Below are 89,755 nucleotides of genomic sequence, written 5' to 3'. Positions count from 1 at the left end.
CGAGCCGCTGGAACGGCTCGAACAGCCGGTCCACCTCCGCGGCCGGGACGACGTCGCCGCCGTTGCGGACCGTCACGACCACCACGCCGTCGCGTTGCGCGGTGACCACGTCGACCCAGCCGCCGCGGTGGTTGTGCCGGACCGCGTTGCTGACCAGGTTGCCCAGGAGCCGGTCGAGCAGCGCCGGGTCGCCGGTGACGGGGGCCGGGCGCAGGTCGTTGGTGAGGTGCAGCCGCGCATCCTCGGCCTCGGCGTCGACCTCGGTCAGGGCGGTGGCGGCGGCGACCGCGAGGTCGTAGGGCTCGCCGGCGATGACGCCGCTGTCGCTGCGGGCCAGGGCGAGCAGCCCGTCGAGCATGCGTTCGGCGCGGCCGGTCGCGGTCAGGACCCGCCGGGCCGCGGCCTCCCACTGCTCGGGTCCGCTGTGCCGCTTCGCCAGCTGCACCTCGGTGCCGGTCCGCACGATCGTCAGGGGCGTGCGCAGCTCGTGGGCGGCGTCGGCGACGAACCTGCGCTGGCTGCGAAACGACGCTTCGAGGCGCTCCACCATGGCGTCGAACGTGTCGGCGAGCTCCTTGAGCTCGTCGCTCGGGCCGGTGAGCGCGATCCGCTCGTGCAGCCGGTCCTGCGAGATCCGGCGGGTGGCGGCGGTCAGGGTCCGCAGCGGCCGGAGCATGCGGCCGGCGACGAGCCACGAGATGCCCAGCGCGGCCAGCGCCGCGACCAGCAGCGCGACCGCGGACGTGCCGAGGCTGTCGCGCAGCGCCTCGGCCCGCAGCTCGGCCCGCACCTGCTGGTCGAACCGGAACTTCGGCTCCTTGTTCATGTCGCCCGTCGGCCCTTCCGGGTTGATCGTCGGCGGCGGCACGCCGGACCGTTCGATCAGCGCGTCGTCGACCTGCGCGTAGAGGCTCTGGTAGAGCAGCACGTCGTTGACGGCCAGCAGCACGCCACTGGTCGCGACCAGGACGACGGTGTACACCACGGCCAGCCGCAGCCGGATCGTCGCGCGGATCCTCACAGCCGGTACCCCGCGCCGACGACCGTCTCGATCAGCTGCGGCTCACCGAGTTTGCGGCGCAGGCGGGCCATCGTCACCCGGACCGTCGCGGTGAACGGGTCGGCGTGCTCGTCCCAGGCCCGCTCCAGGAGGTCCTCGGCGCTGACGACGGCACCGTCGGCGCCCATCATGATCTCCAATACGGCCAGCTCCTTCGTGGTCAGCGGGATGACGCGGCCGTCGCGGGTGACGATCCGCCGTGCGGTGTCGAACTGCAGCCCGGCGCGGCGCAGGACCCGCGGGGCGTTGTTGGCCCGCCGCGCCAGGGCCCGGATCCGCAGGACCAGCTCGTCGAACACGAACGGCTTGGGCAGGTAGTCGTCGGCGCCGAGGGTCAGCCCGGCGACCCGGTCGGCGGCCTCACCGGCGGCGGTGAGCATCAGGATCCGCGCGTCGCTGCCACCCGCGGCGAGGACCGTGCACACCTGGTCGCCGTGCACGCGGGGCAGGTCACGGTCGAGCACGACCACGTCGTAGCGGTTGGCGCCGGCCTTGTGCAGCCCGTCCAGCCCGTCGGCGGCGACGTCGACGGCGATGCCGCGGTCCCGCAGCCCGTCGGCGACCTGCTCGGCCAGCACGGGCTCGTCCTCGATCAGCAGTATCCGCACGTCACCAGTCTCCGCGAGCAGGGATTACACCGACGTTACAGCCGCTGTGACGGTGCTGTTGCACCCCGGTTGGTGGACTCGGGTCATGCGGATTCGACTCCTGACCGCCGGCCTGCTGCCGGTGCTGCTGCTGCCCGTGCTGCTGGCCGGCTGCACGAAGACCGGTGACGACGGTGGTGTCGCGACGGTGGACGGCACCGCGGCGCCCCGCGTCACGACGACCCTGACCTTCGAGCAGCAGGGTCTGCTGCACGCCCGGTGCATGCGCGAGCACGGCGTGCCCGAGGCGGACCCGCAGGTCAACGGCGACCAGGTCCGGGTCGGCGGCGGCTACGACAAGGCGTCCATCGACGCGGAGGTGCTGGCCAAGGCGATGGCGGCCTGCAAGCAGTACGAACCCGTGCTGTCGCCCGACGAGATGGACAAGAAGCTCGGCACCGCCCGGGACGAGTCGCGGTGCATGCGCGCGCAGGGCGTGGAGGACTTCCCCGACCCGGCGACGAACGGCGCCGTCGACGTGCCGGAGGCCGTCCGCATGGACCCGCAGTACGAGGCGGCCGAGTCGGTCTGCATCCGCCACGGCGGCCGGGTGGCGTCCCCGACCCCGTCGGGGCAGCGGTGAGGGCGGGGAAGGCGGTCTGGGCGGTCGCCGCGGTGGCCGTGGCCGGCGCCGCGGGCGCCGCCGCCGTCGGGTTCGGCGGCGACCGCCCCGGCCCGCGCACCGCGACCGGGCTGCCGCCGGCGACCGCCCAGGTGACCCGGCAGACGATGCACGACGTGGACGAGGAGCCCGGCGACCTCGGCTACGGCCGCACCACCACCCTGTCCGGCCGGGTCCCGGGCGTCATCACCGGCACGCCGCTGCCCGGCGACGTGATCGAGCGGGGACGGGCGGTCTACCGCGTCGACGACCGGCCGGTCGTGCTGCTGTACGGCGCCGTCGCCGCGTACCGGCCGCTCACCCCCGGCACCACCGGCGCCGACGTGCGGCAGCTCGAGGAGAACCTGCGTGTCCTCGGCTACGGCGGGTTCCCCGTCGACACGTCGTACACCGCCGCGACCGCGACCGCGGTCCGGCGCTGGCAGAAGGATCTGGGCCTGCCGCAGACCGGCGAGGTCGACCTGGGCCGGGTGCTGTTCAGCGTCGGCGCGATCCGGGTGGACACCGTCACGGCGGGCGTCAACGAATCCACCGGCGGGGGAGACGAGGTGCTCCGGTTCACCGGCACCGACCGGACCGTGACGGTGCACCTCGCGGTGTCCAAGCAGCGCCTGGCCCGTAACGGCGTCCAGGTGCAGGTCCGGCTGCCCGACGGCCGCACCGTGCCCGGCCGGGTCGACCGGGTGTACACCGTGATCGAGCAGGCGCAGGACACCCCGCCGCAGACCCGGGTCGAGGCGCTCGTCTCCCTCGCCGACCCGGCCGCCGCGGCCGGGATCGAGGCGGCCGTCGTCGAGGTGACCTTCACCGCCGCCGAACGTGCCGACGTCCTCACCGTGCCGGTGGCGGCGCTGGTCGCCCTCGCCGAGGGCGGCTACGGGCTCGAGGTCGTCGACGGCACGGCCACCCGGTACATCAAGGTGGAGCCGGGCCTGTTCGCCGGCGGCCGGGTCGAGGTCACCGGGGACGGCCTCACCGAAGGCATGACGGTGGGGATGCCGCGATGATCGAACTGACCGACGTGACGAAGGTGTACCGCGGCGGCGTCCGCGCGCTCGACGGGGTCACGCTGCGCGTCGAGCGCGGTGAACTGGTCGCCGTCGTGGGCCCGTCCGGCTCCGGCAAGTCCACCATGCTGCACGTGCTCGGCACCCTCGACCTGCCGACGTCCGGCCGGGTCACCGTCGACGGGCACGACGTGTCCCGGCTGAGCGACCGGCAGCTGTCGGCGCTGCGGGCGCGCCGGATCGGGTTCGTGTTCCAGCAGTTCCACCTCGCCGCCGGCACCCCAGCCCTCGACAACGTCGCCGACGGCCTGCTCTACGCGGGGGTGCCGGCCCGGCAGCGCCGCGACCGGGCGGCGGAGGCCCTCGAACGCGTCGGCCTCGGTCACCGGCTCGGCCACCGGCCGACCGAACTGTCCGGCGGCGAGCAGCAGCGGGTCGCGATCGCCCGGGCCGTCGCGGGCGGGCCGGCGCTGCTCCTCGCCGACGAGCCGACCGGCAACCTCGACTCCGTCGCCGGCGCCGGCGTCATGGACGTGCTCCGCGAGCTGCACACCGCCGGCACCACCGTCGTGGTCATCACCCACGACCGGGACCTGGCCGCGAGCCTGGACCGGCAGATTTTCATGCGCGACGGCCGGGTCGCCGGCGACACCCGCACTGCGGTGACGGCGTGACGGCGCAGCGGCTCCGGCCGGCGCGGCTGTCGGCGGGTGATGTCCTGCGGACCGGCGCGGCGGGACTGCGGACCCGGCCCACCAGGGCGCTGCTGTCCGCGCTCGGCATCGCGCTCGGCATCGCCGCCATGGTCGCGGTGGTCGGCATCTCCGCCTCCTCCCAGGAGCAGCTGAACCGGCAGCTCGCGGCGCTCGGCACGAACCTGCTCACCGTCGCGCCCGGGCAGGGCATCGCCGGTGACCGCGCGGCGCTGCCCGCCGAGGCGGAGGCGATGATCGGCCGCATCGGCCCGGTCACCGCCGTCTCGGCGACCGCCGCCGTCGCGGGCGTCAAGGTGTACCGCTCCGACCAGATCCCGAGAGCGGAGAGCAACGGCCTGTCCGTCCTCGCGGCCCGCCTCACCCTGCCGGCCACCGTCGGCGCCACCGTCCGCAGCGGGACGTGGCTCAACGGTGCGACCGCCCGCTACCCGGCCGCCGTCCTCGGCGCGGACACCGCCGACCGGCTCGGCATCGGCCGGCCCGGCCCGCAGGCCCAGATCCAGGTCGGCGGGCGGCCGTTCACCGTCGTCGGCGTCCTCGACCCGGTGCCGCTCGCCCACGAACTGGACACGGCCGTGCTGCTCGGCTGGGACGCCGCCGCCACGATCTTCGGCTTCGACGGGCGACCCACGACCGTGTACACCCGCTCCAGCGACAGCCAGGTCGAGGCGGTCCGGGCCGTCCTCGCCGCCACCGCCAACCCGGCGGCGCCCGGCGCCGTCACCGTGTCGAAGCCGTCGGAACTGCTCGCCGTGCGCCGCGCCACCGACGCCACCCTCAACGGGCTGCTGCTCGGCCTGGGCGCGGTCGCGCTCCTCGTCGGCGGTGTCGGCGTCGCCAACACGATGGTGATCTCGGTGCTGGAACGCCGCGCCGAGATCGGCCTGCGCCGCTCGCTCGGCGCGACCCGCGGCCAGGTCCGGACGCAGTTCCTCACCGAGTCGCTGCTGCTGTCGGCGCTGGGCGGGGCCGGCGGTGTGCTGCTGGGCATCGCCGTCACGGCCGCGTACGCGACGTATCAGTCCTGGCCGTCGATGGTTCCGGCCTGGGCGACGGCGGGTGCCCTGGCCGCGACCATGCTCATCGGCGGTGTCGCGGGCCTGTACCCGGCGATGAAGGCGGCCCGGATGTCCCCGGTGGAGGCCCTCACCTGAGGCCTCCGGAACGTGAGTGTTCATCACGTATGTCGTGACAATTGCAACTGTGAGGCCCTCGGACCGGCTGACACGCTGGTGCCGGAATCGAGAGACGCACCCGCGTCTCCGCTTTCCTGTCACGTACTTCACGCGACCGACGGTCGCGGGTCGTCGCCCGAGGAGAGTGCCGTGCCACGCGTTGTCGCAGCTGTGCTGGAACAGGGAAGCCCCGGTGTCCGGGTGCCGGCGCCGGTCGCCACGACGGCGCGCCGGCGCCGGGTCCCCGCACCCGAGCCGATCCGCCGCCCGCGGGGCACCGGCGCCGGTGAGCCGTGGCGGCAGGCCGGCGCGGACCTCGCCGTGTTCGTCGCGCTCTGGCTGGCCGCCGGCGCCGCGTGGCATGACGCGCTGACCGGTGCCGGACTCACCGCCGTCGCCCTGGCCGCCGTCGGGCTGTACCGCCCGCGCCTGCACCTGAGCGTGCTCGACGACATCCCCCGGATGCTGCTCGGCGTCGGCGCGGTGACCCCGCTGACCGTCTGGTGCACGCTGCCGCCGGCGACGTTCGAGGCGGCCATCGTGCTGTGGCCGCTGGTGGTGCTCGCCGCGACCGTGCCGGTCCGTGCGTTCGTCTACGTCACGCTGTACCAGCGCCGCCGGCTGCTGCCCGGCGACCGCACCCTCATCGTCGGCTCCGGCGACGTCGCCCTGCGCCTCGCCGAGGTGCTGCGGGCCGACCGGGCCTACGGCATCAGGCCGATCGGGCTCGTCGGCCCGCCCGCCCTCACCGCCGAAACGCTGCCCGCGCCGCTGCTCGGCCACGTCGACGCCCTCACCGAGATCGTCGCCCTGCACCGGCCGGACCGCGTCATCGTGGCCTTCCCGGGCGCTCCCGACACGGACCTGATCGGCGTCATCCGGCAGTGGCGCCGGTCCGGCATCACGGTGTACGTGGTGCCGCGGCTGTTCGAGCTGGCGGTGCCGGCCGCCGGCGCGGAACTGGTGCAGGGCATCGCCCTGGAGCGCATGCGCCCCGACCGGATGCGCGGGCTGTACGCGGCGGCGAAACGGACCATCGACGTGACCGGCGCCGCGATCGGCCTGGCGCTGGCCGGGCCCATCCTGCTCGCCTGCGCCGTCGCGGTGCGGCTGGAGTCCGGGCGGGCCGGCGTGCTCTTCCGGCAGCAGCGCATCGGCCGCGACGGCAGGCCGTTCACGATCCTCAAGTTCCGCTCGCTGACCCCGGCGACGGACCGCGAGTCGCAGGTCCGCTGGAACATCAGCACCGACGACCGGGTCGGCCCGGTGGGGCGCCTGCTGCGCAACACGTCGCTGGACGAGCTGCCCCAGCTCATCAACGTCCTGCGCGGCGACATGTCGCTCGTCGGGCCGCGGCCCGAGCGCCCGTACTTCGTCGAGCAGTTCGCCCACATGTACGGCGGATACGCCGACCGCCACCGCGCCGCCGCCGGCATCACCGGCTGGGCGCAGATCCACGGCCTGCGCGGCGACACCTCGATCGCCGACCGCGTCCGCTACGACAACTACTACATCGAGAACTGGTCGGTCGCCCTCGACATCAAGATCATGATCCGGACCGTCGGCGCGATGCTCGGCCTGGCCCGGCGATGGCGATGAGCGCGCTGACTCAGGGTGCCACGCTGCCGTTGCGCATCGCGCTGGCCCCGCTGGCGTGGGCCCTGGCCGCCGGCGGCTGGGCGGCCCGACGGCCCAGCTGCCTCGTCGCCGCCGCGCTGCTGCTGGTCTGCCTGCCCAGCGACCTCCAGGCGGCGGGCGGGGGCGGGCGGATCACCGTCGCCGACGTCGCCGCCGGCGTCGCGGTCGCCGCGGCGCTGTGGCGCTGCCTGCGCGACGGCGCCGTGCCGGCCCCGCTCGGGCTGCTGCCCTTCGGCGCGGTGGTGCTGTCGGTGGCCGCCGCCACCGTGATCGCCGCCGACCCGGCCGAGAGCCTGGTCGGTTTCGTGCGATACACCGAGCTCTTCGTCCTCGTCCCGGTCGCCGTGGCCATGGCGCTGCGGGACCGGTTCGACGTGCTGCTGGTCGCCGGTGCGTTCGTCGCCGCCACGGTCGCCGAGGGCATCGTCGGGGTCCGGCAGTCGGCGACGAACACCGGCGCCTCCTATGCGGGGCAGTACGTCCGCGCGATCGGCACGTTCGGCGCCGAACAGGTCATGGCGCTCGGCGCGCTCGTCGGCTACGGCATCGTCGTCACCCTCGCCCTCGGGCTGGCCGCCCGCGGCCGCGTCCGGGCCGCCCTCGTCTGCACCGCCGCGCTGCTGGTGCTGCCGCTGGGCTTCTCGCTCAGCCGGGGTGCCTGGATCGCCACCGCCTGCGCGGTCGTGGTGCAGCTCTTCGTCTTCAGCCGACGGCTCGGCGTGGCCACCGTCGCCACCGCCGCGTTCGCGGTCGGGCTGCTGGCCAGCGGCGTCGGTCCGGCCTCGGGCACGCTCGACGAGCGGGTCACCAGCATCGCGTCGTCCGGCTCGGCGCCCGACCGTTCGGTGCGGGACCGGTACGCGCTGTGGGGCACCGCGATCGGCATCTGGGCCGACCATCCCGTCCTCGGCGTCGGCCTCAAGGACTTCGCCGCGGCCCGCGACACGTACGCGCCGATGTCACTGTCCGCCGGCAGCGACGTCGACGACCCGCAGGCCGGCTTCCGCCGCCAGCCGCTGCTGTCCGCGCACAACCAGTACCTGATGGTCCTGGCGGAGCAGGGCACCGTCGGCGTCCTCGCGTTCGGCTCGCTGCTCGGCACGCTCACCGCCGGCGCGTTCCGGCGCCGGGTGGCCTTTGCCTCGGGGCCGCCGGGCACCGACACGCGCTTCCTGGACCTGGTGGCGCCCGGCGTCATGGTCTGGACGCTCATCGACTTCAGCTACGGCGACATCGGCGCCGGCCCGACCGGCGTCCTGCTCGCCGTCCTGCTCGGCCTGGTCGCCCGCCGCATGGTCATCGTGCCGCGGACACCGTCGCCGGAGGCGCCCCGATGACCGCGGCCACGGCCCGGGGCACCCTCATGGCCGCCGCGCTGGTCACCGTCGTCATCACCGTCTCCGGCTCCGGGCTCGGCCTGATCCGGGACGTGCTGCTGGCCCGGTTCTTCGGCGCGGACGGCGCCACCGACGCGTTCCTGGTCGCCTGGACGGTGCCGGAGACGGCGTTCTGCCTGGTTGTCGAGGGCGCCATGTCGCTGGTCATGGTGCCGCTGTTCAGCCGGACCCTCGCCCGGCAGGGCTCGGTGCGGGACCTGGTCGCGGCGACGCTGCCCCGCGTCACGGTGGCGCTGCTCATCGGCTCGGCGGCGGTGCTGCTCGGCGCGCCGCTGCTGGTCCACGCCGTCGCGCCGGGCCTCGCCGACCCGGCACTTGCCGTCACCTGCACCCGGCTGACCGCCACCACGGTGCTCGGGTTCGGCCTCGCCGGCTACCTGAGCGCGGCGCTGCGCGCCCACCACGTCTTCGCCGCACCCGCCGCGATCCACCTCGCCTCCAACGCCGGAATCATCGGTCTCATGTGGACACTGCACGGCCGGCTCGGGGTCGTCAGTGCCGCCGCCGGGGTCGCGCTGGGCGGCGCCCTGATGGTCGCGGTGCAGCTGCCGAGCTACCTGCGCCACGTCGGGCTGCCGCACCCGCTCCACGTCGGGCTGCCGCACCCGGGCCGCTGGCTGCGCGGGGCGACCCGACCGGTCGGTGCGCTCGCGCTCGGCGCCGTGGCCCCCGTCGTCGTCTACACCCTCGGCCGGCAGTCGCAGGTGTACGTGGAGCGGTTCCTCGGCTCCGGGCTGCCCGCCGGCGCCATCACCCACCTGAACTACGCGCAGAAGCTCACCCAGCTGCCGATGCTGGTCGCGCTGCTGATCTGCACGGTGACGTTCCCGACGCTGGCCCGCTGCGTCGCGGCCGGTGACCTCGCCGGCGCGCGCCGGCGGTTCGCCGCCGACCTGCGGCTGGTGACGGTGCTGATCCTGCTCGGCTCGGCGTACCTGGTCGTCTTCGCCCCGGAGGTCGTGCAGTGCCTGCTGGAGCGGGGTGCGTTCGGCGTCGCCGACACCACGTCGGTCGCCGCGCTCGTGCGGGTCTGCGCGGTCGGGCTGCTGGGCCACGCGATGGTCGGGGTCGCCGTCCGCCCGTACTTCGCCGACGGCGGCCGGGCGTGGCTCCCGGCCGTGGCGGTGGGCGTCGGGGTGGCCGTCAACGCCGCCGTCGCCGCGCTGAGCGTCGCGCATCTCGGGGCGGTCGGGATCGCCGCCGGCAACGGCGCCGGCATCGCCACCGCCGCGGTGCTGCTGCTGGTCGGGCTGCGCCGCCGCGACCTGGCCGTCCCGCTGCGGGAGACCGCCTGGACGACGGCCCGGGCGGTCCTCGCCGCCGCCGCGGCAGCCGGGGCCGGCTGGCTGGCCGGGCGGCTGCTGGAAGACCTCGGGTCCACTGTGGTCAGTGTCGCCGGCGGCGTCGTTGTGCTCGGCGCGTTCGCGGTGGCGGCCCGGCTGGTGGGGTTCGACGAGGTCGGCGCGCTGGTCTCGGAGCTGGGACGGAGGGCCCGCCGTGGACGGTGACCTGGTGCTGATGTACCACTCGGTGGAGCACTGCGACCACGACCCGTTCCGGGTGACCGTGTCGCCGGACCGGTTCGCCGGGCAGCTGCGCTGGCTGCGCCGGGCCGGGTGGCGGGGCGTCGCGATGCGGGACCTGCTGCGGGCGCGCGCGGCCGGCACCGCGCACCGGCTCGTCGGGCTCACGTTCGACGACGGCTACGCCGACTTCGTCACCGAGGTGATGCCGGCACTGGCCCGGCACGGCTTCACCGCGACCGTGTTCGTCCTGGCCGGCCGCCTCGGCGGCGCCAACGCCTGGGACCGGCCCGGTCCGCGCAAGGCGCTGATGACCGCCGGCGACGTGCGCCGGGCCGCCGACGCCGGCATGGAGATCGGCTCGCACGGCCTGCTGCACCGGCCGCTACCGGCCGCCGACCGGACCACGCTGGCCGCCGAGGTCGGCACAAGCCGGGCGACGCTGCGCGCGCTGTGCGGCCAGGACGTCCGCGGGTTCTGCTACCCGTACGGCGCGGTCGGCGCCCGCGAGGTGGCGGCGGTCCGGATGGCCGGGTACGAGTACGCCTGCGCGGTCGGACGCTCCACATTGGACGTCCGGTACGCGGTGCCTAGGGTCTTCGTCGGCGACCGGGACGGCGCCGCCCGGCTGGCCGCCAAGTGGCTGCGGCACCGCATCGCCGCCGGGGGTGCGTGATGAGAGTCCTGCACGTCATCACCGGCCTCGGCGTCGGCGGCGCCGAACACCAGCTGCGCCTGGTGCTGCCCCGGCTGGCCGCCGAGCCCGCGGTCGTCACGCTGACCAACCCGGGGCCGGTCGCGACGGCGATCCGCACGACCGGGATCCCGGTGCACGACCTCGGCATGCGCGGCAACCGGGACCTGACCGCGGTCCCGCGGCTCGCCGCGTTCATCCGTGCCGGCCGCTTCGACGTGGTCCACACCCACCTGTACCGGGCTTGCGTGTACGGGCGGATCGCAGCCCGGATGGCCGGGGTCCGGGCCGTCGTGGCGACCGAGCACTCCCTCAACGACGGGATCATCGAGGCCCGCCCGACCACCGCCGGCGTCCGGGCGCTGTACCTGGCCGCCGAACGCCTCGGGCGGGTCACCGTCGCGGTGTCCGAGGCCGTCCGGCAGCGCCTCGTCGCGTGGGCCGTGCCGGACCGCCGGATCACCGTGATCCCCAACGGCATCGACCCGGCCGAACTGCGGCCCGACCCGGTGCTGCGCCTGCAGACCCGGGCCCGGCTCGGCATCCCTGCCCGGGCCCGGGTCGTCGGCGGACTCGGGCGGCTGGAGCCCACCAAGCGGTTCGACCTCCTCGTCCGCGCGGTCGCGGCGCTGCCGGACACCACGCTGCTGCTGGCCGGTGAAGGACCGGCCCGCGCCGGACTCGCCGCCCTGGCCGGCGAACTGGGCATCGCCGACCGGGTCGCCTTCGCCGGCGGCCTGCCGCACGCCCGCGCCGCGCTCTGCGCGATGGACGTGTTCGCCTCGCCATCACCGCAGGAGACGTTCGGGATGGCGGTCGTCGAGGCCCTCGCCGCCGGACTGCCGGTGGTGTACGTGAGCTGCCCACCCCTCGAAGCCCGCCCCGATCCGGCGGCGCGGCGCGTCCCGGCGACGCCGGAGGCGCTGCGCGACGCCGTGCGGGCCGCCCTGTCCCGGCCCGGCACCGCGGCACCGGAGACGGTCGCCCAGCACGACATCGGCCGCGTCGCCGGTGCCCTGGACCAGTTGTACGGACGGCTCACCCGGCCGGACCGAGTTTGGAGCCGAACGACATGAGCAGCACGCCATCGACGGTCCTGGCCCGCCTGGTGCGCAGGTGCGGCCTGCTCGCCGTCGTCACCGCCCTCGGTGCCGGCGCCGGCGGGATCTACGGCGAGGTCAAGACCCCGACGTTCCGGGCGCAGGCCTACGTCGTGCTCACCGCGGAGCCCGGCGAGTCGTTCGCGGCGGTCAACTTCGCCCAGGCGTACGGCCGGATCGTCACCAACGGACCGGTCACCGACGCGGCGGCCACCGCACTCGGCTCCCGCGACGGGCTGTCGAGCGTGACCGCGACGACGTCACCGGACGCGCCGGTCATCGAGATCACCGCCACCGGCGCCGACGCCGGACGCACCGCCGACGTCGCGAACGCCGTGGCGAAGGCGCTCGCCGAATACGCCACCGCGCGCAAGGCCGAGACCCGGGTCACGGCGTCGGTGCTGGCCCCGGCGAGCACCCCGACCACACCGTCGTCGCCGAAACCGCCGCTGGAACTGGTCGTCGGTGCGGCCGCCGGCCTCCTGGTGGGCGGGTTGGCGGCGCTCGCCGGCGTGGGCCGGGCCCGGCGCGGGACCGCCACTGCCGCGACCGGGCAGGATGTCGTCGCCAGGACGCCGGTTTGGGCGGATACGTCCGTCGCCACCGCCCTCGTGTCATCACCCCAGCCGGCCGCCGCCGACCCGCCGCCACTGCCGCCGCCCGGCATGAGCTGGCCGCCGATGGCCATCGCCTGGAACGCGGCGCCGCCTTCGACCACCGCGGCACCGGACGCATCGGACGTCGCGGTGCCACAGCAGCCGGCCGAACCGCCGAAGGTCATCGGCCGGGCCGTTGTCATCCGTCGGGAGTCGCTATGAACCCGTTGAGCACAGTGGACTCCGCACCGTCCGGGGTCAGCGCCTGGTCGGTCGAGGTCCGCCGGGACGACGCCGCCCTGGCCGAGATCCGGGCCGAGTGGACCGACCTCTTCGGCCGGTGCGCCACGGCCACGCCCTTCCAGGCGCACGCCTGGATCGCGTCGTGGTGGCGCACGTACGGGCGACCCGGCCGGCTCCGGCTGATCCTGGTGCGCCTCGACGGCCGGCTGGTGGCCGCCGCCGCGCTGCTGCGGCAGCGGCGGTGGCTCTGCTCGGTGCTGACCCCGGTCGGCGGAGACCTGTCGGACTTCGCCGACGTCCTCGTCGACGAGACGCTCGCCGAACCGGCGGCCCGGGCGCTCGCCGACGCCCTCGCCCAGGTCCCCGGCTGGCAGGTCGTCGACCTGCCCGAGACGCGACCCGGGTCCGTCGCGGGCGTGCTGCTGGCCGAGGCGTGGCGCGGCCGGCACCACCTGGTCCCCGCCTCGCTGTGCCTGGAACTGCCCGCCCGCGACCTCGACGATCTGGTCGCGGAACTGCCGGGCCACACCCGCAAGACGGTGCGCCGCCGGGTCAACCAGCTGCGCCGGCTCGGCCTCGACGTGCGGGCCGTGACCGCGGACGAGGCCGGCCGCGCCGTCGGTGACCTGCTCGCCCTGCACGCCCGGCAGTGGCAGGGCCGCCAGGTCAACCCCGAGCACATCCGGGCCGAGTTCGCCCGGCACCTCGGCGCGGCCACCGGCGACATGATCGCGGACGGGCAGGCCGAGCTGTTCGAGTACCGCCTCGACGGGCAGCTCGTCGCCTCCTCGCTCGCCGTCGTCGGGCGGGACCTCGTCGGCGGGTACCTGTACGGCGCCGACCCGGACCTGCGGGACCGCGCCGACATCACCACGCTGCTGCTGAGCGACACGCTGCCCCTCGCGGTCCGGCGCGGCTGCGCCACGATGAGCATGCTGCGCGGCGCCGAGCCGTACAAGCTGCGGTGGCGGCCGGTGGAGTCGGTGAACCAGCGGGTCCTGCTGGTCCGCGGCGGCAGCCCCCAAGCCCGGCTCTACGCCGCCGGGGTGCGCGCCCGCCGCGCGGCGGTGCTGCTCGCCAAGCGCCACCTGCCCGGCCTGCGCGCGCTGCGGGACCGGCTGCGGCGGCATCCGGGCGGTGGCTGACATGCGCGTCCTGCACGTCGCCCAGCCGCGCGACGGCGGGGTGGCCGCCTACGTCACCGCCGCCGTCGCCGACCAGCTCGCCCGCGGCTGGGACGTCGCCGTCGCCTGCCCGCCGGACGGCCGGCTCGCCGCCGACCTGGCCCGCACCGGCGTGCCGCACCGGTCCTGGCCGGCGACCCGCGGCCCGGGCCGGGCCACCCCGGGCGAGCTGCGCGCCCTGGGCCGGCTGCTGCGGTCGTCGCGGCCCGACGTCGTGCACCTGCACGCCGCCAAGGCCGGGCTGGCCGGCCGGCTGCACCTGCGGGGGAGGATCCCGACGCTGTTCCAGCCGCACGGCTGGTCCTGGCTCGCCGCCGACGGGGTGCTGCGGGCCGGCAGCGTCGGGTGGGAACGCGCCGCCGCCAGGTGGGCCGACCGGCTGGTCTGCGTCGGCGACGAGGAAGCGGCCCTCGGCCGGGCGGCACGGGTCCGCGGGCGGTACGCGGTCATCCGCAGCGGCGTGGACCTCCAGCACTTCCGGCCGGCTGGCGACGCCGCCCGCCGGGCCGCCCGCGCGCGGCTCGGCGTGCCGGCGCGGACCCCGCTCGCCGTCTGCGTCGGGCGGCTCACCCGGCAGAAGGGCCAGGACGTGCTGCTGGCGGCGTGGGAGCGGGTCGCCGCGCGCTGCCCCGACGCGCGGCTCGCGCTGGTCGGCGACGGCGACCTGCTGCCCGCGCTGCTGGGCCGGGCCGGCACCGGCGTCACCTTCGCCGGGGACGTCACCGACGTGCGGGACTGGCTCGCCGCCGCCGACGTCGTCACCCTGCCGTCCCGCTGGGAAGGGCTGCCGCTGACCGCCCTGGAGGCCATGGCGACCGGCCGGTCCGTCGTCGCCAGCGACATCCCCGGCATCGCCGGGATCGTCACCGCGCGGACCGGGGCGCTCGTCCCGCCGGAGCGCCCGACCCCGCTGGCCGACGCGCTGCTGTGCCGCCTGCTGGACCTCGGGCCGGCCCGGGCGGAGGGCGCCGCCGCCGCCCTGCACGCCTCGGGTTTCGACGCGCGGCGCACCTACGCCGAGCTCGCCGACCTCACCCGCTCGGTCGCCGCACCCGTCCGGTCCACCGCCACCGTCGCCGCACCTGGCCCGTCCACCGTCGCCGCACCTGGACTGTCGACCGTCGTCGCACCTGGACCGTCGACCATTGCCGCACCTGGACTGTCGACCGTCGTCGCACGTGGACCGTCCACCGTCGTCGCACGTGGACCGTCCACCGTCGTCGCGCCAGGACTGTCCACGAAGGAGGCACGATGACCATGGTGTCCACATCGGACAGACGGGTCGGCGGCATCGACCTCGCCGACCCGGCGTTCTGGCGGCAGCCCGAGCCGGTCCGGCACGCGGCCTTCGCCCGGCTGCGGCGGCTCGACGCGCCGGTGTTCTTCCCCGAGCCCGGCGGCGGCTTCTTCGCCCTCGTGGGGCACGCCGACGTGGTGACCGCCAGCCGCACCCCCGACGTGTTCGTCAGCCGGCACGGCGTCACCACGCCACGGCCCGCACGGTGGGTCCGGACGGTCTTCGGCGACTCGATGGTCAACCTCGACGACCCGCGGCACCAGCAGCTGCGGTCGGTCGTCGCGCGGGCGTTCACACCCCGCGTCGTGGCCCGGATCGCCGCCGACACCGAGCGCGTCGCCGCCCGCATCGTCGACGACCTGGTCGTGGCGGGCAGCGGGCCGGGTGGTGGGCCGGGCGACTTCGTGACGGCCGTCGCGGGGCGGCTGCCGTTCGAGGTGATCTGCACGATGATGGGCATCCCCGACGGCTACCGCGGCACGCTGCTGCGGCGGATCGACTCCACCACCGAACGGGCCGGCGTCCAACGGGCCGGCCGCCGGCTGCGGATCCCGGGCCGGGGCATCGCCGCCCTCGCCCAGCTGCACCGCGTCGTGGCGCGGGTCGGCGCCGACCGGCGGCGGCACCCGACCGACGACCTGATCTCGGCGCTCGTCACCGCGGACGTCGCCGGCCGCCCGCTGAGCGGCCGCGAGCTCGGCTCGTTCTTCTCGCTGCTGCTGGTGGCCGGCGTGGAGACCACCCGCAACACGATCGCCCACGCGCTGCGCCTGCTGACCGCGCACCCGGACCAGCGCGAGCTGCTCCTGGCCGACTTCGACGCCCGGGCCGCCGGATTCGTCGACGAGGTGGTCCGGCACAGCTCACCGATCCTGCAGTTCCGGCGCACCGTCGCCCGCGACCACACCCTCAACGGCTTCCCGCTGCGCGCCGGCGACGAGGTCGTCATGTACTACGTGTCGGCCAACCGGGACGAGACGGTCTTCGCCGCGCCGGACCGGTTCGACATCGCCCGGACACCCAACCCGCACGTCGGGTTCGGCGGCGGAGGACCGCACTTCTGCCTCGGCGCGTCCCTCGCGCGACAGGAGCTGACCGTGCTCTTCCGCGAGCTGTTCACCCGGCTGCCGGACCTCCGCTCGGTCGGCGCCCCGGAGCTTGTCCCGTCCAACTTCGACCACCGCGTCGCCCGGCTCGGCTTCACGTACACCTGAAGGGGCGTATCCATGTTCCGCAGAACGTTGCTGGCCGCCGTGACCGTGCTCGCCGCCGCGGCGACCGTCACGTCGTTCGTCGCCGGCGCGTCAGAGGACAACGACGCGCCGGCGGTCTGGCCGAGCACCCCGGTCGTCCCGGAGGACGGCGACGGCCCACCGGATCCGCTGGGGCAGCCGCCGGGCACCTGGGAGATCGTGTTCGGCGACGAGTTCGACGGTGCGGTCCTCGACCGCGACCGCTGGGACGACCGCTCCGGTGCCGAGCCCGACGAGGGCCGCGGCAACAAGGGCAACCAGCAGCTCGAGTGGAACCAGGCGGCGAACTGCCACGTCGGCGACGGCGAACTGGTGATGACGGCCAGGCGCGAGCCGCACACGTCCGCCGCGGGGGAGCGCTACGACTGGACGTCCTGCCTGATCTCCAGCCGCTTCGAGTTCCAGCACGGGTACATCGAGGAGCGCTCGATCCTGCCGGCGGCGAACGGGTTCTGGCCCGCGTTCTGGACCTGGCAGGCGCCGCAGGTCGACAGGCAGGTCGAGACCGACGTGTACGAGCAGTACTCGGCCGGCAGCCGCGAGCTGCAGATGACGCAGCACTCGGGCGGGCAGGACGGCTGCCGGTGGAAGGTCCCGTTCGACCCGTCGGCGGACTGGCACACCTACGGCGTCGCGATCGAGCCGTCCGGCACCGTCTGGTACGTCGACGGGATCCAGGTCTGCCACACCGGGGCGACCGCGGACGCGCCGACGAACATCATCTCGAACCTCGCCGTGTACGCGCAGCGCCCACCCGGCGGCGGCACGCAGCAGGCCGGGAAGCGGGTCGACCACATCCGCGCCTGGGCCCGCCGGTGACCCGGAGTTGTCAGCGCAGCCAGCCGTCGCGGCGCACGATGCGGATCGCGTCGAGCCGGTTGCGGGCGCCGGTCTTGAGGATCGCGGCGGAGATGTAGTTGCGCACGGTGCCGAGCGACAGGCTCAGCCGCTGGGCGATGTCGGCGACCGAGTCGCCCTGCATGGCGAGGCCGAGGATCTCCAGCTCCCGGGTGTTGACCGTCTTGTCCATCCCGAGCTGGGCCACCTCGAGCTGCGGGTCGACGACCCGCTCCCCGCAGGCGATCCGGCGGATCCAACCGGCCAGGACCGGGATCTGGACACCCTTGACCAGGAAGCTCAGCTGCGGGGCGTGCCGCCGGGGCGGCAGCGTGCCGCGCATCCCCGGGTCGGAGAGCACGACCACCCCGCAGCCGGGCGCGGCCCGGCGCAGCTCGTCGACGATCGGCAGGATCTGGCCGACCATGTATGTGGTGTTGAACAGCACGACCTGGGCCCGGACCCGCACGCAGCACTCCGCGACCGGTCCGTCGACGTCGACCGTGCCGGCCACGACGATCCCGGGCTGATGATTGAGGAGCCGGACGAGGACACCAGGCGCCGTCGCATTGTCGAAGATGAGGAGCACGCGAATCACCGCAGTCACCCCCTACCGGCACCGGTGGGTTCGGGAGGCTTCTCTTTGGCCGAACGGTATGCGACCGCCGTCACAGTCGAATCCCAGGTTCGTGCCAACGCCGCCAACTCCCGGAGCGTGGGTTCGATAGCATCGAGGTCCGGTACCGGCGGAGAAGAGGCGGCCCGTGGATTCCGGTCAGCGCGGCGCGACGACCGAGTCGCTGGCGCCGCTGCGGCGCCGGCGGATCCGGCTGGCCCTGGCCGGGGTCGCGGTGGCGGCGATCGTGACCGCGGGTCTCGTTGCCGCCAGGATGGCTGCGGCGGGAGGCGACCAGCGGAAGCTGTCGGACACGGGCATCGCTTCGTGCGCGCGTCACATCGTCGAGGGAGTGGTGACAGGTGTCTCGCCGTCCCGTGCCGGCGGGTGGCGGGTCACCATCCAGGTGGAGGCGTCGCTGAAGGGCGCGGGCGTGGGACAGCCGCTCACCTACCACGACGACGGCCCGTCGGGCTCGCGGCTCGACCTCGGCACGCGGGTCTTCGTGATCATCTCCCGCTTTCCCGGCGAACCCGTCCTGGGGTATGTCGGTGAGGACATCGCCTGGGCCCGGGACTGGATGGCCCACGCCGTGCCGCTGTCGCACGACGTGCCGTGCGAGACGCCCGGCTGAGGCCGTTCCCTCGTAGGCTTTCGCGCATGACGGTGATCGCCAAGGTGGCCGTGATCCTCGACGCGTTCACCGCCGAGGATCGGGGGGTCGGCTTCGCTGAGCTGCAGCGGCGCACCGGGCTGGCCAAGGCGACCCTGCACCGGCTGACCGGTGAGCTGGTCGCGGCCCGGCTCCTGGAGCGGGTCGACGGCAGGTTCCATCTCAGTGGGCACCTGTTCGCGCTCGGCATGCGCGCCTCGGTGGAGCGCGGGCTGATCGAGGTGGCCACGCCGTTCCTGGAGGACCTGTACGAGCGCACCCACGAGACCGTGCACCTCGGGCTGCGGGAAGGGGCCGAGGTGGTGTACGTGGCGAAGATCGGCGGCCACCGTCAGGCGCGGGCGCCGTCCCGGCTGGGTGGGCGGATGCCGCTGCACGCGACCGCGATCGGCAAGGCGCTGCTGGCCTTCGCCCCGGCGGCGCTGCGGGCGGAGGTGCTCGACGCGCCGCTCGCTCGGCTGGCGCCGCGGACCGTGACGTCCGCGGCGATCCTGCGCCGGCAGCTCGACGAGGCGGTGCGGACGGGGGTGGCGTTCGAGGCGGAGGAGTCGGCGGTCGGGATCGTCTGCGTGGGCGCGCCGGTGCTGGACGGGCACGACGTCGCGGTGGCGGCGGTGAGCGTGGCCGGGCCGGCCACCCGCTTCGACCCCCGCCGGCATGCCGCCGCGGTCAAGGCCGCCGCCGCCGGTGTCACCGCGACCCTGGCCCGCCGCGAGGCACTGCTCGACCAGAGTTCCGTCTAGCGGAACACTTCGGTGGCGGGCGGACAGGCCGGGCGAGCATCGTGGCCCGCATGACATCGCCTGCGGCGCAACGGCTGCTCGACGCGACGCGCACCGCGACACCCTGCGCACCGGTCCGTGACCTCATCGGCGCGCAGGACATCGCGGCCGCGTACGCCGTGCAGCGGGAACTCACCCTCGACCGGCGGCGGCGCGGGGCCCGGGTCGTCGGCCGCAAGATCGGTCTGACGTCCGCGGCCGTGCAGCGGCAGCTCGGGGTGGACCAGCCGGACTTCGGTGTGCTCTTCGACGACATGGACGTCAGCGCGCTCGACCCCGTCCCGGTCGGCGGGCTCCTGCAGCCGCGGATCGAGGCCGAGGTCGCGTTCGTGCTCCGCGCGGACCTGACCGGGGATCTCTCCGCGGCGGTGGTACGTGCGGCCGTGGACGTGATGGTGCCCGCGCTGGAGATCGTCGACAGCCGGGTCGCCGGGTGGGACATCAGCATCGCCGACACGATCGCCGACAACGCGTCCAGCGCCCTGTTCGTCCTGGGCGACGACCGGGTCGGCCTCGACGCGCTGGAGCCGGTGGACATCCAGATGGAGCTCAGCGTCGACGGCGCCGTCGTGTCCAAGGGCACGGGCAGTGCCTGCCTGGGCGACCCGCTCGCCGCGCTGGCCTGGCTGGCCGGCGCCGCCCGCGACCTCGGTGACCCGCTGCTCGCCGGGCAGGTGGTGCTGTCCGGCGCGCTGGGCCCGATGGTGCCGGTGCTGCCCGGGATGCGGGTCGCCGCCACGTTCACCGGCCTGGGCACGGTCGCGACCCGGTTCGGGACCGAGTGATGCGGACGAAGGTGGCGATCATCGGCTCGGGCAACATCGGCACCGACCTGATGATCAAGATTCTGCGGCTGTCGGAGACCCTCGAGCTCGTCGCGATGGCCGGCGTCGACCCGGCGTCCGACGGGCTGGCGCGCGCCGCCCGGTTGGGCGTCGCCACCACGGCGGAGGGTGTGGACGGCCTGATCGAGCTGCCCGGCTTCGCCGGCGTCGACATCGTCTTCGACGCCACGTCGGCGCGGGCGCACATCGTCAACGACGCCAGGCTCGCCGGGTCCGGCCGGACGATGGTCGACCTGACCCCGGCGGCGATCGGGCCCTACGTGGTGCCCGCGGTCAACCTCGACCAGCACCTGCACGAACGCAACGTCAACATGGTCACCTGCGGTGGGCAGGCGACCATCCCGATCGTCGCCGCCGTGTCCCGCGTGGCCGCGGTGCCCTACGCCGAGATCGTCGCGTCGATCGCCTCGAAGTCCGCCGGCCCGGGCACCAGGGCCAACATCGACGAGTTCACCGAGACCACCGCGCGGGCCATCGTCGGGGTCGGCCAGGCGGCGCGGGGCAAGGCGCTGATCGTGCTCAACCCGGCCACCCCGCCCGTGATCATGCGGGACACCGTGCTGTGCCTGGTCGACGCCCCGGCCGAGCGGACGCGGGACGCGATCCGCGCGTCGGTGGAGGAGATGGTCGGCGTGGTCGCCGGATACGTGCCCGGCTACCGGCTGAAGCAGCGGGTGCAGGTCGAACCGGTGCCGGCGGACCTGCCGGTGCACACGCTCACCGGCGCGGGCGCGCCGGTCACCCATCAGGTGTCGGTGTTCCTCGAGGTCGAGGGCGCCGCGCACTACCTGCCCGCGTACGCCGGCAACCTCGACATCATGACGTCCGCCGCGATCGCCACGGCCGAGCGCATCGCCGCCGTGCGTGGCGGCCGCATCCGGCAGGTGACCGTATGACGCGGGTCTTCATCCAGGACGTGACGCTGCGGGACGGCATGCACGCCGTCCGGCACCGCATGGGCCTCGACTCGGTCGCCCGGATCGTGGCGGCGCTGGATGCGGCCGGCGTGGACGGCATCGAGGTGGCCCACGGCGACGGGCTGGCCGGCGGCAGCCTGAACTACGGCCCCGGCTCGCACACCGACTGGGAGTGGATCGAGGTGGCCGCCGCGCACATCAGCCGGGCCCGGCTGACCACCCTGCTGCTGCCCGGCATCGGCACCATCGCCGAGCTGCGGCAGGCGGCCGCGCTCGGTGTCCGCTCGGTCCGCATCGCCACGCACTGCACCGAGGCGGACGTCGCGGCGCAGCACATCGCGACCGCCCGCGAGCTGGGCATGGACGTGTCCGGCTTCCTGATGATGAGCCACCTCGCCGAGCCGGCCGAGCTGGCCGGGCAGGCGAAGCTCATGGAGTCCTACGGCGCGCACTGCGTCTACGTCACCGACTCCGGCGGCCGGCTGATGATGGACGGCGTGCGGGACCGGATCCGGGCGTACCGGGACGTCCTGGAGCCGGACACCGAGCTGGGCATCCACGCGCACGAGAACCTGTCGCTGTCGGTCGCCAACTCGATGGTCGCCGTCGAGGAGGGCGTCACCAGGGTGGACGCGTCCCTGGCCGGTCAGGGCGCCGGGGCCGGCAACTGCCCGATCGAGCCGTTCGTCGCGGTCGCGAACCTGCGCGGCTGGGAGCACGGCTGCGACCTGTTCGCCCTGCAGGACGCGGCGGAGGACATCGTCCGGCCGCTGCAGGACCGCCCGGTCCGGGTCGACCGCGAGACCCTCACCCTCGGCTACGCGGGGGTCTACAGCTCGTTCCTGCGGCACGCCGAGACGGCGGCGCGGCGGCACGGCCTGGACGTGCGCGACATCCTGGTGGAGGCCGGCCGGCGCCGCCTGGTCGGCGGCCAGGAGGACCTGCTCGTCGACATCGCCCTGGACCTGGTCCGCTAGAAAGCACGGGAAAGGTCGTGCCGATCGCCATGCCGGTGATCCATTCGGGCACCGGTTCGTAGCTGTCCCAGACGAGGGGGAGCCCGACCGCGGCGTGGCCGACCAGCCACGAGCGGATCTCGTGCCCGCCGCTGCCGGCCTCGTGCTCCAGCTTTTCGTGGCCCAACGCGACGACGGGGTCGAGGTCCGTCGTGTGCAGCTGGCGCAGGAACCAGCGGTCCCAGCCGGCGTTCACCGGCGCGTCCGGGTTGCCGGCCATCGCCCGGACCCGCGGCTCGCGGACCGCGGCGAACGCCCGGGTGTCCTTGCGGCCGTGGATCAGCGCGTCGCGGCGCTCGCCGACCACCGACGGGTCGCGCGGGTCGTTGGAGGGCAGCCAGTGCGACAACCCGCCGCTGGCGACCACCAGGACCCGGACCGGGTCGGGGCAGCGGCGGATCGCGTCGCCCAGCGCCCGGCCCAGGGCCACGCACCTGGCCAGCCCGGGCAGCGGCGGCGCGGCGGTGTTCAGCACCAGCGGCACCAACGGGACCTCGATCCCGCCGGTGGTCATCTCGTAGCTCTGCACCACGCCGTGATCGACGGTCAGTGCGTAGGACAGCAGCGACACGTCGAACCCCGCGTCGGCCAGCCCGTCCCGCACCGCCCACGCCAGCCCGGCCGCGACCGGCAGGCGGCCCTCGGTGCTGCCGAAGTCGCCGAACCCGGTGGCCGCCTCGACGCCGAGGACGAACGGCGGCATCTGGTCGTAGAAGTTCGCGTGGAAGTGGTCCGGGCCGATCACCACGACCGCGTCCGGGTCCAGCTCCGCCACCGCGGCGGCCACCCGGCGCGCGTCGGCGAGGAACCGGCCGCCGGGTTCGCCGTCGCCGGCGGGCGGCAGCAGCGTCGCGAACGGCGAGTGCGACATCCCGACGAAGCCGATGATCTCGCTCACGCCGCCGCCTCCGCTACGCTCCGGCGTCCGCCCGAGCCGCTTCGCTGGCCGCTCACGCGGGGTCCTTTCCGAGCAGCAGGAAGTCCCGGTGGGCGTGCAGGTACTCGCCGACCTTCTCCCACTGCGGCCAGTGCCCGGCGTCGGCGATGACGTGCAGCCGCGCGTCCGGCAGCCAGCCGAGCAGCAGGTCCGCCTCGTCCAGCCCGCCGGTCGGGTCGTGCTCGGTCCACAGCAGCAGGGTCGGGGCGCTCACCCTGCCGACCCAGTCCGGCCCCCAGGCGAAGTCCTTGCGTACCAGAGGATCCTGCAGCACCAGCGTGTTCGTGATCGCCTGGACGAACCCCGGCCGGCGGTAGACGGCCGCGGATCACCGCCAGGAGCGGCGGGGTCATGACCAGCGAAACCCGAGCTCACAACCCGTGCGACGAGTTATGGCACGGCACAGGGTCACGATCGGTTCGGCGTGGTGTGTAGACGTTCAGCTGATATATCCGCAATGACGTGATGGTCCGCTTGCGCGGCTGACGAATCTCTAGTTACTGTCAGAGTGACAGTACGCTACGGTGCATGCATGGAAGTCGATGAATGGCATGCGCCGCGAGTGCTTCTGACCGTCGATCTGGTGATCCTGACCCTTCGCGGGTCCCGCCTCCACGTACTGCTGGTGCGACGCGGGATCGAGCCGTACCAGGGCGAAATGGCGCTTCCTGGAGGATTCCTCCGGGACGCGGAGGAGGGCATCGCGGAGGCGGCGCACCGTGAGCTGGCGGAGGAGGCCGGCCTCGACGCCGCGTCGCTGCACCTGGAGCGGTCCGGCGTCTATGACGACCCGGGCCGGGATCCCCGTGACCGGGTGATCTCCGTGGCGTACCTCGCCATCGCGCCGCGGCTGCCGGAGCCGGTGGCCGGCACCGACGCGGCCGGCGCGTGCTGGACGCCGGTGGACGACGTCCTCACCGGCCACGTGAAGCTCGCCTTCGACCACCGGCAGATCGTCGAGGACGGCGTCGAACGGGCTCGGGCCAAGCTGGAGTGCTCGTCGCTGGCGACCGCGTTCTGCGGCGAGACGTTCACGATCTCCGATCTACAGCAGGTGTACGAGGCCGTATGGGGGATCCGCCTCGACCCCCGCAACTTCTACCGGAAGGTGCAGCAGGTGCAGGACTTCATCATCGCGGCCGGACCGCTGCGGAAGACGGAGCACGGACGGCCGGCCCGGCTCTTCCGGGCCGGGCCGGGCCGGGCGTTGCATCCGTCGATGCTCCGCCCGGCCGCCCCGGTGACCGAGGAGGGAGACGACGATGAACGGTAGCCCGGTGGTGGTGCTCACGGCGCTGAATCTCGAGTACCAGGCGGTCCGGGGGCAGCTCGTCCGCACGCACGTGCACCGGCACAGGGCCGGCACGCGGTTCGAGGTCGGCACGCTGGCGGGTGGCCGGTGCACGATTGCGCTCGCGCTGGTGGGCAAGGGCAACAACCCCGCGGCGGTGCTGGCGGAGCGGGCGATGGCGGAGTTCGATCCGCAGGCGGTGCTCTTCGTCGGCGTCGCCGGATCGCTGTGGCCGAGCATCGCCCTGGGCGACGTCGTAGTAGCGACACACGTCTACGCGTACCACGGGGGCACGAGCGAGGACGACGGGCTCAAGGCACGTCCGAGGGTCTGGGAGGTGCCGCACGAGCCCGACCAGATCGCCCGGCACCTTGCCAGGGACGGCGGCTGGGCGCGCCGTCTGCCGCCGGCCGTCCCTGTGCCACCCGTCCACTTCGGGCCGATCGCCGCGGGTGAGGTCGTCCAGGACTCGGCGGTCGCCGCACACGCCGCCTGGGTCCGGCAGCACTACAACGACGCCCTGGCCATCGAGATGGAGGCGGCGGGCGTCGCCCAGGCCGGCCATCTCAACAGGTCGCTGCCGGTGGTCGTGGTGCGAGGCATCAGCGATATGGCTGACGGCACGAAGACGGCGACCGACGGGGTGAACTGGCAGCCCCGCGCGGTCGCGAACGCCGCCGCGTTCGCCGTGGCGCTCGCCGAGCAACTGTCCGCGGAACGTCGTGCCGATCAGCGGGTCAGCGTCGTAGCGAACCGGAGGAGTGCAGGAATGGGTCCGACGTTCAACAACACCGCCAAGGACAACGCGCGGGTCGGCATGCAGGTCGGCGTGGTCAAGGGCGACGTGCACGCGTCGCCGGTGGCCGCCGGTGCGATCGAGCTGTCCGTCAAGCTCGCGGATCTCCGCGCCGCCGTCGAGCGGGCGCGGGAGCGCGGGCGGCTGGACGAGGACACGTACGTCGCCGCTCGGGCAGAACTCGACGTCGCCACGGAGGCGGTCGACGCGCCGGCGCCCCAGCGCAAGGCGCCGCTGCTGATGGCGCTCAGACGACTCGGCGGTCTGGTCGGTGACGTCGCCGACCTTGCGGCGAAGGTGGCCGCCGTCGTCGCCGTGGTGAAGGGCATGTCATGACGGGCCGGCGCCGCGACGAGAGCCTCGCGCCGCCCGTCCTGGCGGCGTCGCGAGGAGGTGGACGATGAGCCCGGACCGGGCTCCCGCGGCGCCCGCCCAGCCCAGCGGTCAGGACACCTACAACAACGTCGCGCAGGGCGAGTCCCATGTCGCCATGCAGGTCGGGGTGATGCACGGCGATGTGCACAACCTGTACCAGATCGCCGGGGACACGCTGGCGGAGAAGTTCCGGGTCGGCTGCAACTACCTGAAGGGCAACGCGCAGCAGCGGGCGGAACAGCTGATTGGCGAGGCCTTCGTCCACGGCCATGAGAGCGCCGAGGTGGCGTACTTCTGGGCGCTCGCCGTGCTGAGCGGACGGTCATTCGACCACCTGGACCAGAAGGACTTCGGACATCTGGGCATGGCGTTCCGGTATGCGGACGCAGCGTCCCGCGAGCAGTGGGGACGCGCGCTCGCGGTCGTCTCACGCTTCATCCACTGCCTCGCGGAGCAGGACAGCAAGGGTGAGGCCGATCCGGACCAGTTCGCTGAGGTGATGGCCGACTTCGACCGGCTGCCGGCCGAGCGGCGGGAGGAGATCCGTCGCCATCTGGAGATGATCCTCGACGGCGGCATGCAGGACCATCTCGACGCCCGGTACGCGAAGGAACTCGGCGTGCAGCGGCTGGAGGGCAAGCGCAAGTACCGCGCCTGGAAGTTCTTCGAGCCGGACCCGGTGCCGCCGCTGCGACGGCGGCCGCCACCCGTCAAGTTCTCCCTGGCCGCCTGGGCGGCGGTCGTCGTCGGCGGCGTGTTGGTCGGCACCGCGCTGACGCTGCTCCTGCCGTTGCTGGTCCGCAGCGGGCCGCCCTCGGTCATGATCCTGCCGGTGGCGGGCGGCATCGGTGTCCTGGTCGCGCTGCGGCAGCGGTGGGAGCAGCTGGCCCGGCAGCGCCGGCTGGAGGCCAGACTGGCGGCGCGTCTGCCGCTGCCTGACGAGGCCTGGATCAGCGGACCGGACGAGCGGTCGTTCTCGGCAGAGGTGAAGAAGCTGGTCAACGCGGAGTTCCGCTACTACCGCCCCCGACTCGACCAACTGGCTGGCAAGCGCTGGGACGCCGACTCGGCCCCCGTCAAGCATGCGCTGTGCCGCGAGATCATCGACGTCTACGAGGCCGGCGGCGAGCTGGACCCGGCGAAGTGGCTGGTGCGCTGGCACACCCGCGAGTTCGTCCGCCAGTGGTACAACGGCACGTTCGCTGACCAGCGGCCCGACTCCGACGCACCGCCGCTCGCGTCTCCCGCCATCGCGCTCGGGATGCTCGCGGCCGTCGCAGGACTGGGCGGCGCCTGCGTCATCGCGTTCTCGGTCAGCTGGACCGTGACGCTCTGGGCCGTGCTGGCGCTGCTGGCCGGCTGCGTCCCGCTGACCGTCGGCGGCACCGTGGCCTACCTGGAGTACCGCCGTCACGCTGACGACCTGGCGGAGGCGGCCGAGCGCTTCGAGGAGCACGCGGCCGCATACCACCGCATGCGGGCGGTCCTCGCCGACCGTCCCAGCGACAGCGAGATGGCGCAGTGGCTCGACCGGGACAAGGCGCACGTCCGGATGCTCGCGATGCGGCACTACCGGCTGAGCAACCGTGAGGTGTTCGCACACACCGTGCTCTGCGAGCCCGGGGGGTGGAATCCACGGCGTTCCCGGGTCGTCCACGGCCCGCCGAGGTACTCGGCCTACCGGGTTCTGGTCTTCCTGCTCACCGGCAGCGGCGTCCGCCAGTTCAGCGTCCTCGTCGACTTCGCCACCGGGACCGTGAGCAACGAGAACCGGTTCACGTTCAGGTACGACGCCATCGCGTCCGCCGGGGTCACGCAGCGCAGCGTCCGGATCGACAACGTGCGCCAGGCGGCCAGGGCGTCGACGCCGCAGGCCGGCGAGGCCGCCGACCTGCGGCAGGGCGCGGACCTCAACTGGGGCGAGCTGGTGTTCTCCCGCTCGTTCCGGCTGGCGCTGGTGAACAACGACCTGTTCAGCGTCCGTGTCGAGAACTTCGACGAGGGTCTCGTGGACCGGGTGCGGGAGGACCCGCTGTCCCTGCTCGACCTGGCGCTGGACTCCGCGGGCATCACCGCCGCGCTGCACATCCTCGAGGCCGTCGCCGCCGAGGGCAAGGACTGGATCGCACGGGAGCAGCGGCGCCGCTCGCGGCGGTTCGACACGTACCAGGAGAACCTGGGACCGCGCACACCGCCGCACCGCGACAGCACCACGAACGGTCGCCGGTCCTCCTACCTCGGCCGGATGATACCGGCGCAGACCGCCGGCACCACCCTGCCGGCTCCGACCGGGTGACGGGGCGATCCGACGTTCGTGAACGGCGTAACCGGCTCGGCTCACGGAGCTTCGAGGAGCTCCACGAGCCGGGCCGCGTCGCGCTGGGCATTGTCGGCGCAGCAGGTGTTCAGCAGCGCGTGGGTCCGCGTGGTCTGCGCGCAGGTCCGTGGCCCGCGCGGCCAGTTCCGGCTCGGAGTACCGGTAGGCGAACTTCCGGTGGGTGCATCGGTTTACTCCGCTGCTGGCCGACGTGGCCCGGTTCGCCCGCCATGCACCGGGCGGCAGGTGGTTCGTTGACGAGACATACATCAAGTTCAACGGAGTCTGGCGGTACGTGTATCGGGCGGTCGATCAGTACGGGCAGATCATCGACATGCTCTTCTCAGAGCGCCGCGCCGCTGACGCGGCCCGGAGGTTCTTCCGCCTGGCGCTGTCCATGCTGGAGGTCAAGCCCAGCGAGGTGGTCACCGACGCCGCCGCGGTCTACCCCGCCGTCCTCGACGAGCTGATCCCGCAGGCGCGGCACCACGTCGAGCAGTACGCCAACAATCCGATCGAGGCCGACCACAGCCAGCTCAAACACCGGCTAGACCGATGCGCGGGCTCCGAACGGACAAGACCGCACAGGTGATCATCATCGCAGATACCAGCGCACCGCGACCACGATCACCGCCGGCGGGAACCGGAACCCAGCGAACGCCGACTTCGGAGGCAACCACGGGCCAGGACGGATCGATGACTTCACCGCTCAAGCTTGCCTCGATCTTGCCAACACTCAATGCAACGGAGCCTGGACGGGCTCTACTTCAACGGCTACAACTCGTCGTTCTTCAGCCCGCTCAACGCCGAGATGGCGGCCGTGTGGATCGCCGCGCACCTGGCCGGCGCGGTGCCGCTGCCCGACCCGGACGCCATGCGCCGCCAGGTCGAGGCGCAGCTGGCCTTCATGGACGCGGCCACCGACCGGCACCACTGCCGCGGCACGAAGATCATCCCGTTCTCGCTGAAGAACGTCGACGAGGTCCTGGACGACCTGGACCTCAACATCAGCCGGCGGGTGCGGGCCGCGCACTGGCTCAACCCGGTCGACCCGTCCGCGTACCGGGCGGTGACGCCGACCCTGGTCGCCCGGCTGCGCACCCGTGCCGGTGTGCTCCAGGACGCCTGATCCTTTCGTCGGGAGACACCCGATCGGGTGATTGACGCACGGTGACGTCCACCGGAGGTACGATGCGGAACATCGACGCCAGGTCGTTCCTCGTCACCATCACCCGGAGCCAGGACAGTGTCTGCCTGGCCCTGGACGGTGCGCTGGGCACGGCCGAGATGCCGTCGGTCCGGACGGGTCTGGCCAAGTGCCTGGCCGAGCAGCCGGTCGCGCTGGTGATCGACCTCCTCGGACTGGACGTCGGCGCCCAGGTCGTGCCGATGTTCCTGCTGATGCGCCGGGAGGCCCGCCGCGCGTCGGGGGTGCCACTGGTCGTGGTCGCCGGGGCGCAGGTGCGCGAGGTGCTGCGCCCGTACTGCGCGGATTCGAACCTCGTCGCCACCCGCGCCGAGGCGGAGCTCATCGCCGCCGGGCTCGTCAGCGCCGAGCGCTGGCGGGGCCAAGCCTTCGCGGTCACGCCGTGGGCCGCCGCGCTGGCCCGGGATTTCGTCACCGACGCGTGCGCCGCCTGGGATCTCCCGCGCCGGCTGCTGTATGCGGCGCGGGAGGTGGTGGGCGAACTGGTCGACAACGCGGTGTGTCATGCGGGCGCCGACATCGCCGTGACCGTCGCTCACCGGCGTCGCTGCCTGGTGGTCCAGGTCCACGACGACTGCCCGAAGATGCCCCGGTTGCTCGACCCGGTTGCCGACGATCAATTCGGACTGTGCTGGCGTGGACGCGGTCTGCACACCGTCGCCCGGCTGACCACCGCGTGGGGCGCGCACCCGGTCGGGACCGGCAAGGTCGTCTGGGCGACCCTCGCCGTGGAAGATGCACCCGCCGCCGGTGGCCGGCCGGTCACACCTTGAACTGTGCGACGACCGCTCGCAGCTCCTGGGACATCTCCGCGAGCTCGTTCGCGGCGCGGGAGTTGTCGGCCGCGCCTCGCATGGTGCGTTCGGTCGCCGTGGCCACGGTGGAGATGTTGCGGGCGATGGCCACGCTGCCCTGCGCCGCGGCCATGACGTTGCGGTTCATCTCGTCCGTCGTCGCGGTCTGCTCCTCGACCGCGGCGGCGACGGTCAGCTGGTAGTTGTTGATCCGCTCGATGATCGCGCCGATCTGACTGATCGCCGCGACGGCGCTGGACGTGTCGGACTGGATCGCCTGCACCTGCCGGGCGATGTTGTCGGTGGCCTGGGCGGTCTCCTGGGCCAGGTCCTTGACCTCGCCGGCGACCACGGCGAAGCCCTTGCCGGACTCGCCGGCGCGGGCGGCTTCGATCGTCGCGTTGAGGGCCAGCAGGTTCGTCTGTTCCGCGATGGCGGTGATGGTCTTGATGACGTTGCCGATCTGCACCGAGGACTCGCCGAGCTTGGTGACGATGTCGGTGGTCGCGGCGGCGACGTGCACGGCCTCGGCGGCGACGGTGACGCCTTCGGAGGCGCTGCGGGAGATCTCCTCGATCGAGGCCCGCATCTGGTGGGAGCCGTCGGCGAGGATCTGGATGTTGCCGGACACGTCGCCGGCGGCCCCGGAGACGGCGGCGGCCTCACGGGACGCCTCGGTCGCGCCGACCGAGATCTCCGAGGAGTTCGCGGCCATGTGGTCACCGCTGGCGGCCAGCCGCTGGGCGCTGCTGTGCAACGTCTGGATGGCCCCGCGGATGTGGCGGGTGCCGATGTTCAGCGCGTGCGCCGTGTCGCCGACCTCGTCGCGGAACCGGACCGGTGAGTGCTGGGTGAGGTCACCCTTGGCCATCGCGAGCGCCACCGCGCGCATCTCCCGCAGCGGCCGCACGATCTGGCGGATGACCAGGAAGGCGACGAGTGCCGCGACGAGCAGCCCCACGACCAGCACGATGATGAGGGTCCGCAGCGCGGTCGAGTAGGTCCGGTGGGCCTGCGCGACCATCTTCCCGGCGGTGCTTTCCTCGTAGCCGGCCAGCTCGACGATGATGTTCTGCGCCTGCTCGGTCATCTCGTTGGCGCGCATACCGATGGTCTGCACGCTCGGGTCGGTCGGTGACACCGCCGACAGCTGGCCGAGCACGGTCTGGAACTGCTCCCAGTTGGTGCGGAACTGGTCGGTGAGCCGGCGCTGCTGGGCGTCCGGGTCCGGGACGCCGGCGTAGCCCTCGAAGGCGGTGTTCACCGCGCCGATCGACTCCTGGAAGCCGGCCTGTGCCTGCCGGACGACGGCGGGGTCCTGGGCCTGGTTGCGGGCCAGGGCATTGAGCAGCATCTGGCTGAACGCCTTCTGCATGTCCGACAGGTAGGTCAGGCGGGCGATGTTGTGCCCGCTGAGCGAACTCACGTTGCCGCGCAGGTTCCCCAGCTGCGCCACGGCCGTCAGGGCGACCGTCACCGTCGTCAGCACCGAGAACGCCACGACGAACCCGATCTTGACCGCAACGCTCCGGTTGCCGAACCAGCCCCCACGGCCGGCCGTGACACCGTCACCGCCGGCAACGCCGTTCGCCATCTGACGCTCCCTTGCGTGTTTCCCTTCCGTTCGTCACCGGCGGCGCCGGATGTAGGACTTTTCCGCGACGGATCATGGTGTACGGGTCGAGCCGGCCGGTCACAGCGCGCGGCGGGCCTGGTCGGGGGCGTAACGGGCCAGGGTGAGCTGCTCCAGCACGCTGATCACCGTGTAGAGCAGGATCGACGCCACCGTCACGATCGTCACCGCGGTCCACATCCGGTCCAGCTCGAACGTCGTCACCGACTGCAGCATGAGGTAGCCGAGACCACGGCCGGTGGTCAGCCACTCGGCGAGCAGGGCCCCGACCAGCGCGAGCGGGGCGGCGACCCGCATCGCGGCGAAGAGCGCCGGCAGCGCGGACGGCACCTGCACCCGCCACAGCGTGGTGGCCGGCGACGCGCCGTAGGCGTGCATCAGGTCGAGCGCGGAGGCCGGCACCGCCCGCAGGGCGAGGGACACGTTCACCAGGACCGGGAAGAAGGTGACGATGCCGGCGATCACCGTGACCGACAGCAGCCCGCGCCCGAAGACCAGCGCGATCAGCGGGGTCATCGCGACGAGTGGGACCGCCCGCAGGGCCATCGCGACGGGCATGACCGTCTGCTCGAAGCTGCGCCACAGGGCGAACGCGAGCGCCATGGCGACGGCCGCGGTCGTGCCCGCAACCATGCCGATGACGGCGTCCCGCGCGGTGATCCGGCTCGCCTCGGCCAGCAGCGCCCGTTCGGCGTCGTGCTCGGGGTCGAGGAGATAGCGCCAGACGTCCAGCGGACCTCGGGTCAGGAAGGGGTCGAGGTCGAAGCCGCTGATCAGTCCCTGCCAGACGGCGCAGATCACGCCGACCGACAGCGCGGCGCTGCCGAGGCCGATCAGGACCCGTTTCACCGCCCGGTTCATCGTTTCACCCGCGGTGCCCACGGGGTCAGCAGCGTGCCGGCCAGTGCGGTGAGCCCGTACGCGGCGCCGGACAGTGCGGTGGCGACGAGGGCGATGCCCCAGGTCCGTTCGACGGCGAGGCTCTGCTGTGAGTTGATCATCGCGACGCCGAGGCCGGACTCGGCTCCCAGGTATTCGCCGATGATCGCGCCGAGCATCGCCGCCGGTGCCGCGATGCGCAGGCCGGCGAACAGGCCCGGCAGGCACGCGCGGAGCCGGACCCGCCACAGCTGGGTCCATGAGCCGCCGCCGTAGGCACGGACCAGGTCGAGGCTGGTCCGGTCGGCGCTGCGCAGCCCGACCAGGGTGCCGACGAGCGTGGTGAAGATGACCGACAGCGCCGCCAGGATCACCTTCGGGGTGTCGTCGCTGAAGAGCACGGCGAGCACGGGCCCGATCGCGATCACCGGCAGGCAGTAGCTGGCGAGGGCGAGTTGCAGCAGCGCCCGCTCGACGAGCGGGATCTGCACGAAGGTGACCGCGAGCGCGACGGCGATGAGGTTGCCGTACAGCCAGCCGGCGCCCGCCTCCCGCAGCGTCGTCACGATGTTGGGCCAGTAGAAGTCCAGGCCGTCGTTGAACAGCTGGGCCGAGATGGCGGTCGGCGGTGGCACGACGCCGGACGTCGCGAAGACCGTGCGGCCGGCCAGTTCCCACGCCAGCAGCAGCGCGAGGAGGCCGAGCGCACCGGGCAACCAGGCTGCCGGTCTCACCGGGCCTCGCCGGTGAGCGCCGGGTCGCCGCCGAACAGCAGCGCGCTGAGCTGGTCCTCGAGTTCGTGGAACCGTTGTGTGCGCAGCATTTCCGGGGTCCGTGGCCGGGGCAGGTCGATGTCGATCTGGGCCACGATGCGCCCCGGGCGGAGGCTCATCACGGCCACGGTGTCGGCGAGGAAGACCGCCTCGGCGATGGAGTGGGTGACCAGCAGGGTGGTTGTGGCGCGTTCGGTCCAGATCCGCTGCAGCTCCAGGTTGAGCCGCTGGCGGGTCATCTCATCGAGGGCCCCGAACGGCTCGTCCAGCAGCAGGATCCGCGGTTCGACCACGAGGGCGCGGGCGATCGCCACCCGCTGCCGCATGCCGCCGGACAGCTGCGCGGGACGGGCCTGCTCGAAGCCCTCCAACCCGACCAGCCGGATCAGGTCCGCGACCGTGGTGTCGTCGACCTTGACCCCGCTGACCTGCAGCGGCAGCCGGATGTTCGCGGTCACCGACCGCCACGGCAGCAGCGCCGCGTCCTGGAACGCGATGCCCAGATGGTGGTTGCGCCGCGTCTGCGCCGGTGCCTCACCGTGCACGAACGCGGCGCCGGACGTCGGCTGCTCCAGGTCGGCGAGGATCCGCAGGATCGTGGACTTGCCGCAGCCGGACGGGCCGAGCAACGCGACGAAGGCCCCGGCGGCCGTGTCCAGGTCGACCCGGTCCAGCGCGGTCACGACCGACCGGCGGATCGTGAACTGCTTGCTGAGCTGGCGCAGCACGATCCCACGGTCGGCCGGCGCGGCCGTTTCGGTGCTCAGGGGGTGACCTTGAGGCTGGGGTCGGCCTGGTAGACCTCCTTGAGGACCGACAGGTCGAACAGCTGGTCCTTGGTGACGGTGACGCCGCCCAGCGCGAGGGTCTTGATCGTCTGCTCGATGAGCTGGTCGGTGATGGTGAACAGGCCGTTGGCCTTCGTGTCGGCGGTCTGCACGACGGTGTTCTGCGCCGCGGACTCCAGGACCTGCTCGGCCTCGCTGAGCCCGAGGTCCTTGCCGTAGACGGTGGCGGCGAGCTTCGCCCCGAGCGCCGGGTCCTGGATCGACTTGGTCCAGCCGCGGATGTCGCCGATCAGCATCGCCTTGACCTTGTCGCGGTCCTTGACGAGGGTGTCCTTGCGGACCACGTAGATCTCCGACACCATCGGATATCCGTGGTCGTTGAGCAGCATCACCGCGGTGTCGATGCCCTTGGTCTTGAGCAGGTTCGGCTCGTTGGTGAAGAACGAGAACCAGCCGTCGACCTCCTTCGCGACCAGCGGCTGCGGGTCGAACTGCGCCGGCACCTTCGTGATCTTGCTCGGGTCGAGGTTGTTGGCCTTCAGGAACGCGTTCCAGACCGGCTCGTTGGTCGCCTGCACGCCGATCTTCCTGCCCACCAGGTCCTGGGGGCTGTTGATCGGCTTGCTGGCCAGGCTCATGATGCAGAACGGGTTCTTCTGGTACTGGGCGCCGATCGCGACCAGCGGTGCCCCTTTCAGGATCGCCGCGCCGGTGATGTCCGGTGAGGAGATGCCCACCAGCGCCTTGCCGGCGGTGACCACGGAGTCCTGGCTGACGTTCGGCCCGCCGGCCATCAGGTTGACCGAGCTGAACCCGGCTTCCTTGTAGTAGCCGTTGGTGTCGGCGATGTACGCGCCCGCGAACTCGACGTTCTTGATCCAGGACAGCTGGTAGTTGAGCGTGCCGAAGTCCTTGCCGCCGGACGCCGACGTGGACGGCGCCTCGTCGTCGTCGCCGCACGCCGCGAGCACGGTCGCCGCCGACCCCAGGACCGCGAGGCCGGCCGCCGCCCGCGCGGTGCGTAACATGAACAAACGTCGATCCATAGGGTGCCCCATCGTGATCTCCTCATCGGAAGGTGGCACGAAGGTAGCCACGTGGTGTTTCGCAGGTGTTGCTGTCGCGTGAGTTCATCTGCCGGGCTACGACGGCGCCGGGGCCTCATCCGCCGAGGGTTGCTACTTGCCGTGTCGCGGGGTACAGGCCAGCCGTGCAGGAGACTCCAGACGTCTCGTTTCGCCGCCCCGGCCGGATCACCCCCCGGGGTGAGCGTCGCGTCAACGGGCCTGACGGCCGTGGAGCCGGCCCGCGATGACCGGGATCCGCGCCTGGCTGCTGTCGGGCATCAACGACCGGTCGCTGCAGCACGCGGGGCCGGGCGCCAAACCGGCCGCGGACCGCCGCCACCCGTGGTGGAAGGTGATGTGCCTGACCGGGGTGGACTACTTCTCGACCCTCGGCTACCAGCCGGGGATCGCCGCGCTCGCCGCCGGGCTGCTGGCACCCGTGGCGACCGTGGTGCTGATCCTGGTCACGCTGCTCGGCGCGTTGCCGGTGTACCGGAGGGTCGCCGCGGAGAGCCCGCACGGCGAGGGCTCGATCGCGATGCTGGTGCGGCTGCTGCCGTTCTGGCAGGGCAAGCTGTTCGTCCTGGTCCTGCTCGGGTTCGCGGCCACCGACTTCATCATCACGATGACGCTGTCCGCCGCCGACGCCACCGCACACCTGGACGAGAACCCGTTCTGGCCCGCGGCGCTGCACGACCACGAGGTCCCGGTGACCCTGGTCCTGCTGGGGCTGCTCGGCGGGGTGTTCCTCATCGGCTTCACCGAGGCGGTCGGCATCGCGGTCGCGATCGTCGGGGTCTACCTGACGCTGAACATGATCGTCGTCGTCGACGGTCTGTGGCTGATCGCGACCGACCCGTCGACGCTCACCAACTGGTCGTCGGCGCTGACGGCCCGGCACGGCAATCCGCTGCTGGTCGTGGCGATCGCGCTGGTCGTGTTCCCGAAACTGGCGCTGGGCCTGTCCGGGTTCGAGACCGGCGTGGCGGTGATGCCGCACGTCCGCGGCGATCCGGCCGACAGCGAGGAACACCCGGCCGGGCGGATCCGCGACACCAGGAAACTGCTCACCACCGCGGCGCTGATCATGAGCGGGTTCCTGCTCACCACCAGCGTCATCACCACCGTCCTGATCCCGCCCGCCGAGTTCAAGGCGGGCGGGAAGGCCGACGGCCGGGCGCTGGCCTACCTGGCGCACGAGCACCTCGGCACGGTCTTCGGCACCGCCTACGACCTGGCGACCATCGCGATCCTCTGGTTCGCCGGCGCGTCCGCGATGGCCGGCCTGCTGAACCTGGTGCCCCGCTACCTGCCCCGCTACGGGATGGCACCGGACTGGGCCGGTGCGGTGCGGCCGCTGGTCCTGGTGTTCCTCGCCATCGCGTTCCTGATCACCGTCCTCTTCGACGCCGACGTCAACGCCCAGGGCGGCGCCTACGCCACCGGCGTCCTGGTCCTGATCACCTCCGCCTCCGTGGCCGCCGCCCTGTCCGCGCGCCGCCGCCGGCAACGCCGCGCGTTCGGCGCGTTCGCGGTCATCGCCGCCGTCCTCGTCTACACCACGATCGCCAACATCGCCGAACGCCCGGACGGCGTGAAGATCGCCGGGTGCTTCATCACCGGCATCCTGCTGGTCTCCGTGCTGTCGCGCATCGACCGGTCGTTCGAGCTGCGGGTCACCGACCTGCAGTTCGACGAGACCGCCAGCACCTTCATCCACGACTGCGCCCGGCGCACGATCCGGCTCGTCGCGAAGGAACCCGCACACCGCGCGGCGCTGGACTACCAGGAGAAGCTGCGGCAGATCCAGGCGGACAACGACATCCCCGACGCCGCCGACGTGATCTTCGTCGAGGTGGCGATCACCGACGCCTCAGACTTCGCCTCCGCCGTCGTGGTCCGTGGCGAGGTGCTGCACGGCCGCTACCGGGTCCTGGTCCTGCAGAACCCGGCCGTCGCGAGCGCTGTCGCCGCACTGCTGCTCGGCATCCGGGACCGCACGGGCCGGCGCCCGCACATCTACTTCGAGTGGACCGAAGGCAACCCCGCCGCCAACTTCCTCCGCTTCCTGATCTTCGGCCAGGGCGAGATCGCACCCGTCACCCGCGAGGTGCTGCGCCGGCAGGAACCCGACCGCCGCCACCGGCCACACGTCCACGTCGGCTGATGCTTCGACCGGAAACGTCGTCCCGGGTCAGGCTGCGCGGGTGGCGGGCCGGACGGGATGTGGGTAGCGCTGGTCAGCCGCGGTCCGTCAGGTGAACGTGAACAGGACCTTGCCGTCGCGTCCCGGTGCCATCGCGTGTTCGATCGCGTCGCGGTAGTCGTCCAGGCGATAGACCGCGTCGACCGGGACCGCCAGCTCACCGCCGGCGACGAGGTCGTTGAGCGTGTGGTATGTCTGCTCGATCTCGGTTCGTGGGGCCTGTCGCAGCCAGTTGAGCAGCCAGAACCCGGTGTGGGTCACCTCGTTGAAGATGACGTCATGGGCGCGGACGGCCGGGGGTGCGTCGGTCACGGCGGCGTAGCTGACGATCGTGCCCCGGAATCTGAGCGCTGCGGCGAGGTCGGCGACGACCGGGCCGGCCGTGGCGTCCAGCGCCAGGCCGAGCTGCGCACCGTCCAGCGCGTCGGCGATCTGCGCCGGCAGGTCGTCCCCGGCGACGATCACACGGTCGCCGCCAGCGTCCCGCACCGTCTGGGCCGCGGCCTCGCGCCGCACGACGTTGAGTGTCTTGAGGCCCCACCGCCGGGCGAGGGCGATGACGCACAGGCCGACGGCGGAGTTGGCGGCGTTCAGGCCGACCCAGTCGCCGGGTGCGAGCTCGGCGAACCTGGTCAGCAGCAGGTACGCGGTCGCCGGGTTGATCGGCAGCATCGCGAGTTGCAGCGGGTCGCCGTCCTCGCGGATCGGCACGACGTTACGGCGCGACACCGCCACATGGTCCGCCCAGGTGCCCTGTTCGTAGCTGGGCAGGACGACCACCCTCCGCCCGACCAGCTGCCGGCCGGCGTCCCCGCCGGCGTCGATCACCCGCCCGACTCCCTCGCCGCCGAGCGGACTCGGCAGGGCGGGCCGCAGCCCGTAGTCACCCTGGACGAGCAGGAGGTCCGACGTGTTGAGTGGCGCGGCCTCCATCTCGACCAGGATGTCGTCGGCCCCCAACGCGGCGGGAACCGCGCGGTCCAGCGCCACGGAAGTGCGCGGATCGCCGTACGACGTGACGAGGAGCTGCGACATGCCATCCCCCGGATCAGCGGCCTGCACCGTCGCCGGCGTATGCCCCGCCGGCACTGCTTCATGCGGCCCAGGCGTCACGATTCCGGGCCGGATCTGGGCCCCGTCTGGGTCTTTGGGCTCAGGTGCACCGGCCGGCGCGCGGTTAGCGTCCAGGTGCTGTGCCGCCCGTACCGGCGGCGGAACATCACCACAGGAGTCTTCTTGATGAGATCCGGAACCGTGTCGCTGCGACGCCTCCCGCGGTCGCGGCTGTTCATCCTGGCCGGGATCGCGGTCGCGCTCGTCGGGTTCCTCGGCTGGTTCGCGACCGGGCCGCTGCACCTGGCCAGCGCCGAGGACAAGCCGCTGTCGCAGGGCAAGCCGGCGACCGCGTCGTCCCTGGAGGGACCGGGCTACCCGGCGAAGGCCGTCACCGACGGTGACCCCAAGACCCGCTGGTCGAGCGCGTTCAGCGACCCGCAGTGGGTGCAGATCGACCTCGGTGCCCCGGTCGTGATCGGCCGGGTCGTGCTGAACTGGGAACGGGCCCACGCCACCGCGTTCGAGGTGCAGGTCTCCGTCGACGGCACGAACTGGCGCGCGGTGTACAGCACCACGACCGGCGCCGGCGGCGTGCAGAACCTGACCGTGAGCGGGCTCGGCCGGTACGTGCGGATGTACGGCACCAAACGGTCGTCCGGGTACGGCTTCTCGCTGTGGGAGTTCCAGGTGTACGCGGCGGCGGGATCCGGGCCGGCGACCGCGACCGTGAACCCGCCCGCGAGCCCGTCGGCGAACCCGGCCGGCAGCACCGGCGGCGGGACGGGCACCGGCGGCGGGACGGGCACCAGCGGCGGGACGGGCACCGGCGGCTGGATCAACGCGCCGAACCCGGTCACGAACGTGAAGGCCTCGCACGAGGTGCCGCCGAACAAGGGCGGGTTCCACGAGTTCCAGGCCAACTGCTCGGTCAGCCGTACCAACCTCGCCGACGACCCGATCGTGTTCCCCGGCCTGCCGGGCGCCGCGCACATGCACACGTTCATGGGCAACACCACGACGAACGCGGCCACGACGATCGAGTCCCTCGCCCAGGGGCAGACGACGTGCAAGGCCAAGGGTGACCTGTCCGCGTACTGGATGCCGACGCTGTACAACGGCGACACCGCGGTCAACCCCGAGGGCCTGCAGGTCATCTACTACAAGGCGGGCGTCACCGACTACCGCAGCGTGCGGCCGTTCCCGAAGGGTCTGCGGTTCGTCGTCGGCAACGCCAAGAACACCGACGCCGACAAGTTCCTCGCCGCGACCGAGGAAGGCTTCGAGTGCGGCAACAGCTACAAGAACAAGAACATCCCGGCGACCTGCTCGGCGGCGCGCGACGTCAAGCTCAACATCCGGTACCAGGCGCCGAGCTGCTGGGACGGGCTGCACCTGGACTCCCCGGACCACCAGAGCCACATCGTGTACCCGATCGACAGCCACACCGCCTCCGGCTGGGTCTGCCCGGACAGCCACCCGGTCGCCGTGCCGAAGCTCGAGTTCAAGATGGCGTGGCCGGTGAACGGTGACATGTCGAAGGTCCGCTTCAGCAGCGGCGCCGGCCCCACGTTCCACTACGACTTCATGAACGCGTGGGACGACCGGACCCTCGCCGCGATGGTGCAGGGGTGCATCGTGGCGGCCCGGCAGTGCGACCCGCGCGGTCACGACGGTCGCGACGACCAGCAGCCGGCACCGTACGTGCTGAACGAGAACTACCTCCTGCCCTGACCCCCCACAGGGCGCGCCGCATCGCCGCCCGACGCCGCCGCAGTCACTGCGGGTGTGCGCCGGGCGGCGGTGCTGTCGTCGTGCCCGGCCCCGGTGGATTAGGGTCGACGGGCCATGACCGCGGGAACGACGAGGAGCGCCGGTGACCGACCGTAGCCGGTGGGGGCAGTGGGCCGGTGTGTCGGCGGTGGCCGCTGGGATGGCCCTCGCGACGGTGTTGGTGCCCCCACTGATCGCGCCGGACCATCGCCCCGCTCCCTCCTCACCGCCCGCCTCGCCCACCGCGTCCGGGTCCCGCGCGCCGGCGGCGACCGGGAACGCGCCGGGCGTGTTCGCGCCGATCGTGATCGAGGCGGAGGATCCGGGCAACCTGCTCACCGGCGGCGCGGCCGTCACCGCCTGCGCGACCTGCCACGGCGGCGCGCGGGTCCGGTACCTGTGTTTCACGTGCACGCTCGTCGTGCGCACCACGCTGCCCACCGGCGGAACACGGACGGTGACGGTCGGGTACGAGGTGGACGGCCCGCGCTCGGTCAGGGTCAGCGTCAACGGGGCGCCGGCGCGGACCTTCCAGGTGACCGGGTCGGAGTGGACGACGCCCAGGTCCTTCCAGTTCACCGCCGACCTGCCGGCCGGTGCGCTGCGGCTGACGCTGTTCAACGACGAGACCCCGGCGCCCGACATCGACGTCGTCACCGTCAGTTGACTTACGTACTGATCAACTGGGGCTCAAATCCGGATTAAGCACGGCGGGTGCGAATGCGGCGGCGGCGAACCGGCAAGTACCGTTCCAGTCCGTGATGAGTCCGTGAAATCGGCGGGCCGTGAGATCGCCGCCGCGGCGTTGGGCCGAGCGGTGCTGATCGCGCGCGCCGCGGCCACCATGAGCGCGGCGGCCGCCGGGCTGCTGCTGGTCGAGGACCGCAGCCGGGTCGTCGCGGTGCTGATCCTGGTCGCCGCCGCCACCGTCGCGCAGCTGGGCGCGCTCGCCCGCTGGCCCGGGCTGGTCGCCCGGCCCGCCGCGGTCGTCGCCGCCGACTTCGTCCTGGTGTTCGCCGTCCTCGTGGTGAGCCGCGGCGGCATCGCCTACTTCTGCTACGCGGCCGGCGCCGGCGCCCTGGCCGGCGTGGTCCTCGGCATGCGGGCCCTGCCGGTGTGGGTCGCGCACGCCGCGGTGAGCTTCACCGTCACGGCCGAGGTGCTGCGCCGCAGCGCTCCGCCGGCGGACATCGCCGCGTTCGTCGTCGCGTTCCCGATGGCCGGGGCCCTCGCCGGGCTCGGCGCGGTGGTGGCGACCACGGCCCTGGCCCGCCACCTCGAACTGTCCACGCACCTGCTGGTGCAGGCGCAACGCACGGCCGCGGCGTCGGAACGGGCCCGCCTGGCGCGGGAGCTGCACGACTCGGTGGCCAAGACGCTGCGCGGGGTGTCGCTGGCCGCGCTCGCGCTGCCGGCATCCCTGCGCCGCCAGCCGGCCCTGGCCGAGCACCTGGCCGGCACCGTCGCGGCCGGCGCGACCGCGGCCGCCCGGCAGGCGCGGGAGCTGCTGGAGGAGATGCGCTTCGACGTGGCCGACCGCACCTTCACCGCGGCCGTGGACGAGATCTGCCAGTCGTGGGGCGCGGCGACGGGGGTGCCGGTCCGCGCCGACCTCGACGTCGTCGAACCTCCGGTGATGGTGTGCTACGAGCTGACCCGCATCCTGCGGGAGGCCCTCGCGAACGTGGCCCGGCACGCGAACGCACGGCGGGTCGCGGTCCGGCTCGCCGCGACCCAGCGGGGCGTGCTGCTGGAGGTCACCGACGACGGGGTCGGTTTCGCCGTGCCGGCGGACCTGTCCAAACTCCAGTCGGCGAGCCACTTCGGCATCGTCGGGATGGCCGAACGGGCCCGGATGGTCGGCGGGCGGCTGCGCCTGGAGTCCGTGCCCGGGGGCGGCAGCACCGTGTCGGTCCATGTGCCGATCGGCGCCGGCGTGCACCTGTCGACGGGCGGCGACCGCAGGCCGGTGAGCGCCCGGTGACGGTCGGGGTGCTGGTCGTCGACGACAACCCGATCGTGCGGGCGGCCGTCGGTGGCATCCTGGCCGGCGACGACGCGGTGCGGGTGCTCGCGGAGGCGACCAACGGCCGGGAGGCCCTGGACGCGGCCCGCCGCCTGAGGCCGGACGTCACGCTGCTGGACCACCGGATGCCGATCGCGGACGGGCTGTCGGTCATCGGCCGGCTGTCGCAGTACTCCACCGTGCTCGTGCTCACCAGCGACGATCATCCCCAGCTGATCCGCGGGATGCTGCACCACGGCGCCCGCGGCTACCTCGTGCACGGCGAGTTCGACCCGCTCGAGCTGCTGCGTGCGGTGCACGAGGTGGCCAGGGGGCGCGGCTGGCTGTCGCCGGTCGCCGCGTCCGTGGCCGCGTCGGTGGTCCGCGACCAGATCGACCGTGACCGCGTCCACGACCGGCGGCTTCTCGCGCGGTCCCGGTTCGGCCTCACCGACCGGGAGTCCGACGTGATGGGCCTGCTGTGCCAGGGGCTGTCGAACGCGGCGATCGCGCGGCAGCTGCTGCTCACCGAGAAGACGGTGAAGAACCACCTCAACCACGTCTTCGCCAAGCTGCACGTGCGCAGCCGCACCGAGGCCGTGGTCCGCTGGACCGAGCCGGAGTAGCGGCGGCGCGGCTGGATGTGTGTGAAGCCCCGGATCTCGGGAAAGCGACACCTGACAGGGTGACGTGGAGAGAAGCCGTGGTGATGTCGATCAGCCAAGCAGTGCGCCCGCGGCCGGAGACCGGCGCGGCCGTGGTCGGCGTGGACGGCTCCGCCGAGAGTGACCGTGCGGTCCACTGGGCCGCCGGTGACGCCGGCCGCCGCGGGCGGCCGCTGCACCTGCTGCACGCGTGCGACGGACCGACACTGGTCTTCCCGCTGCCCGGCTTCTGGCTTCCGGTCGCCGTCGCGCCACAGCCCGGGGTGCACGCAGGACGGCTCCTGGCGAACGCGGCCACCATGGCCGCCGAGGTCTGCCCCGACCTCGCCGTCACCAGCAGCACCGTCGGGGGCCGGCCGATACCGACGCTGCTGGCCATGGCCGGGCGCGCCGCGATGATCGTGGTCGGCGGACGCCAGGCGGGCGGGCCGGGCCCGTTGCTGTCCGGCTCGACCGCGGCCGAGATCGCTGAGCACGCGGCGTGTCCGGTGGTGGTCGTGCACAAGCGCCGGGGCGGCGCCAGCTCGAACGAGGGCCGGATCGTCGTCGGGGTCGACGGATCCGCGGCGTCGGAGGCGGCGACAGCGTTCGCGTTCGAGCAGGCCGTGACGCTGCGGACCGGCGTCACCGCGGTGCACGCCTATCAGCTGCCGGTTGACCCGATGCTCGGCGGCCGGCTGCCCGGGTACTTCGACCTGGGTGCCAGGTGTGATGCGGCGGAACAACTGCTGTCGCGGGTGATGGCCGGCTGGCGGGGCCGGTATCCGGACACCGACGTGCGGCTGACCGTCGATCTCGATGCGCCCACCGGCGCGCTGATGCGGGCGGGTGTGGGTGCGGAGCTCCTGGTCGTCGGGGCACACGGCCGCGGGGCGTTCCGGGGCCTGCTCCTCGGCTCGACCAGCCGGGCCATGCTGTACCACGCGCCCTGCCCCCTCGCGGTGGTCCACGACCGGCCCCGCGTCCCCGCCATCCGGCCCGGTCCGCAGTAACGGGTCCGGGTAGCCGGAGCGGTCCGGGTGGGGGCGGCCCCACCGCCGGGACGCTGGGCAGCCGGATCGAAGTGGATCGTTGCGCGCCATAGCGTCCAGGTATGAGATTCCTCAGGTACATCACAGTCGCCGGGCTGGTGCTGGCGGTGGGCGCTTCCAGCGCTGGGATTGCCGGTGCGCAGCCGGCACGGGGTGAGAATGACGGGCGCGGGGAGGTGGTGGCGGTCCAGCCGTTGCGCGGGCTCGACGCGGATGCGGCACGGGACACGCTCGCCGAGGCGCAGTTCGGCACGGGCGACGTCCGGTTCGGCGTCGACACGTACCAGGTGCTGTACCGCACGATCGACGCGCGGCGCCGCCCGACGGTTGCCAGCGGGCTGCTGGCCCTGCCCCGCAACGGCGAGCGGCAGCTGCGGGTCGTGTCCTACGCGCACGGCACGGAGCTCAACCGGACCGACGCGCCGTCGATGTGGCGCGACGGCTGGGCGGTGGCACCGGCGTTGACGTACGCGTCGGCCGGGTTCGCCGCCGTCGCACCGGACTACCTCGGCATGGGGCTCGGACCCGGCCCGCACCCGTACCTCGACGTCACGACCGAGGCGTCGGCGTCGCTGGACCTGCTGCGCGCCGCCAGGACCGTCGCCGCCGGGCAGCAGCGCGTCCTGCGGCGGGAGGTGTACGCGACCGGCTTCTCGCAGGGCGCCAGCGCGGCGACCGCCCTCGGCCGGGCCCTCGAACGCGGCGACGACGGCTGGTTCCGGCTCGGTGCCCTCGCCCCGGTGTCCGGCGCGTTCGACCTGCGCGGCGCCGAGCTGCCCGCGCTGCTCGGCGGGACCGTGCCGCCGCCGTACAACGTCGGGTACACCGCGTACCTGGTGGTGGCGTGGAACCGGCTGCACGGGCTGTACCAGCGGCCGGAGGAGTTCTTCGCCGCACCGTACGCCGCGAAGGTCGAAACCCTCTACGACGGCGTGCACACCGGCGAGGACCTGGCCGCGACGCTCCCCGGCACCGTGGAGGAGCTGTTCACCCCGCACGGGCTGGCGATCCTGCGCGAGCCGTCCGGGCCCTTCGCGGCCGCGCTGGCCGAGCACGACGCCTCCTGTGACGGCATCCGCGCCCCGGCCCGGCTGCTCGTGGACCGCACCGACGAGCAGGTGCCGGCCGCCAGCAGCGCCTACTGCGCCGCCCGCCTGCGCTCCGGTGCGGTCGTGGACCTGGGCACGCATCCGTACTTCGGCTCGGCGCATCTCGGCTCGAACGTGACGGGTGCGGCGGCGGCCCTGACCTGGTTCCGGCAGCTCGGCTGACGGCGCAACGGCATCGAGGCGAACGTCCGGCCATCCCGGCCGGGCGTTCGCCCGTGCGCGGAGCTCTGCAACCGGGCCGTAGGCTCGGCGGGTGGAGCGCCGACCGTTGCAGAACCGCGTCCTGCCCACCGGGGACATCGTCGCCGACCCGGCCCGCGGGACGCTGACGGGCAACCGTGGCTGCCTGCACGGCGACGGCCGGGTGCTCGGCGCCGCCCGGTGGCGGTCCAAGCTCTGGATCTGCTGCACGCTGACCTGGAAGGACGTTCGCCGTGACCCGATGCCGCCGGGTCGCTGGACGGCGTTGTTCTTCCTCGACGAGGCGACGGCGCTGGCGGCTGGACACCGGCCGTGCGCCTACTGCCGGCGGGCCGACTTCCTCGCCTACGCCGAGGCGTGGCGCAGCGCGGAAAGCCTCGCGCGGCGGCCGTGGGCGCGGGACATGGACGCTCGCCTGCACGGTGAGCGCGTCGATCCGGGGACCCGCCGGCAGGTGACCCAGCCGGCCCGGTGCGGCGACCTGCCCGACGGTGCGATGGTCCGGCACGGCGGCACCGTCGGGCTCGTCGCGCAGCGGCGGTTCCTGCCGTGGGGCGCCACCGGGTACGGCCCGCCGCGTCCCCTGCCGGACCGGGTCGAGCTGCTCACCCCGCCGGCGTCGGTGGCGGTGCTGCGGGCCGGGTACCGCGCCGCGCTCCACCCGAGTGCGGCCCAGCCGTAGCGGACGCGATCAGGCCGGTTCGACGCCGTATCGCAGCGCGAGGTCGATGAGGCCGTCGACCAGCGACTTCGCCAGGCCGTTGTGCTCCAGCGGCATCGGGCCGTTGCTCTTCCCGGGGGATCCCCACGGCGCGAAGTCCGTGTCGATCAGCTCCAGCACGCCGCCGCTGCGCTGCGGGAGGTGTCCGTAGCCGCGGATGCTGAAGCTGTGGACGACACCGGTCGCGGTCAGCACGTATCCGTTGGCGTTGAAGCTGTAGGAGTTCGAGCTCTGCGTGTCCGGGTCGTTGAACTCGTGGGTGTGCAGCGAGAACGCCCAGCCTTCGGCGACCTCCGGGAAGGTCTCGGTGACGACCTCCCGGAACATCCGCTTGGAGACCACCCGGACGCGCTGCAAGATCCGCAGATCCGGTGGTACCCCCTTGGCGGTGAGCGCGGCCGCGATGTCCGACGCACCCTGCGCCAGCGCCCGCTCGTGCCCCTCCTGCTCGAGGTTCTGCTGCCGCTGGGCCTCCGCTCGGATGCGTTCGGCGGTGTCGCGCTGCTGCCTCGCGGCACCGAACCGTGACGCGAAGTCGTCCACGCGCATTCCCTTTCTCGACGGCCAGTGCCTCCTATCGAAGCAGCAGCGCCGTTCGCGCTGCTTCGCCTGGACGGCCGATACAACGTCCGCTCATCGGCGGCCCCGCTGGCGTGATGCAGCTGGGCTGTCTTATAGTCCTACTGTCGTAGGACAACAGAGAGGGTCGCCGCCGGTGATCGAGTTCGTGCTGGACGGCCGGTCGAAGGTCAACACCTATGTGCAGCTCGTCCAGCAGGTCAAACAGGCGCTGCGGGTCGGGTTGCTGGTGCCCGGGGACCGGTTGCCGAAGGTGCGGGACGTCGCGCAGTCGCTGGCGATCAACCCGAACACGGTCCTGAAGGCCTACCGCGAGCTGGAGATCGAGGGGCTCGCCGAGGGGCGGCCGGGGGTGGGCACGTTCGTCACCGGCACCCTCGCCGGTGACTCGCTCGCCAACCAGGCCGATCTGCGCACCGAGCTGCTCGGGTGGCTGCGCAAGGCGCAGGCGGCCGGGCTGAGCGACGAGGACGTCACCGCCCTGGTCGACACGACGATCCGCGCCGCCCGACAGGCCGACGCCCTGCAGGAAGAGCCGGCATGAGAGGACAAGAGATGGAGCACGTGCTCGAGGCCGAGGGCCTCGGCAAACGGTACGGGGCACGATGGGCCCTGCGGGACTGCGCCCTGCGCCTGCCCACCGGCCGGATCGCCGCGCTCGTCGGGCCGAACGGATCCGGCAAGACCACGCTGCTGCACCTCGCCGTGGGTCTGCTGCGCCCCGACGCCGGTGCGGTGCGCGTCTTCGGCGAGACGCCGTATGAGAACACGACCGCCCTCGCCGACATCGGGTTCGTCGCGCAGAACACCCCGGTCTACCGCGACTTCACCGCCGACGAGCTGGTCCGGATGGGCGGCAAGGTCAACCGGCGCTGGGACGCCACCCTCGCCCGGACCCGGCTGGCCCAGGCCGGCATCCCGCCGCACACGCCGGCCGGCAAGCTGTCCGGCGGGCAGCGCGCCCAGGTCGCCCTCGCCCTGGCCCTGGCCAAGCGGCCCCGGCTGCTGCTGCTCGACGAGCCGGTCGCCAGCCTCGACCCCCTCGCGCGCCGGGAGTTCCTGCAGTCGCTGATGGGCAGCGTCGCCGAGTCGGGCACCACCGTGCTGCTGTCCTCGCACATCCTCGCGGACCTGGAGCGCTCCTGCGACTTCCTGGTGGTCCTGCAGGCCGGCCAGGTGCACCTGACCGGCGCGGTCGAGGACATCGTGGCGGCGCACCAGCAGCTCGTCGGCCCGCGCCACCACGGCGAGCCGATCGACGGCGTCGCGACCGTGGTCCGGGCCCGCCACACCGACCGGCAGTCGACGCTGGTCGTGCGCACCGACGGCCCGGTCACCGACCCGGCCTGGACGGTGCACGAGCTGAGCCTGGAAGACCTCATCCTGGCGTACCTCGCCGGCAGCGACACGCAGAGCAACCACGAGGCGTGGGGAGTGGCGGCATGATCTGGCTGACCTGGCGGCAGCACCGCAAGCAGGCCCTGTATACGGTGATCGGCCTCGCGGTCCTGGCGGCGTTCATCGTGCCGACCGGCGTGGCGATGCACCGCGACTTCGACCGGCTCGTGGTCAAGGGGTGCGCGACCAGCACCCCCGACAACCCGTGCGACACCTTCCATGACTTCTCGACCACCTACGGGTCGTACATCTACTTCTGCGTCCTGCTGCTGGTCGTGCCGCTGCTGTTCGGCCTGTTCTGGGGTGCGCCCCTGATCGCCCGCGAGATCGAGCAGGGCACCCACCACATGATCTGGACCCAGGGCATCAGCCGCCGCCGCTGGGCCCTGACCAAGGTCGGCCTCCTCGGCGGCGCGGTGACCGTCCTGGCGGTCGTCTACGGCCTGGGCATCGCCTGGTGGTTCGAGCCGCTCGGCTACCTCGAGAGCCGCTTCGACGAGATCTTCTTCGACGTGCAGGGCGTGGCCCCGGTCGGCTACACCCTGTTCGCGGTCGCGGTCGGCATCGCGGCCGGCGCCCTGGTGCCGAAGGTCGTGCCGGCGATGGCGATCGTCCTGCCGGCGTTCATCGCCGCCCGGATCGCCGTGGCGCTCTATGCGCGGCCGCGGTTCGCGACGCCCGTCACCAACGACTTCCCGGTCATCGCCGGCGATGCCGACGGCGGTGGCGGCATGCAGGTCGGAAGCTGGCTGCTGAACTCCGACATCCGCCGGCCGGACGGCACGTTCGTGTCCTCCGGTGCCATGGTCTGCCCGCCCGCGGACGCCACCGAGTGCCTCGGCGGGCTCAGCGCCGATCTGCGCAACCGTCAGGTGTTCCAGCCGGCGGACCGGTTCTGGACGTTCCAGTGGATCGAGGCCGGTATCTTCACCGCCCTCGCCGTGCTGCTGGTCTGGCTCGCGATCCGCCGGGTGCGCCGGATCATCTGATCCGGGGTGGCCGGCCCCGTTCGCACGCAGCGCCCGGGGCCGGCCAGTGATCACGTGCCGTACACCTGGAACGTGTAGAGCGAGTAGCCCCACTGGGTCCCGCGGGTCGTACCGTAGATGCGCACGTAGCGGCCGGAGCCGGTGATGCCGGTGTTGTCGTCCTCGCCGCCGTTGCCGCCGGTGACCGAGCGCACCGTCGTCCAGGTGTTGCCGTCCGGCGACGTCTGGATCTGATACGCCGATCCGTACGCCGTCTCCCACACGAGCCGGACCCGGTTGACGGTGTGCGTGGCGCCGAGGTCGACGCGGATCCACTGCGGGTCGGAGAAGGCGCTGGACCAGCGGGTGGTGGTGGAGGCGTCGACCGCGTTCGCGGCGGGCGTGCCGGCGTTCTCGACGCTGGACGCCGTCACGGGGTGGTTCAGGGCCAGGTCGGTCGACGGCGGCTGGGTGGTGACGGAGCAGTTGCCGGTGCCCTGCGCGGCGTAGCGGATGCCGCCGAGCAGCAGCGAGCGGAAGCCCGCCTCGGCGTAGCTGGCCTGGGTGTGGCCCATCCCGGTGTAGAAGGACCGGCCGCCGTCGTAGGCCCGGCACCAGGTGTTGGGGTGATCGGCGCCCATCGTGCCGCCGCTGTACGTGGACTCGTCGAGGGTGGTCAGCACGTGCACCTGGGCGCGGGGGTTGGTGCGGTAGTTGTACCACTCGTCGCTGCGGGACCAGGCGGCCGGCAGGCCGGCGGTGGCCGGGTGGGTGGCGTCGGCGACGCGGACCGTCGCGGTCTGGATCGCCGGGTGGCTGGCGAAGTACGCGCCGACGAGGCCGCCGTACCAGGCCCAGTCGTACTCGGTGTCGGCCGCCGCGTGCACGCCGAGGTAGCCGCCGCCGGCGCGGACGTAGTTCTCGAACGCGGTCTGCTGCGTCGCATTGAGCACGTCGCCGGTGGTGGACAGCCAGATGACCGCCTTGAACCGGGCGAGGTTGGCGGCGGTGAACTGATTGGCGTCCTCGGTGGCCTCGACGGCGAAGTTGTTCGCGGTGCCGAGGTCGCGGATCGCCTGGGTGCCGACGGCGATCGAGTCGTGCCGGAACCCGGCGGTCTTGCTGAACACGAGCACGGTGAAGTCCGGCGCCGCCTGGGCCGGCGCGGCGGTGAGGCCGAGCGCGGCGACGACGAGGGCGGTGCAGAAAGCGAGTCTGCGGATCATGGCTTGCTCCTTCCTAGCTGTAGACCTCGAAGCTGAACAGTGAGTAGCCGTACGCGGTGCCACGGGCGGTGCCGTAGACGCGCACGTAGCGGCCGGAGGCGTTGAGCGCGGTGTTGTTGTCCTCGGCGCCGTTGCCGCCGGTCACGGAGCGCACGGTCGTCCAGGTCGTGCCGTTGGTCGACGTCTGGATCTGGTACGCCGAGCCGTACGCGGCCTCCCACTGCAGGCGGACGCGGTTGACGGGGTACGTGGCGCCCAGGTCGACCTGGATCCACTGTGGATCCGAGAAGGCGCTGGACCACCGGGTCGTCGCCGACGCGTCCACCGCGTTCGAGGCGGGCGTGCCGGCGTTCTCCACGCTGGACGCGGTCGCCGGTTTGTTCAGCGCCAGGTTCGTCGCCGGCGGTGTGGTGCCGGTGGCGAACGTGAAGCTGTCCAGGTCGAACAGTGCGGCGGTGCCGGTGCCGGCGAACGTGAGGTACAGCGACGTGGTGCCCGCCGGTGCGCCGCTGACGGTGCCGGTCACGGTGGCGAACGTCTCCCACGACCCGGTCGGCGTCACGGCGGCCGAGCCGATGATCGTGCCGGTCGCCGAACCGGTGCGCAGCTGTAGCGTCCCGCCGGTGCCGCCGGACGCGACGCGGGCGGTGAACGAGGTGGCGTTGTTGAGCTTGTACGGGTCGAACTCGATCCAGTCGCCGTTGTTGATGTCGCCGACGGTCATGCCACCCTCGGCCGCCGTCTTGGCGAACTTGTTGACGCCCGACGCCGTCTTGTAGTGCTCGGCCTGCCGGTGCTTGGGCGCCAGGATGTTCTGCGCGTGTGTGGTCAGGCCGCCCTTGTCGGTGTACGACGCGTCGAAGATCGGGAAGATGTTCGAGGCGTCGTCGTGCTCACCGTCGACCGGGATCGTGATGGTGCCCGAGCAGCCGGTCTGCGAGGTGATCTGGTGGGCGTGCTGGTCGTGGCCGAGCACGTAGGCCATCGTCACCTTGGTGCAGTCGATGGTGCCGTCCTCGGGGTCGGTGACCGTGACGCTCCACGGCACGCTGTCGCCGAACGCCGCCAGCTGCCCGGATGCCGGACTGTTGACGGTGACGACCGGGGCGGTGTTGCCGACGCTGATCGGCACGCTGGCCGTGCCGGTGGCACCCTGCGGGTCGCGCACCGTGAGGGTCGCGACAAAGCTGCCGTTGGTCGTGTACGTGTGCGACGGGTTGGCCGCGGTGGACGTGCCGCCGTCGCCGAACGCCCACGAGTACGTCAACGCGCCGCCGTCCGGGTCGCTGGATCCGGACGAGGAGAACGTCACCGCGAGGGGCGCCGCGCCCGAGGTCCGGTTGGCGCTCGCGACGGCGGTCGGTGCCCGGTTGCCGCCGGTGCCGACGTAGTCGTAGCGGTACAGCGCCGAGTTCGCGTCGCCGTTGAAGTAGCCGGTGCCGTAGTCCAGGACGTACAGCGACCCGTCGGGACCGAACTGCATGTCCATGACCTGCTTGCCGTTCCACGGGAAATTGTCGATCGCGCCGGGCGACCCGTCGCCGTTGACGACGATCGGCTTGATCCAGCCGCGCCCGAACTCGCCGGCGAAGAACTGCCCGTCCAGGCTGGCGGGGAACTTCGTGGTCAACGGGTTGGCGGCGTTGTAGCGGTACACCGGACCGGCCATCGGCGACTCGGACCCGCCGCCGAACGCGGGCGGTGATCCGGCGTCGCCGGCATAGCGGATCCAGGCGGCCCTGGCCGGGGGCAGGGTGCTCTGACCGGTGTTGCGGAAGGAGTTGTTCGTGGCACCTCCGCCGCAGTTGTACTTCGGACCGGTCGCGTTGGTCGCGAAGTTCCACTCGTTGTACGTCTCGGCCGTGGTGTTGGTGCCGGTGCAGTACGGCCACCCGTAGTTGCCGGGGGAGGTGATCCGGTTGAACTCGACCTGCCCGGACGGACCCCGGTTGGCGTCGGTGGTGCCCGCGTCCGGGCCGTAGTCACCGACGTAGACGACGCCGGTCGCCTTGTCGACGCTCAGCCGGAACGGGTTACGGAAGCCCATCGCGTAGATCTCGGGCCGGGTGTTGGCGGTGCCCGGCGCGAACAGGTTGCCGCTGGGGACGCTGTACGACCCGTTGGCGTTCACCTTGATCCGCAGGACCTTGCCGCGCAGGTCGTTGGTGTTGCCGGCGGAGCGCTGCGCGTCGTAGACGGGGTTGCGGTTGGTGCGCTCGTCCAGGGGCGAGTATCCGCTGGACTCGAACGGGTTGGAGTCGTCGCCGGTGGATAGGTACAGGTTGCCGGCCGCGTCGAAGTCGATGTCGCCGCCGACGTGGCAGCACATGCCCCGGTTCGTCGGCACGTCCAGGACGGTGACCTGGCTGGCCAGGTTGACCGTGTTGTCGGCGTTGAGGGTGAACCGGGCCAGGCGGTTGACGCCGGTCCACGTGGTCCAGTCGGCGGCGGTGCCGCTGGCGGGCGCGTCACCGGCCGGGGTGTTCAGCGGGGGAGCGTAGTACAGGTAGATGTAGCGGTTGCTGGCGAAGTTCGGGTCCGCGGCAACGCCCTGCAGCCCTTCCTCGTCATGGCTGTAGACGGGGATGTTGGCGATGACTGTGGTGTTGCCGGCCACGTCGGTGCGCCGCAGCGTGCCGTTGCGTGCCGTGTGCAGGACCGAACGGTCCGGCAGCACGGTGATGGCCATGGGTTCACCGGTCTCCGCCACACCCTTGGCGAGCGTGACCTGTTGGAAGTCCGCGGGGTTGATCGCCGCCGCGGCCGGGGTGGCCGCCGCGGTGAGCACGCTGACCGCCGGGGTGACCAGGAGCAGGGCAGCCGCCATTGGCCGCCATCGTCGCACTGACCGATGTCGCTTCACGTTTTTCCCTTTCCTGACCGGCTCGCCAGGCAGGGCGCGCGCCGCCGCGCCGCAGCCGAAGCTGCCGTGTTGTCGGCCCTGGGGGCGGAACGCACCTCCGGGCATCCGCGCCGACGGATCTTCGAGAGAGCGCTCTCAGGGTCGTAACGCCAACACTATGGAAGTTAGATCCACGTGTCTAGATGTTTCGATCAGATGTCCTGAACTTCCGCCACCCCGACCAAAAGCGCTGCCCCGTTCGCCGCAGGTCGCCACGGCATACTGGGGTGATGCGTGCCGATCTGCGCCTGGAGCTGGTGACCCCCGACAACGTCCGCGACGCGTGTGCGATCGACCTGAAGCCCGGGCAGGAGCGCTTCGTCGAGTCGGTCGCGCAGTCGCTGGCCGAGGCCTACGCCCAACCCGACCTCGCCTGGCCGCGGCTGATCTATGACCGCGATGCGCTCGTGGGCTTTGTCATGGGCGGCTTCGACCCCGAGGTGCCGCACTTCAGGTCGACGCTGTGGCGGCTCGCCATCGCGGCCGGGCACCAGGGGCGGGGCTACGGTGCGTTCGCCGTCCTCGGGGTCGCGCAAGAGGCGAGACGGCGCGGGCACGACGTGCTCATGACCTACTACGTCCCCGGCGAGGACGGCCCGGCGGGCTTCTACCAGCGCCTCGGATTCGCGCCCACCGGAGACCTCCTGGACGGGGAGGTGCAGGCCGCCGCCTCGACCGAGCAGCTCTTGCGCGACAACCGCCCGGCATAGCTCCGGTGCCGCGGGGCACAGCGCCGGTTCTTCCGCGATCGCTGCTGGGCTGGGACGTCCTCACCTCCCCCGGGCCGGCATCGTCGACGCTCGCCCATCCGTACGTGCGGGTGTGGGCGGTCGACGCGCTGCACCGCCGCTCGCCGGAAGGTGTCCGTCTCGAGGACTTCGGCTACCGGGTGTACAAGAACTACGACCCCGGGCGGCGCCGGCCAGCAAGGTCAGCTGAACGTCGACTTCTACACCGGCCTGATCTGCAAGGCGATGAACTTCCCGACAACCATGTTCAAGGGTGTGGCGCACAAGGACCTTCAGGCGTCGCCGGCGGAAGCGGTCCTGGCCTGCTGCGGTACCTGTCCACTCAACAGTGCTCGTGAATGACCGAAAAGAGGGGGTTTCGGGGCACCGGAGCCCTGTGGTGACGGTGCGGTGGTGTCGGAGCGGCGTGGGACCATCCCAGACATGACGGCCGCGGACCTGACGCCCTTGGTCATCGCCCTGTTCGGGGGCGGTGGCCTGTGGCTGGCAGTGCGTGAAATCGCGAAGCAGGTGGGTGAGACCAAGCGCGAGAAGATCCGCCAGGAGGAGGAGACCAGGCGGCTGACGATCGCGCACGTGCTGCCGTTGCCCGGAGGGGGCGGTGCGCCGAGCGCCGATGGTCGTCGTGCGGCTTGAGTGCCGGTCAGGCGTTGCGGATCATCCGGTAGGACCGCTGCAGATGCACGATCCACACGGTGACCAACTCGCGGGCCACGTCGAGCGTTCCCTGCGGCCGGTCTTCCGGGCGCCAGCTGCTGATCACCACCATGCTGAGAAGTCTGTCGGCCGTTCGGTGCGGAACGGTTGTCCACGGCGCAGCTGTCAGGTGGTGAGGGTCAGTTCGCGGCGGGCTGGTCGCCGGGCTGGTCGGTGATGTAGCCGACCTGGGGAGCTTCCTGGTCGCGGCACGCGGCGGGCAGGACCGCCTCGGAGGCGGTGCCGCCGGCGAGGCCGACGCGGAACGTGCCGGGGGCACCGGTGCAGGACGTCGCGGTGTACGTGATGTGGGTGCTGTCCGGTGCCCAAACGGGTGCGGTCGCGGTGCGGTCGCTGACCTGGTGCTTGCCGGCGCCGTTGGCGCGCATGACCCAGACGGTGTTGTTGTGCACGTAGGTGATGCGCTTGCCGTCGGGGGACAGCGCCGGCTCCGCGTTGACCTCGTCCTCGGTGAGGCGGGTCTCGCGACCGGCGGTGCTGGAGTAGATGACGCCGGCGCGGGCGTAGACGTCGGTGCCGGCGTGGGCCGCGTGCGCGGCGGTCGCGCCGATCAGGCTGCTGACTCCAGCGGCGGCGGCGAACCCGGCGAGTGCGAGCGTCTTCGTGATCGTGGTGCGGTTCATCCGTGCCCCCTGTGGTCCGTCGCGTCCGTGTGACGCTGAGACCATCGGCGCAACCGCGCTGCACCTGAACGGTTCCTGGCCCGGAACCGCAAATCCCGCGCCCACTACCATCGGATCCCGTGATCGTATGGATCAACGGCACCCACGGCGCGGGCAAGACCACGACCAGCGCACTCGTGCAGCCATTGATCCCGGATTCCCGGGTGTTCGACGCCGAGACGGTGGGCGGGACACTCATGAGCATCACGCCGGGGTTGCCCGAGACGGACAACTTCCAGCACTGGCCACCGTGGCGACCGCTTGTCGTCGAAACCGCCCGCCGGGTGCTCGAGTACACCGGCGGCACCCTGGTGATCCCCATGACCGTCCTGGTCGAGCAGTACTGGCGCGAGATCAGCGCGGGCCTCGACCAGCACGCGATCCCGGTCAGACACTTCGTCCTGCACGCCGACCAGGGCACCCTCCGCGGACGCATCGAGCGGGAACACGTCGTCCCGTCCCCGTTCCGCCTCAAGTACCTGGAGCCCTACGCCGAGGCGGCCCGCACCTGGCTCCACGCCGAGGCAGAGGTCGTCGACACCACCCACCTCACGCCCGCCGAGGCCGCACTGCAGATCGCAGCGGCCGTCAGGACCTGACCGCCGCCCAAACACTGATCCACGGCGTGCGGCGATCGGCACCGCAGATGCTTGAGGGGACGTCGCCGTCGCGGGTGCCGTGGCACGATGGCCGGCGACGGTGATCGAATCCCTTACCTGGGCTGACGTCGACCCCGTCCGGCATCCGTTCGACCCGGACACCGTGCACGACGTCGTGCGGGCGTTGGCCCCGGCGGGCGGGGTGCCGGCGCCGTACCGGTACGACCCGGTCCGTGGCTTCGATCGCGTCGCGGCCGACGCGCGCTGGGCCTGGCAGCGGGCGATGGAGCAGGCCCTCGTCGAGCACTACGGCTCCTGGGCGTGCGGCTGGAACGCCCAGATGGGCGGCCACACCGCCGACGGTGCGCTGACCGTCCGGTGGAACGGCGCCCAGGACTCGATCACGACGCCCGAGGAGACGCTCGACGCGGTCGCCGGGGCGCTGCTGGACTGGCGGACGTTCCTCGAGGACCTGGTCGGGATGTTCGCGCGGCACCTGCCGCTGCCCACCGAGCCCCACGCGGCCTTCGCCGCCTGGGAGGCCACCGCCGCCGCCCTGGTCGCGACGGTGGCGGCGCGGTCGGGCGCTGACGAGCACTGGTATCCGGTATGCACGTTGGCACTGAAATGGTTCCTGGACGTCGCCGAGGTCCCGGGCGACGACCACGACGCGCTCGTCGACGCCACGATCGGCGGGCGGTTCTCCAGCTCCGTCTCCCCGCAGGGCTGCGTAACTGGCTGTCAGCCGAGATGTGGAGTGAGCCGCCCTTCGGCGAGGTGTTGCAACCGCAGCCGCGCGGTCTGGTGCATGGGTAGGTCATCGGTTTCGGTGATGGGAACCCACCGCAGTTCTGTTGACTCGTCGGAAATCTCGAGCTGACCTCCGATGGGTCGGCCGGTGAACGCGACCACGAACTCCTGCCGTACCTCACCGTCCGCGTAGGCGATGACATGTCGCGGGTCGGTGTAGAGCCCGAGCAGTCCAGTGATCTCGACGTCGAGCCCGGTCTCTTCCTTCACCTCACGGACCGCGGTCTCGGCGAGGGTCTCGCCGATGTCCATGACGCCACCGGGTGCGGACCAGTTTCCGGAGTCGGCTCGTCGCTGGAGGAGGACCCTGCCTGACTGGTCGGTGATGAGGACCTGTGCTCCCGGCACGATCCGGGTGGCGGGCGGGGCGTCGGGGTCGTTGTAGTAATCGGTTCTACGACTCATGAGGATCAGGCCTCCAGTGGGCGGACGGTCGCCCAGATTTCGGTGAGCTGTTCGGCGAACGACTCGAAGATGCCATGGCTCGTCAGCTTCCGCAGGTGCAGCGCCGGGTGTTGGTACCCGCGGGCGCGGTAGAGGTATGGGGTGACGATCATCTGGTCGTCGAAGCGGTAGATCGCGTTGTACAGGTGGATCTGATGCAGGCCGATGGTGACGTTGTCCATGCTGGTCAGGTTGTCGAGGTAGCTCAGGGCGTTGCGGATCCGGCCGGGCAGTGAGCCGTTGAGTTGTTCGAGTGCGTCGCGCTCCAGCACGTGGGCGCAGTCCGGGTCGGCGAATGCCATGCGCACCGACACGCCGCCGGTGGCCTTGGTAGCGATACGGCGGGCGGCGTCCGGCATCAGCTCGAGCACGAACGGGTAGGCGTAGCCGAGTAGATCGATGCGTTCCCGCGCCCCGGACAGTAGTGAGACCCAGAGGTCTTGTGGGATGTCCGCGCGGTGGGCGTACGCGCCGACGACCTCTGAGATGGCGGGCGCGCCGGCGGCTTGGTCGGGGCGCGCCGACGGCCAGAGTGTCGCCTCTTCTTCGCCCAAAGCCTCGGCGACCGCGAGTCGGCTCCGCCGGTGGGGTGTCCTGCCGCTGATCCAGCGGTCGACGGTTTTCGTGTCAACGCCGACCGCGGCGGCCAGGTCGCGGGCTTCAGTCCCAGCGCGCAGCATTGCGGTGCGCAGGCGCGTGTTCGGCATCTCTGGAGGCTATCGGACGTTTGTGGGACGTTTCTGGGACACAAAGACGTCCTGGAATGCGTCCCAAGGGACGTTTCACCGTCCTGCGGCGACTGGCAACGTGCCGTAACGGATGCCCCTGGCCCGGTGGGTGCGTCCAACCAGCACCTTCGCGGTAGGGAGCGACGAGATGGACAAGCATCCGGATTGGTGCACGCGCACGGCCTGCACGGCTTTTGGTGTCGAGGGAGACGACGGTCATCGCTACGAGCGCTGGCACCGTTCTGCGCCCATCGTGATCGACACGAACGACCCCTCCATCGGTATCTGCGTTCACAGGTTCGCCGAGGCGGACGGTACCGACGAACACATCGAACTGGCAGCCGTGGAGCTCCCTGTCGCGCGGCCTTGGTACCTCGCCGAACCGGTCCGTGGTCGCACGATCCTTCTCCGGCGGGAGACCGCTACGGCGCTGATGCTCGCTGTCTCTGAACTCGCCTGAACGGGCGGCGTTCGCCTCGGCCGGTGCAGCGATCGGGGACCAAGACCTGTGGGAGTCTGCCGCGGTCGAGGGCGGGGGCTATCCGGGCTGGCGGGCCGCGCGGCGGGCGCGGTACGCGGCCACGTTGCCGCGGTTGCCGCAGCCGCCCTCGCAGAAGCGCCGAGAGCGGTTCTTCGACAGGTCCACGAGGACCGCGTCGCAGTCGTCGGCCGCGCAGATCCGCAGTCGGTCCAGCTGCTGAAGGCGGATCACGTCGATCATCGCCATCGCCGTCTCCACGGTCATCCGCACGTCGAGGGACGCGTCCGGCGGGGTGGCGTGCAGGTGGTAGTCCCACCCGTCGTGCCGGAGCAACTGCGGCAGCGCACCGCCCTCGCGGAGCAGCGCGTTGGCGAGCTCCACCGCGGCGTCCTCGTCGGCGTTCCAGAACTCGCGCATGCGGACGCAGGCGGCCTGGACCGCGGCCAGTTCGGCGTCGTCGTGGGCGCGGGCGCCGGTCCAGCCCCACGGGTCCAGGAATGCGTCGAGCGCGGCGACATCGGAGAGGTCCGCGTTGATCATTGCCGCGGTCGCCACGAGCGCGACCTCCGTGTCATGCGCAAAAAGCATCTTGACTCCTTACGAGCGGTACGGCTAGCGTGCCGGTCATGAGCATAACGCGTTTTACTCATGACGGGCGGGCGCGGGGTGCCGCCGGGCTGGGGCTGGCGTTGGCGTCGGCGGCGATGTTCGGCACGTCCGGCCCGTTCGCCGGTGCGCTCATGGCGACCGGCTGGTCGCCGGGCGCGGTGGTGACGGTGCGGATCGCGATCGCGGCGCTGGTGCTCACCCCGCCCGCGCTCATCGCCCTGCGTGGCCGGTTCGGGTTGCTGCGCCGGGCCGTCGGCGAGGTGCTCACGTTCGGGCTCGTCGCGATTGCCGGGTGCCAGCTGTTCTTCTTCAACGCGGTCCGCCGGCTCGACGTCGGGGTGGCGCTGCTGCTGGAGTACGGCGGCATCCTGCTCGTCGTCGTCTGGGTCTGGCTGCGTCACGGCCGCCGCCCGGGCCGGCGCACCGTCCTCGGCGGCCTCGCGGCCCTGGCCGGTCTGGTGCTCGTGCTCGATCCCGGCGGTGGCAGCCTGGACGCGGCCGGCGTTGCGTGGGGCGCGCTGGCCGGCACGGGCCTGGCCGTGTACTTCGTCATCGCCTCCCGCGGCGACGGCGCGCTCCCGCCGATCGCGCTGGCCTGGGCCGGGATGGTCGTCGGCGCGCTCGGCCTTGCCGCGTTCGACGTGACCGGCCTGCTGCCGTTCCACACCAGCGCGGACCCGGTCACCCTGGTGGGCACGCAGCTGAGCTGGATCGTGCCGATTGCCGGACTGGCCGTCGTGGCCGCCGCGCTGGCCTACGCGTCCGGCATCGCCGCGACCCGGCTGCTCGGCGCGAAGGTCGCCTCGTTCGTCGGCCTGACCGAGGTGCTCTTCGCCGTGCTGTTCGCCTGGGCCGCGCTGGGCCAGGCGCCGGGCGGCTGGCAACTGGCCGGCGGCGTGGTCGTGCTGGCCGGGATCGCTCTGGTCCGCGCCGACGAGCAGCCCGAACCGGCCCCGGCCGAGGTCCCTGAACCGGTGGCCGCGTAGCGCACCGGGTGCCCGTGCCGGTCGGCGGGCAAGCGCGCCACGCCGCAGCCGGTTACCAGTCCATCCACCCGTCCAGCGGGGGCTTGCGCAGGTACGGCGGCTCGTCGTAGTCGATCGCGGTCAGCCACTGGACGTCGGGCGTCACCCGGTGGCCGGCCCTGGTCAGCTCGCGGACGACGAGCGGCATGTGCAGCGCCCCGAAGACGACGGCCACCTCCATGTCCTCGGTGCTGAACTCGCCGTCGATCTCCCGTATCGCGTCGAGCAGGAGGTCGTCCCGTTTGATGGTCTCGGCATCCCGCTGCACCTCGGTGTGGTCGTGAAGTTCGAGTGGTGCGGTGCTGAGCCAGTCGCCCGTGAGTGCCATGTGCAGCGCCAGGATCGGTGTCATCACGGTCGCGTTCAGCCGCTCCGCGCGGGACATCCGGCGGTCCGGGTCCGCCTGCGGCACCAGGTATTCGTCGGGGAATATGATCGGTACGCCCAGCGCGCCGTAGTCGATGTCCTGGGGCACCAGGTCACGGCTGGCGCGTTGCCGGGCCAGGCGCATCGCGTTGGCGTAGGCCATCCCGGTCGAGCTGGGCCCGTCCCAGGTCTCGGCGATGACCGCCCGGCAGGACCGCAGCCGCTGCCAGATCGCCCAGTAGTAGTCGGTGTGTCCCATGTGGATCGTCGGGATGATCACCCAGCGCAGCCCGCCGGTGGGTCGCCGGAACACGCTGACGGAGGTCCGGAACCCCGCGGCGCTCAACTCGGTCAGCTGCATGCCGCCAGGGTAGGAAGCCGTTACCAGCGCGGTCGGCGTACCGTCGGCAGAACGGCGTCTTTGAGCGGGGGTGATGATGACGTCCAGAACGTGGCCCGACCTCGATGTGCGGCTGCTGCGGCACTTCGTCGCGGTGGCCGATGAACTGCATTTCGGGCGGGCCGCGGCGCGGCTCTTCATTGCCCAGCAGGCGCTCAGCCGCGATGTGCAACGCCTCGAGGAACGCGTCGGGATGGCGCTGTTCGACCGGACGAGCCGCCGGGTCGCGCTGACTCCGGCCGGTGAGCTGCTGCTGCCCCGGGCGCGGCGGCTGCTGGTCCTGCATGACGAGACGGTGCGCGAGCTGCGGGGTGGGGAGACGACGTTGCTGGTGAACGTCGTGGCACCGGGCCTGACCCCGGCGCGGGTGCTGACTGGCGCCCGGGCGCAGGAGCCGGCGACGGAGTTCTTCGCCCGCTTCGAGGGCGGGATGGGCCGCGCGACCGCGTTGCTCGGCGAGCACCGTCTCGATGCGACGTTCGGCCGGCAGGGCGCCGCGGAGAGTAGCGTCCGCGGCGCAGCGGCGAGTGGCCTCGCTCATCGGCTGATCCGCTGGGAGCCGTTGGCGTTGCTGGTGCCGGTTCGCAGCGCGCTGGCCGAGCAGTCCGCGGTGCCGCTGGCCGCTCTGCGCGACGCGCAGGTGTGCTGGCTGGCCGGGGACCACGTCACGCCGGAGTGGGAGGACGCGGCCCGGCGGCTGTTGCAGTCGTGCGGTGCCCCCGTGGACGGCGGCGGTGCGCATCCGTACGTGCACAGCATCGAGGAACTGGCATATCACGTCCAGGTGCGGGAGTCGCCCGTGCTGACCTTGCTGGACCAGGCGCCGGTGCCTGGTGCGGTGCTGCGGCCGTTGGTGGAGCCGGGTGCCGTCTACCCGTGGAGTCTGGTCTGGCGGGCCGGGGAGCATCACCGTCCCGGGCTGCGGGCGCTGCTGGAGTCGGCGGCGGAGCTGGCCGCGGCCGAGGGCTGGCTGACCGTGCCCGAGCTGGCGTGGCGCCCGGACGCGTGATCGACAACGAAGACGCGTGATCGACAACGACGACGTGCGATCGACAACGACGACGCGTGATCGACAACGACGACGCGTGATCGACGACGACGACGCGTGATCGACGACGACGACGCGTGATCGACGACGACGACGCGTGATTGACAACCAAGACGCGTGATTGACAACGAAACTGCGTTGATCCGGTCGCAGCAGGTGTTGGACCGCCGGGAGCGGGCGCGGCCAGAGTGAGGGCATGTGGACCTCAACCCGACTCGCGGTCGCCGGCTGCTACGGCCTGACCGGGGTGCTCAACGCCCTGTGGGGCGCCACCCTGCCGGCCACCGACGCGCGCCTCGACCTCGGGCCGGCCAGGCTCGGCGTGGCACTGCTCGTGCTGGGCCTCGGCGCTCTGGTCGCCATGCCGTTGGCCGGTGTCCTGGCGGAGCGGTTCACCGGGCGCGGCCTGCTCCGGGTGGTGGCGCCACTGCTCGCCGCGTCCCTGGCGGGGCCGGCCCTGGCGGGCTCCGCCGGGACGCTGGTGGCGGCCACCCTGGTCTTCGGCGTGCTGCTCGGCATGGTGAACGTGGCGCTCACCGTGCAGGCCGTCGACCTCGAACGCGCCGAGCGGCGGCCGGCCATGTCGACCCTGCACGGCGTGTGGGCGCTCGGAGCGCTGGGCGGTGGGCTGGTGACGGCGGCGGCACTGCGGGCCGGCGCCGGCGTCGGCCTGATCATGGTCACCGGTGCGGTGGTGGCGGCGCTGACCGCCGCCGATCTGGGGCGACGGCTGCCCGCCCCGGCGTCACCAACCGCCGCCGGTGCCGACGGGCAGCCGGCACCGGGTGGCCGCGCGGGGCTGCCGCTGGTGCTGCTGCTCAGCCTGATCGGCGCCGCCGCGTTCCTGACGGAGGGAGCGGCGACCGACTGGGCGGGCGTGTACACCCGCCAGGTGCTTGGCGTCGACCCCGCCACCGCCTCGCTGACCTACACGATGTTCTTCGCGGCGATGACCGCCGTCCGGCTGCTCGGCGACGCGGTGCGCTCCCGTGTCCGGGCCGCCCGGGTGGTGCTGCTGGCCGGCCTGACCGCCACGACGGGCTATGCCACGGTGCTGCTCGCGCCGGTCACCGGTGGCGCGGCGCTGCCGGTGGCGCTGAGCGGCTGGGTGCTGGTCGGCGCCGGCATGGCACTCATCTGGCCGGTCGTGTCGAGCACCGTCGGTGCCGCCTTTCCGGGGCGGGCGAAGGACCTCTCGATGGTGACGACGATCAGCTACGGTGGCGGCCTGATCGGGCCCGCGGTCATCGGCGGGGTGGCGTCGGGGGCCTCGCTGCCGGTCGCGATGGTGATCCCGGCGGTCCTGGCCGCAGTGATCACCGTCATCGCGCCGCGGGTGCTTGCCGCCCTGACCACCGAGCAACCATGGACAGCCCGGCAGCATGGAAGCGGTGCTGCGACAGGTCGAGGCGGTCCAGCGGGAGAGCGCGGAGGAACGCCTGCGCGGCGGTGACCAGGCCGGTTGCCGCGACGTTGCCGTGGAGCACGCGGGTCACGGTCGAACGGCGTTTCATCGGGACGCTCGCCGCGAACGCGGCCGTTTGACGCTCAGGCCGGTGGGCGGGGGAGCAGGGCGACGATCAGCGGCAGGGGGATCAGCGCGGCCATGGTGACGGCGAGGCCGATCTGGTCGGCGGCCCAGCCGATGAGGGCCGGCCCGAGCAGGATCCCGGTGTAGGTGAACGTGGTCAGCCGCGACACCAGGGTCGCTGTGGGGGTGCTGCCCGGCAGCCGGCCGACCGCGCTGAAGGTCAGCGGTATCAGCACCGAGGAGCCCAGTCCGGCCAGGGCGAAGCCGGCCACCGCCGCGGTGGGGTGCGGCGTCAGCACAGCGGCGGCGAGGCCGGCGGTCGCGATCGCGGCGGCCAGGCGGAACAGCGTGTCGCCGCCCCAGCGGCTGGTGAGCCGGTCGCCCGCCAACCGGCCCAGGGCCTGGCCGCCGGTGTAGGCGGTGATCGCGGCCGCGGCGATGCTGAGGGTGGCGTGCCGCTGCTCGTGCAGGAAGATGCCGCCCCAGCCGAGCGCCGCACCCTCGCAGATCATGAGCGCGGTGGCGGTCAGGCCCAGCACGAGCAGGGCGCCGCTCCAGCCGGAACGCCGGCCCGGTGCGCCGTCCTGCCCGGTGGCGTCGCCGGCCTTGGCTTCGACGCGGCCGGTCTCCGGCAGTCGGGGACCGAGCACGAGGCCGGCGGCCAGCAGCAGGGCGCCGGCGGTGATGAGGTGCGCGGCGAGCGAGACGTCGGTGCGGGTCAGGGCGGCGGTGGACAGCGCGGCGACGACCGCGCTGATGCTCCAGGCCGCGTGGCAGCCGTTGAGGATCGGGCGGCCGGCCCGGCGTTCGACCGCGACCGCGCTGGTGTTCATCGCCGCGTCGGTGGTGCCGTGGACCGCGCCGAGGACGGGTGCCAGGGCGGTGAACCACCACGGGCCGGGTGCGACGGCGATGCCGGCCAGCAGTAGTGGCATGACCGCGAGGGTCACGCGCAGCACCGCCCGGGCCCCGACCCGGGCGGTCAGCGGCCCGACGAACTGCATGCAGGCCAGCGCGGCCAACGCGAACAGCAGACCGGTGAGCCCGAACTGTCCGTCGGTGAGGTGGTGGGTGTCCTTGAACGAGGGTGCCCGCACGATGTACGTCGACAGCGTGAGCCCGTTGAGGAAGAACACGCCGGTCACGGCCCACCGCCCCGGCGCTGTGCGCACCAGCGGCTGATCGACTCTGGGCTGATCGTTGACGGTCATGCAGGCCACCCGCTCTCGGTGTGGCCCCGGACGGGCCACACTCTGATGACGAATGACGCCCGGCGGATTCGACAACCACCACCGGCGAATCGGGTCAGTGACGGTCCTCCTGGGCGTACCGGTCCAGGGTGGTGGCGTGACCACCGGGCCTCTATCAGTGCTAGGGTCAATCTATCGGTGATAGAGAGACGGAGGTGGCGTGTGATGAAAGCGGCGGTGTTGCACGAGATCGGTGGCGTGCCTCGCTATGAGGACTTCCCGGATCCCGTGGCGGGCGACGATGAGGTGATCATTGACGTGAAGGCGGTCGCGGTCGAAACCGTCGACAAGCGCATCGCGGCGGGCACGCACTACGCGAGCGGGCAGTACACCGCCCAGTTGCCGGCGATTCCCGCCTTCGACGGCATCGGCGCGCTGCCGGACGGCACCCTCGTCGGGTTCGGCAACCCGCGCCGGCCCTACGGCGCGCTCGCCGAGAAGACCGTGGTGCCCAAGGGCTCCTACCTGCCGATCGCGGAGGGTGTCGACCCGGCGATCGCGACCGTGCTGGGCACCGCGATCACCGGCATGTCCATCAAGACCGCCGGCGGCTTCGTGCCGGGGGAGACGGTGCTCGTGCAGGGCGCGACCGGGGTCGCGGGGCGGCTCGCGGTGAAGGTGGCCCGGCTGCTCGGCGCCGGACGGATCGTCGCGACCGGTCGCGACGACGACCAGCTGCGTGAGGTGCGGACCCTCGGCGCCGATGAGGTGATCAACACCGCGGTGCCGGACGAGGCGCTGGCGCAGGCGTACCTCGATGTCAAGGGGGACGGGTACGACATCGTGCTGGACTTCCTCTGGGGCCGGCCGACCGAGATCCTGTTGCGATCGCTGGTCCCGGAGTCATTCGCGTTTCCGAAGCCGACCCGGCTGATCCAGATCGGCGAGTCCGCCGGTGCCGGGCTCACGCTCGCCGCGGAGAGCCTGCGCACCTCCGGGGTCGAGATCTACGGTGCGGCCAAAGGACTCGGCCCGCAGACGATGCAGGAGGTGTACGGCCAGGTCGTGGCGTGGGCGCAGGCCGGCGAGCTGACCTTCGACGTCGTGCGGGTCGCACTGAGCGACATCGAGGCCGCCTGGCAACGCACCGATCTGCGGGGCAGCCGGCTCGTCGTGGTGCTGTGACGGGCCGCGCTACGCGTCAAGCGTTGCCCGCAGCGTGGCGAGCGCGGTCTCGATGATGTCGTAGAGCTTGCGGTCGTCGTCGGTCTCGAGCCACACGGTGACCGACACGTACATCAGCGTCGTCGACGTCTCGGCGAGCAGGGCGGCCCGGGTCGGATCGAGGCCGCGGGCCCGGAAACCGTCCCGCACCGCGGCGGCCATCGCGGCCCGTTTCTGCAGCTCGCGCTCGCGCAGGCCGGCGTCGGTCGCGACGATGGCGCGCCACTGCCGGATGGTGTCCCTACGGCCCTCGAACCGGGTCTCGGCGAGGCCGCGCAGGCCCTCCAGGATGATCGCGAGGGGGCTGGTGCCGGCGGGTGCCTGGGCGACGAGCTGCTCGGCGTACGCGGGCAGCTCGGCCTCGTCGGCGAAGAGCACCTCGCGCTTGTCGGCGAAGTGCCGGAAGAACGTGCGCGTCGTCAGGCCGGCCCGTTCCGTGATCGCCGGCACCGTGGTCGCGGCGAAGCCCTGCTCGGCGAAGAGCTCGAGGGCCGCCTGTTGCAGCCGCTCCCGCGCGTCGGGTTGCCATCGTGCCATCCCGGAAGTGTACCGGTGATGACATGGCGTGTCATTGGCGGTACCGTCATGACACGGCGTGTCATCATCGGGATGTCCGCCGTACCAGGGCGGAGCTGTGCCATGACAGACGTGTGGATTCTCGGCGGCACCGGCCGCAGCGCGCGGGCGATCGCCGCCGAACTGCGGCACCGGGGCATCCGGCCGGTGCTGGTCGGGCGCCACGCCGGACGGCTCGCGACCGTGGCAGACGGCCTGCCGACGGTCGTGGCCGGCACCGTCGGCGAGACGGCGGACGCGATCCGGCGGCACCGGCCGGCCGTGGTCGTGAACACGATCGGGCCGTTCACCGAGACCGCCGCACCGCTGCTGGACGCGTGCCTGCCGGCCGGCGACTACCTCGACCTGGCCAACGACCTCGCCGCGGTGTCGGCGACCCTCGGCCGCGGCGACGCGTTCGCGGCCGCCGGGCGCACCGCCGTCACCGGCGCCGGGTTCGGCGTGACGGCCACGGAGAGCGTCGTGGTGAAGCTGTGCGAGGGGCGGCCGGCCCCGCGGCGGGTCCGGGTCGACATGGTGCCGTCGCTGACCGTCGAGGCCGGCGCCGTCGGCGACGCGCTCGCGGGCACCATCGTGGAGGGCCTGCCGGGGGTCGAGGGCGGCGGACGGTTCCAGGGCCGGCGATACCGCGACGGCCGGCTCGGGCCCGACCGGCTCGCCGGCGACCCGATCCGGCTCGTCCTGCCCGACGGCTCGGCCGTCACCACGGCGAGCATGCCGCTCGGCGAGCTGCTCGCCGCCCAGCGGGCCAGCGGCGCCGCGGACGTGGTCGCCGCCTCCAGCGAGGCCCCGGCGTCTCCGCTCGTCCGCGCGGTCCTCCCGGCGGCGACCGCGCTGCTGAACATCGGGCCGGTCCGCGCCTTCGCGCGCCGGCGACTGGCCGCGGTGCGGGTCAAGGCGGCACCGAAACCGCGTGAGCACTCGTGGGGTCACGCCCTCATCGAGTGGGCGGACGGCAGCACGCGCGAGGGCTGGCTGCGCGTCGGTGAGGCACAGGCCTGGACGGGCGCGGTGCCGGCCGAGGTGGTCCGCCGACTGCTCGACGGTCAGGGCAAGCCGGGCGCGTACACCCCGGCCGCGCTCTTCGGCCCCACCCTGGCCGAGTCCTGCGGCGGTGAGTACCGGATCCTCGGCGACTGACCGAAGCCGTCCACGAAGTCGGGGCCGACCGGCGAATGCCAGCCGGCCCCTGTCGCAGTTCAGCAGGTCTTCGTGGTCACGTAGTGGTTGACGACCTTGCCGTTGGTGTACAGGACCTCGACCTTGGTGATGGTCGGCGAGTAGCCGCGCCCGGTGATCGTGTAGCACGGGCTGTCGTCGCCGCCCTCGATGTCGACCACGCGGCGGACCGAGCCCGCGCCGCAGTTGTGGTAGAACCAGTACCACTTGCGGGCCTTGGTCCCGTTGGGCGACGTCGTCCAGGGGTCGATGGACACGTTGGTCCCGCACGGGTCCACGTCGGCGAGGGCCGGGGCGGACACGGCGAGCGCCGCTCCGGTCAGCATCCCAACGATCATCATCGCCGTGATGGCGCGCTTCAGCATTGCCTTGGTTCCTTTCGTCAGGGGTGAACGGTGCGCGGTCAGCTGCCGTGGCTCGTGTCGAGCCAGGCCTTCGTGAACGGGTGCTCGAACGACCAGACGCCGGTGGTCTTGTGCTTGCGCATGTTGAACGCGTGGGCCGGCGTGCCGTAGCCGAGGTACGAGTACTTCTCGTAAGGGCCCTCGTCGTACCAGTGGTACAGCCCAGTGCGTTCGGCGGCGCGCCACGTCTGTGAGCCGACCCAGCCGTCGATGTCGATGTTCGGATCCTCGCGCGAGTTGTAGAGCCGCTGCCACTTGGCGGTCGCGCTCGCGGTGTTCGGGCCGAAGTCGCCGTCGATGTCGCTGTACAGGTTCTCGACCCACAGCATCGACTGCCACAGCCGCACGAGGTTGCCGGTGTTGACGCATGAACTGACCTGGCACAGCTGATCGTTGTCGCTCCAGCCGCCGGTGACGACGTGGGCGGACGCGGAACCTGTCGTGCCGAGGGCGACGCCCAGCACCGTGGCCAGCACGACCGCCGTGCGCGCGGCGACCGCCGTGAACCTACCCTGCATAAGGTGCTCCGTTCCCGGGGGACCCATCGGATGCCCTGCGCTCCCCCGAGGCGCAGGGCCGACCGTGGCCGGCGACCGAGATCGTCCGACGGGTTCACGATCGGCGCCGCGGAGGATGTCCGACAGGCCGGCCGGGGCCGGACAAACAACGTCGGACAACCCGTGGGCGCGCAGGCGCGGGACCGGGCCGGCAATCCCAGCCGGCCGTCCTCAGGGTGCGGGAGCACACGACCCTGGGATCGTCCGCGTTCAGGATGCGGCGGGCAGCAGGCCGGCTCGGGGTGTCCAGTCGATCCGGTGGAGTGCCGTCGTCGCTATGCCGGGTCGGGTTGGACCAGCGTGGGCGGCCGACCCGCGGTCGGTGCGCGCAGCACGGTCAGCATCTCCCGGATCGCCGGGTTGAGTTTGCCGACGGCGGCGACGAGCCGATCGGCCTGTGCGTGGTCGCCGAGGTAGAGCTCGGCGACGGCGCGGACCTGGAGGGCCAGCGCGTCAGCGGCTGGGGTGGCGGTCCCGGGCCGGATGCCGACGAGCAGGGTGCGCGCCTCCTCGGGCCGGTGGTCCAGGAGCCGCGTGACGGCTAGCCCGATCCGGGTGTCCGGGGTGTCGCGCAGCCGGACGCCGAGCTCGCCCAGCTCGATGATCTCGTCGGCGTTCGGACGGTCCACGGGCTTGCCGTGCACGATCGCGGCATGCAGGTGCGACATCCCGAAGAACGTCGCCAGTTGTCCGGCGATGAGCCCGGCACGCACCGGATGCGTGTCCTTGTCGTGCGCGATGGCGCTGAGGCGTTCGGCGTCGGCGATGAGCTGGCCGTTGTCGGTGTCGAACCCGTTCCCCCACCGATGCACGAAGGCCGCCAGGAGCACGAGGGGATCTTCGGCCTTGGCGAGGATGGTGTCCAGCCGCGCCGTGTCGACGTTGCCTCCGGCGATGTTCTTGACCGTCTGGACGGTGCGGATGAGCCGCTGCCCGCGGTCCAGCTCGGCCCGCGCCTGGCCGGACCGGAACGTCCAGCGCAGCAGGTTCGCCCCGTCCGAGCGCTGCCCGGACCCCACTCGAAACGGCAGCAGATTGCCCGATCCGAACACCGCGCCGGTGATCGCGGCGGCGAGGAGCGCATACCGTGCGAGCACCGGCATCGGTCGCATCGCGAGCTGATAGGTCAGCGCCGCGCATCCCAGGTTGGCGAGCGGCCCACCGAGGATGAACGCCACCATCCGCGCCGGCAGCCCGGCCTGAGAGGGCTTCGGCCGGACGGTCACCTTGCTCTGGTGCCCGGCGCGCAGCGAGATCTGCACACCGGTGACCTTCAGTCCGGTCAGCAGCGCGATGAGGAGATGGCCACCTTCGTGGATGACCAGATGCAGGATCAGCGCGACCATGGTGGCGGCGACGGTCGCCTCGACGCCGAGCGCGCCTTGACCGCTGTGCAGCCCGAGCGCGGCCGCGCCGCCGATGCCGGCCAGAGCGACGATCCACCTCGACGGCCGCCTGGCGCTGTTCTCCCCGACGTTGATCACCGGAGCACCGTAGACACCTCAGCACGGCGGCATCCGGTACGCGACGACTGTTGCCGCCGTATTCATCCGGCCTTCAGCATCCATTGAGGCCGCCCGGCGCCTGGCCGACCGCTGACGCGGCCGGCTCATCCTGCCCGGGTGAGGTCCGGGCGACCGGCCGGCCGCGGGTCCGCGTTTGCGGGCGGGACGGGCGGGAACTGCGCCCGTGTCATCGAACGGAGGCCGACACACGGGGGCCAGCATGGACGTTGCTGTTCTGGGCATGGGACGGATGGGACGCGCGATCGCCGGGAGGCTCGTCGCCGGCGGTCACAACGTGGCGGTGTGGAACCGTACACCGGGCAAGGCAGGAGAGATCGTGTCGGCGGGTGCCATGGAGGCGGCCGGCATCGCTGACGCCGCCACCGGTGCCGATGTGGTGATCACCATGCTGGCCAACGACGACGCGGTCCGGGCGGTCGCGCTGGGCGCGCTCCGGTCAGCGATCGGCGGGCAGACCGTCTACGTCGACTGCTCGACGGTCTCGCCGGAGCTCGGCGCCGAGCTGGCCGCGGCGTTCCCCGGCCGGTACGTCGCGATGCCCGTCCTGGGGAGCCCGGCCGCGGTCGAGGCGGGCACGTCGGCGCTGCTGGCCGGTGGCGACACCGGCGTCGTGGACCGCATCCGTCCCGTCGTCGCGTCGCTGTCGGGCACCGCCCGGCGGTACGACACGGCACAGCTGGCCATCACCGCCAAGCTGGCGACCAACCTGCTGCTGCTGTCGGAGGTGGTCGCCCTGGCCGAGTCGTTCGCCGTCGGACGTTCCGGAGGTCTCCGCGACGACCAGCTCCGGGATCTGCTCGGTGCGAGCTCCGTGCTGCCGGCGGGACTGGCGAACCGTTTCGAGGACATGCTGACCGGGTCGCAGGACGGATGGTGGGCCACCGCGCTCGGGGCCAAGGACGCGGGCCTCGCACTGGACGTCGCCGCGGCGGCGCAGGTCGAGCTGCCGGCGGCCAGGGCGGTGCGGCAGCGGTACGAGGAAGCGGCGTCATCCGGCCTGCGCGACGCCGACATCGCCGCCGTCGCCCAGCTCTACCAGGTCGGCGCCGCACACTGAGCGGCGCGTGCCCGTCAGCACGCACCTTCTCCAACGCAGCGGCATATCGCTCCACCGCGCGTGGTCCGGTCGCCGGCCACATGGCCAGGTCGGCGCCGTATCCCATCACTGTGTCGTCGGAGAACAATCCAGGCCCGTCAACCCCCACCCCGCGTCAGGTTCGTGCGGCGCGAGAGAATGGCGACAAGTGCCGAAGGGGTGGTCATGCGGCGATTCGAGGGCAAGGTCGCGCTCGTCACGGCGGCGGGACAGGGCATCGGGCGGGCCGTCGTGCGGCGGGTCGCCGCCGAGGGCGGTGCGGTGGTCGTCACGGACCTGCGGGAGGACGCGGCCACAGCGGTGGCCGAGGAGGTCGGCACGGAGCACGCGCTCGGAATGAAGGTCGACGTCACCTCACGCGCCGAGGTCGACGCCGCGGTCGCCGCGGCGGTCGGGCGGTTCGGCCGGCTCGACCTGCTGGTGAACAACGCGGGCGGCTGCATCGTCACCTCGGCGCCCGAGGACACTTCGGCCGAGGACTGGCACCGCCAGCTCGACCTGACCCTCGTCGGCGCGGCCCGCTGCATCCAGGCGGCCATCCCGCACCTGGTGAAGGCCCGCGGCAACGTGGTCACGATCGGCTCGGTCAACGGTCTCGCGGCCTTCGGCAACGTGGAGTACGCCGCGGCGAAGGCCGGCCAGATCGCGCTGTCGACGAACTACGCGGCCCGGTACGGCCCGCTCGGCGTGCGCTTCAACGTCGTCGCCCCCGGCACCGTCCGGACACCGAACTGGGACTCCCAGCCGGGCACGCTCGAGCAGCTAGCGTCGATGTACCCGCTCGGCCGCGTCGGCGAGCCGGAGGACATCGCCGCGGCGGTCGCGTTCCTCGGCTCCGACGACGCCGCCTGGATCACCGGCCACACACTGCCCGTCGAAGGCGGCGTGCTGACCGGCCCCAACCCGATCGACCTGAGCCCGCCCGAGACTTCCCGTTAAGACATCTGGGCGAGGTCGACCTCGACGGCGAAGGGTGCGGTCAGCTTCACGGCGCCGGTGAAGATCTCGCTCTCGCGGTAGCGGCGAGTCGCCGGGTCGAGCACGTACGTGTAGAGCAGAGGGGCGCCGGTGGCGGCCTGCTCGACACGCCAGTAGAACTGGATGCCGGCCTTCGCGTACTGATCAGCCTTGACGATCCGATCGGTGGTCTCCGAGCCGGGGGACACCACCTCGACGACAAGCAGGACATGCTCGGGTCGGGTTGGCGTCAGGTCGATGGTCTCCGCCCGGTAGACGGTCACGTCAGGACGGCGGTTGTTCAGCGGCACGTCCTGGAGCCGGACGTCGAAGTCGGTGTCAGCGTTCCAATCCGGCCCCGCCGCGACATCCAAGGCGTTCGCCAGGAGCCTGGCCAGGCGGTTGTGCCGCTTGGAGGCGCTCGGACTCACGAGGACCATCCCATCCACGATTTCGATACCCGCGCACTGTTCTTCTGTCCAGGTCGCGTATTGCTCCGCCGTGACCTGCTCGTGCATCCAGGCCGGCGCAACCATCTCGGCCGTCATGCACACCTCCCGAATGGTGATCGGCTACCAGGTCAAGATACCGCGGCAACCTCACCGGCCGACCCTGGGCGTCGTCGATTCGGCGAACGGAGAGTAGTCAAATTGCTACCCTCCGCTTGCTAGATGTGCGGTTGAACGGGGGAGCTATGCGGTTGCGGACCACGGCACGGGCCGGTCTTGCGCTGGTCGTCACGGCGTTGACCAGTACTGTCTTTGTCGGCTTGGCGCCCGGGACGGCTCAGGCAGCCGCCGCCAGCTTCCCCTTCACCGGGTCGCCGCAGACGTACACGGTGCCGGCCGGGGTGACGTCGGTGAGTGTCCGCGCCGGGGGTGCTCAGGGCGGCAGCAACGGCGGCATGGGCCTGAGCTCCAACGGCGGCAACGGCGGGATCGTCGAGGCGGTCCTCAAGGTGACCCCGGGCGAGGTGCTCCAGGTCAACGTCGGCGGGCAGGGCGACGACTACACGAACGCCGGCAGTGCCGCCGCCACCGCGGGCTGGAACGGCGGTGGTCGCTCCGGGGCGCTGCAGACCTCCGGGTTCGGCACCGATCAGACCGGCGGCGGCGGTGCGTCCGACGTGCGGGCCGGCTCCTGCGCGGCCACCTCCTCGTGCACGGACGGCGCCCGCGTGCTGGTCGCCGGTGGCGGCGGCGGGGCCGGCACGTCCGCTGACGGCGGCGCGGGCGGCACGCCCGGCGGCGACGGGGTGCGACCCACGTTCAACGCTCCGGCCATGGGCCGCGGCTACGGCGGCAGCGGTGCCACCGCGAGCAGCGGCGGCGCGGGTGGCGCCGGCGGCTTGCTCAACCTCGGCCAGACCCCGGTCGGCCAGTCCAACGCGGGTCAGAACGGCACGGCGGGGCAGGGCGGCGACGGCGCGAAATGCACCAGCTGCCCCGACCCGGTGGCCGCCGCCAACGCCGAACTGACCGGCGGTGGCGGTGGCGGTGGCGGCTACTACGGCGGCGGTGGCGGCGGCAGCGGTCTCGCCGTGGCCAGCGGTGGCAGCCAGCCCAACTACTACTACGGCGGCGGCGGTGGCGGCGGGTCGAGCTACGTGAGCCCGTCCCGGGTGTGGGGCAACAGCACCTTCGTCTCCGGCAGCCACACCGGCGACGGCCTGGTCACGATCACGCCCGGGCCGGTCGTCGGCACCGCGTCACTGCCGGACACGGCGAACGGCGCGGCCTACTCGCAGACGCTCACCGCGAGCGGCGGCGACGGCGCCCCGTTCGGCAGCTGGGCGGTCGACACCGGCGCCATGCCCGGCGGGCTGTCGCTGTCGCCGACGACCGGCGAGATCAGCGGGACCGTGGCCGCGACCTCCGGCACCTACACGTTCACCGTGTCCGTGGCCGACACGAACGGCAACGTGGGCCTCAAAGAACTGTCGATCATCGTGCTCCCCGGGCCGAACGCGCCGACCAACGTGGCCGCGGCGGTGGCCACCGGCACCGGCAAGCTCAACGTCTCGTGGACCGCGTCGACGTCGCCGAACGTCACGTCGTACAAGGTCTATACGGGCACCTCGAACAGCGGGCCGTGGACGCTGGTGAGCAGCGGCGGGTGCGCGGCGCCGGCGTCGAGCCCGTGCCAGTTCAGCGGCACGCCGTCGACCGTGTACTGGTTCGCGGTGTCCGCGGTGAACGCGTCCGCGGCTGAGGGCGACAAGTCCGTCCCGGACGACGAGACGGCGATCGAGGTCCCGATCGTGATCGTCCCGGTGATGGCGGCGCCCAACGGCGACCGGTCGATGTCGGTGAGCTGGATGGGGATCTCCACCGCGGCCAACCCGATCGTGTCCCTCGTGGTCGAGGTCTCCGAGGACAACGGCCCGTTCACCGCGGTCCCCGGCGGGACCTGCCTGACCGCGCCGGTCGCCGGCTGCTCCGCGACCGGGCTGACCGCCGGGGCGTCGGCGCGGTTCCGCGTGCGCGCCTCGAACGCGGCCGGGCCCGGCCCCGACGGGCCGCCGTCGATCCCGATGACCGTGCTCGCCGCGCCGGCCGTGCCGACCAATGTGGCGGCGGTGGCCAACGGGCACAACTCGATCGGGGTGTCGTGGACCGCGGTGACCGGAGCCATCTCCTACAAGGTGTACCGGGCCACCGCGTCGGGCGGCCCGTACACCCTCATCGCCACCACCGCCTGCAACGCGCCGGTGGCGAGCCCGTGCAGCAACACCTCGCTGGTCCCGGCGCAGACGTACTACTACAAGGTGTCGGCGGTCGGAGCCGCGCTGGAGAGCGCCCAGTCGGCGGCGGTGTCGGCGACCGCGTTCGCGCTGCCGCACTCGCCGAACCAGCCGGTCGCGACCGTCGACGGCGCGCTGTCGCTGTCCGTGGCCTGGGCCCCGATGGTCGACGCGATGCACCCGGTGGACACGTACGTGGTCGAGATCTCCGACAACGGCGGCACCTCCTACACCACGGTCACCACGGGTGCGTGCGCGGCGCCGGCGGTCGGGCCGTGCACGGTGACCAACCTGACCGCGGGGACCGCGTACCGCTTCCGGGTCAGCGGCGTGAACGCCGCCGGCACGGGCGGCGCGTCGCCGGAGTCGGTCGACGTGACGGCCGTCGGGCCGCCCGGCACGCCGACCGCCGTCGCGGTGGTCCCGTCCGGGACCGGCAGCGTGTCGGTGTCGTGGACCGCGTCGACCGGCGGCCCGGACTCGTACCGGGTCTACGTGGCGACGTCCAGCGGCGGCCCGTACACCCGCGTCGCCAGCGGGGCGTGCAACACCCCGGTGGCCTCGCCGTGTGTGGTCACCGGCCTGACCAACGGCACGACGTACTACTTCACGGTGTCCGCGGTGAAGTCCGTCGCGGAGAGCCCGCAGTCGACCGCCGGCACCGGCGTGCCGGTCACCGCGCCGGACGCGCCGAACGCCCCGGCCCTCGCCGTCACCGGTGCCGCCAAGCTGTCGGTGACCTGGACCGGGCCGACCGCCACCGCCGGCAAGCCGGTCACCGGATACAAGGTGCAGATCTCCGAGAACGGCGGCGAGTACACCGCGGTCAACGCCGGCTGCGTGAACCCCACCGCCAGCCCGTGCACCCTGTCCGGCCTGACGCCCGGCTCCACGTACCGGGTCAAGGTGATCGCGGTGAACGGCGCGGGTGACGGTGCGCCGTCTGCGCCGTCCGGTCCGGCGACCGCGGTCGACCTCCCGCTGTCGCCGGAAACCCCGGCCGCCACGCTCAGCGCCGACGCGGCGGTCCAGTTGGCGTGGACCGGCCCGACCGGCACCGGCGCCCGCCCGGTCACCGGCTACCGGGTGTACGTGTCGAAGGACGGCGGCTCGTACACCGAAAGCACCACCGGCGGGTGCGCCACCCCGGCCGCCTCGCCCTGCACGGTCACCGGCCTGGTGATCGGTGCGGCGTACCGGTTCAAGGTGGCCGCCGTCAACGCCGCCGGCCCCGGCGACCAGTCGACGCAGTCCAACCAGGTGACCGCGGCCGTCGGCCCGGCCGCGCCGACGATCACGACCGCCGCGTCCGGCGACACCACCGCCGTCATCACCTGGACCCCGGCCGCCGACACCACCGGCATCACCGGCTACCGGGCGTCGGTGACACCGGGCGACCTGCACTGCGAGGCGACCGGCGCGGCCGCGACGACGTGCACGATCACCGGCCTGACCAACAAGACCGCGTACACGGTCACGGTGGTCGCGCTCGGGACGGTGAACTCGGCGCCGAGCGGGTCGAAGACGGTGACGCCGAGCGCGGCACCGACGAAGCCGACCGGCGTGCAGGCCTCGGCCGGCACCAGCTCGGCGACGGTCACCTGGACCGCGCCGGCCAACCTCGGCGACGGCATCGCCAGGTACGCCGTGGTCGCCGACCCGGGTCCGGCGCGCTGTGAGACCGCCGACGCGACCGCGACGTCCTGCGTCGTCGGCGCGGAGGCCGGCAGGTCGTTCACCTACCGGGTGATCGCGATCGGCGCCTACGGCAACGACTCCGACCCGTCCGACCCGTCCTCGACGGTGTCCGCGTCGACGCCGCAGCCACCCGCGGTGCCGCCGGCCACCGAGTTCGTCCTCACCACCGACAAGGGCAACATCACGACCGCCGAACCGAGCCAGGACATCGTCGTGATCGGTGACGGTTTCGCGCCGCACTCCACCGTGGTCATCACGATCTACTCGGACCCGGTCGTGCTCGGCACGGTCGTCACCGACGGCGACGGCAAGTTCAGCAAGCCGGTGACCGTGCCGGCGAGCCTCGCCGCGGGCGTGCACAGCCTGGTCGCGGGCGGCGTCGACGCGCTCGGCCAGGCCCGCAGCATGCGCCTGGACGTCACCGTCGCCAGCGACAGCCTGGCCGTGACCGGGAGCAACGTCATGCTGCTGCTGATGATCGGGCTGGCGTTCGCCGCCGCCGGCGCCGGCCTGGTCTGCACGTCGAAGCTGTAGGTCAGGAGGCGGTCGACCCGCGGCACCGCGGGTCGACCGCCTCCGATGGGACACCGCTGTCGTGAGTTGGTCGTTGTACGTCGTGCCGGCGGATGAGCTGCTGGCGAGGAGCCCGGGGACCTGGAAGACGACTGGCCCTGGTGAGCGCGGCTCGCACACCCGGGCAGCGGCAGACGCGAACGGGCCGGCGTGCGTAAGGTCGGCTCGACAGGGCGACTCCGCGAACCAGGGACGGGGCAGGGCATGGACCGAGGGACCCGGGACGAGTTGCTCGGCCGCCTGGCTGCGGCAGTCGGATCCGTCACGGCCGCGCACCCGACGCGGGTTGCCATCGACGGACCGCCCGCCGCCGGCAAGACCACCCTCGCCGACGAGCTGGCCGTCATCCTGCGCGCGCAGGGCCGCGACGTCATCCGCGCGACGATCGACGATTTTCTCTTCCCCCGGGCGCAGCGCTACCCGCGCGGTGAGTACTCGGCCGAGGGCTGCTACTTCGACACCCACGACAACGACGCACTGAACCGGGTGCTGCTCGACCCGCTCGGCCCCGGCGGGGATCGACGCTTCCGGCACGCGGTCTACGACCACGCCACGGATGCCGCGCTGTCCCCGCCGGTCACGACCGCCCGGGCCGACGCCGTGCTGCTCTTCGACGGGGTCTTCCTCCTGCGCCCGGAGCTGATCGACCGGTGGGACCTGCGCATCCTCGTGTCGACGGCACTCGACACGATCGTGGATCGCGCCGTCGTCCGGGAGCGCCGGGTGTCGTCACGGGCCGACGTCGAACGGCGCTGGCGCGAGCGGTACATCCCCGCCCAGCGGCTCTACTTCGCCACGGTCGGCCCGGCCCGGCACGCCGACATCATCGTGCACAACGACGAACCTCAGCAGCCGGCCTGGGAGACGCACCCGCGCTGACCGCACCCAGCATCGCGGCCCTCCTCACGGTCGAAGCGGGTGATGTGCGGCGAACGCGGCTCGCGCCGCGTTGTCCTGGCAGCGCTGCTCCTCGGCGCGTGTCCAGCCGAAGGCGGCCGAGAGGGCCGCGAACTCCGCATCGAGGGTGGTGTCGGCGGTGGTGCGTGCGTCGGTGCTGACGGTGATCCTCAACCCGGCGCGCAGGAGCCGGTCGGCGGGGTGAGCGGCGATGGTGGGGACCGCTGCGGGCAGGTCGAGGGCCTGTTCGGCGGCCAGTGCGGCGATGGTGGCCGGGCGCACCGAGGCGTCGAGGTGGCAGTGCAGCTCGTACCGTTGCGGCGGTGACGTGTCCATCGGCGTCCTCACTGTGATTGCCTCAACTGCGACGGCATCCTGGTCAACAGTGCCACCGAAGCAATCAGCCTGGTGATCAGCAAGTCCACTGTGCGGTCGCTGGTCGCATCAGTCGGCGAGACCGAGCCGCCCGCAGGTAGCGACTCGAGCCGCCCGATGATGCGACCACGCCGTCCTTGATAGAGGACGAATTTCCGCTATCGTGGACGCATGTCTGGTGGTGCGGGATTGCTCTCCAGTGGGTTGTCGATGACTGACCTGGGTTTGCGGATCCGGGCCCGGCGGCGGGCGCAGGGGCTCGCTCTGGAGCGGCTGGCCGAGTTGAGCGGCGTGAGCCGCAGCATGGTGTCGGATGTGGAGCGAGGCGCGAAGACGCCGACCGTGCTGGTGCTGGACCGGCTGGCGACAGCATTGGGCACGTCGATCTCCCGACTGCTGGACGAGCCCGCGGGCAACGTCCCGGTGGTGCTGCCGCACGAGCAGCAACGGGTGGTCCGCGACCCGGCGGGGTGGGAGCGGCGCATCCTGTCGCCGGTGCTGCCCGGCGTCGAGTTCGAGTTCATGCGCACCGTCCTGGGGCCCGGTGTCGATGCCGGGGAGTTCTCGCCGCACCAGCCGGGCTCGCGTGAATACGTGGCGGTCGAGTCGGGCCGTCTCACGCTCACGATCGACGGCCAGGCATCGATTCTGGAGGCGGGCGATTCGGTCTACTTCCCCGGCAACTGCCGTCACGGGTTCGCCAACGGCGAGGATGTCGAGTGTGCCTACTACCTGGTCGTGGATCTCGGGCCGGCCGCCCCGCACGGGGACAGTGGGCGCTGATGGACGAGCTGACGAGTGCGGGCCGGCGCGCCGCCGACATCACCGCCGGCTATCTGGCGGGTGTCGGTGAACGACCGGTGTGGCAGCCGGTGCCGGAGGCCGACCGCAGTTGGTTGATGCGTCAGGAGCTGCCTTCATCGGGTCGGCCGTTGTCCGATCTGCTCGACGACATCAGCAGCCGCGTGCTGCCGTACCCGATGGGCAACGGTCATCCCCGGTTCTTCGGCTGGGTGAATTCCGCGCCGTCAGCGGCCGGTGTACTGGTCGCGCCGATCGCCGCCGCCCTCAATCCGAGCTGTGCCGGCGGCGACCACGCCGGGGTGCTGCTGGAGCACACCGTGCTGAGGTGGCTCGCCGATCTGGTCGGCTTCCCGCACCGTCCCGGCGGCGGGTTGCTGACCAGCGGCGCCTCGATGGCGACCGTGGTCGCGCTGGCCACCGCCCGCCAGCGCGCCGCGGAGCGGGACGGTGTCGACGTCCGGGAGGACGGGCTCTACGGTCGCCCACCGATGGTCCTGTACGTGTCCGCGGAGGGCCACAGCTGCCTGCGCAAGGCAGCGGAGCTGCTGGGTCTGGGCAGCCGGCAGGTGCGGGTCGTGCCGGTGGATGACGGTTTCCGGATGGACGTCGAGGCGCTGCGGACCCTGGTGGCGCGCGACACGCGGGCGGGGCTTCGCCCGTTCTGTGTGGCCGCGAGCGCTGGCACCGTCAACACCGGTGCCGTCGACCCGCTGGATGAGATCGCCGACGTCGCCGCCGCCAACGGGTTGTGGTTCCACGTCGACGGTGCGTACGGCGCGCTCGGCGCCCTCGCCCACCACGCCGGCTACCCGGGCATGGCGCGGGCCGACTCGCTCGTGCTGGATCCCCACAAGTGGCTCGGTGTGCCGGTCGACTGCGGGTGTGTGCTCTGGCGCGACCCGTCGTTGACCCGGGCCACGTTCAGCCTGGTGCCCGCCTACCTGCGCGACGATCACGACGGCGGGACCGGATGGTTCTCCGAGTACGGCCCGGAGCAGACCCGCCCGTTCCGGGCCCTGCGGACCTGGGCCACCATGTCACACCTCGGCCGGGACGGCATCACCCGGCTGGTGGACACGACGGTCCGGCTCGCGCACACGCTGGGCGCGATGATCGACGCCGCCCCCGACTTCGAGTTGCTCGCCCCGGTCGGCACCTCGATCGTCGCGTTCCGGCACCGCCCCGTCGACCGGGACGACCAGTTGGACGAGCTCAACCGCCGGATCCCCGCCGCCGTCCAGCACCGCGGGCGAGCCTTCCTGACAGGCACCCAACTGGCCGGGGCCGAGGCCCTCCGCGCCTGCCTGCTCAATCCGGCGACCACCGAGGACGACCTGGTCCTGCTGCTCGACGAGATCCGGGCCGCGGCGGAGATCCGCCCGTGAGCGCCGGGCACCTCGTCGTCGACCTCGGCGGCGTGGTGTGCCGGTTCGATCACGCCCGCCGGCTCGACCGGCTCGCCCAGGCATGCGCCCTGGACCCGGAGCGGATCCACGCACTGCTGTGGCTGTCCGGCTTCAGCGCCGACTGCGATCGAGGACACCACGGCTCCGCGGCGCTGGTGCGCACCCGGATACGCACCATCCTCGGCTTCGCCGGCAGCGACGACGACCTCGACGACGCATGGTGCAGTGCCTTCCGGCCGGACCCGGCCGTCATCGAGGTCCTCGACCGGCACCGCGGCGACCGCGTGCTGGCGCTGTTCACCAACAACGGACCGCTGGAGGAGCAGGCGCTGACCCGTCGGTACCCCGAGGTCTTCGCCCGGTTCGACCACCTGTTCTTCAGTTACCGGCTCCGTCACCGCAAGCCGGACCCGGCCGCTTTCACGGCGGTGTCCGGTCGCCTCGGCGCTTCCAGCGAAGAGATCATCCTCATCGACGACAGCCCGGCGAACGTGGCTGCGGCACGTGCGGCCGGATGGCGCTGCCACCAATACCTCGACGTCGCGCGTCTGCGAGACGATCTCGACGAAGCCACACAGTGTCCGGTAGCCGACAGGTGCAGGTCGCAGGGTCGGGGGCCGTCCGCCGCGTCCACCCCGTAACAGGTCACCAGGGGAGCGACATGGATCAGTCGGGGGAACAGCGATACCGGGAGTTCGTGGTGGCGCGCTCCGCGGCGCTGCTGTGCACCGCGTATCTGCTGGTGGGCGACCGGGGCAGGGCGGAGGATCTCCTCCAGACCGCGTTGGTCAAGACGTACATCGCGTGGGATCGGATCAAGGACCCCGGCGCGACCGAGGCATACGTTCGGCGCGTCATGGCCACGACGGCCACGTCGTGGTGGCGGCGCCGGTGGTCGGCCGAACGGCCGGCGGTGTCATTGCCCGACAGCGCCGTCGCCGATGCCAGCGGTGAGCTGGCCGACGCGGACGAGATGCGCCGGCTGTTGCTGACGCTGCCGGCCCGGCAACGGGCGGTGCTCGTGCTGCGCTACTACGACGACATGAGCGAGGCGGACGTCGCCGAGATGCTCGGCATCTCCCGCAGCGCGGTCAGCAGCTACGCCACGCGCGGGTTGTCCGCGCTCCGCCACCGGATCGGTGAGGAGATCAACTCGCTGTGAACACCTCCTTCGAATCGCAGTTCCGGGCGACCATCACGCGGAGCGTCGAGCACCTCGCACCCCAGCTGGTGGACGCCGATGAGCTGATCCGGCACGGCCGGTCCGCGCTGCGCCGGCGCCGGGCCGCGACCGTCGTGGCCGCAGCGGCGGCGCTGGCCGCGGTTCTCACCGTCACCGCGGTGGCGGTTGGTGCCGGTCCGTCGGGCCAGCGCCACGATCCCGTGGCGTCACCCGGCCCCACCGGCACGGGGCAGTCCGACCCCACCGGCACGGGGCAGCCCGGCCCCACCGGCACGGGGCAGTCCGACCCCACGCCGACGGCAGACCCGGCCCCGGCCGGCGTCGACGTCCTCCTGACCGGCAACACGATCCGGACGGCGTCGGGCCGTCTGGTGACCATCCCGAACCCCGGCGGAGGCACCGTCACTCGCGCGACCGGCGTGGCCGGGGGTTGGGTCGTCAGCTCCGGCGGCACGACGGACCTGCCGTCGATCGAGTTCCTCACCGACGCCGGTCAGCTGAAGGGCTTCCAACCGGCGCTCAAGGGCGCTCAGGTGGGGTTCGCCGCCGACGGCCGGTCCATGGGGGCGCAGGTCGGTAACGACATCTACGTTTTCGAGCTGCCGTCGTTGGTGGTGCGGCACCGCGTCGACGTCCGGCCACGGGCGGGCGGCTCGCAGCTGGAGGACCTGTGGCTCCGCGGCGACCGGCTGGTGGCGCGCTTCATGACGCTGGGCGACAGCGGTCCCGGCTTCAGCGGGGTGGTGATCTGGAATCTCACGACCGGCACCTCGACCACGTCGCCGGACCTCGACCTGCGGGACGTCTCCGCCGACGGCAAACTCGCCCTCCTGGCGACCCAGCAGGGCTTCGGGCCGGACGCGACGCACTGCGTGTCGGTCGTGCCGATCGGCGATGCGTTGTCAGCGGCCGGGAAGAAGGTGTGCGGACCGGGCGTGAGCCTGACCCACGGCCACTTCTCGCCGCGCGGCACCTGGGTCGCCGTGTCGGTGTCCCCGACCGGGACGTGGCTGTTCCGCACCACGCAACTCCAGGCGGGCAACGCCGAACCGGTCAGCCGCCACGACATCGACTTCGGGACATGGCAGGACGATGCGCAACTGATCCTGGCCGACGAGCGAGCGAGTGTGGTGCGGCGATGCCCGACCACCGCCGAACCCTGCCAGCGGGTCGCCGGCGAGCCCGAACCCCTGCTGGGCGTGATCACGAACCACCACTAGGGCCTTCGTCAGTCCGTCGACGCGATGGCGTCTCTGATCGCCTGCGCGTCGCGGTCGAGGAGCGACCGCTCGCGTTCCGGCGGCGTGACCTTGATGGTCCAGCCGTCTCCCGCGTAGCGAGGGATGACGTGGAGGTGGAAGTGGGGGACCGTCTGGAAGGCGACTTCGCCGTCACAGAGGAGGACGTTGATTCCCTCGCAGGGCATGGTTGAGCGTCGCAAGGCTCGTGCCATGTCATGACCGACCGACCAGACGTGAGCGCCCGTGGCTTTGTCGAGGTCTTCGAGGCCCACCGCGTGCTTGCGCGGCACGACGAGAAGATGCCCGGGCGTGACGGGGCTCAGGTCCATGAAGGCCACGACGGCCTCGTCCTCGTACACCACACTGGCCTCGGCCTGCCGGGCCGCAACGGCGCAGAAGATGCACCCCTGCGCCGCCGATGTCGCGCTCTGTGTCATGCGCGCAAGCGTTCCAGTGCATCCAGACAGGTACAACTCAGTTGTCGCCAGCGCCCGAGCTCGGCCGCACTGCCGGTTCGAGCAGCGACAACGTCCGCTGCTGCGCATCGAGGCCGACCCGGATGCCGACGGGCATCGGCAGATTCGGCCCGGCGTGCCCGAAGTCGACGTTGCCCAGCACCGGGATGTCACGGTCGCCGATCACGTCCAGGACGATCTCGGACAGCGTCGGGGACGCCTCGGGCGACTCGAGCCCGGCGATCTCCCGCGGCACACCGACGACCATGCCGGAGATCCGGTCGAGGATGCCGCAGTGCCGCAACACCTGCAGATAGCTCCACACGTACGATGCCTGACCGCCCATCTCCTCCCAGAACAACACGGCACCGTCGAACCACTCCAGCGGCACCGCGAAGCGCGTCGCCTGCACCAGCGCGATGCGGTTGATCACCCCGCCGATCAGCCGGCCCTCGGCCCGCCCGGCCCGCCAGCACTCCCACGACGAACCAGCGGGGAGCGCACCGATCGCCTCGGTATCGGTCAGCAACCGCGAATACAGATCTTCGAGTTCCGCCTGGCGCGTCGCCGGCGCGGTCTGCCAGTGCCCGCCGAAGCCAGGCACGGCCATGTCGGCGTGGAACCCGACCAGGCCCGTGCGTGCGTAGAGCACCAGATGCAGCAGGGAGATGTCGCTGTAGCCGAGGATCGGCTTCGGGTCGGCCCTGATCGCCTCGACATCGATCAGGTCGAGGTACCCGAACGCCGTCTGGCCGCCGTCATTCGCGATGATCGCACGAACCTCAGGGTCACGAAGCAGACCGTTGAGCTCCGCGGCGATCTCCGCCGGTGCCGCCGCGCTCCACCACCGCTGCCGTCCCACCCGCAGCAGCGACGCCCGACGCACGCGGAATCCCATCCGCTCGAGCACGATCACCGCCTGGTCGACGTTGCGTTCGTGCTCCGCGGGCAACGGCCCGGACAGCGAAGCGATGACGACGAGATCGCCAGGCCTCAGCGCACGAGGTCGAAGCAGCTGCGGCGATGCGGAACCGGTCACCGGCGCAGTATCCCCCCGTTCGCCTGATTGAACCGGCCCGGCCCCGCATGCGTACCTGTACCAAGGCATCGTCTGCGCATCGTGGACACAAGGGGAGAACGCCGTGACGGCTGCGAATCAGAGCGTGACAGGACCGGTCGCGACCAGGAGCGGCGACGGCTCCGCACTCGCGCATCCGCGGGTCCAGGCCATGGCAGCGTTGTGGGGGGCGGTGATCCTCAACCTGATCATCATCGAGGTGCTGTTCTTCGCCACCGACCCGGCGAAGAACGCGCTGCACGCGACCGGGAAGTTCCTCGGCCTGCACGCGGCCCTCGCCATGCTGCTGCAGCTGGTGCTCATCGCCCGGCTGCCGTGGCTCGACCGCCGGCTCGGCATGGACCGGCTGACCTCCTGGCACCGGTGGACCGGCTTCTCGCTGTTCTGGCTGGTGCTGCTGCACCCCACGTTCGTGATGCTCGGTTACGCCCAGGCGTACAACAGCACCTTCCTGCAGCAGGCGTCCAACCTCATCGGCATGGGCCCGACCATGATCGGCTTCATCGCCGTCGGCATCATCGCGGTCGCCGCCGGCGTCTCCGTGCGTCTCGCCCGCCGCAAGCTCTCCTACGAGCTCTGGCACGCCGTGCACGTGCTGCTCTACGTGGCGATCGTGCTGGCGCTGATCCACCAGATGTACGAGGCCTCCACGTTCACCGCCACCACCGGGTCCGCCGTGTACTGGTGGAGCCTCTGGGCCTTCGCCGGCCTCTCCCTGATCATCGGCCGGATCATCATCCCGCTGCGCCGCAACGCCCGGATGCGACTGCGGGTCGCCGCGGTCGTGCCCGAGGCGGACAACGTCGTCTCCGTCCACCTGACCGGCAAGGACCTCGACAAGCTGGGTGCGCGCGCCGGGCAGTTCTTCATCTGGCGGTTCGTCGGCTACAACAGCTGGTGGAAGGCCAACCCGTTCTCGCTGTCGGCGGCGCCCGGCCACAACGCGCTGCGCCTCACCGCGAAGGCCGTCGGCGAGACCAGCGCCGGGCTGCGCAACGTGCCGGTCGGGACGCGGGTCTTCGCCGAGGGGCCGTACGGCGCCTTCACCAGCATCCACAAGACCCGGGAAGGCACGGTGCTGATCGCCGGCGGGGTCGGGGTCACGCCGATCCGGTCGCTGCTCGAGGAGCTTTCCGGTCCGATTTCGGTGTTGTACCGCGTGCAGAGCCCTGCCGACGCGGTGCTGCTCGCGGAGATGGAGCAGCTCGCGCGGATGAAGGGCGCGCAGGTCCACATGCTCTCGGGCCGCACCGGCGTGGGCAACCCGCCGAACATCCCGTTCGCCCCGGAGAACCTGGTGCGCCTCGTCCCGGACATCCTGGAGCGGGACGTGTTCGTATGCGGCCCGCCGGCGATGACCGACGCGGTGCTGAAGAGCCTGCGTCAGCTCAAGGTGCCGCCGCTGCAGATCCACGCGGAGCGGTTCGCGCTGGCGAGCTGAGCCCGTCTCCTCGGCGAGGGTCGCTGACGATTGCCCGCGATGGGCCAGGTGACACCAGGACTTCCACGACGGCGCAGGCCCGGTTTCAGGCCCAGGGGTACCGGTGTGCCGCGCGGTTGTGGTCCTCGGTGAGGCGGCGGGTCAGGTCGGCGACCTTGGCCACCTGGGCAGCGGGGTACCGGACCAGCAACGGAAGCAGGGCCGCGGCGTCCAACGCGTGCCGGCACGGGGCCGGCGACCCGGTGGGCAGAGGTGCGCGGAGCACAGCTGCGAGATCGTCGGCGCGCATCGCCAGCAGCGTCGCCAGGCCCAGCACGTATCGCGGACGGTATGGCACTCGACCCACAGTGAGCATGTAGATCGTCGACTGGGACACGTACATGTCGGCGTGGGTGAGGTGAGCCAGGCACCGGACCTGGTTCGACAGGATGTTGCGGTGGGCCAGGAACCGGCCGACCAGCCCACCCACGCCGCGGAACCGATCGTGGCGGCGGTCCGTGACCCATGATCGGGTCAGGTCGGCGGTGCCGGTTGGCAGCGCGTGGATGAACGCGCGGACCTCGTCGCGGCCGGCGTCGTCGAGCTGGTGCGCATCCATGGCGATGTCGGCGAACGTCCGGGACGGGTGCGGGCGTTCGAGGGGGAGCAGGTCGGCGGGGACCGGACGGCCGGCGATCGCGAACAGGTCGGCGGCGTGCAGATGCAGCGCCGCCGCCATGTGCCGCAGCTGCCAGGCATCGGGTGTCGCGCCGGCGAGCAGCGCCGCAACCCGGTCCGTTCGGAGTCCCGCGGACCTGGCAAGGTCCGAGACGTCGAGCGACCGGTTCGCCAACAACCTGGTCAGGGCCGCCGCGAACGGCAGCGGCTCGGGCACGACGAAGCCGCGATCGGTCACGGGTCAATCATGAGGCCTCTCAGTCAGGGAGCACCGACGCGTCGAGTTGCCAGTCGTCGTCGTGGATGAGCACGCACACCGGCCGCTCCTGCGGATGGGTTGCCGACTCGTAGGCTCTGGTCACCTCCCGCGCCGCCCGGCCGTCCGGCGGCAGCAGCCGCATCACGATCCAGTAGGCCGGCCCGTCGCCGCGTTCCGCGGCCTGCCTCAGCAGTGCGAACGCCTCGGCGTCGGCGCCCTTCGCGTGCAACAACCCAGCCAGGTTCACCTGCGCGTCCAGGTCCCCCTCCGCGACGGCGGCCCGCAGGAAGTGCTCGGCGTCGTCCAACGCGCCATCGTCCCAGAGCGTCACGCCGAGCAGGTTTCGCGCACCGGGGACGTCGGACGCCACCGCCTCGCCCAGCAGCCGCAGCGCCTCCGCGTGAGACTCCGCGTCGGCAGCGGAGTACTGGCAGGTCAGAAACGCGGCCAGCCGCACCCGGGCCGGGCCATGCCCTGCCGTCACCGCCGCCCGCAACAGCGCCTCCGCCTCGGCCTCGGCCGGGCCGCCCTCATCGGCCAGCTCATCGCCGCGCCGGAACCATCGCTCTGCGTCCTCCATCCGGACATGAAAGCAGGTGTGAATGCGTGCGGTGGGTCTGACAGGATCGATCGGTGAGTGTGTTGTACGACTACTTCGTCGCCTGCTCCGATGGCGAGGCCGCGGCCATGATCGAGGACGGGCTGGACGGCGACCTGTTGCTCCTGGAACTGAAGGGACTCGACCCGCACGACCTCGTCAGCGTCGAGGCGTTGCTGACCGGTGCCGGCGACGGCACGATCTCCGAACGGGGGCACGCCCCGCGCATCGTCGCGAGCCTGCATGACAACCACAACCTGGTGCTGGCCCTCGACGACGAGCTGCGCGACGCGCTTGCCGGGGCGACGACCGGGAAACTGATCATGGTGGCGGCATCGTGGGCGCGGCTTCACGCGCTCGTCGACCAGGAGGACGTCGACGCCTTGGCGGACCTGCTCGGCCAGTTTGCCTGGCTGGCCCGGGAGGCCCGAGACGACAGCGCACACCTGTACTGCCGGGTCGGGACCTGAAGCGCGGCCCAGCACTCGCGGACCGGACCGGCAGGAAAGCAGCGCGGTGTCAGACCGCTCGAACTTCGGCGAGCCGCCTGACCGCGTAGTCGTCCTTCCAGCAGACGGCGGCCTCCCACGCGGCGGACGCTTGCGCGGCGGTGTCGTGCGCGCCGTCGTCGAGGTCGGCGGCGTTGCCGGGCAGCACGAGGTCGAGGTCGGGGACGTCGACGTGCGACTCGTCCCAGTCGATCAGTGCGACCTGGCTCGCGGTCATGCGGACGTTGCCGGGGTTGTTGGGGTTGCCGTGCACGACGCAGGTCTGCCGTCCGGTGAGCCGCGCCCACGCTGCCCGGCATCGGGCAACGCTCTCAGGGGGCATCGCGCCGAGGTCGATCCTCGTCCCGGTCTCGGCGTGCAGGAGGTCGGTCGAGGACCGCCAACCTGGGCGCTGCGGCCAGCCCTGGGTCAACCGGTGCAGCTCGCGGAGCGCGCCGGCCACGCGACGCCAGTCGGCCGGCGTCTCCGGCGGTCCGCCCTCCAGGTAGGTCATCACCACCAGACCGTCGGCGAACAGCCGGCCGTCCGCAGTCGGGATCGGCACCGGCACGGTCAAGCCTTCGCGGTCGAGGTGTCGCATGAGTCCGGTCTCCCACGCGAGATCGGCGTCGCTTCTGGTGCCGAGCCGACCGACCGCGAGCTGCCCGTTGACGCGCACGCTCCACACGTCGTTGGCGACCCCGCCGGCGAGCGGTTCGATACGAGCGGCGTCTTCACCCCATTGCCCGAGCGTCTCCCACCCCACTGGCCAAAGCTTACCGGTGCCGGACATCGCTGTTCTCGTCCTGCCGATCCGAGATCCGGGTTACCGCCATTCGCGGCGTCTGCTGTGCTTGGCGGGTGACCGCACAGGAGTCCTTCCGCGCGATGCTGCGGGAAAGCGTCGGCCCGGTGCTGCGCGAAGCGGGGTTCACCGGCACGGCGCCGACCTGGCGCCTGCTGTCCGGCCGAGGCGACTTCGCGGTGGTGCAGCTCGCGTCGTCGCGGTGGAACACGGCCGACGAGGTGCGGTTCGAGGTGAACCTGGCGTTGGTGCCGCAGCCGTGGTGGCGGTTCAGCACCCGATTCCTGCTCGACAGGGCACCGAGGACGCCCCGCTTCCACGACGGCCTGTTCGACAAGCAGTGCCACCCGGAACGTAGATGTGCCGGCCGGCGGCACCCGGTCCTCGGGCGCGATGGTTGGGTGGTCCGGGACGCCGCCTCAGCCGACGTGTGCGCCGAGGTGCTGCGCGCCGAGCTGACCACCGTCGTGATCCCGGAACTCGTCGCCCTCCAGCACCGCGGGACGCTCATCGCCACGCTTCGTGCCGAGGCCCAGGACTGGGGCGTCGCCGTGTGGCACCGCCTTCCCCGCAAGGTCGCCATCGCATTGCTCATGCTCGACGAGGGCCCGGGCCCGGAGCTCGCCGAGGCGATCAACATCGTCCGCAGCCTGCCCGCCGATCGAGTCGCGGCCCGCGACGCGCTGCTGGACCTCCTGATCCGTGCCCAGACGCAGGCCTCCACCATCATTCCGTGACGCCTTGGTATACACGTACGACGATTCATGGAAGGACGGGGACCGCCGTGGGTTACGAGACCAAGTTCACCGGCCAGGTGACGATCACGCCTGCGCTGAAACGGCACGAGGTCGAATACCTGCTGGCGTTCGCCGAGACCAGGCACGAGCCCCGGTCCACCGGCCCCTACGCCCTCGGGTACGGCGACGAGATCGAGGGCACCGGGGATCCGGACCCGGGCAAGCCCGGATACTGGTGCTGGTGGGCACCGACCGCCGACGGCACCGCGATCGCCTGGAACGGGAACGAGAAGTTCTACGAGGCCGATCTCTGGATGGGGTACCTGGTGCACACGTTCCTGCAGCCGGGCGCCACCGTCGCGCGGGAGCGGGTCGAGCCCGTGGCGGGCCGGGTGTATCCACCCGCGCTGGACAGGTTCACCTTCGACCACGTCGTCGACGGCGTCATCGAGGCCAGGGGCGAGTGGCCCGACGATCGGTGGCGCATCGAGGTGCGCGCCAACGCTGTCCACGTGGTCCGGCTGCTGACCGAACCGGACCACGCCGAGTACCCTCGCACCCACCGCGACGACTGGACCGACGAGCAGCGGGCCGACTTCGCCGCGCGGACCCGGCACAATTTCGTGTACCTGGTGCGGGACGGGCGGTTGCAGGAGGTGGGTCCAGCGGACGGGACGTCGTTCGACCCGATCCCGGCCGAGGTGGTCTGAGCGCGGCCGGGATGTCGCAGGACTGACCTCGCGGTCTGCTCGCGCAGTGCCCTGGTGGAGCTCGTCGCGGTGCTACCGGGAACGGGGCTCGAACACCGCTCGCCACGACGAGCCGGCGCACCAGGTAGAGCGCGAGCCGTAGTGACGAGGGTTGGCAATGTGCTGGCCGACCCGGCAGCATATCGGCGTGCCTGAGC

The 89,755-nt window shown here is 72.3% G+C and carries 90 protein-coding genes and 1 pseudogene (1 of these 91 running past the window's edge); 59 read left to right on the top strand and 32 right to left on the bottom strand.

The window, feature by feature from the left end; all coding sequences use genetic code 11:
* The coding region (locus Dsi01nite_RS09405) for a histidine kinase dimerization/phospho-acceptor domain-containing protein (protein WP_239135795.1) at positions 1 to 1,021 on the bottom strand (1,021 nt) is incomplete at its 3' end.
* The gene (locus tag Dsi01nite_RS09400) at positions 1,018 to 1,668 is read right to left on the bottom strand and encodes a response regulator transcription factor (RefSeq protein WP_203845659.1); all 651 of its coding nucleotides are present in this window, start codon (positions 1,666 to 1,668) and stop codon (positions 1,018 to 1,020) included. The genes Dsi01nite_RS09405 and Dsi01nite_RS09400, both read right to left, overlap by 4 nt.
* A gap of 85 nt (positions 1,669 to 1,753) precedes the next feature.
* Here Dsi01nite_RS09400 and Dsi01nite_RS09395 point away from each other — a divergent pair, with 85 nt between their 5' ends.
* The 14 genes from Dsi01nite_RS09395 (at position 1,754) to Dsi01nite_RS09330 (ending at position 16,971) form a co-directional block, all read left to right on the top strand.
* Entirely contained in the window at positions 1,754 to 2,290 is a 537-nt protein-coding gene (locus Dsi01nite_RS09395) for a hypothetical protein (RefSeq protein ID WP_203845658.1), read from the top strand.
* Entirely contained in the window at positions 2,287 to 3,336 is a 1,050-nt protein-coding gene (locus Dsi01nite_RS09390) for a peptidoglycan-binding protein (protein ID WP_239135794.1), read from the top strand. The genes Dsi01nite_RS09395 and Dsi01nite_RS09390 overlap by 4 nt, the downstream gene beginning before the upstream one ends.
* The gene (locus Dsi01nite_RS09385; protein ID WP_203845657.1) at positions 3,333 to 4,010 is read left to right on the top strand and encodes an ABC transporter ATP-binding protein; all 678 of its coding nucleotides are present in this window, start codon (positions 3,333 to 3,335) and stop codon (positions 4,008 to 4,010) included. Before Dsi01nite_RS09390 ends, Dsi01nite_RS09385 begins: the two co-directional genes overlap by 4 nt.
* Positions 4,007 to 5,206 carry an ABC transporter permease gene (locus Dsi01nite_RS09380; protein ID WP_203845656.1) on the top strand — a complete coding sequence of 400 codons (1,200 nt, stop codon included), beginning with the start codon at positions 4,007 to 4,009 and terminating at the stop codon, positions 5,204 to 5,206. Before Dsi01nite_RS09385 ends, Dsi01nite_RS09380 begins: the two co-directional genes overlap by 4 nt.
* Before the next feature lie 171 nt (positions 5,207 to 5,377).
* Complete coding sequence (locus Dsi01nite_RS09375; protein ID WP_203845655.1) at positions 5,378 to 6,826, top strand: sugar transferase; 1,449 nt, start codon at positions 5,378 to 5,380, stop codon at positions 6,824 to 6,826.
* The gene (locus Dsi01nite_RS09370) at positions 6,823 to 8,202 is read left to right on the top strand and encodes an O-antigen ligase family protein (protein ID WP_203845654.1); all 1,380 of its coding nucleotides are present in this window, start codon (positions 6,823 to 6,825) and stop codon (positions 8,200 to 8,202) included. Before Dsi01nite_RS09375 ends, Dsi01nite_RS09370 begins: the two co-directional genes overlap by 4 nt.
* Entirely contained in the window at positions 8,199 to 9,770 is a 1,572-nt protein-coding gene (locus Dsi01nite_RS09365) for a lipid II flippase MurJ (protein ID WP_203845653.1), read from the top strand. The genes Dsi01nite_RS09370 and Dsi01nite_RS09365 overlap by 4 nt, the downstream gene beginning before the upstream one ends.
* Positions 9,760 to 10,461: a polysaccharide deacetylase family protein gene (locus Dsi01nite_RS09360; RefSeq protein WP_203845652.1), complete on the top strand. Its 702-nt coding sequence runs from the start codon at positions 9,760 to 9,762 to the stop codon at positions 10,459 to 10,461. Before Dsi01nite_RS09365 ends, Dsi01nite_RS09360 begins: the two co-directional genes overlap by 11 nt.
* Complete coding sequence (locus tag Dsi01nite_RS09355) at positions 10,461 to 11,555, top strand: glycosyltransferase (RefSeq protein ID WP_203845651.1); 1,095 nt, start codon at positions 10,461 to 10,463, stop codon at positions 11,553 to 11,555. Before Dsi01nite_RS09360 ends, Dsi01nite_RS09355 begins: the two co-directional genes overlap by 1 nt.
* Positions 11,552 to 12,397, top strand: coding sequence for a YveK family protein (locus tag Dsi01nite_RS09350; protein WP_203845650.1), 846 nt, complete (start codon positions 11,552 to 11,554; stop codon positions 12,395 to 12,397). Before Dsi01nite_RS09355 ends, Dsi01nite_RS09350 begins: the two co-directional genes overlap by 4 nt.
* A complete protein-coding gene (locus Dsi01nite_RS09345) occupies positions 12,394 to 13,563 on the top strand; it encodes a GNAT family N-acetyltransferase (RefSeq protein WP_203845649.1) in 1,170 nt (389 codons plus the stop codon). Before Dsi01nite_RS09350 ends, Dsi01nite_RS09345 begins: the two co-directional genes overlap by 4 nt.
* Position 13,564: 1 nt before the next feature.
* Positions 13,565 to 14,857: a glycosyltransferase gene (locus tag Dsi01nite_RS09340; protein WP_203845648.1), complete on the top strand. Its 1,293-nt coding sequence runs from the start codon at positions 13,565 to 13,567 to the stop codon at positions 14,855 to 14,857.
* The gene (locus tag Dsi01nite_RS09335) at positions 14,854 to 16,113 is read left to right on the top strand and encodes a cytochrome P450 (RefSeq protein WP_203845647.1); all 1,260 of its coding nucleotides are present in this window, start codon (positions 14,854 to 14,856) and stop codon (positions 16,111 to 16,113) included. The genes Dsi01nite_RS09340 and Dsi01nite_RS09335 overlap by 4 nt, the downstream gene beginning before the upstream one ends.
* Positions 16,114 to 16,125: 12 nt before the next feature.
* Positions 16,126 to 16,971, top strand: a complete 846-nt coding sequence (locus tag Dsi01nite_RS09330; RefSeq protein WP_203845646.1) for a glycoside hydrolase family 16 protein — start codon at positions 16,126 to 16,128, stop codon at positions 16,969 to 16,971.
* A gap of 10 nt (positions 16,972 to 16,981) precedes the next feature.
* Here the strand turns inward: Dsi01nite_RS09330 and Dsi01nite_RS09325 are convergent, their stop codons facing one another.
* The gene (locus Dsi01nite_RS09325; protein ID WP_203845645.1) at positions 16,982 to 17,587 is read right to left on the bottom strand and encodes a response regulator transcription factor; all 606 of its coding nucleotides are present in this window, start codon (positions 17,585 to 17,587) and stop codon (positions 16,982 to 16,984) included.
* Positions 17,588 to 17,753: 166 nt separating this feature from the next.
* On the opposite strand from Dsi01nite_RS09325, the gene Dsi01nite_RS09320 reads away from it, so the two are divergent.
* From Dsi01nite_RS09320 to dmpG, 5 genes are read left to right on the top strand one after another with little or no spacing between them, the layout of a single operon-like run.
* Positions 17,754 to 18,239, top strand: a complete 486-nt coding sequence (locus Dsi01nite_RS09320) for a hypothetical protein (protein ID WP_203845644.1) — start codon at positions 17,754 to 17,756, stop codon at positions 18,237 to 18,239.
* Between the two features lie 26 nt (positions 18,240 to 18,265).
* On the top strand, positions 18,266 to 19,021 hold the full coding sequence (locus tag Dsi01nite_RS09315) for an IclR family transcriptional regulator (RefSeq protein ID WP_203845643.1): 756 nt from the start codon (positions 18,266 to 18,268) through the stop codon (positions 19,019 to 19,021).
* A gap of 50 nt (positions 19,022 to 19,071) precedes the next feature.
* Positions 19,072 to 19,845 carry a 2-keto-4-pentenoate hydratase gene (locus tag Dsi01nite_RS09310; protein WP_203845642.1) on the top strand — a complete coding sequence of 258 codons (774 nt, stop codon included), beginning with the start codon at positions 19,072 to 19,074 and terminating at the stop codon, positions 19,843 to 19,845.
* Positions 19,845 to 20,801 (top strand): acetaldehyde dehydrogenase (acetylating), encoded by a 957-nt coding sequence (locus Dsi01nite_RS09305; RefSeq protein WP_203845641.1) that lies wholly within the window; start codon positions 19,845 to 19,847, stop codon positions 20,799 to 20,801. Before Dsi01nite_RS09310 ends, Dsi01nite_RS09305 begins: the two co-directional genes overlap by 1 nt.
* The gene (gene dmpG / locus Dsi01nite_RS09300; RefSeq protein WP_203845640.1) at positions 20,798 to 21,799 is read left to right on the top strand and encodes a 4-hydroxy-2-oxovalerate aldolase; all 1,002 of its coding nucleotides are present in this window, start codon (positions 20,798 to 20,800) and stop codon (positions 21,797 to 21,799) included. Before Dsi01nite_RS09305 ends, dmpG begins: the two co-directional genes overlap by 4 nt.
* Before the next feature lie 94 nt (positions 21,800 to 21,893).
* Here dmpG and Dsi01nite_RS09295 read toward each other — a convergent pair.
* Both Dsi01nite_RS09295 and Dsi01nite_RS09290 read right to left on the bottom strand, forming a co-directional pair.
* A pseudogene (locus Dsi01nite_RS09295) lies at positions 21,894 to 22,709 on the bottom strand (DODA-type extradiol aromatic ring-opening family dioxygenase); the annotation flags it as partial.
* A gap of 79 nt (positions 22,710 to 22,788) precedes the next feature.
* Positions 22,789 to 23,049 carry an alpha/beta fold hydrolase gene (locus Dsi01nite_RS09290; RefSeq protein ID WP_239135793.1) on the bottom strand — a complete coding sequence of 87 codons (261 nt, stop codon included), beginning with the start codon at positions 23,047 to 23,049 and terminating at the stop codon, positions 22,789 to 22,791.
* Positions 23,050 to 23,307: 258 nt separating this feature from the next.
* On the opposite strand from Dsi01nite_RS09290, the gene Dsi01nite_RS09285 reads away from it, so the two are divergent.
* From Dsi01nite_RS09285 to Dsi01nite_RS09260, 6 genes are all read left to right on the top strand, one after another.
* The gene (locus tag Dsi01nite_RS09285) at positions 23,308 to 24,048 is read left to right on the top strand and encodes an NUDIX hydrolase (RefSeq protein WP_203845639.1); all 741 of its coding nucleotides are present in this window, start codon (positions 23,308 to 23,310) and stop codon (positions 24,046 to 24,048) included.
* On the top strand, positions 24,038 to 25,198 hold the full coding sequence (locus Dsi01nite_RS09280; protein ID WP_203845638.1) for a 5'-methylthioadenosine/S-adenosylhomocysteine nucleosidase family protein: 1,161 nt from the start codon (positions 24,038 to 24,040) through the stop codon (positions 25,196 to 25,198). Before Dsi01nite_RS09285 ends, Dsi01nite_RS09280 begins: the two co-directional genes overlap by 11 nt.
* Positions 25,199 to 25,262: 64 nt before the next feature.
* Positions 25,263 to 27,533, top strand: a complete 2,271-nt coding sequence (locus tag Dsi01nite_RS09275; protein WP_203845637.1) for a hypothetical protein — start codon at positions 25,263 to 25,265, stop codon at positions 27,531 to 27,533.
* Positions 27,534 to 27,765: 232 nt separating this feature from the next.
* Positions 27,766 to 28,146, top strand: coding sequence for a DDE-type integrase/transposase/recombinase (locus Dsi01nite_RS09270; protein ID WP_203845636.1), 381 nt, complete (start codon positions 27,766 to 27,768; stop codon positions 28,144 to 28,146).
* Between the two features lie 147 nt (positions 28,147 to 28,293).
* Positions 28,294 to 28,683, top strand: coding sequence for a hypothetical protein (locus Dsi01nite_RS09265; RefSeq protein WP_203845635.1), 390 nt, complete (start codon positions 28,294 to 28,296; stop codon positions 28,681 to 28,683).
* 62 nt (positions 28,684 to 28,745) lie between these two features.
* Positions 28,746 to 29,534 (top strand): ATP-binding protein, encoded by a 789-nt coding sequence (locus tag Dsi01nite_RS09260; protein WP_203845634.1) that lies wholly within the window; start codon positions 28,746 to 28,748, stop codon positions 29,532 to 29,534.
* On the opposite strand, the gene Dsi01nite_RS09255 is transcribed toward Dsi01nite_RS09260, so the two are convergent.
* The 5 genes from Dsi01nite_RS09255 to Dsi01nite_RS09235 form a co-directional block, all read right to left on the bottom strand.
* A complete protein-coding gene (locus Dsi01nite_RS09255; protein ID WP_203845633.1) occupies positions 29,524 to 31,149 on the bottom strand; it encodes a methyl-accepting chemotaxis protein in 1,626 nt (541 codons plus the stop codon). The two genes, Dsi01nite_RS09260 and Dsi01nite_RS09255, sit on opposite strands and share 11 nt — an antisense overlap.
* Positions 31,150 to 31,248: 99 nt before the next feature.
* Positions 31,249 to 32,049, bottom strand: coding sequence for an ABC transporter permease (locus Dsi01nite_RS09250; RefSeq protein WP_203845632.1), 801 nt, complete (start codon positions 32,047 to 32,049; stop codon positions 31,249 to 31,251).
* Positions 32,046 to 32,801 carry an ABC transporter permease gene (locus Dsi01nite_RS09245; RefSeq protein WP_239135792.1) on the bottom strand — a complete coding sequence of 252 codons (756 nt, stop codon included), beginning with the start codon at positions 32,799 to 32,801 and terminating at the stop codon, positions 32,046 to 32,048. The genes Dsi01nite_RS09250 and Dsi01nite_RS09245 overlap by 4 nt, the downstream gene beginning before the upstream one ends.
* Positions 32,798 to 33,568, bottom strand: a complete 771-nt coding sequence (locus Dsi01nite_RS09240) for an ABC transporter ATP-binding protein (protein WP_203845631.1) — start codon at positions 33,566 to 33,568, stop codon at positions 32,798 to 32,800. Before Dsi01nite_RS09240 ends, Dsi01nite_RS09245 begins: the two co-directional genes overlap by 4 nt.
* 35 nt (positions 33,569 to 33,603) lie before the next feature.
* Positions 33,604 to 34,674: an ABC transporter substrate-binding protein gene (locus Dsi01nite_RS09235; protein ID WP_239135791.1), complete on the bottom strand. Its 1,071-nt coding sequence runs from the start codon at positions 34,672 to 34,674 to the stop codon at positions 33,604 to 33,606.
* A 265-nt stretch (positions 34,675 to 34,939) separates the two neighbouring features.
* On the opposite strand from Dsi01nite_RS09235, the gene Dsi01nite_RS09230 reads away from it, so the two are divergent.
* Positions 34,940 to 36,862, top strand: coding sequence for an amino acid transporter (locus tag Dsi01nite_RS09230; RefSeq protein WP_203845630.1), 1,923 nt, complete (start codon positions 34,940 to 34,942; stop codon positions 36,860 to 36,862).
* Positions 36,863 to 36,949: 87 nt separating this feature from the next.
* Here the strand turns inward: Dsi01nite_RS09230 and Dsi01nite_RS09225 are convergent, their stop codons facing one another.
* Complete coding sequence (locus Dsi01nite_RS09225; RefSeq protein WP_203845629.1) at positions 36,950 to 37,936, bottom strand: zinc-dependent alcohol dehydrogenase family protein; 987 nt, start codon at positions 37,934 to 37,936, stop codon at positions 36,950 to 36,952.
* 204 nt (positions 37,937 to 38,140) lie between these two features.
* On the opposite strand from Dsi01nite_RS09225, the gene Dsi01nite_RS09220 reads away from it, so the two are divergent.
* The 7 genes from Dsi01nite_RS09220 to Dsi01nite_RS09190 all read left to right on the top strand — a co-directional run bounded on the left by Dsi01nite_RS09220 (position 38,141) and on the right by Dsi01nite_RS09190 (position 45,420).
* The gene (locus tag Dsi01nite_RS09220; RefSeq protein ID WP_203845628.1) at positions 38,141 to 39,688 is read left to right on the top strand and encodes a DUF1996 domain-containing protein; all 1,548 of its coding nucleotides are present in this window, start codon (positions 38,141 to 38,143) and stop codon (positions 39,686 to 39,688) included.
* Positions 39,689 to 39,830: 142 nt separating this feature from the next.
* Complete coding sequence (locus tag Dsi01nite_RS09215) at positions 39,831 to 40,394, top strand: carbohydrate-binding protein (protein WP_203845627.1); 564 nt, start codon at positions 39,831 to 39,833, stop codon at positions 40,392 to 40,394.
* A 102-nt stretch (positions 40,395 to 40,496) separates the two neighbouring features.
* Positions 40,497 to 41,711 carry a sensor histidine kinase gene (locus Dsi01nite_RS09210; protein ID WP_203845626.1) on the top strand — a complete coding sequence of 405 codons (1,215 nt, stop codon included), beginning with the start codon at positions 40,497 to 40,499 and terminating at the stop codon, positions 41,709 to 41,711.
* Positions 41,708 to 42,358, top strand: coding sequence for a LuxR C-terminal-related transcriptional regulator (locus Dsi01nite_RS09205; protein ID WP_203845625.1), 651 nt, complete (start codon positions 41,708 to 41,710; stop codon positions 42,356 to 42,358). The genes Dsi01nite_RS09210 and Dsi01nite_RS09205 overlap by 4 nt, the downstream gene beginning before the upstream one ends.
* Positions 42,359 to 42,441: 83 nt before the next feature.
* Positions 42,442 to 43,389, top strand: coding sequence for a universal stress protein (locus Dsi01nite_RS09200; protein ID WP_203845624.1), 948 nt, complete (start codon positions 42,442 to 42,444; stop codon positions 43,387 to 43,389).
* Positions 43,390 to 43,490: 101 nt separating this feature from the next.
* On the top strand, positions 43,491 to 44,699 hold the full coding sequence (locus tag Dsi01nite_RS09195; RefSeq protein ID WP_203845623.1) for an alpha/beta hydrolase family protein: 1,209 nt from the start codon (positions 43,491 to 43,493) through the stop codon (positions 44,697 to 44,699).
* A 91-nt stretch (positions 44,700 to 44,790) separates the two neighbouring features.
* The gene (locus Dsi01nite_RS09190; RefSeq protein WP_239135790.1) at positions 44,791 to 45,420 is read left to right on the top strand and encodes a hypothetical protein; all 630 of its coding nucleotides are present in this window, start codon (positions 44,791 to 44,793) and stop codon (positions 45,418 to 45,420) included.
* Between the two features lie 9 nt (positions 45,421 to 45,429).
* On the opposite strand, the gene Dsi01nite_RS09185 is transcribed toward Dsi01nite_RS09190, so the two are convergent.
* Positions 45,430 to 46,002 carry a hypothetical protein gene (locus Dsi01nite_RS09185; RefSeq protein ID WP_203845622.1) on the bottom strand — a complete coding sequence of 191 codons (573 nt, stop codon included), beginning with the start codon at positions 46,000 to 46,002 and terminating at the stop codon, positions 45,430 to 45,432.
* A gap of 172 nt (positions 46,003 to 46,174) precedes the next feature.
* Here Dsi01nite_RS09185 and Dsi01nite_RS09180 point away from each other — a divergent pair, with 172 nt between their 5' ends.
* Genes Dsi01nite_RS09180 through Dsi01nite_RS09170 form a run of 3 tightly spaced genes read left to right on the top strand, consistent with a single transcriptional unit; the run spans position 46,175 to position 48,425 of the window.
* Complete coding sequence (locus Dsi01nite_RS09180; protein WP_203845621.1) at positions 46,175 to 46,582, top strand: GntR family transcriptional regulator; 408 nt, start codon at positions 46,175 to 46,177, stop codon at positions 46,580 to 46,582.
* An 11-nt stretch (positions 46,583 to 46,593) separates the two neighbouring features.
* Positions 46,594 to 47,484, top strand: coding sequence for an ABC transporter ATP-binding protein (locus tag Dsi01nite_RS09175; RefSeq protein WP_203845669.1), 891 nt, complete (start codon positions 46,594 to 46,596; stop codon positions 47,482 to 47,484).
* Positions 47,481 to 48,425 (top strand): ABC-2 membrane transporter-related protein, encoded by a 945-nt coding sequence (locus tag Dsi01nite_RS09170; protein WP_203845620.1) that lies wholly within the window; start codon positions 47,481 to 47,483, stop codon positions 48,423 to 48,425. Before Dsi01nite_RS09175 ends, Dsi01nite_RS09170 begins: the two co-directional genes overlap by 4 nt.
* A 50-nt stretch (positions 48,426 to 48,475) precedes the next feature.
* Here the strand turns inward: Dsi01nite_RS09170 and Dsi01nite_RS09165 are convergent, their stop codons facing one another.
* Both Dsi01nite_RS09165 and Dsi01nite_RS09160 read right to left on the bottom strand, forming a co-directional pair.
* Positions 48,476 to 49,630, bottom strand: a complete 1,155-nt coding sequence (locus Dsi01nite_RS09165) for a ThuA domain-containing protein (RefSeq protein WP_203845619.1) — start codon at positions 49,628 to 49,630, stop codon at positions 48,476 to 48,478.
* Positions 49,631 to 49,643: 13 nt separating this feature from the next.
* Positions 49,644 to 52,457, bottom strand: a complete 2,814-nt coding sequence (locus Dsi01nite_RS09160; RefSeq protein ID WP_203845618.1) for a PQQ-dependent sugar dehydrogenase — start codon at positions 52,455 to 52,457, stop codon at positions 49,644 to 49,646.
* Positions 52,458 to 52,762: 305 nt separating this feature from the next.
* Here Dsi01nite_RS09160 and Dsi01nite_RS09155 point away from each other — a divergent pair, with 305 nt between their 5' ends.
* A complete protein-coding gene (locus tag Dsi01nite_RS09155; protein ID WP_239135789.1) occupies positions 52,763 to 53,242 on the top strand; it encodes a GNAT family N-acetyltransferase in 480 nt (159 codons plus the stop codon).
* A 462-nt stretch (positions 53,243 to 53,704) separates the two neighbouring features.
* Positions 53,705 to 53,917, top strand: a complete 213-nt coding sequence (locus Dsi01nite_RS09150; RefSeq protein WP_203845617.1) for a hypothetical protein — start codon at positions 53,705 to 53,707, stop codon at positions 53,915 to 53,917.
* 7 nt (positions 53,918 to 53,924) lie between these two features.
* Here Dsi01nite_RS09150 and Dsi01nite_RS58270 read toward each other — a convergent pair whose 3' ends face one another.
* Positions 53,925 to 54,050 carry a hypothetical protein gene (locus Dsi01nite_RS58270; protein WP_275423345.1) on the bottom strand — a complete coding sequence of 42 codons (126 nt, stop codon included), beginning with the start codon at positions 54,048 to 54,050 and terminating at the stop codon, positions 53,925 to 53,927.
* Positions 54,051 to 54,117: 67 nt separating this feature from the next.
* Positions 54,118 to 54,621, bottom strand: a complete 504-nt coding sequence (locus Dsi01nite_RS09145; RefSeq protein ID WP_203845616.1) for a TolB family protein — start codon at positions 54,619 to 54,621, stop codon at positions 54,118 to 54,120.
* A 119-nt stretch (positions 54,622 to 54,740) separates the two neighbouring features.
* Here Dsi01nite_RS09145 and Dsi01nite_RS09140 point away from each other — a divergent pair, with 119 nt between their 5' ends.
* Positions 54,741 to 55,259: a P-loop nucleotide/nucleoside kinase family protein gene (locus tag Dsi01nite_RS09140; RefSeq protein WP_203845615.1), complete on the top strand. Its 519-nt coding sequence runs from the start codon at positions 54,741 to 54,743 to the stop codon at positions 55,257 to 55,259.
* 741 nt (positions 55,260 to 56,000) lie between these two features.
* Here Dsi01nite_RS09140 and Dsi01nite_RS09135 read toward each other — a convergent pair.
* Both Dsi01nite_RS09135 and Dsi01nite_RS09130 read right to left on the bottom strand, forming a co-directional pair.
* On the bottom strand, positions 56,001 to 56,474 hold the full coding sequence (locus Dsi01nite_RS09135; protein ID WP_203845614.1) for an NUDIX domain-containing protein: 474 nt from the start codon (positions 56,472 to 56,474) through the stop codon (positions 56,001 to 56,003).
* 5 nt (positions 56,475 to 56,479) lie between these two features.
* Positions 56,480 to 57,193: a DUF5919 domain-containing protein gene (locus Dsi01nite_RS09130; RefSeq protein ID WP_373318746.1), complete on the bottom strand. Its 714-nt coding sequence runs from the start codon at positions 57,191 to 57,193 to the stop codon at positions 56,480 to 56,482.
* A 196-nt stretch (positions 57,194 to 57,389) separates the two neighbouring features.
* On the opposite strand from Dsi01nite_RS09130, the gene Dsi01nite_RS09125 reads away from it, so the two are divergent.
* On the top strand, positions 57,390 to 57,701 hold the full coding sequence (locus Dsi01nite_RS09125; RefSeq protein ID WP_203845612.1) for a hypothetical protein: 312 nt from the start codon (positions 57,390 to 57,392) through the stop codon (positions 57,699 to 57,701).
* Positions 57,702 to 57,779: 78 nt separating this feature from the next.
* Here Dsi01nite_RS09125 and Dsi01nite_RS09120 read toward each other — a convergent pair whose 3' ends face one another.
* The gene (locus tag Dsi01nite_RS09120) at positions 57,780 to 58,310 is read right to left on the bottom strand and encodes a CGNR zinc finger domain-containing protein (protein ID WP_203845611.1); all 531 of its coding nucleotides are present in this window, start codon (positions 58,308 to 58,310) and stop codon (positions 57,780 to 57,782) included.
* Positions 58,311 to 58,348: 38 nt separating this feature from the next.
* On the opposite strand from Dsi01nite_RS09120, the gene Dsi01nite_RS09115 reads away from it, so the two are divergent.
* Complete coding sequence (locus tag Dsi01nite_RS09115) at positions 58,349 to 59,317, top strand: EamA family transporter (RefSeq protein WP_203845610.1); 969 nt, start codon at positions 58,349 to 58,351, stop codon at positions 59,315 to 59,317.
* Between the two features lie 52 nt (positions 59,318 to 59,369).
* Here Dsi01nite_RS09115 and Dsi01nite_RS09110 read toward each other — a convergent pair whose 3' ends face one another.
* Positions 59,370 to 60,083 (bottom strand): hypothetical protein, encoded by a 714-nt coding sequence (locus Dsi01nite_RS09110; protein ID WP_203845609.1) that lies wholly within the window; start codon positions 60,081 to 60,083, stop codon positions 59,370 to 59,372.
* Between the two features lie 73 nt (positions 60,084 to 60,156).
* Here Dsi01nite_RS09110 and Dsi01nite_RS09105 point away from each other — a divergent pair, with 73 nt between their 5' ends.
* Complete coding sequence (locus Dsi01nite_RS09105; RefSeq protein WP_239135788.1) at positions 60,157 to 61,131, top strand: LysR family transcriptional regulator; 975 nt, start codon at positions 60,157 to 60,159, stop codon at positions 61,129 to 61,131.
* 235 nt (positions 61,132 to 61,366) lie between these two features.
* Positions 61,367 to 62,623, top strand: a complete 1,257-nt coding sequence (locus tag Dsi01nite_RS09100; protein ID WP_203845608.1) for an MFS transporter — start codon at positions 61,367 to 61,369, stop codon at positions 62,621 to 62,623.
* Positions 62,624 to 62,718: 95 nt separating this feature from the next.
* Here Dsi01nite_RS09100 and Dsi01nite_RS09095 read toward each other — a convergent pair whose 3' ends face one another.
* A complete protein-coding gene (locus tag Dsi01nite_RS09095; protein WP_203845607.1) occupies positions 62,719 to 63,912 on the bottom strand; it encodes an MFS transporter in 1,194 nt (397 codons plus the stop codon).
* A 204-nt stretch (positions 63,913 to 64,116) separates the two neighbouring features.
* On the opposite strand from Dsi01nite_RS09095, the gene Dsi01nite_RS09090 reads away from it, so the two are divergent.
* Complete coding sequence (locus Dsi01nite_RS09090; protein WP_203845606.1) at positions 64,117 to 65,076, top strand: quinone oxidoreductase family protein; 960 nt, start codon at positions 64,117 to 64,119, stop codon at positions 65,074 to 65,076.
* A gap of 9 nt (positions 65,077 to 65,085) precedes the next feature.
* Here the strand turns inward: Dsi01nite_RS09090 and Dsi01nite_RS09085 are convergent, their stop codons facing one another.
* Positions 65,086 to 65,652, bottom strand: coding sequence for a TetR/AcrR family transcriptional regulator (locus Dsi01nite_RS09085; protein ID WP_203845605.1), 567 nt, complete (start codon positions 65,650 to 65,652; stop codon positions 65,086 to 65,088).
* A 102-nt stretch (positions 65,653 to 65,754) separates the two neighbouring features.
* Here Dsi01nite_RS09085 and Dsi01nite_RS09080 point away from each other — a divergent pair, with 102 nt between their 5' ends.
* On the top strand, positions 65,755 to 66,831 hold the full coding sequence (locus Dsi01nite_RS09080) for a saccharopine dehydrogenase family protein (protein WP_203845604.1): 1,077 nt from the start codon (positions 65,755 to 65,757) through the stop codon (positions 66,829 to 66,831).
* Positions 66,832 to 66,890: 59 nt separating this feature from the next.
* Here Dsi01nite_RS09080 and Dsi01nite_RS09075 read toward each other — a convergent pair whose 3' ends face one another.
* The 3 genes from Dsi01nite_RS09075 to Dsi01nite_RS09065 all read right to left on the bottom strand — a co-directional run bounded on the left by Dsi01nite_RS09075 (position 66,891) and on the right by Dsi01nite_RS09065 (position 69,315).
* Positions 66,891 to 67,235: a hypothetical protein gene (locus Dsi01nite_RS09075; RefSeq protein ID WP_203845603.1), complete on the bottom strand. Its 345-nt coding sequence runs from the start codon at positions 67,233 to 67,235 to the stop codon at positions 66,891 to 66,893.
* A 38-nt stretch (positions 67,236 to 67,273) separates the two neighbouring features.
* Positions 67,274 to 67,792 carry a peptidoglycan-binding domain-containing protein gene (locus Dsi01nite_RS09070; protein WP_203845602.1) on the bottom strand — a complete coding sequence of 173 codons (519 nt, stop codon included), beginning with the start codon at positions 67,790 to 67,792 and terminating at the stop codon, positions 67,274 to 67,276.
* A 314-nt stretch (positions 67,793 to 68,106) separates the two neighbouring features.
* Entirely contained in the window at positions 68,107 to 69,315 is a 1,209-nt protein-coding gene (locus tag Dsi01nite_RS09065; protein WP_203845601.1) for a hypothetical protein, read from the bottom strand.
* Positions 69,316 to 69,556: 241 nt separating this feature from the next.
* Between Dsi01nite_RS09065 and Dsi01nite_RS09060 the strand changes: the two genes are divergently transcribed.
* Positions 69,557 to 70,414 carry an NAD(P)-dependent oxidoreductase gene (locus tag Dsi01nite_RS09060; RefSeq protein ID WP_203845600.1) on the top strand — a complete coding sequence of 286 codons (858 nt, stop codon included), beginning with the start codon at positions 69,557 to 69,559 and terminating at the stop codon, positions 70,412 to 70,414.
* Positions 70,415 to 70,618: 204 nt separating this feature from the next.
* A complete protein-coding gene (locus tag Dsi01nite_RS09055) occupies positions 70,619 to 71,392 on the top strand; it encodes an SDR family NAD(P)-dependent oxidoreductase (RefSeq protein ID WP_203845599.1) in 774 nt (257 codons plus the stop codon).
* Here the strand turns inward: Dsi01nite_RS09055 and Dsi01nite_RS09050 are convergent.
* Positions 71,389 to 71,958, bottom strand: coding sequence for a Uma2 family endonuclease (locus Dsi01nite_RS09050; RefSeq protein WP_203845598.1), 570 nt, complete (start codon positions 71,956 to 71,958; stop codon positions 71,389 to 71,391). The genes Dsi01nite_RS09055 and Dsi01nite_RS09050 overlap by 4 nt on opposite strands.
* A 221-nt stretch (positions 71,959 to 72,179) precedes the next feature.
* On the opposite strand from Dsi01nite_RS09050, the gene Dsi01nite_RS09045 reads away from it, so the two are divergent.
* Both Dsi01nite_RS09045 and Dsi01nite_RS09040 read left to right on the top strand, forming a co-directional pair.
* A complete protein-coding gene (locus Dsi01nite_RS09045; protein ID WP_203845597.1) occupies positions 72,180 to 76,385 on the top strand; it encodes a fibronectin type III domain-containing protein in 4,206 nt (1,401 codons plus the stop codon).
* Positions 76,386 to 76,628: 243 nt separating this feature from the next.
* Positions 76,629 to 77,303, top strand: a complete 675-nt coding sequence (locus tag Dsi01nite_RS09040) for a cytidylate kinase family protein (RefSeq protein ID WP_203845596.1) — start codon at positions 76,629 to 76,631, stop codon at positions 77,301 to 77,303.
* Between the two features lie 24 nt (positions 77,304 to 77,327).
* Here Dsi01nite_RS09040 and Dsi01nite_RS09035 read toward each other — a convergent pair whose 3' ends face one another.
* The gene (locus tag Dsi01nite_RS09035; RefSeq protein ID WP_203845595.1) at positions 77,328 to 77,657 is read right to left on the bottom strand and encodes a hypothetical protein; all 330 of its coding nucleotides are present in this window, start codon (positions 77,655 to 77,657) and stop codon (positions 77,328 to 77,330) included.
* Between the two features lie 210 nt (positions 77,658 to 77,867).
* Here Dsi01nite_RS09035 and Dsi01nite_RS09030 point away from each other — a divergent pair, with 210 nt between their 5' ends.
* The 5 genes from Dsi01nite_RS09030 to Dsi01nite_RS09010 are packed head-to-tail and all read left to right on the top strand — an operon-like array spanning position 77,868 to position 82,309.
* The gene (locus tag Dsi01nite_RS09030; RefSeq protein WP_239135787.1) at positions 77,868 to 78,479 is read left to right on the top strand and encodes a helix-turn-helix domain-containing protein; all 612 of its coding nucleotides are present in this window, start codon (positions 77,868 to 77,870) and stop codon (positions 78,477 to 78,479) included.
* Positions 78,479 to 79,885 (top strand): pyridoxal phosphate-dependent decarboxylase family protein, encoded by a 1,407-nt coding sequence (locus Dsi01nite_RS09025; RefSeq protein ID WP_203845594.1) that lies wholly within the window; start codon positions 78,479 to 78,481, stop codon positions 79,883 to 79,885. The genes Dsi01nite_RS09030 and Dsi01nite_RS09025 overlap by 1 nt, the downstream gene beginning before the upstream one ends.
* A complete protein-coding gene (locus tag Dsi01nite_RS09020) occupies positions 79,882 to 80,547 on the top strand; it encodes an HAD-IA family hydrolase (protein ID WP_203845593.1) in 666 nt (221 codons plus the stop codon). The genes Dsi01nite_RS09025 and Dsi01nite_RS09020 overlap by 4 nt, the downstream gene beginning before the upstream one ends.
* Before the next feature lie 20 nt (positions 80,548 to 80,567).
* Positions 80,568 to 81,068 carry a SigE family RNA polymerase sigma factor gene (locus Dsi01nite_RS09015; protein WP_203845592.1) on the top strand — a complete coding sequence of 167 codons (501 nt, stop codon included), beginning with the start codon at positions 80,568 to 80,570 and terminating at the stop codon, positions 81,066 to 81,068.
* Positions 81,065 to 82,309 (top strand): hypothetical protein, encoded by a 1,245-nt coding sequence (locus tag Dsi01nite_RS09010; protein ID WP_203845591.1) that lies wholly within the window; start codon positions 81,065 to 81,067, stop codon positions 82,307 to 82,309. The genes Dsi01nite_RS09015 and Dsi01nite_RS09010 overlap by 4 nt, the downstream gene beginning before the upstream one ends.
* An 8-nt stretch (positions 82,310 to 82,317) precedes the next feature.
* On the opposite strand, the gene Dsi01nite_RS09005 is transcribed toward Dsi01nite_RS09010, so the two are convergent.
* On the bottom strand, positions 82,318 to 82,767 hold the full coding sequence (locus Dsi01nite_RS09005; RefSeq protein WP_203845590.1) for an HIT family protein: 450 nt from the start codon (positions 82,765 to 82,767) through the stop codon (positions 82,318 to 82,320).
* A 37-nt stretch (positions 82,768 to 82,804) separates the two neighbouring features.
* On the bottom strand, positions 82,805 to 83,824 hold the full coding sequence (locus Dsi01nite_RS09000) for a S66 peptidase family protein (RefSeq protein ID WP_203845589.1): 1,020 nt from the start codon (positions 83,822 to 83,824) through the stop codon (positions 82,805 to 82,807).
* A gap of 103 nt (positions 83,825 to 83,927) precedes the next feature.
* Between Dsi01nite_RS09000 and Dsi01nite_RS08995 the strand changes: the two genes are divergently transcribed.
* The gene (locus tag Dsi01nite_RS08995) at positions 83,928 to 85,304 is read left to right on the top strand and encodes a ferredoxin reductase family protein (protein WP_239135786.1); all 1,377 of its coding nucleotides are present in this window, start codon (positions 83,928 to 83,930) and stop codon (positions 85,302 to 85,304) included.
* A gap of 85 nt (positions 85,305 to 85,389) precedes the next feature.
* Here the strand turns inward: Dsi01nite_RS08995 and Dsi01nite_RS08990 are convergent, their stop codons facing one another.
* Together Dsi01nite_RS08990 and Dsi01nite_RS08985 are read right to left on the bottom strand one after the other, a co-directional pair.
* A complete protein-coding gene (locus tag Dsi01nite_RS08990) occupies positions 85,390 to 86,199 on the bottom strand; it encodes a hypothetical protein (RefSeq protein WP_203845588.1) in 810 nt (269 codons plus the stop codon).
* A gap of 19 nt (positions 86,200 to 86,218) precedes the next feature.
* Entirely contained in the window at positions 86,219 to 86,800 is a 582-nt protein-coding gene (locus tag Dsi01nite_RS08985) for a tetratricopeptide repeat protein (protein WP_203845587.1), read from the bottom strand.
* Between the two features lie 53 nt (positions 86,801 to 86,853).
* On the opposite strand from Dsi01nite_RS08985, the gene Dsi01nite_RS08980 reads away from it, so the two are divergent.
* Positions 86,854 to 87,288: a hypothetical protein gene (locus tag Dsi01nite_RS08980; protein ID WP_203845586.1), complete on the top strand. Its 435-nt coding sequence runs from the start codon at positions 86,854 to 86,856 to the stop codon at positions 87,286 to 87,288.
* A gap of 49 nt (positions 87,289 to 87,337) precedes the next feature.
* On the opposite strand, the gene Dsi01nite_RS08975 is transcribed toward Dsi01nite_RS08980, so the two are convergent.
* A complete protein-coding gene (locus Dsi01nite_RS08975) occupies positions 87,338 to 88,072 on the bottom strand; it encodes a phosphotransferase enzyme family protein (RefSeq protein WP_203845585.1) in 735 nt (244 codons plus the stop codon).
* Between the two features lie 95 nt (positions 88,073 to 88,167).
* Between Dsi01nite_RS08975 and Dsi01nite_RS08970 the strand changes: the two genes are divergently transcribed.
* From Dsi01nite_RS08970 to Dsi01nite_RS08960, 3 genes are all read left to right on the top strand, one after another.
* On the top strand, positions 88,168 to 88,848 hold the full coding sequence (locus tag Dsi01nite_RS08970) for a DUF4304 domain-containing protein (protein ID WP_203845584.1): 681 nt from the start codon (positions 88,168 to 88,170) through the stop codon (positions 88,846 to 88,848).
* 47 nt (positions 88,849 to 88,895) lie between these two features.
* Entirely contained in the window at positions 88,896 to 89,558 is a 663-nt protein-coding gene (locus tag Dsi01nite_RS08965) for a hypothetical protein (RefSeq protein WP_203845583.1), read from the top strand.
* Between the two features lie 187 nt (positions 89,559 to 89,745).
* Positions 89,746 to 89,755, top strand: the start of a protein-coding gene (locus tag Dsi01nite_RS08960; protein WP_203845582.1) for an RICIN domain-containing protein. Its footprint extends 1,217 nt past the window's final position; 10 of the gene's 1,227 nt are visible here — the first part of the coding sequence; the start codon lies at positions 89,746 to 89,748; the stop codon falls past the right edge of the window.

The sequence above is a fragment of the Dactylosporangium siamense genome, from assembly GCF_016862795.1.
Taxonomy (GTDB): Bacteria; Actinomycetota; Actinomycetes; order Mycobacteriales; family Micromonosporaceae; genus Dactylosporangium; species Dactylosporangium siamense.
Note: the sequence above shows the minus strand (reverse complement) of the source record. Positions and strands in the feature narration are given on the sequence as shown.

What these genes read in the sequence shown, in the direction of transcription:
- Dsi01nite_RS09395 (WP_203845658.1), top strand. Translation starts at nt 1,754, where the DNA reads ATGCGGATTCGACTCCTGACCGCCGGCCTGCTGCCGGTGCTGCTGCTG.
- Dsi01nite_RS09385 (WP_203845657.1), top strand. Translation starts at nt 3,333, where the DNA reads ATGATCGAACTGACCGACGTGACGAAGGTGTACCGCGGCGGCGTCCGC.
- Dsi01nite_RS09370 (WP_203845654.1), top strand. Translation starts at nt 6,823, where the DNA reads ATGAGCGCGCTGACTCAGGGTGCCACGCTGCCGTTGCGCATCGCGCTG.
- Dsi01nite_RS09365 (WP_203845653.1), top strand. Translation starts at nt 8,199, where the DNA reads ATGACCGCGGCCACGGCCCGGGGCACCCTCATGGCCGCCGCGCTGGTC.
- Dsi01nite_RS09355 (WP_203845651.1), top strand. Translation starts at nt 10,461, where the DNA reads ATGAGAGTCCTGCACGTCATCACCGGCCTCGGCGTCGGCGGCGCCGAA.
- Dsi01nite_RS09350 (WP_203845650.1), top strand. Translation starts at nt 11,552, where the DNA reads ATGAGCAGCACGCCATCGACGGTCCTGGCCCGCCTGGTGCGCAGGTGC.
- Dsi01nite_RS09345 (WP_203845649.1), top strand. Translation starts at nt 12,394, where the DNA reads ATGAACCCGTTGAGCACAGTGGACTCCGCACCGTCCGGGGTCAGCGCC.
- Dsi01nite_RS09340 (WP_203845648.1), top strand. Translation starts at nt 13,565, where the DNA reads ATGCGCGTCCTGCACGTCGCCCAGCCGCGCGACGGCGGGGTGGCCGCC.
- Dsi01nite_RS09335 (WP_203845647.1), top strand. Translation starts at nt 14,854, where the DNA reads ATGACCATGGTGTCCACATCGGACAGACGGGTCGGCGGCATCGACCTC.
- Dsi01nite_RS09330 (WP_203845646.1), top strand. Translation starts at nt 16,126, where the DNA reads ATGTTCCGCAGAACGTTGCTGGCCGCCGTGACCGTGCTCGCCGCCGCG.
- Dsi01nite_RS09315 (WP_203845643.1), top strand. Translation starts at nt 18,266, where the DNA reads ATGACGGTGATCGCCAAGGTGGCCGTGATCCTCGACGCGTTCACCGCC.
- Dsi01nite_RS09310 (WP_203845642.1), top strand. Translation starts at nt 19,072, where the DNA reads ATGACATCGCCTGCGGCGCAACGGCTGCTCGACGCGACGCGCACCGCG.
- Dsi01nite_RS09305 (WP_203845641.1), top strand. Translation starts at nt 19,845, where the DNA reads ATGCGGACGAAGGTGGCGATCATCGGCTCGGGCAACATCGGCACCGAC.
- dmpG (WP_203845640.1), top strand. Translation starts at nt 20,798, where the DNA reads ATGACGCGGGTCTTCATCCAGGACGTGACGCTGCGGGACGGCATGCAC.
- Dsi01nite_RS09285 (WP_203845639.1), top strand. Translation starts at nt 23,308, where the DNA reads ATGGAAGTCGATGAATGGCATGCGCCGCGAGTGCTTCTGACCGTCGAT.
- Dsi01nite_RS09280 (WP_203845638.1), top strand. Translation starts at nt 24,038, where the DNA reads ATGAACGGTAGCCCGGTGGTGGTGCTCACGGCGCTGAATCTCGAGTAC.
- Dsi01nite_RS09275 (WP_203845637.1), top strand. Translation starts at nt 25,263, where the DNA reads ATGAGCCCGGACCGGGCTCCCGCGGCGCCCGCCCAGCCCAGCGGTCAG.
- Dsi01nite_RS09265 (WP_203845635.1), top strand. Translation starts at nt 28,294, where the DNA reads ATGCAACGGAGCCTGGACGGGCTCTACTTCAACGGCTACAACTCGTCG.
- Dsi01nite_RS09260 (WP_203845634.1), top strand. Translation starts at nt 28,746, where the DNA reads ATGCGGAACATCGACGCCAGGTCGTTCCTCGTCACCATCACCCGGAGC.
- Dsi01nite_RS09255 (WP_203845633.1), bottom strand. Translation starts at nt 31,149, where the DNA reads ATGGCGAACGGCGTTGCCGGCGGTGACGGTGTCACGGCCGGCCGTGGG.
- Dsi01nite_RS09250 (WP_203845632.1), bottom strand. Translation starts at nt 32,049, where the DNA reads ATGAACCGGGCGGTGAAACGGGTCCTGATCGGCCTCGGCAGCGCCGCG.
- Dsi01nite_RS09235 (WP_239135791.1), bottom strand. Translation starts at nt 34,674, where the DNA reads ATGGATCGACGTTTGTTCATGTTACGCACCGCGCGGGCGGCGGCCGGC.
- Dsi01nite_RS09230 (WP_203845630.1), top strand. Translation starts at nt 34,940, where the DNA reads ATGACCGGGATCCGCGCCTGGCTGCTGTCGGGCATCAACGACCGGTCG.
- Dsi01nite_RS09225 (WP_203845629.1), bottom strand. Translation starts at nt 37,936, where the DNA reads ATGTCGCAGCTCCTCGTCACGTCGTACGGCGATCCGCGCACTTCCGTG.
- Dsi01nite_RS09220 (WP_203845628.1), top strand. Translation starts at nt 38,141, where the DNA reads ATGAGATCCGGAACCGTGTCGCTGCGACGCCTCCCGCGGTCGCGGCTG.
- Dsi01nite_RS09200 (WP_203845624.1), top strand. Translation starts at nt 42,442, where the DNA reads ATGTCGATCAGCCAAGCAGTGCGCCCGCGGCCGGAGACCGGCGCGGCC.
- Dsi01nite_RS09195 (WP_203845623.1), top strand. Translation starts at nt 43,491, where the DNA reads ATGAGATTCCTCAGGTACATCACAGTCGCCGGGCTGGTGCTGGCGGTG.
- Dsi01nite_RS09175 (WP_203845669.1), top strand. Translation starts at nt 46,594, where the DNA reads ATGGAGCACGTGCTCGAGGCCGAGGGCCTCGGCAAACGGTACGGGGCA.
- Dsi01nite_RS09170 (WP_203845620.1), top strand. Translation starts at nt 47,481, where the DNA reads ATGATCTGGCTGACCTGGCGGCAGCACCGCAAGCAGGCCCTGTATACG.
- Dsi01nite_RS09165 (WP_203845619.1), bottom strand. Translation starts at nt 49,630, where the DNA reads ATGATCCGCAGACTCGCTTTCTGCACCGCCCTCGTCGTCGCCGCGCTC.
- Dsi01nite_RS09160 (WP_203845618.1), bottom strand. Translation starts at nt 52,457, where the DNA reads ATGGCGGCTGCCCTGCTCCTGGTCACCCCGGCGGTCAGCGTGCTCACC.
- Dsi01nite_RS09155 (WP_239135789.1), top strand. Translation starts at nt 52,763, where the DNA reads ATGCGTGCCGATCTGCGCCTGGAGCTGGTGACCCCCGACAACGTCCGC.
- Dsi01nite_RS09150 (WP_203845617.1), top strand. Translation starts at nt 53,705, where the DNA reads ATGACGGCCGCGGACCTGACGCCCTTGGTCATCGCCCTGTTCGGGGGC.
- Dsi01nite_RS58270 (WP_275423345.1), bottom strand. Translation starts at nt 54,050, where the DNA reads ATGGTGGTGATCAGCAGCTGGCGCCCGGAAGACCGGCCGCAGGGAACG.
- Dsi01nite_RS09145 (WP_203845616.1), bottom strand. Translation starts at nt 54,621, where the DNA reads ATGAACCGCACCACGATCACGAAGACGCTCGCACTCGCCGGGTTCGCC.
- Dsi01nite_RS09135 (WP_203845614.1), bottom strand. Translation starts at nt 56,474, where the DNA reads ATGAGTCGTAGAACCGATTACTACAACGACCCCGACGCCCCGCCCGCC.
- Dsi01nite_RS09130 (WP_373318746.1), bottom strand. Translation starts at nt 57,193, where the DNA reads ATGCTGCGCGCTGGGACTGAAGCCCGCGACCTGGCCGCCGCGGTCGGC.
- Dsi01nite_RS09125 (WP_203845612.1), top strand. Translation starts at nt 57,390, where the DNA reads ATGGACAAGCATCCGGATTGGTGCACGCGCACGGCCTGCACGGCTTTT.
- Dsi01nite_RS09120 (WP_203845611.1), bottom strand. Translation starts at nt 58,310, where the DNA reads ATGCTTTTTGCGCATGACACGGAGGTCGCGCTCGTGGCGACCGCGGCA.
- Dsi01nite_RS09115 (WP_203845610.1), top strand. Translation starts at nt 58,349, where the DNA reads ATGAGCATAACGCGTTTTACTCATGACGGGCGGGCGCGGGGTGCCGCC.
- Dsi01nite_RS09110 (WP_203845609.1), bottom strand. Translation starts at nt 60,083, where the DNA reads ATGCAGCTGACCGAGTTGAGCGCCGCGGGGTTCCGGACCTCCGTCAGC.
- Dsi01nite_RS09105 (WP_239135788.1), top strand. Translation starts at nt 60,157, where the DNA reads ATGATGACGTCCAGAACGTGGCCCGACCTCGATGTGCGGCTGCTGCGG.
- Dsi01nite_RS09100 (WP_203845608.1), top strand. Translation starts at nt 61,367, where the DNA reads ATGTGGACCTCAACCCGACTCGCGGTCGCCGGCTGCTACGGCCTGACC.
- Dsi01nite_RS09095 (WP_203845607.1), bottom strand. Translation starts at nt 63,912, where the DNA reads ATGACCGTCAACGATCAGCCCAGAGTCGATCAGCCGCTGGTGCGCACA.
- Dsi01nite_RS09090 (WP_203845606.1), top strand. Translation starts at nt 64,117, where the DNA reads ATGAAAGCGGCGGTGTTGCACGAGATCGGTGGCGTGCCTCGCTATGAG.
- Dsi01nite_RS09085 (WP_203845605.1), bottom strand. Translation starts at nt 65,652, where the DNA reads ATGGCACGATGGCAACCCGACGCGCGGGAGCGGCTGCAACAGGCGGCC.
- Dsi01nite_RS09080 (WP_203845604.1), top strand. Translation starts at nt 65,755, where the DNA reads ATGACAGACGTGTGGATTCTCGGCGGCACCGGCCGCAGCGCGCGGGCG.
- Dsi01nite_RS09075 (WP_203845603.1), bottom strand. Translation starts at nt 67,235, where the DNA reads ATGCTGAAGCGCGCCATCACGGCGATGATGATCGTTGGGATGCTGACC.
- Dsi01nite_RS09070 (WP_203845602.1), bottom strand. Translation starts at nt 67,792, where the DNA reads ATGCAGGGTAGGTTCACGGCGGTCGCCGCGCGCACGGCGGTCGTGCTG.
- Dsi01nite_RS09060 (WP_203845600.1), top strand. Translation starts at nt 69,557, where the DNA reads ATGGACGTTGCTGTTCTGGGCATGGGACGGATGGGACGCGCGATCGCC.
- Dsi01nite_RS09055 (WP_203845599.1), top strand. Translation starts at nt 70,619, where the DNA reads ATGCGGCGATTCGAGGGCAAGGTCGCGCTCGTCACGGCGGCGGGACAG.
- Dsi01nite_RS09050 (WP_203845598.1), bottom strand. Translation starts at nt 71,958, where the DNA reads ATGACGGCCGAGATGGTTGCGCCGGCCTGGATGCACGAGCAGGTCACG.
- Dsi01nite_RS09040 (WP_203845596.1), top strand. Translation starts at nt 76,629, where the DNA reads ATGGACCGAGGGACCCGGGACGAGTTGCTCGGCCGCCTGGCTGCGGCA.
- Dsi01nite_RS09035 (WP_203845595.1), bottom strand. Translation starts at nt 77,657, where the DNA reads ATGGACACGTCACCGCCGCAACGGTACGAGCTGCACTGCCACCTCGAC.
- Dsi01nite_RS09030 (WP_239135787.1), top strand. Translation starts at nt 77,868, where the DNA reads ATGTCTGGTGGTGCGGGATTGCTCTCCAGTGGGTTGTCGATGACTGAC.
- Dsi01nite_RS09025 (WP_203845594.1), top strand. Translation starts at nt 78,479, where the DNA reads ATGGACGAGCTGACGAGTGCGGGCCGGCGCGCCGCCGACATCACCGCC.
- Dsi01nite_RS09015 (WP_203845592.1), top strand. Translation starts at nt 80,568, where the DNA reads ATGGATCAGTCGGGGGAACAGCGATACCGGGAGTTCGTGGTGGCGCGC.
- Dsi01nite_RS09005 (WP_203845590.1), bottom strand. Translation starts at nt 82,767, where the DNA reads ATGACACAGAGCGCGACATCGGCGGCGCAGGGGTGCATCTTCTGCGCC.
- Dsi01nite_RS08985 (WP_203845587.1), bottom strand. Translation starts at nt 86,800, where the DNA reads ATGGAGGACGCAGAGCGATGGTTCCGGCGCGGCGATGAGCTGGCCGAT.